Source organism: Haloprofundus marisrubri, from assembly GCF_001469955.1.
Classification (GTDB): domain Archaea; phylum Halobacteriota; class Halobacteria; order Halobacteriales; family Haloferacaceae; genus Haloprofundus; species Haloprofundus marisrubri.
On the sequence record NZ_LOPU01000029.1, the window covers coordinates 163,537 to 278,391 of the forward strand.

Sequence of the window (114,855 nt, forward strand, 5' to 3'; positions counted from 1 at the left end):
GCGGACCTCGACGAACTCGCCACTCGAATCGAGTCGCTCGACCCCTACGTCACGCTCGAATCACTCGTTGCCCGACTCAAGAACGACTCACGCGCCGACCGTGCGGGTGCGATTGCGACGTTCACCGGACGAGTGCGCGCGAAGGACGATGACGACGACCCGCGGACGACGCAGTTGACGTTCGAGAAGTACGACGGCGTCGCCGAGGAGCGACTCGCGGCCATCAAAGACGACATCGAAGCGCGCGACGGCGTCGAGCGTGTGTTGATGCACCACCGAACCGGCGTCATCGAGGACGGCGAGGACATCGTCTTCGTCGTCGTTCTCGCCGGTCACCGGACCGAGGCGTTCCGCGCCGTCGAAGACGGCATCAACCGCCTGAAAGACGAAGTCCCCATCTTCAAGAAGGAGACTACCGTCGAGTCGGACTTCTGGGTTCACGACAAATCGTCGTAACTTTCGCATCGCGGTAACATTCTCCTCGTTCAACCACTGTTTCGGAGCGGTTGGGGGCGCTGAAACCAGATATTATTGCCTCAAAACGGTCAAGGAACCAGATAATCGGCGTATTCGTTTTTGTACTAAAAGCAAAGAATAGATGTCTGAAAACCCTTCGTGAAGATTCTAATGGTCTGAAAAAACGTCGTAAAACGAACCCTTTGCGTCGCTTTAGTCTGAAAGAGGCCGAACTGTGGCTAACGTTCCTGCCTTTATAACATCCCAACCGGCCATGTAGTCGATGAGGTCAGAACCACAATGAGCGCAACAGCGAACCCCTCCACCGACGGACGCTCGAAAGAAGCCCGACTGAAACAGTATCTCGTCGACAAAGCGCAAGACGGCGAACTGTACTTCAAGGGCAAGTTCATCGCGGACGAGGTCGGTCTCTCACCCAAAGAGATCGGCGCGCTGATGGTGAAGCTTCGTGACTCTACCCACGAACTCACCATCGAGAAGTGGTCGTACACGAGTGCGACCACGTGGCGCGTCGCCCCCGCCTCGTAAGCGACGTACCTCGGTCCCTGCACACGAAGCCGTCCCTGTGACGGTCCCCACCTGCTGACTCCACACGCGAACCATGCACTCCCCTCGTCTCCGGGAACCGTTACCTCGGTTCCAGGCCCGCTGACGACACTCTGCGTTGCCCGGCGTCGTCGACACCCCACCGTCGACGTCGGGTCTTCGACACATCTCGTTGTCTCCGACGAATTCAGCTCTCGCCGACCGTGTCGGCTCCCCGACACGGTTCGACCCCGGATTTATACCCTTCTGTGCGGTAGACGTAGTATCTGATGGACGAGGCCGACAGCCCTCCGTACGGCCCCGTGGCCGTTCCCGAAGACGGTCCTCCACTCGAACGATTCAACTCGGTGTTCTACGTTCGCGAGGTGCGTACGGACGACGACAGACTGCTGTACTACGGCGAGTCGCACGTCTCGCGCCGTTCGCTACTCGAAGCGGTGTGGCCGTCGTTCCGTGAGGCGGGCTACGACGTGCGCCTCGCGCGAACGAACGACGGTTTAGACGTCCTCGTCGCCGAACCGATGTCCGTCGGCGTCGACGGCGTCCCGTGGAAGAACCTGCTGCTGTTCGTCGCCACCGTCACCTCGACGCTGTTCGTCGGTGCGTACGCGTGGTACTACATCCCCATCAGTGCGATTCAGGAGAATCCCTTAGTCGCGCTCGAAGCGTGGCCCTTCACCGCCGCCGTCCTCGGCGTTCTCTGCGCGCACGAACTCGGCCACTACGTGATGGGCCGGTACCACGGCGTCGACGTGTCGCTGCCGTATCTCATCCCCTTCGTCTTCCCGTTCGGAACGATGGGAGCCATCATCCGGATGCGCGGGCAGATGCCCGACCGAAAGGCGCTGTTCGACATCGGCGTCGCGGGCCCGCTGGCGGGATTGGCGGCGACGATTCTCGTCACCGCTATCGGGCTGTCGCTCGACCCGATTACCATTCCCGAGCGGGTGTTCGTCGGCAGCACCGAAGTCATCCAGTTCAACAATCCCCCCTTGCTGGACCTCATCGCCACGGTGGTCGGCCAACCGAGCGACTACAGCTATCCCCAGACCGTCAACCCGGTCATCATCGGCGGCTGGGTCGGGATGTTCTTCACCGTGTTGAACCTGCTTCCCGTCGGCCAACTCGACGGCGGCCACATGGTTCGGGCGATGCTCGGCCGCAGACAGGAGACGGTGGCGACGCTCGTTCCCCTCGGCCTGTTCGGCCTCGCGGGCTACCTCTACTACGTCCGTGACCTCGGCCTGCAGGAGTCGGTGGGTCTGTGGGCGTTCTGGGGCCTGTTCTCGTTGTTCATCGCGTTCAACGGTCCTGCCCACCCCATCGACGAGTCCGGCATCGGCTGGAAACGGCAGTTCGTCGGCCTGTTCACGTTCGCGCTCGGACTGCTCTGCTTCATGCTCGTGCCGATTCAGCTGATGACCGCGTGACTGCCGCAGGAGTGACTGCGCCGACTTTCTCACAACTCCGTCACGACGAGTGCGTGTATCCTTTGTCCGGTAGCGGGCCGTCGTCGAGCGTAATCCCCGCAGACCCCTCGGTGACGCGTCCGATGCGTGTGACTGGTGTGGGTGACGCCGACGTCGCGCGTTCGAGTGCCGACTCGGAGAGTGTGAACACTAACTCGAAGTCCTCGCCGAAGTGCAGTGCCGACTCCCAGTAGTCGTTTTCACCGTCGGTTACGTCGTCGACGGCGTCGTCGACCGGAACCGCCGCGGAATCGACGGCGAAGCCACAGTCGCTTGCCTCCGCGAGTTGGTGGACCGACCGCGCGAGTCCGTCGCTCGAATCCATCATCGCCGTCGCGTCGTCGACGAGTTCGACGCCCGCGGCGACCCGTGGTTCGAACTGGAAGAGGTCGTTGCCGCGTTCGGCGTCGCCGCGTTCGAAGTACCGGAGAGCGGCAGCACTTCTCCCGAACGTTCCGGTGACACAGAGGAGGTCACCCGGGTTCGCGCCGGAGCGAAACACCGGGTCGTGGGTTCGGCCGATGGCGGTCGTCGCCGTCGTAAACTCGTCGTGGTCGTCGAGGTCGCCGCCGACGTACTCGGCGTCGACGAGGTCGCAGACGTCGCGTGCCCCGCGGACGAACGCGCTTAGTTCGTCCTCGTCGAACTCGGGAGCGGCGTAGGCGGCGACCGCTGCGACGGCGGGCGCGCCCATCGCGGCGACGTCCGACAACGACGCACCGACCGCTCGCCACCCGGCGGTGTAGCGCGTCGTTCCGGTCGGGAAGTCCGTCGTTTCGTGGAGCATGTCGGTCGTAACGACTAGGCCGTCGACGACTGCGGCGTCGTCACCGGCCGCCGGGAGCTCCGCCGCCAACGTTCGCAGCGCCGTCCGCTCGTCCATACCCGGCCTTTCGGTGTCGGCGCGAAAAAGCCACCGAGGTATTCGTCGACCGGATTCATGTGGCTCCGTCGCACAGTGACACGGTTACCGGACCGTGGCACCGCGTAAGCCATCGCTACCACTGCTGTCGGTTCCGGTGGGTTAATGGCCTCACTGACCGTCGGAGGTGTATGGCCAGAGAGAACTTGCGAGCCACCTTACTCGGCTTCGCCGGCGCGTTGGTGGTGTTCGCGGTTCTCTTTTCGTTTATCGGTGTCGGCGACCTCGTCGACCAACTGCAGAACGCCGACCCCGGCCTCGTCGCGCTCGTCGTTCTTGCGACGCTGGGCTGGCTGTTCGCGTGGGGACTGTCGCTTCGGACTGTCCTCTCGGTGCTCGGCGTCGAGATTTCTGCCATCAAATCGTTGCTCGTCTTCTCGGGCGCGATGTTCTCGAACAACATCACGCCGTTCGGACAGGCCGGCGGCGAACCGGTGACGGCGCTTCTCATCTCACAGACGTCCGACGCCGAGTACGAGACCGGACTCGCAGCCATCGCCAGCGTCGACACGCTCAACTTCGTCCCCTCGATAACGCTCGCGCTCGCGGGAGCGGTGTACTTCGCCACGGAGACGACGCTCGGTCGAAATCTCGAACTCGCCGTCTTCGGCGTCGTCGCACTCGCGGTTCTCGTTCCGGGTCTCGTCTACGTCGGCTGGCAGCGACGATACCAACTCGAAGACAAGGCCGTCGGCGTCCTCACGCCCGCGATTCGCCGCATCGCCGACTTCCTCCCTCGGGTCTCGAAACCGACCGCCGAGAGCATCGAAGGCCGCATCAACCGATTCTTCGGTGCTATCGAACGCGTCGCCACGAACCCCCGAGGCCTGCTCCTCGCGGTGTCGCTGTCGGCGGCCGGATGGTTCTGTCAGATGCTTGGGCTGTGGCTTGCGTTCCAAGCCGTCGGCACGAGTGTCCCGCTGTCGATAATGCTGTTCGTCGTCCCTATCGGCGCGATTGCGGGCGTCACCCCGCTTCCCGGCGGTGCGGGCGGTATCGAGAGCGTTCTTCTCGTGTTGCTCTTGGCGGCGACGGGACCTGCAGTGACGCAGTCGGCGATTCTCGCCGCCATCGTCATCTACCGCGGTGCGGTGTACTGGCTTCCGATTCTCATCGGCGGGGTCGTCGTGAGCGTACTCGGCGTCAACGGGACGTCGTGACACCACCCCACAACGACACCTCGTGAGTAGCTTCGAATCAAGCACGCGAACGGCTCTCACGTCCCGGTGACGACCCTAATACGATGCTTTTAAACAGCGCTACACAGAACTCGTAGCCATGGTAACCCTCTATGACGTTCCGGCGGACGACCTCATTCAGGAGGTCGCCGACCGACTCGAGGACCGTATCGAACAGCCCGACTGGATTCAGTTCGCCAAAACCGGTTCGAGCCGGGAACTGCCACCGCAGGACGACGACTTCTGGTTCGTCCGCGCGGCCAGTGTCCTCCGGAAACTCGCCACGAAAGGCCCACTCGGCGTCGAGCGTCTCGCCGTCGAGTACGGTGGCCGCAAGCGCGGGTCGACGCGCTACCGCGTCGCCAAGGCCCACACCGACACCGGCAGCAAGAAAATCATCCGCGTCATCCTCCAGCAACTCGAAGAAGAGGACCTCGTCGAGAGCGCCGGCGGCGACGGCCGCCGCCTCAGCGACAACGGCCGCGCGTTCCTCGACGACGCCGCCGCCTCGGCTTTCGAGTCGCTCGACCGCCCGGAACTCGAACGCTACGCGTAGAGGACACACACGCCTTTTTCAGACGTTCCGACCCGCAAGCCGTCAGGCTGTCCGTAATCGTTTTCTGCCGCGCGCGAAAAGCTCAGGTATGAGCGGAAATCCCGACGACGAGCGACTCGACGAACTCCGTCAAGAGCGACTCCAGGAACTCCAAGAGCAAGCCGACGGTCAGCAGCAACAACAGGCCAACGAGGAGGCCCAGCAAGCTGCCGAAGACCGCGCACAGGCACAGAAAGACGCCATACTCCGGCAGTACCTCACCGACGGCGCACGCCAGCGACTCAACGCCGTCCAGATGAGCAAGCCCGACTTCGCCGAACAGGTCGAACAGCAACTCGTCGCGCTGGCCCAGAGTGGACGCATCCAGTCTAAAATCGACGAACAGCAGATGAAACAGCTGCTGAAGGAACTGCAGCCCGACAAGAAGAGCTTCAACATCCGCCGTCGCTGATGGAACTGGCCCTCCTGTACAGCGGCGGCAAGGACTCGACGCTCGCCGCACTCACGCTCGATTCGTTCTACGACGTGCGCCTCGTCACCGCACACTTCGGCGTCACCGAGGACTGGAAACACGCGAAAACCGCCGCCGAGACGCTCGGCTATCCGTTCGAGACGGTCGAACTCGACGAGGACATCGCCACCGACGCCGTCGAGCAGATGCACGCCGACGGCTACCCACGAAACGGTATCCAACAGGTACACGAAGCGGCGTTGGAGGCCGTCGCGGGGCTGGGCTACGACGCCATCGCCGACGGAACCCGGCGCGACGACCGAGTCCCGACCATCTCGCGGGCACAAGCACAGAGTCTCGAAGACCGCTACGACGTCGACTACCTCGCACCGCTGTCGGGGTTCGGCCGTCGGGCGGTCGACCGCCTCGTCGACGAGACCCTCGATATCGAAGTCGGGCCGAGCGAGACGGTCCCGAAAGCTGATTACGAGGGCGAACTCCGGCAGTTACTCGCCGACCGATACGGGACCGAATCGGTTGGCGAGGTCTTTCCCGAACACGAACAGACGTACGTTCGCGGGCTCCTCGACTGAGCGGTCGCTGGGATACCGTCTCCTTGCTTTCTTCGAGGTCGGCGTCGACCGAATCGCTCATACCCCCGTAGACGCGAGCGGTAGCCGTGACATCGGGAATCTCGTACTCGCTCGTCGCCGCCGTCGTCTGGGGCGTCTATCTGTTCGTCCTCAAGCGGTACTTCGACGGAATTCCCGGCTCCGTTCTCACCGTTCTGGTCAACATCGCGGCTATCACGTGGTATCTCCCGGTGCTTCTCACGTCGGCGTCGCTCTCGGAGACGCCGTCTGTCGCGGCGCTCGGCATTGAGGCAGTCGGTATCCTCCTCGGCACTATCTGTGCGACGGGCGCGGCGTTTCTCATCTTCCTCCGGGCGCTCGACGTGGGCGACGTCTCCTACGTCGCGCCGATAAACAAGGTGGTCCCCGTGTTCGTCCTTCCCATCGAGATTTCGCTGCTCCACGAGCGTCTCGCACCGATTCAGGTGCTTGGCGTGGTCGTGGCGACGCTCGCGGTGTACGTCGCCAACTACCGGGGCGGCCGTTTGGCGGACCCGATACGCGCGGCGTCGTCGTCGACGGCGGCACAGCTCGCGCTGTTGAGCGCCGCCTGCTACGCCGTCAGCGACGTCGGCAAACGGGTTGCACTCCAGGAACTGAGCCTCCAACCGCAGGTGTGGGTCGTCGTCCTCCTCGCCGGCGTCACCGTCGTCGTCCTCCCCTTCGCGGTTCGGTCGTGGCCCGACGGCGCGCTCACGCGACGGACAGTCGGTGAACTCGCCGTCGGCGGCTTTCTCGTCGCACTCGGCGAGCACGTCACGTCGTTGGCGTTCGCCGCCGTGCCGGCGAGCATCGCCTCCCCGATTATCAACACGCAGGCGGTCGTCGCCGTCGTTCTCGGCGGCGTCCTGTTGCGTGAGGACTTCTTCGGGACCCGGCTAGTCGCCGCGGCGTTGGCGGTCTGTGGCGTCGGTCTCATCGCGCTCGATTCGTCGATTTTAGATGTCGTTCTCGGCTGGTTGTAGGGGCTAGCAGGCGACGGTCGTCAGTTCGCAAGCGGCGTGTCGCACTCCCGCCTCGGCCGCGTTGCGTCGGTACGTCAGCGCACCTGCAACGGTGGCTCTCTTCCCGTATTTGAACGTTCGCCACCGACGGTGGGGTCACCTTCCACGAAAAGGACAGGCTTCAAGCGACCGCTCCGCAAACCACCGTACATGTACGACCACCTCAAGGGATTTCGTGATTTCTACCCCGACGAGATGGCCCCTCGACGGGAGGTCATCGACACGATGGAAGACGCCGCAAAGCGGTACGGCTTCCGCGAAATCGGCACGCCCGCGCTCGAACGAACGCAGATGTACGTCGACAAGTCCGGCGAGGAAATCGTCGACGAACTCTATGCATTCACCGACAAAGGCGACCGCGAGGTCGCACTGACACCGGAACTGACGCCGACGGTCGCGCGGATGGTCGTCGCCAAACAGCAGGCGCTCTCGAAACCCATCAAATGGGTCTCGACCCGTCCGTTCTGGCGCTACGAGCAGGTCCAGCAGGGCCGCTTCCGAGAGTTTTACCAGACCAACGTCGACATCTTCGGGTCCTCCGAGCCTGAAGCGGACGCTGAGATTCTGGCCTTTGCGGCCGACGCGCTGACCGACCTCGGTCTCTCCGCGGACGACTTCGAGTTCCGCGTCTCACACCGCGACATTCTCGGCGGACTGCTCACCGCGTTCGACGACGACGTCGACACGCGAGCGGCCATCCGCGCCGTCGACAAGCGCGCGAAGGTAGACGAGACCGAGTATCTCGGCCTGCTCACCGACGCGGGTCTCTCGTGGGACGACGCCGAGTCGTTCGACGACCTCGTCACCGGCGGCGACCTCGACGCAATCGCCGAGTTCGGCGGCGACGACGTGGAAGCCGCCGTCGACAACCTCCGCGAGGTGCTCGCCGCGGCTGAGGACTTCGGCGCACGCGAGTACTGTACCGTCTCGTTGACGACCGCCCGGGGACTCGACTACTACACCGGCGTCGTCTTCGAGTGCTTCGATTCGACGGGAGAGGTCGGTCGCTCGGTGTTCGGCGGCGGCCGCTACGACGACCTCATCGAGAGCTTCGGCGGGCAACCGACTCCCGCCGTCGGCGTCGCCCCCGGCCACGCGCCGCTGAACCTCCTGCTTCAGCGCGCGGGCGTCTGGCCCGAAGACGCCGCGTCGACGGACTACTACGTGCTCTCGGTCGGCGACACGCGGTCGGTCGCCAGTCGTGTCGCTCGTGACCTCCGTGCGGCAGGCAACACCGTCGAGACCGACGTTTCAGGTCGAAGCTTCGGTGCACAGATGGGATACGCCGACAGCATCGGTGCGGAGACCGTCGTCATCGTCGGCGAGCAGGACCTCGAAAACGACGAGGTGACCGTCAAAGAGATGGACAGCGGCGAACAGACCACCGCCCCCGTCGACGACTTCCCCGGCGACCGGGATGCGCCGTCGTACGACGACTACGCCTGAACGTCTGTCGCCGGACTCTTTCGGACCCGTCGGGCGAGACGGTCGTATCCCGAGACGAGCAGCGCAGACGTCAGAAAGGTGAAGACGACGAACCCGCCGAAGAACGTCACGAACGTCTCCGGAGAGAGCGTCAACAGCACGGTTCCGAGCGTCATCATGTAGGCGAACATGAACAGAAACGCCGGGGCGGCGAGCATCCCGAACGGGGTGGCGTCGTTGACGCTCGTTCCGAGCACGTACAGGCCGAGAATCACCAGCGTGAGGAGCCACACACGCGGGTCACGGCACCGGTCGACGATTCGGTCGGTGTGAGTGGAGGGCATCGGTGAGTGAACGTCGGTGACGACGGCTCTTAATGCTATCTGGCTGATTTGTTCTACCGGTAGTGTCGCCTATAATTGGCGGGTGCTAACAGACATCATACTTTCGTTGCACGTCGTCGTACGCCCATCTGGAGGAGTCTCATGTACGACACCATCCTCGTCGCAACCGACGGCAGTCCGTCGGCGACGGCCGCGGCCGACCGCGCAATCGACTTCGCACGGACGTTCGACGCCGGCTTACATGCGCTCTACGTCATCGACACGATGGCGTACGGTGCGGACGTTCGCTCGGACCTCATGACGGAGGCACTCGGACAGCAAGGGGAGTCGGCAGTCGAAGCCGTCGAGTTGGCTGCCGAAGAAACCGGTGTCGCCGTCACGACGGCTGTCACCCGTGGCTCTCCCGCCCAAGCTATCGTCGACTACGTCGAGGACAACGACATCGACCTCGTGGTCGTCGGCACGCGCGGTCGCCGCGGCCTCGAACGGTTCCTCGTCGGCAGTGTTGCAGAACGGGTCGTCCGAACCTCGCCGGCACCGGTCGTCACCGTCCCACCCGACGGAGCGTCTACCGACGACGTGTAGCCGTCGCCGTCTCGCCGTCCCGACTCGTCTCGGTTCGGACCTCGGAACCGGAGTCGAGAGTCGCGGCGATTAAGCGCCCGCTCTGCGAACGTTCGCCGATGCCGAAGCGTGCGTTCCGCGTCGCCTACGACGGCCGCCCCTACTACGGCTTCCAGCGCCAACCCGACGTGCCGACGGCCGAAGGCGCGTTGTTCGACGCGCTGGCGAAACTCGACATCTACGACGAGACGCGTCACCGGCCTTCCGGTTACGCCGCCGCCGGGCGCACCGACGCGGGCGTCTTCGCCGTCGCGCAGACCGTTGCCTTCGACTGCCCCGAGTGGTGTACGCCGCGGGCGGTCAACAGCGAGTTGCCGGGGACGGTCCGCGCGTGGGCCGCTGCGGACGTTCCCGACGAGTTCCACGCGACCCACGACGCGAGTCGTCGCGAGTACACGTATCATCTCTACGCCCCCGAAACCGGAGAGGAGGAATATCTCACGCCGGAGCCCTACGCCGCCGTCGACGACGACCGAGCGAGAGCAGCCCTCTCGGCGCTGTGCGGCGAACACGACTTTCGCAACTTCACGCCGGACGAAAAGAACACGGTTCGGGAACTGTCGGGGTCGATGCGGCGCGACGGCGAGTTCCTCGTTCTCACACTCTCGGCGCCCGGGTTCGCCCGTGAACTCGTCCGGCGCGTTCTTTCGCTTGTGAGAATCGTTGGGTCCGGAGCACCGATGGAGCGAATCGACCACGCGTTCGACGCCGACTCGCTGGAAGGAAGAGAGGGAATCCCGCCTGCGCCCGCGTCGGGGCTGGTGCTCACCGGAGTCGACTATCCGGGAGTCAACTTCGAACGCGACGCCGACGCGGCAGAAACGGTCCGGGAAGTGTTCGGCGCGTCGCGCGTGGAGGGTGCGGTCAGAGCGCGGGTCTGTGAGACGGTACTGGACGGAACGAGCTGACTACTCCCAGTCGACGGGCCAGAGGTCGGCGGCGCGCATTCCGACCTCGAAGTCGTTCTCGCGGAACGTCTCGGCGAGGTCGTCGAGGTCCAGACGCGGCGCGTCAGTTTTCGAGAGGTCGTCGACGAGCAGTGCCGTGAGGATGGCGTGTTCGCGGATGTTTCGGTCGTCGACTTTGTCGCGGGTGTCGGCGTGGGTGTGGCCCCATCCGCGGCCGCGTTCGCCACTGTCGCTGTGAAGTTGGAACGCCGGGACGCCCTCGCGGACGAACGGCCAGTGGTCACTGAACGGGTGGGGTTCGTCGTTCACGTCGATGGGTTGTCTCGTCGCGTCGTCGATGCGCTCGGCGGCGACGCTCATCGCGTCGGAGTTGTGGGTGAGTGCGACCAAGTTTCTGAATCGCCCCGCGCCGTCGACGTTGACGACGGCTTTTATCTCACTGAGGTCGGTTGTTTCGGCGACGTGTTCGGCACCCAAGAGGCCGATTTCCTCACAGCCGACGCCGGCGACGCGGACGCCGATGTCGAGGTCGACTTGTGCGAGAATCCGGGCGGCGGTGACGACGGTGGCGATGCCACAGCCGTTGTCGAGCGCGCCCTCGGCGATGTCGTGGGCGTCGTAATGTGCGAGCAACAGCAGCTCTTCGTCCGTCTTTGGTCCGACGTGCCCGACGACGTTCTGGCTCTCGCCCGGTGTGGTCTCGGCTTCGACGGTGATGCGGACGCTGCCCGTCTCTCCACCGTTGTTCGCGGCGTACTCTTTCAGCCACGCACCGGTCTCCTTGCTCACGCCGACGGCCGGCACCGACCCCTCGTCGCCGAAGGTGAGCGAGCCAGTCGGTGGCAGTTGACCCTCGATGTGGTTGACGAAGACGAACGCTTCCGCGCCCGCTTCGACCGCACAGCCGTACTTCTCCATCCGGTGGATGAACCGCCCAGATGGCGTGGTCGTACTCGCAACCACGATTTTGCCGTCGACGTCCTCGGCTTCGATTTCGTCGGGCGTGCCGTAGCCCACGTCGACAAGTTCGGCCTCCACGTCGCCCGACGGCGAGTACGGCAGCGCGATGGCGTCGAACGGCCGCGTGACGGGGGCGGTGAGTTCGAGTTCGGTCCACCCGCGGGTCCACTGGTTCATCTCGAACGTGTCGAGTTTGATGTCGTCGACGCCGGCGTCGGCGAACGCGTCGGCGACGAGGTCCGCCGCCCGCTGTTCGCCCGCGCTGCCGCCCATCCGGTCGCCGAGCGAGGTGAGGTCTGTGATGAAGTTCCACGCGCTGTCGTCGGTCCACGTGCGGCCCACTGCGGCGGCGAACGCGTCGGTCGCTTCCTCCGCGTTCGTCGGCGTCGTCTCCTGTTCGGACATGGCCCGCGGTTGGACACACCGTGACATAGATGCTCGGTTCGCGGAAGTCGCCGTCCTGAGCCAAGTTCTGTCAGCCGAAAATCATCGGCAACAGTTGCCTTGTCTGCACTTGGCAAGGTTTACGCCCGCACCGGCCAACTCCCGACCATGAGTTCGGTTCCCGAACGCGGCGACATCGACGAGGAGTACAAGTGGGATTTGGAGAGCATCTACGCCTCCGACGACGACTGGAACGAAGCGTACGAGGACGTCGAGTCGCGTATCGACGACATCGCAGCGTACGAAGGCCGAGCGACCGAAGACGCCGAAACGCTGTACGAACTGCTCGAACTGCTCGAATCGGTGATGCGCGACGTCTCGAAAGTCACCTCCTACGCGCAACTCCGCGCCAGCGAGGACACCCGGAATCAGGAGTACCAAGCGCTGTCGGCGCGCGCACAGTCGCTGGCCTCCGACGCTCGTAGTGCGTCGAGTTTCGTCGAACCCGAACTGCAGGAACTCGACGAGGACGACGTCCAGCAGTTCATCGACGAAAACCCCGAACTCTCGGAGTACGAACACTACTTCGACGACGTGCTCCGCGCCAAGCCGCACACCCGCTCGAAGGAAGTCGAGGAACTGCTGGCCGACCTTTCGGAGGTCATGGGCGCACCGAGCGACTTCTACTCGATGCTCGCCAACGCCGACCTGACGTTCCCGACGGTCGAAGACCCCGACGGCGACGAGATAGAGATTTCGCAGGGCAACTTCACGAAACTCCAGAAACACCCGAACCGCGAGTTCAGACAGAAAGTCCACGAGCAGTTCTACGACGAGTGGGAGGACGTACGAAACTCGGTCGGCAGTTCACTGAAGAACAGCGTCAAAGCCGACGTGAAACTCGCCGAAGCGCGCAACTACGACACCGCCCGCGAGTCGGCGCTCGACGGCCCGAACGTCCCCGTCGAGGTGTACGACAACCTCCTCGGCACCGTCCGCGACAACCTCGACAAACTCCACCGTCACGCCGACCTGAAGCGGCAGGCACTCGACGTCGACGACCTCCAGATGTGGGACCTCTACATGTCGCTGACGGGCGAGGAAGGCCCCGAAATCAGCTACGAAGAGGCCAAAGAGTACGTCATCGAGGCCGTCGCGCCACTCGGCGAGGAGTACCAAGAGCGGATGGCTGAGGGCCTCGAAGACCGCTGGGTCGACGTGTACGAGAACCGCGGCAAGCGCGCCGGGGCGTACTCGGCGGGCACGTACGACACCCAGCCGTTCATCATGATGAACTATCAGGACGACATCACCTCGATGTTTACGCTCGCCCACGAACTCGGCCACTCGATGCACTCGGAGTTGGCCAAGGGTGAGCAACCGTGGCAGTACGCCGACTACGAAATCTTCGTCGCCGAGGTGGCGAGTACGGTCAACGAGACGCTTCTCACCCAGTATCTGCTCGAAAACGCCGAGAGCGACGAACTCCGCCGCCACGTCCTCGACGAGTATCTCGAACGGTTCCGTTCGACGCTGTACCGCCAGACGATGTTCGCCGACTTCGAGTTGCAGATTCACGAGGCCGTCGAGGCGGGCGAACCGCTCACCCCCGACGCCTTCGACCAACTGTACGGCGACCTGAAGGCCGAGTTCTACGAACCCGCCGAAGTCGACGACCGCATCGCCCGCGAGTGGATGCGCATCCCGCACTTCTACTACAATTATTATGTTTACCAGTACAGCACCGGCATCAGCGCCGCCGTCGCCGTCGTCGAACGCATTCTCGACGAAGGCGAGGACGCCGCCGCCGACTACCGCGAGGCGCTCGCCATGGGCGGCAGCGCGTACCCGATGGAAGTGTTGGAGACGGCGGGCGTCGACATGACTTCGCCCGAACCTATCGAGGACGCACTCGGCGTCTACGGCGACTACCTGGACCGCGTCGCCGACCTGATGGACCTCGAATAACAGCCTGAGAAGCGGGTTCTGTTTTTCTGGCTTCGTCCGAACTATCGAGAAAGAGTCGTTCACGGGGCCGTACTGAGTAGACAGCGCGCAGCTATCGGACTACCTTCCCGACTGCTTTCCTCTGAACTCCTTCTTCAGATGCATCAGTGCGAGTGCCGGCGCATTTGTGACGAAATCCCAGACGGCCCGCGGGCCTGCGTCGATTAGCACCCTTGTGGCCCCTTTCTTCTCCGTGAGGAATACGGGGCGGCCTCTGTAGATGTCGCGTCCGTAGATTCTGTTCTCCTCTCTGTTTTCGAGGACCTTCTTCACCGTCCGGACGTCGTTCCAGTCGCCTCGCATCACGACCACGCCGTCGGGATTCACGACGTGTACCGAGTTCGGCATCCCACCGTATTTTCTGTGGACGGTCCCCTCCTCGTCGTCGACTAAGACAGTGCGCTCGACGTCGTACTCGGTCGCAAACGTCCGCGCTCGTTCGAGTTTGTCTTCGAACGAGTCGTGTGCATCGTAGCGCTCTCCCGGATGCGCCTCTCTGGTGTACAAGAGGACGAACACCACGTCTTCGAACTGCTTCTGGAGTTCGTCCATCACGTGGACCTTCGAATCCGTGATGGGGCAGGTGATGCTGCCGGTTTCGAGGACGACCCACTTTCCTCTGAACTCCGACCATTCGATTGTCTGGCCGTCCAGCGTAACCGCCTCGAAGTCGGGTGTGCGGTCACCCGGTTTGGGTCCGTCGAAAGTCGTGAAGTCGTAGTACTCCGGGCCGAAATGCCTGTAGTTGTACGCTTCGTTCCGCGTTTCGTCTCCCATCGGCTCTGTTCGTGACACGGTCATGGTCCCACTAGTGAGTACGGTGACCGGACGGATTTGGAGTCTGCCTAGTACTGTCGGTACTATATATGTGCGAGCGGCGCGAACTGAACGCTATGCGTCCAGAGAGCATCGACGTGGAGAGCGATTAGCACATGCGGGCCGTCACGTTCACCCTCGACCAACCGGCCGGTCGACACATCGCATACCGGATGTTCGGTGCGGATTCGGAGTTCGAGAGAGAGCAAATCTACCACCTCAACGTTCTCGCGGACGAAACCGTCGTCCTCCTCGGTCGACTCCGAGGTGACCTCGACGAAGCGAGACGACTGTTGGGCGAGGACACGGACGTACTCGGGTACAGTATCTCCAGCGAGGAGCCACAGAACGGACTCGTGTACATCCACGCTCGGCCACCGCCCGCGATGAAGCGGTTCTTGGAAATCCCCCGAACCCACGAGGTGTTCTTCAACTTCCCAATCGGGAGCACCAGCGACGGAAGGCTCAGCGTGGAGATGCTCGGCGAGACGAACGATGTGTTACGAGAGGCGCTCGCTGAGGTGCCGCCGGAACTCGACGCGACCATCGAGCGCATCGGACCGTATCCGGACGCGGGAGGGGAAATCTTGGCTCTGTTGACCGAGCGCCAACGAGTGGTGCTGGATACTGCTCTGTCTCTCGGCTACTACGACGTTCCACGGGGGGCGACTCATAGCGATATCGCGGACCGACTGGGCTGTTCGGTCGCCACCGTGGGCGAGCATCTTCAGAAAATCGAATCTCGCGTGTTCGACTATATTCGCCCCTAACCCTGTCCCTCGTTACCACTTGTCACTTAAACACCTCATACACAAAATAAGCCATTAACAAATATTATCATTATCAATCATTAACTTTATCTACGACTCTCCAGTCCCACCTGATGCGGTGAATCACGATGGCAGTACACGCACACCCCGCGACCCGCAAAGCCGCCGACTACCGAACCGACAGCCGACCGATTCAGCGACCGAGACCACCGACACGATGACAGAGACGAACCCGACACGACGACGTGAACAGACCGACCGCCGAACCCCGCAGACGACGATTCGACCCTCGATGCGACCCGACGAGAGCGAGGAGGACGCGCCGTTGGTCCCTTTCGTCCAGACCCGCGAACCGACCGACACACAGCGCGAGTTCCAAACCGAACTCGCGAGCCTGAAGCGCCAGATTACGCGCCTCGAACGCGCACTGGACCGACAGAAGCGGCCTACCGAGACGACTCCGCAGGAGGGCCGTCGATGAGTCAGAACGGCGAGACGTCGCCGGGCGACGGCGACGAACGACCCACCGGCGACGCCATCACCACCCGTGACATCGACAATCCGATGGGTCGAGAGTTCAGGCGCAAATTAGACGAACAGCCGTACGTGTTCGCGCCCGGCCTGTATCACGCCCTCGACGCCCGTCTCGCGGAGATGACGGGCCACGACGCTGCCTACATGAGCGGCTACTCCACCGTGCTCGGACAGTTCGGCTTCCCCGACTTGGAGATGGTGTCGATGACCGAGATGGTCGAAAACGCCAAACGAATCGTCGACGCCTGCAACATCCCCGTCGTCGCCGACTGCGACACGGGGTATGGCGGGATTCACAACGTCCGCCGCGCAGTCCGCGAGTACGAGAAAGCCGGCGTCGCTGCGGTTCACATCGAAGACCAGACGACGCCGAAGCGCTGCGGCCACATCGCGGGCAAGCAAATCGTCTCCCGCGAAGCGGCCCGTGCCCGCTTCGAGGCGGCCGTCGATGCCAAGCAGTCGGAGGATACGGTCATCATCGCCCGTACTGATGCGTACGGTTCGGCCAACGGTGACTGGGAGGAACACCTCGAACGCGGCCGTATCTACGCCGACGCCGGCGTCGACATCGTCTGGCCGGAGATGCCCGACCCGAGTCGAGAAGACGCGATTCGCTACGCCGAGGAGATTCACGAGACGCACCCCGACCTGACGCTGGCGTTCAACTACTCGTCGTCCTTTGCGTGGTCCGAGGAGGACGACCCGCTCACGTTCGCCGAACTCGGCGATTTGGGTTACGGCTACATCTTCATCACGCTGTTCGGCCTGCACTCGGGTGCACACGCCGTCTACGAAGACTTCCAGAAACTGGCCGACGAGGCCGAAGAAGGGCAGTTCGACCTCGAATCACGCTACCTCGGTCACCCGACCGAGTCCCACCACGAACTCTCGTTCGTCGACCAGTATCAGGAGACTGAGATGCGCTTCGACGCCGAGGCGCGTTCGCGTATCGAGAGTTCAGCGGGTTACAGCGAGGAACAGTCCGAGCCAATTGGCACGGAGGGAGGCGATTAGATGTCCGACGTGACGCTGCGCCGGAGTCAACTCGCGACGCCCGGCAGCGACCCGAAGATGATTTCGAGAGCGCCCGACTCGGGGGCCGACGAGGCCTTTCTGGACCTCGAAGACTCGGTCGCGCCGAACGAGAAAATCGACGCCCGCCAAAATGTCATCGAAGGCCTGACCGAGTACGACTGGAGCGAGACGCGCCCCTGTTTCCGGATGAACGGCGTCACCACCCAGTGGTGGTACGACGACGTCATCGAAGTCGTCGGCGAGGCGGGCGAGTATCTCGACACCATCATGGTGCCGATGGTCCACGACCCCGCGACGGTCCGGACAGTGGAGAACCTTCTAACCCAAGTCGAGGCGAACAACGGGCTTCCCGAGGGCGAAATCGGCCTCCAGACCCAAATCGAGAGCGCCGAGGGAATGAACAACGCCCCCGAAATCGCCGCCGCGAGCGACCGTATCGAATCCTTGGTGTTCGGCCCCGGCGACTACACCGCGAGCGTCGGCGCGGCCGGACTCACCATCGGCAGCGGGTCGGAGTATCCGGGCCACTACTGGCACTACCAACTGGCCCGTCTCGCCCACGCCGCGAAAGCCCAAGGGTTACAGCTCATCGACGGCCCGTTCGCCGATATCGGAGATACCCAAGGCTTCCGCGACTCCTGTCGACACGCGAGTCTGCTCGGCTGTGACGGCAAGTGGGCCATCCACCCGAGTCAAATCGAACCCGCGAACGAGGTGTTCGCGCCCGACACCGAGGACGCCGAGAAGGCGCGGCGCATCGTCGACGCCTACGAGACGGCAACGAACGAGGGTCGTGGTGCGGTGTCGGTCGACGGCGAGATGGTCGACGAAGCGACGAACAAGATGGCGAAGAACGTCGTCGCCCGCGCCGAACAGGCGGGCGTGCTGTAAGAGAGCGACGGGCATATCGTAGCGCAGGAGAACTGCAGTACCCTCGGGGATGCCCTCCGAGGGTCGTCTATCCCGAACGCGCCCCGCTCGATGTTTCGCTCGTTATCCGAGCGCTGAGTATCCACCCCGCGAGAGTATAGCACGAAAGTATATTATATATCTGTGCTAACAATTCGTGAGGGCTCAGCATGGTATCAGTAGACGGCATACACCACGTAACGGCGTTCGCCGACGACCCGCAGGAGAACTACGACTTCTTCGTCGACGTGCTCGGACTGCGATTCGTCAAGCGAACGGTTCGATTCGACGTTCCCGAGAAAATCTATCACCTCTACTACGGCGACGAGATGGGGACGCCGGGAACGGTCATCACCTACTTTCCGATGACGAACATGGAGATGGAGCGCGGACTCGTCGGGAAAGGACAGATGAGTTCGACCGGACTCACCATCCCCGAGGGGTCGGTAGAGTACTGGCAGGGACGACTCGAAGACCACGACGTCGACTACGAGACGTCCGAACGGTTCGGCGAGACGGCCATCGAGTTCACCGACCCCGACGGCGTCCCGTACGAACTCGTCACCGGCGAGTCGGATATCGAACCGTGGGACGGCGGTGACGTACCGACCGAACACGGGGTTCGTGGGATGCACAGCGTCACGATTCACTCGAACGACCCGGCGGGAACGTTCGACGTACTGGAGACGATGGGCTGGGAGCGCGTCGGCCGCGCCGACCACCCGCAAGCCGGTGACCGCGTCCGGTACGAAGCGCCCGTCGACACCCCACGCGCGAACAAAATCGACGTACTCATCCGGCCGAACGCGCCGCAGGGCGTGATGGGCATCGGGACGTACCTCCACGTCGCGTTCCGCGTCGAAAACGAGTGGGAACAGAAGGAACTCAGCGACACGCTCCGAAACAACGGCTACATCACGACGTCGAAGAAGGACCGCGACTACTTCCAGTCGCGGTACATCACCGAACCCGGCGGAGCCATCTTCGAGTACGCGACGAACGGTCCGGGCTTTACGCTCGACGAGACGCCCGAGGAGTTCGGCCAGCAGCTCCGGGTTCCGGCGTGGCTCGACGTGGATATCGAACGCATCGAGGAGATGCTTCCCGACCTCCAGACTCGCTGAAAATCCGCCCCTTCTGGCACTTTTTCTATCACCACGCCGCGTCGAGCACCGCGAGAATCTCCGCTTTCGTGGGTTCGAGGCCGGACGGAACCGTCTCCATCAGGCTATCGTTCAGAATGGTCTCGGATACGTCGTCGAACGCCTCCCGGTGAACTTCGTCGAGGTCACGGAGTCGTGACGGCAGCCCCAGTCCGTCGCGCACTTCGACAACGGCGTCGACGATTTCGGCCGCGAGTTCGTCGTCATTGCGCCCCTCGACTCGGACGCCGAGCGCTTCGGCCAACAGGTCCCGACGGGCGTCCACGTTGGCAAAGAGATATCGCAGGACGTGCGGGGCGACGACGGCGTGGACCTCTCCTTGATGAACGTCGTAGTTGCGGGTGAAGCCGTGGCCGAAGGCGTGGACGAGCGAGAGTTTGTACTGTCCGGGCGTGGATACGCCGTACTGAACGAGGACGGTTCCCGTCACCGCCTGTGCGAGTCGCTCGTTCGCCTCCTCGTCGTCCCCGCCCAGCGTCGGTAGACTCGACCGCAGCAGACGGAGGCCGCGCATGGCAGTGCCGTCGGTAATCGGCGTCGAGTTGCTGGTGTACAGCGCCTCCAGCCCCTTGTCGAACCCGTTCATCGCGGAGGCGGTCAGCACGGACTGCGGCGTCGTCGCAAACAGGTCGAAATCGTAGAACAGCGCCGCCGGCATCAGCGCCGCGTCGGCGACGCCGCCGCCGGTTTGTTGGTCGTCTGGTCCCATCGCCAGCGTCACGCCCGCGACGGTCGAGAGGTCCGCACCCGCGAGCGTCGTCGGAACCGCGACAATCGGCGTCGGCGTTCCGTTCTCGCCGACCGAGAGTTCGCCTGAATCGATGGCCTCGGCGGCGACGTTCTCGGGCGAGTCGTCGTGCGAGCGCAGTGTGGCGATAACTTTTGCCACGTCGAGACTGCTCCCGCCGCCGAGTGCGACGAGCGCATCGACGTTCTCCTCGTCGGCCACCTGTGCGCCCTTGACCGCTGTTCGCAAATACTTCTCGCTGGTCGTCTCCGCGAAGACGCCGGCGAGTCGGTCGCCGACGCCGTCGCGTACGGGGTCGATGACCTCGGGGGTGGACCCGACGGTCGACCCGCAGACGACGAGCGCCCGGTCCAGTCCTTGACGCTCCAGTTCCGCGCCGATTTCATCCACTGCACCCGACTCGCAGACGATTTTCCCCGGCGAGAACTCGAACTCGAAGGCGTGCTCAGAATCGGCCATCACGGGCGAAAACGGGCGTTTTCGGAATAAGCGTTCGGCCGTTGGCGGTACGAGTCCCGCACGCGGCGGCTCACAGTCCCGAAACGAACGTGTCGAGTTCGCGGTTGTACCGCCCCGGTGACTCCCAAAAGGGCGTGTGTCCTGCGTCTTCGTACACCGACAGTCGGGCGTTCGGCGTCCGCTCCGCGTTGCCTTCGGCGGCCGCCACGTCGACGACGGCGTCGTGTTCACCGTGGACGTACAGGGCAGGCACGTCGAGGGCCGCGAGAACGTCGTCGTGGTCGACGGTCCGCGACCGGAGCGAGCGCCGCACACGCGGCGGAACGACGACGTTGTAGCCGAGCATCGACTGGAGGTCGGCAGTCGATAGCTCCGCGTGGACGCACCGGCGAAGGAACGCTTCGAGCGCTGCAACGCTCTCTTCGGCGTCGTCGGAGCCCAGTCGAGGTAAGAGGTCGATGTAGCCGGGGTCCAGAAGCGCCGTCGCCGCCTCGGTTCCCATCTTCGAGATGGCGCTCACGAGATTCACACCTGCAACGCGGTCGGTGCCGTAGGCGTCGAGGTAGTCGAGAACGACGAGTCCGGCGTACGACCAGCCGACGAGGACGACGTCGTCGAGTTCGAGCGCGTCGAGAACGGCCCGAACGTCGTCGGCCCAGAGGTCCGAGCGGTCGTACCCGTCCTCGGGTGTTTCGGACTGGCCGTGGCCGCGGTTGTCCATCGAGACGAGTCGGTACCGCTCGGTCAGTCGGGAGTTGAACTGCCGCGTCCACGAGCGGTGGCTCTGCGAGTAGCCGTGGACGAAGAAAATCGGCCGCCCGTCGGCGTTGCCGGTCTCGACGACGTGCAGGGAGACGTCGTCGCCGCCCCGAACGGTGTGTGTCAGCATACGTCACTTTCGAGTGCGGTCCGTCAGGTGGTAAACGTTTCCAGCGACTCGGCACTCGGGGTCCGCTCTGGACCGACGTTGGGGCCGGTTTCTTCTCTCTCGGTTGCGACGTACACACATGGCTCGCCGGTATCCGACCAAGCGGCCGATAGACCCGTCGTTCCGCGAGAGCGACGGAGACGACGAGATGCTCCCGCCGGAGTTGACGAACCTGCCGTGGGTCGACGTTCACAACCACGCGCAAACGCTTTCGTGGAACGACCGCGAGCAGTTCGCACTCGGCGGCTGTCACGCGATGGTGATGGTCGCCGCTGGCTTCTACTGGACGCCGTACAAGCCCGTTGCGCCCGACGACGTCCGGTATCTGTGGGACGATGCGCTCGGCCGACTCGGCGCTATCAGACGCTCGCACCCGTTCGATGCGAGACTCGCCATCGGCGTCCACACCGGCACTCGCGTCGATGACGTCGACGAGTTGTTCGACGTGATGCCTGACTATCTGGCGCTCGACGAGGTGGCGGCCGTCGGCGAAATAGGCATCAACGCTACCCAACACGTGAACGCGTGGAGCCTCGACGACCAGCGATACGTCAACCGGCGGCAACTCGAACTCGCCGCCGACGCCGGAGTTCCGGCGATTCTCCACACTCCCTCGGACCCCGGACAGGCCAGCATCCCCGACTACGAACGCGGGCAGATGCCGCGATACGAACTCGACACGAGTCTCCAGCAAGAGCCAGTTCTCGACGGCGATACGGTCAAACGCGACGCCATCGAGATAAGCGTCGAACTGAAAGACGAGGCCGGACTGGCCGACGACCAGTTAGTGCTCTCGCACGGCCACGCCGACGTCGTCCCGTTCGTGATGGAGAACACCGACTGTTTTCTTTCCTTTACGGTGAGTTACCCGTGGCTTCACGGCGTGTCGCCGGCAGACGTCGCGGCGGCGATACAGGAGTACGGTCCCGACCAACTCCTGTTGGAGACCGACAGCGCGGGCGTGCTTCGCAACGACATCTTCGCGCTGAAACGCTGGATATTCGAACTCTACCGCCACGGCGTCGACGTCGACGACATCCGACAGGTCGTCTTCGAGAATCCGATGGCTCTCCTCTCGTAGCTTCCTTCTTTCTCTACCCGCTCGGAACTGAATTCGACACCGGGGTCGACGGCGAAACGTCGGCCGGTTTTCAGCTTTGGGCTACCCAAAGGCCCATTTACGCGTAACTCCATGGTTCGGGTAGATAATGTCTCGGAGTCCGTCGCTCCCCGACCGCCCTCGGCTCGACCTCGACCCAGAGATGTCGGACGCCGAGCGACTCGATGCGATGCAGAAACATTTCGCACGCATCATGCAGGTCAACGAGGAGCTAGATGAACGGCTAGAAGAAGCAGACGACCGGATGGAAGGTCTCCAAGAGGAGGTCGACCAACTGAAACGCCGCAACGACACCCTCAAGAAGGCGTCTCTGTACCTCGCGTCCGTCGAAGAAGTGACAGACGACGGCGTCGTCATCAAACAGCACGGCAACAATCAGGAAGTGCTGACCGAGGTGTCGCCGCAACTAGAGACCAAACTGGAGGCCGGCGACCGCGTCGCCATCAACGACTCCTTCGCCGTCCAGCGAATCCTCGACGACGAGACCGACGCCCGCGCGCAGGCGATGGAAGTCGACGAGTCACCGGAGGTCACCTACGACGACATCGGCGGTATCGACGAGCAGATTCGAGAGGTCAAAGAAGCAGTCGAAGACCCGCTGTCCTCGCCGGAACTGTTCGAGGAAGTCGGCGTCGACCCGCCGTCGGGCGTGCTTCTCTACGGCCCGCCGGGCACCGGCAAGACGATGCTCGCCAAAGCCGTCGCCAATCAGACCGACGCGACGTTCATCAAGATGGCCGGCTCCGAGTTGGTCCAGAAGTTCATCGGCGAGGGGGCGCGACTGGTCCGTGACCTGTTCTCGCTGGCCGCCGAACGTGAACCCGCCGTCATCTTCATCGACGAGATAGACGCTGTCGCCTCGAAACGCACGGACTCGAAGACTTCCGGCGACGCCGAGGTCCAGCGGACGATGATGCAACTGCTCAACGAGATGGACGGCTTCGAGGAACGCGGCGACGTGCGCATCATCGCCGCCACCAACCGCTTCGACATGCTCGACGAGGCCATCCTCCGACCGGGCCGCTTCGACCGCCTCATCGAAGTGCCCAAGCCGAACGAGGAGGGTCGCCGCCGTATCCTCGAAATCCACACGAGTCGGATGAACGTCGCCGACGACGTCGACCTCGACGAGTTCGCCGACGAACTCGACGGCTTCAGCGGTGCAGACATCGCCAGCCTCACCACCGAGGCGGGGATGTTCGCTATCCGCGACGACCGCACCGAAGTGAAGATGGACGACTTCGAGGCCGCCCGCGAGAAACTCGCCGAAGCCGAAGAAGACGATATCGTCGGCGAGTTCACCGACTACCAGTACTGACGACTGGCGATTGACGACTGACGATTGACGACTGACGACAGTCGGATACCCGCAGTTCGACGCCGACGTCGAAACCCGACGCTCGAAGCCCCGAACCCACACACAGTTCGGAATCCCGGACCCGCACACAGTCCGGAAAATCGGACACCCGCACACAGTCCGGAAAATCGGACACCCGCACCCAGCGTTCGGCATTCGGCACTCGCCGCACGCTGTTTTCGCAAGCGCTTACTTCTCGCCGTGTCGTTTTCCGATATGAGCACGATTCGCGTCGTGAGCGGCGTCGCCACGGGCCCGACGCCGATGTCGTCGTACGACGCCGCCCTCGCGGACGCCAACATCCACAACTACAACCTCGTCGCCGTCTCCTCTGTAGTTCCCACCGACGCCGACGTCGAGTTCGTCGGTACCGCGCCGGACCTCGGCCCCGCCGGCGAGCGTCTCACTGTCGTGGAAGCGCGGGCGACCACTGCCGGCCCGGGTCGCGTCTCCGCCGGACTCGGGTGGACGACCGGTCCCGGCCCGGGACTGTTCTACGAGGCCGCAGGCGAGACCGATGCCGAGACCGTCCGCGAACGCGTGACGGCGGGCCTCGACGCCGGCCGCGACCTGCGCGAGTGGACGTTCACCGACGAACGGGTCGAAGTCGCCTCCACGGAAGCCGACGCCGGCGAATACACGACGGCGCTCGTCGTGGCCGCCTACGGCGAGAGCGAACCGATTATATAAAATTGCTCATGCCGACGCTTTTTTAGCCGGATACCGCCTAACGAGGACGATTGAGTTAGTATGAACGGAAACACCCCCTTTGCGGGCGTTCCGGATGCCGTCGACACCGACCAGCCGAACCTGTCGGCGGAACTTACCGGCGACCAGAAGCAGCAACTCCGCCGAGCGGTCGCCAGCATCGTCGCCCAGACCCGCGAGTATCTCCCCGAGGGCTACGCTATCGGCTCTGAACTCTCCTACGACTCGAACGGCCCGCGAGCCACCGTCGCCGTCCATCCGCCGGCCGGACACGCCGTCAGCGCCGGCTTCAACCCCGACACCGACGACCTCGAATCCGGCCTCGACGACGAAGACCGCCGCGAAGTCGCCCGCGGCCTCGCCGCCAGCGCCGCGATGCAGGTGATGGCCGCCGTCGGCGACGGCATGACGCCGACCGCCCGATAACCGTCTCGGTTGAATCGACCCGTTCTGCGTCGTCGTTTCCCGAGCGACAGCGCCGTCGCTGTCGCTTTTCGTCTCACTGTTGCTCTTACTCTCACTGTCGCTCTCGGAGCGATTAGGAGTCGAAAGGGAGGCGAACGGCTCCGTCCGCTGTTGCGGTACGTCGTGTCTCGTCAGTTACTCGGCAGTCGATTCGACCGGCGAGTCGACGAACAACGCGTAGCCGACGGTACCCGAGGCGGGCACCGCACCGAGTGCGGCCCCGTACGCTATCGCAAGCGACGACACGACTGCCGCCGCCACCCCCGCCAGCAGCAGCGCAGGGATGAGAACCAACACCACGTCGTAACGCGACACACCGTCGGGCACGTCGACTACGGCGTCGAGTGGGTCGTTGCTAACGCTCACGAACGTTCACCTCGACCGAGTGTACAACGTGAGACTACTAAAAGGAGCACCGACCGTTCCGATTGCTAACCAAACCGCTCTCGACCCGCCTACTTACCCCAGAACGGGTCGCGGCGGCGGTGTTTGTCGAGATAGCCTTGCAGCGCCTCCAACTCGTCGGCGGGAATCTCGCCCGACAGTTCCTGTTCGAGAATCTTCGCGTGTTTCTCGGGGAGTTCGACCCACAACTCGTCGCCCTCCTCTATCTGACGGCCGACCGTCGGCCCGTCGATGGCGACGCTGACGCGGTTGCCCGCGCGGATCTGTTTGACGTCCTCGCCCTGTTCTTGAATCCCCGAGAGTTGGCCGACGCGCGTCGGCTTGTCGCCGTCGAACTTGACGACACGCATGTTGTTTTTCAGGGTGCCGGACATGATTTCGACGCCGACGACGGCGGGGTCGTTCTGGCGGAACACGTGGTCCTGCAGGATGCGGAAGCGCGCGGGACGGACGATTTTGTCGAGGACCGTCTCCTGTTGGGCGCGTTTGCGCTCGTCGACGAACTCCTCGTACTCCTCGATGAGTTGGTAGATGACGTCGTCGTCGAACAGTTTGACCTCGCTGTGGTCGAGTTCGTCCTCGGCGTTCGGCAGGATGTCGACGTTGAACGCGAGAATGACTTTGTGTTCGTCTTCACGGGCGGTGCCGGCGACGGCGACGTCGCGGGGAGCCACGTCGCCCACTTCGGCGCGGAGAATGGGAATCTCGGCTTCTTTGAGCGCGTTGGCCATCGCCTCCAGACTTCCGAGCGTGTCGGCTTTCACGACGACGCCTTCCTCCTCGGTGTTGACCTCGATTTCGGCGAGTTCCGCCTGCACGTCTCGAATCACTTCGTCGGTGTCACGGCTACGGACGACGCGGACCGGTGCGCCCGCCATCGCGGCGTCCAAGTCCGGAGCGGCGATTTTCACACCCGCCGCGGCTTTGACCTCGTCGACGCGCTCGAAGCGTTTCTCGGTGCGAATCTCCGCGAGCGGTTGCGGTTGTAACAGCGCACGAATCTCGGTGATGATAGGGCCGTTCGTCCCGCCGACGACGATGGTGTCGCCCTCGCGGACGGTGCCGTCGTACAACACTACGTCGAGCGTCGCGCCGAAGCCCCGCTCTTCTTTGACTTCGAGCACCGTCCCCGCGCCGGGGCCGGCGATGTCGACGGCCATCTCCGCTTTCATGTAGCGCTGGGAGAGACCCATCAGGACGGCCAGAAGGTCCGGAATCCCCTCGCCGGTCAGCGCCGAGACGGGGATGACCCCGATGTTCTTCTGGAAGTTCTGGACGCGCCAGTAGAGGTCCGCCGACAGCCCCTCGTCGGAGAGTTGCCCGATTATCTCGTAGAGGTTCGTGTCGAGCATCTGCCGTGCTCGGTCGCTTTGGCCGTCGTAGGAGGGTTTGATTGGCGAGCCATCCTGTGGGTTCCATCCGGGCGTCGTGTCGACTTTGTTGGCGGCGACGACGAACGGCGTGCCCGTGCGTTTGAGGATGTCGAGCGCTTCGACGGTCTGTGGTTGGAAGCCGTCGTTGACGTCGACGACGAGGATAGCGATGTCGGCGAGCGCCCCACCGCGTGAGCGTAGCGTCGAAAACGAGTGGTGACCCGGCGTGTCGATGAACAAAAGTCCGGGAAGGTCGAAGTCGTCGGGGTCGACGAGGCTGCCGGCCATCGACGACACCGTTTCCAGTGGAACGGCGGTGGCCCCGATGTGCTGGGTGATTGCGCCGGCCTCGCCCTCGCTGACGGCTGAACCGCGAACTTTGTCGAGGAGGCTGGTTTTCCCGTGGTCGACGTGGCCCAACACGGCGACGATGGGTGTGCGAAGCGTCTCGGATTGTGGTGGCTGGTCCGTATCTGACATGAAAATCGCCCCGGAGAACTTCTCTTATCCGTCGAATATCGGGGGCCGAAGTTAAGTGTTTCAACTCCGCACGCTGTCGATTTCGCCCCGAGAGAAATAACACAATCGGCGACCGTCACTACAGAAATACTGTTTGGAGACGCCGTGGACGACAGACACCCGTCAGACAACCCCGTGGCGTTTATGTGACCGGACTCGAATAGGCGGCTATGGCCGACATACTCGCCGAGAACCTCTCGGGCAAAGCCGTCATGGGTTCGGACGGAACCGAACTCGGCATGCTGTACAACATCACGATGAACCACAAGACGGGCGCGCTCTCGGACCTGCTCATCACTCCCGACGAAGAAGCGCTCGGCCTCGACGCGAGTTCGTTCGACCGCGACGACGACGGTCGGTTCCGAGTCCCGGTCAGCCACGTCAGAGCCGTGAAAGACTACATCGTCGTCCAGCGCTAGGTAGATGCAAGTTCTCGATTCTTCGGCGTTCATCCACGAGTATCACACCGACGAGCAAGTGGCTTCCATCCCTGACGTCCAAGCCGAACTGGAGGGCGAACACGCCTTCCGCTTCGACGCGATGGAGGGCGCGGGGATGCACATCCACATCCCCGCCGAAGGCGCGGTAGAGACCATCGGTCGCGCCGCAGAGGAGACGGGCGACGCCGACGTGCTCTCGGAGACGGACATGCGGCTTCTCGCTACCTCCTTCGAACTCGACGCGACGCTCGTCACCGACGACTACGCGATGCAGAACGTCGCCGAACATCTCGGCGTCTCGGTGAAGGTCATCGCCCGCGACGGCATCGACGAACAGCGCAACTGGCGCTTCCAGTGTGCTGGCTGTGGCCGCGAGTTCGACGAAAAACACGACCGCTGTCCCATCTGCGGGTCGGACCTCACCAGAAAGAATCCGGCGTAGTCGCGTTCGTCCGGACTACACGCGGACCGTTTTCACGCGCCCGGAATCAGTCCGGTGGCGATAGCGTACTGCCCGAGGAACTGGTAGGAGTTGAACAGGCCGTGGACGACGGCGACGACGACGAGGTTCTCCGTTCGTTCGTACAACAGCGCCAGCACCGCGCCGAGGACGAAGATGACGGCGATGCTCGCAACTCTGCCACCGCTGCTGCCGACGAGCGCCAACCAGTGCGCGACGGCGAAGACGGCGCTGGCGACGACGACGGCGACGGCCGGCCCGTAGGTTCGGCGGAGTTTCTCCTGAACGATGCCGCGGAAGATGAGTTCCTCCATCGGCCCGACGAACAGCATCGTCACCGGAATCATGTAGAGGAAGTAGATGGGGTTCTGCTGGCCGGTCGTGATGACTTGGTTGGCCGCCACCTCGATACCGAGTTGCTGGATGACGACGGAGACGCCGACGAGTGCGGCGACCAAAATCACGAGGCCGCCGACCATCCACCCGAAGTCCCGGAGTCCGGGGACGCGCCAGCGGACGATGTTCCACTCGTTTCGTCGCTCCAAGTAGAGATACGCCGCGATGCCGAAGCCGACGTACTGTAGTGACGCGAGTACGGCGCGCACCGCGGGGGCGTCCGTCGAGATGCCGAGAAGTTGGAGCAATAGGACGCCGACGAGCGAGACGGCGATACCCACGGCGAACGCGCCGGCGACGACGAAGACGACGTTCGCGGCGGCTTGGAGATGCGTCTGTGATTGCGATGTCTGCGGGGATGGGTCTGACTGCATCTGCTCGTCGTACGTACTCGCCGACGCCGAATAGATGCACCGGTCGGGTCGCCGCCGCAAAACGAAACGAAGCCGAGAGAGTCGACTACTCGATTTCCAGTCGCGTTTTGTCGCTGACCGCGTCGGCTTCCTCGAAGTCGCCGCCACCGAGCAGTCCACGGGCGGCGCGCTTGCCCCACTCGACGGCCGGTTGGGTGAACGTCGAGACGTTTTCGAGTTCGCCGTACAGCACACAGGCAGCTTCCATCCCGTACAGCAGTTCGCCGACGCCGCGTTCGTCGACGCGGTCGATTTCGACTCGGATGTTCGGTTGGCCCGCCGCGGCGAGACTCGCCTCCGTCGCCTCGAATTCGGCATCAAGTAGTTCACCGAGCGTCGACCCACCGAGGTACGACAGTCCCTCCAACTCGGTTTCGGGAATCGGGCGGTCCTCTCGCTCGCGCGGGCGGACGAGCGTGACGAGTTTGTCGTGGCGTCCCGCCCGATACAGTTGAAGTTGCGAGTGCTGGTCGGTCGCGCCGAGCGCTCGTGCGGGCGTCTGGCCGACGCCCTCCTTACCCAGACTCTCGGCCCACAGTTGTGCGAACCACTCCGCGAAGTATTCGAGCGACTCGGCGTAGGGCATCATCGCGTTCACCGTCGCACCGCGGCGGTCCAGCGCGTAGGAGGCCGCGCCGTAGGCGTACGCCGGCGAGTCGAACAACGACCCCGAGAGTTTGTCCGCTTCGTCGGCCGCGCCCGCGAGAATCGCGTCGAGGTCGTGTCCCTGAATCGCCGCGCACGCGAGGCCGACAGTCGAAAGCGCCGAGAACCGGCCGGGGACGCCGTCGGGCACCTTCAGCGCGGGCAGGTCGTGTTTCTCTGCCAACTGTCGGAGGTTACCCTCATCACCCGTCGTGACGAACGTCTGCTCGGTCCAGTCGACGTCCGCCGACTCCATGGCCTCGCGGACGACGAGGAAGTTCGCGAGGGTTTCGGCCGTGGTTCCCGACCGGGAGACGACGTTTACGGCCGTGCTGTCGAGCGGCAAGGAGTCGAGAAGCCGCGTCGTGTCCTCGGGGTCGACGTTGTCGAGGAAGTAGGCGTCGACGTCGCCGCCGAGCGCTTCCGACACCGTCGCCGCGCCGAGGGCACTGCCGCCGATACCGACGGTGAGGACTGCTTCGGCGTCGCCGAACGGCTCGACGGCGGCACGAATCTCGTCGGGGTCGGTCGTCTCTGGGAGGTTCAACGCCGCGTAGCCGTGTTCGGCGTCGGCGCGACCGGCCTCGATGCGCTCGTGGGCGTCGGCGACTCGGTCGTCGAGGCGCTCTAACTGCTCGCGGCTCAGTCCGGGCGTCGAGTCGAGGACGTTGCCGAGGTCGACGTACATGGCCGAACGCGCGCGCGCCGACACCAAAGGCGTTGTCCTCGTCTGCGGCGCTTGCGAGGCGACGGGAGTCGAACCCAGTTGAACCCGGTCGACCCCCGTCGAATCCGGACCGCTCGGTTTAATCGGTCCCAGTCCCAACTATCGACGATGGCCGACGGTTACAACGGCGTCTTCGGTGCGTTTCCATACGCGCTCAGACATTCGACTTCGTGGCTGTTTCGCCTCTACGTCGCTGTGAGCGCGCTCGTCGCGCTGTTTCTCTCACTCATTGTCGGGATGGGCTTAGTCGTCCTCATCGCCGGGACCGTGGACCTCGGCGGCGGCCAGTTGACGCTCTCTCGGTCCTTTTACGCCGTCGTCGGACTGCTCCTCGTCGCACCCGTGCTCGCGCCGACGCTGTTCGTCGCCCGCAGACACCGCCGCGAAGAGACTCGGGAGAACGAACACTACGACTTCGCACTCGGCCTCTCGGGGTTCGTCTTCCTCGCCTCGCTGTACGTCGGCGCGATAATCACTGTCCCGCCGGACCTCCAGACGCCGGTCAGTGGCTCGCTCGCGCCGCTCGTCGAGTTCCTCTACGGCTTGCCCCAACTGTTCGGTCTGGTTCCGCCGCTGCTGGCGGCGCTTCTCATCTTCGGGCTTCACCGTCGCCTGCGGTGACGCAGAGATGCATCGATGTGGCGAACTGCTCGACACTGCTTCACTGACACACCGACACACACCGACGAGACGACGAAACCGAAAAACGTCGCGGCGGTCTATCGCTGGTCATGACTGAAGACGAGTCCAAGGAAGGGACGTTTCTCGTCACCGCCGCGGACGACGAGACGGCCGTGTTGAAAGATGTCGAAGACGGGCAGGTCCACACGCTGGCGTCGAACCCCGGCGTCGAACGCTACGACGCCGTCGAGGGCGTCGTCTCGCCGGACCCGCCGATGAACGTCACGTGGCAACTCGTCGAAGTGAACTCGCGCCGCTCGCTCAGTATCGACCAGAGCAGCGAGTCGCCGACGACGATGGCGCGCGACGTGGCGAGCGAGCAACCGGTGGGCGAACTCACTCGCCGCGAACGCGCCGGTATCGGCGAGATTCACGTCGTCACGGTGCCCGAGGAGACGACCGAACAGGCCGTTTCCGACGTACTCGACGACGAGGAAGGGCTGCTCTCTCGGGCGGCGCGACTCGGCGTCAACCGAGTCGAGATACGGTCGTCGCCCGGCGTCGTCGTCGTCCGGTACATGCCCTGACGCTGTCGCGTACGTGCAGAGACGCGTCGCAGCGAACCCGCACCGAGACTCCGCCGAGGCCCGAACGCGTCGTTCCGAGCGCGAACCGCTTCGCTCGCCGGGGTGCGAAAATATCGAGAACGTCGCGTCAGGGGTATTCCTTCTATCGACGGCTTACGCGCCGTCCGGAGAATTCGACTACTGGATGTGGCCTTCTTGGCGGAGCTGCTCGGCGTCTTGGTCGGTGTAGCGCCACTCGATGTTGGCTTTCTCGTCCTGCCAGTCCCACGGTTCGACGAGGACGACGTCGCCCTCGTTAATCCACGTGCGGTACTTCATGCGGCCGGGAATGCGGCCCATGCGTTCTTTGCCGTCGTTACAGCGAACGCGGACGTGGTTACCGCCGTTGTGCTCTGTTACCACCGCGAACATCTCGTCGTCGTTGGGCATTCGAAGGTTTCGACGCCCGGATTCTTCGCTCATAGTATAAATAGCGCCCGGAGACGGTTAAGACGTTTGGGGTCCGCGTTAGCGGATGTCATATCGTACCACGAACGGATGTCGGGTCTCGATAACTCCGAGGATTTACCCTCCCCTCGGCCCCGCCTTGCTCTGCACGCGCCACCCGCCGTCCATCGTCTCGTCGCGCTCTGTATACTCGATTTGGGTTTCGTCGCCGACGCGTTCTCCGCCTTCGACGGCTTCGACGCGGAACGGTACGTCGAGGCTGTCACCGCAACAACCCACGTCGACGAACGTCTCGAAGCTGTCGCCCACCATCGGCGCGTCGAGTTTCCGCCGGAGATACCCTCGATAGCGGTCCGACGAAATCTGGTCGCGGCCCCAGTCGCTGAGGTTCTTCGGGTGCGAGAGCATAACTCGGGTAGCGGTTCGTTGGCTGTTCTCGCCGGACTGTTCGGTCGATTCGGTCATACGAGAGGGTATGTGACCGACACACATGAGTTCGTGGAAATTTAAGAAGGCTTATTCGACGTGCTGACTACCGCCCGGCATGGTTGCATTCGACGTACCGGAGGTCGATTACACCCGGTACACGAATCGCCAACTCGCGGCGGTTCCGCTCGCCGTCCTCGCGCTTGCGCTTCTCGTCATCGTCGCTACGTTTGCGACGACAGGCGCGCCTGTGGCACTCGGAACCGAGTTCTCCGGCGGTACGGAGATGCGACTCGCCGTCGACGCCCCAGACGGACAGGCCGAACAGGTCATCCAGCAGGCGTTCGACACGGAAATCGAGTCGATTCAGTCCATCCCCTCCGACGGGACGTACGTCGTCACCTTCGGCCCCGGCACGGACCCCGCGCAGTTGGAACAGACGGTAGTGAATCCGCCGAACGACGCGGCCCAACAGCTCGAACTCGTGAGCCTGTCGACGGTCTCTGCGAGTTTCGCCGGTGACTCCCAGCGCCTCGCCCTCGGCGGCATCGCCGTTGCGTTCCTCGGGATGAGCCTGCTCGTCTTCGCGCTGTTTCGGACGTTCGTCCCCTCTATCGCCGTCGTTCTCTCGGCGTTCTCGGACATCGTCATCCCCGTGGCGTTGATGAACCTGCTCGGCATCGAACTCTCTTTGGGGACTGTCGCTGCGCTGTTGATGCTCATCGGGTACAGCGTCGACTCCGACATCCTGCTTAACGACCACATCCTCCGACGGTCGGGTGACTTCTACGAGTCGACGTACCGAGCGATGCGGACCGGTGTGACGATGACGCTCACGTCGCTGGCGGCGATGGTCGTGATGACCATCACGGCGACGCTGTTCGGCATCCAACTGCTCTCGGCTATCGGCATCATCCTCGTCTTCGGGCTTGCTGCCGACCTGATGAACACCTACCTCCTGAACTTGAGTCTACTTCGTTGGTACATGTACGAAGGGGTGAAGCGCTGATGGGGACGCTCCGCGACAACTGGCGCGTCATCCTGCTCGTCGTCCTGCTCGCCGGCAGCACCGTCGCGCTGTTCGGTTCCATCGGCGGCGCTGGCGACGACCAAGGTATCGGCAACGACACCGCTGTCGGGGCTAGCCAAGGTCCCACGAACCTCGTTTACGGCCTCGACCTCTCGGGTGGGACGCGCATCCGCGCACCGCTCGTCGGCGTCACCGCCGAGGAGGTCGAGTTCGGCAACGATTCGACCGGGCAAGTCGCCCAGAACGTCGCCGCCGAGTTACAGGGCGTCGACGCGACGGATGTGACCGCCCGCCAACCCACCCAAGACCGCGCGGCCACCGTCGAAGTCACGACGCGGAACGTGACGCCCGACGACCTCGGCGCTGCGCTCGACGCTGCGGGCTACCAGCACGGCGACGTCCGCGATGGCGTCACCGAGGAGACGCGCGAACAGACCGTCGCCGTCATCAGCAACAAAATCAATCAGGCGGGGCTCTCCGGCGGCTCCGCGCAGACTGTCTCCACGTCAACCGGCGAGTACTTCGTGCTCATCGAGGTGCCGAACGAGCAGCGTGCGGACGTGCTCGAACTCGTCAGCCAGCAGGGACAGGTACAAGTCGAGGCGTACTACCCAGTCGAGAACAACTCGACCGGCGACACCGAGTACCGCCGTCAGTTGGTGCTCGAACAGGGCGACTTCCAGGACATCGGCAATCCCGAGCAGGGCCAGCAGGGCCAACCGCCGAACGTCCCCGTCGTCATCCGTGAGTCCGAAGCGGGCGAGTTCCAACGAACGATGGTCGAGACGGGCGTCGCCAGTCAGGGTGGCACCTTCTGTACCTACGACGAGAACCCCAACGGCACGCAACCGTGTCTGTTGACCGTCGTCGACGGCGAAGTCGTCTACTCCGCCGGTATGAGTCCGGGTCTCGCCGAGGACATGCAAAGCGGTCAGTGGGAGAGCAACCCGCGGTTCATCCTCCAGACGTCGAACTACTCGGAGGCCCAACAGCTCGCTATCAACCTCCGCGCCGGTGCGCTTCCGGCACCGCTCGACATCGGTCCGGGCGGAGCGGGAACCTCGTCGTACATCTCGCCGACGCAAGGTGAGAACTTCCGGATGAACTCGCTCATCACCGGCATCATCGCGGTGCTCGCCGTCAGCGGCGTCGTCTTCTTCCGCTACGGCTCTGCGCGTGTCGCCGCGCCGATGGTGTTGACCGCGCTGTCGGAGGTCGTCATCCTGCTCGGTGCGGCGGCGTGGCTCGGCTACCCGCTGGACCTCGCGGTCATCGGCGGCTTCATCGCCGTCATCGGGACGGGGGTGGACGACCTCATCATCATCGCCGACGAGGTGATGGCCGAAGGCGACGTGAAGTCGCGGAAGGTGTTCCAGTCGCGGTTCAAGAAGGCGTTCTGGGTCATCGGTGCGGCCGCCGCGACGACCATCATCGCGATGAGTCCGCTCGCCGTGCTCTCGCTCGGCGACCTGCGCGGGTTCGCCATCTTCACCATCCTCGGCGTGCTCGTCGGTGTGCTCGTCACCCGACCCGCCTACGGTGACATCCTGCGCACGCTGTTGACCGACCGCTGACCGACTCTCGGTCACCTTCCGACCACCAGAACCACCTCCGACGACCCGCCGAAACCGCCACGTCACGACCGATGCGGTGTTTCTTTGCTTCCGGCAGATTCCGACCAGTCTCGGTAGTCGATTCTGTCGAACGTCCGATTCGTCACGACGTTTTCGCGCTCTCGTCCGACTCGAATCCTATATGCACAAGGCGGTGGATGTCGAAGCGACTGCTATGCACGTACCATCGCTCGGCACACCGGAAGGCGCGTTCGACTACCTGATGATTGTTCTGTTGGCGACGACGCTCGTCTTCGGCCTGTTCTTCGGGGCGATTGCACTCGGGATGTTCTAACTCCTCGCTCAGAACTCCGACAGCGCCGACTGCTCGGCGGCCGCCAGCACGTCGGCACAGGTCTGCCACGACGCTCGCGCACAGTCGGGAAGCACGCCGTGGTCGCGGACGTACTCGCGCAGGAACGTGCGCGTCGTCGGGTCGCTCGGATAGCCGCTGCCGACGTCGCCGTACTCGGCGGTGAGTCGCTCTACGTGGGCGTCGCGTTCGACTTTGGCGACGACGCTCGCGGCACTGACGACCGGATGCGCCTCGTCGGCGCGGTGTTCGGACTGTACCTCGATTTCTCTGCCCTCACTTTCGACGGCCGTCCGAACCCGGCGGCCGAACCGCGCTTCGTCCACGTCACCGGCGTCGACGACGGCGACGTCGCCGTCTTCGGCGACGGCCGAAAGTGCCTCCGCCTGCGCAGCGACGGTGAGTCCGTTCATGTCCGTCTCCGGGTCGTCGATGCGTTCGGGGGTGACGACGGCGACGCCGACCGACACCGCCGAGTGGCCGCGGAGGTGGTCGGCGAGTGACTCCCGCTTCGACGGTGAGAGGCGTTTCGAGTCGTCGAGGCCGTCGGGCAGTGCCGTCTCGGGCGCGCGAACCGCCGCCGCGACCATCGGTCCGAGTACCGGCCCCTTCCCCGCTTCGTCGGCACCGAGTTGCATAGTCGCGCCTCTCGGGGCGCACGCTAAGATGTTTCCGTCTATCCCAGCGCCGTCTCACACAACACGACAAAAGACGTGACTGTATCAACGGTTGAGTATCGTGCCAATAATTTATTATACCGCTGTCGTAGGAGGCCTCGCGGGAGGCGAGGTGTGTCAGCCAGAGATGGATGTCGGGGGACCTCCGCTTCGACCGCAGGTGTGTCAGATACCTCCCGCAATCTGCCGACACCCGTGCGACGGCTATCGGTACCTAGTAATAATTCTTGCTATGAGTTACTGGTAATAAGCGTTTCTGTCGGGTCCAAGCGTCTGCGTCACCCGAACTGGTGATAATCACTGACAGGAGCGACGCCGCCGGAACGTCGACACGCGGACGGTTTGTGGGTGGCCGTTCGGCGGTCCCCCACCGGGTTGCTCATGAAGGTACGCTCGCGTGTGTTGGGTACACCAGTCCGGCAGCGTCTGCGTTACTGTAAGCGAAACTGACTGATAACCTTGTGGACTGTTATCATATAGTGAGACGCCGTCCCGTCGGCTGATTCGCTATCTGAAGAACTCCTCGCGCTCGAACGGTTCGTCTTCGCCTTCGACCGCGAGAACGTCGAGGGCGGTGACGACGGCGGAGACGCCGAGCAGGTCGGCGAGACTGGGGTCGGTGCGGCCCTCGTCGCCGGAGACGAGTTCTTTGATGTATAGGCCACCCTCGCCGTGGATTTCGACCGTCGCGTGGCGGGCGTCGACGTGTTCGGCGCTCGCGTCGTAGACGTGCCGCGTTCGCGTGAGACTCGCCCGTCGGTGGTCGACGCGGTGAGGTGTGTACTGCTCGATGGTCGACCCCGAGAGCGTCTCGACGGCTTCCGAGAGCGCCTCTGCGCTCACGTCGGCGTCGAACTCGACTTCCGCACGGTAGGTCTTGCTCGCGTCCAGTCCTTTGACGCGTTCGACCATGTCGTGTTCGGCGAGGCGGAGGCCTTCGACTTCGACTTTCCCGTCGGCGAAGGCGTTGATGTCGCCTTCGAGGCGGTCGACGTCGACGTCGCGGCGACGCGGTTCCTTGATTTCGATGACGAAGGGGCGACCCGTCTCCAGCATCAATGCGTCGACGTCCTCGCGGCCCGCACCGTGGAACAGTGCTTCGACGCCGTCCATCACGTCACGAACGACGGGGGCGCTGAGGCCCTCGACGCTGTCCTCGTAGAGGTAGCCGCTGCCGCCGCAGTGGTCACAAGCCTGTCTGCCCTGTCGGCCGCTGCCGTCGCACTCGCGACACGGCCACTCCGTCTGCGGGATGTCGCGGACGAGTTTCCGGTAACGACCGTAGACGAACGCCGAGTTCACCTCCGTCTCGACGGTGTCGTCTTCGATGTCGAGGACGAACTGTACGTCCGGGCGTCCGAAGTCGACGGTAGTGTCGGTGAGGCGGCCGAACCGCTTGCCCACCTCGCGGTTGAACTCGGATTTGAACGGTTCGCCGGCGTCTTCGGGGAGGTCTGCCATCTCGCGCAACAGCGCCTCGTTCTCCTCGACCAGCGGTGGCGTCCGCGTTCCCACTTGGTAGGTCTCGAACTCGACGGCGTCGGCTTCGTCTTCGCTACCGTCGACGGTCGCTGCGGCGCGTTCGGCCCACTCGTCGAACTGCCCGCAGAGGCCCTCACAGACCCAACAGTCCGCGGGGTCGACGTCCTCGGGTTCGTCGTCGTCTTCGAGCGCCGCGGCGACGCGGAGCGACCGGCCGCGTTCGGCGTTGGTGAGTCCGTAGCTTCGGTCGGCGAACACCCGGCCCAGACAGGCGTCACAGAGCGGCCCGCCCTCGGTCAGCGCGCGCGCGTCGTCGAGGATTCCCATGGCCTGTACTCGTGGCGGCGCTCCTTTCCGTCTTGCTATTCGGTGACCGCCGATTCGTGGTGTCACCGCCGACCGCCAGCAAAGGGAAAGAAAGTCTCTGACGGTCGTTCACGATGTATCACGGTTCAGGATGAACCGCGGTATCACGACTGCGAGAAGCTTCTTGTACCCCCGTCTGCTACGCCCGCCACCACCTATCGGAATGAGCCGTTATCGTAATCTTGCGTTGTTTCTGACGCTGTCGGTCATCTGGGGAACTGCCTATCTCGCAATCGACGCCGGTCTGGCAACGCTGCCGCCGGTGCTGTTCGCCGCGTTCCGCTACGACGTTGCGGGACTCGCGCTGTTCGCCTTTGCGGTCGTTCGTAGCGACCGCTGGCGGCCACGCACGTTCGCCGAGTGGCGTCTCGTCGCCGTCGGTGGCCTGTTGGTCATCGGGCTGAACTTCGCGTTTCTCTTCTCCGGACAGCGCTACGTCGGCGGCTCTATCGCCGCTATCGTCGCCAGCACTGCGCCCGTGCTGACGCCGCTTTTCGCTCGGTTTCTCCTCCCTGACGAGCGATTCGACCGTCGGGGCATCGTCGGCGTCCTCCTCGGTCTGGCGGGCGTCGTCGTCGTCGCCACCGGCGGGGGTTCGCTCGGTGCGGACCTCCTCGGCGTCGTGTTGCTCGCGCTGGCGGCGGTGAGTTTCGCACTCGGAACCGTCCTCACCGAACGCTACGACGCCTCGCTGTCGTTGATACCGACGCAGGCGTGGATGATGCTTCTCGGCGCGGGGTTCCTCCACCTCGTCAGCGGACTGCTCGGCGAGACGCCGCCGCTGTCGGTGTCGTGGACGCCGACGGCATTCGCCGCGCTCGCGTATCTCGCACTCGTCTCCAGCGCCGTCGGCTACGTGCTCTACTTCGACCTGCTCGACCGACTCGGGGCCGTCGAAATCAGCCTCGTGAAGTACGTCGTCCCCGTCGTCACGGCGCTCGTCGGGTGGGCGGCGCTCGGCCAGTCGCTCTCTATGGATACTGTTGCAGGCTTTGCGCTCATCGTCGCGGGCTTCGCGCTGTTGAAAGGCGGGGACGCGTTCGACGAAGTCGTTCGCCTGCAGGCGCGCGTCAGCCGCGGCTACGACGCCGAAAACGTCTACGTCCCCGACAGCAGTGCGCGACGTGATGCGGCGTTCGGCGACGATTGAACGGCGACGACCGAGCGACGAATCCGGTTTTAGACGAGTCGACCGACCAGCCACAGCACCGCTAGCGTCGAGGCGGTTCCGAGTGCGAGAAGGAGGACGAACAACCCGCCGACGACGAGCGTGAAAAACCGGCGGTCGAGTTCTTCGGCGCGCGGGTCGCCGCGTCGTGCTTCAGCGAGTCGGACGTTTCTCGCGTTCGCTTTCCACACGGCATCGAACAGGTCGCCGACGACCGGAATCGACCCGACGAGTGCGTCGACGACGAGGTTGAACAGCATCCGAAGCACCGTCACTTTCGGCACGCCGAGGTAGGCTGCTTCGGCGACGATGTACGCTGAGACAGCCGTAATCGGCACGTCGCCGACGACGGGAATCAGCCCGACGATGGGGTCGAGGCCGATGCGGTAGTTCGTCCCCGGAATCCGAATCGAGTTGTCGAGCAGTCGGCCGAGACGGTGCAGTCGCTGAAGCGTTTCGGCGTGTTCGGCGACGCGTGCGGCCGAGGTGGTGTCGCTTTCCTCGTTTGCCCTCTCGACTGCGCCGGGGCGTGTCTCCGCCGGGTCGGTCACACTGCGTGTTCAGCGGCGACTGACAAAACGTCTCGGCGTCTCAGCGCCGACAACGTCGCCGTCGAGTCGGGCGATACGGTCGCGGGCACACTTCTGCGGTCACCGGATACGGAGAAAGCTCTCCGATGGGAGTCGAACCCATCTCCGCCGGAATCGACCGGCGTGTCCCACCAGTGGACCGCGGAGAGTGCGCGCCGGAAACGAGCGCACACTCACACGTCGCGGACATCGCGCACCTCCGAGACGACCGACGCTTCTTTGACGCCGAAACTGTCGAGCAACTGTGCTTCCAACGCGGCGGCGTCTCGACGTGCCGCCGCACCCGTCGCGGCGTCGGCGTCGAGTTCCACGACGAGCGTCGTCCGAACCTCGACGGTCAGGTCGTTCAGACCGGGTTGGAGACCGCAGAGTTCGAACTCGTCGACGTTCGTCACGCCGTCTAGCTTTCTCAGTCGCTCGCGGACGGCCGTCCGGAGGTCACCGGCGGCGTCGCGCGAAACGAACGCCGTCAGGTCGGCGTCGGCCGACACGGCGGGCAGTTTTTGCACTGACATGAGGGGGCCGGGAGGGAGTCGATTCCTCACCTGTCCGCTGTACGGACTGCTCTGCCGCTTGAGCTACCGACCCCATCGCGCGAGGCGATGGCTGGTCGAAAACGACTCGTCACGACGGCGAGCGGGGCGTGTGCCGTCGACGCCCATCGAATCGAGAGGCGTCACCGAAGACGGGACACGCGCGTCGCTGCCGTCGAAAATCGCCGGAGAATGAACCGTAGGGTTCGACTCCGACGACCGCGCAAGAAACGCAGACGCCGGAGGCGTCGCGTCGTCACGCGATGACGGAGTCGAACCGACCGTACGGCTTGGATGGGCCAGACCCATTTCCGGCGCAGGTGCCGGTGGACACACCACTCGCCATCCGCTCTGCGGCGGGGGCGGGCGTCGTGGTGTGGTGGGTTTGGCCGAGCATCGTTCACCGTGCCCGCTTCTGCGGGCGCTTACGAGACACGTCACGCGGTTAATACATAAACGTTACCGATGTGTGTCACGATTTGTCATCCTCTTCGACGTCGGCTCGTCCGCGCTTGCCACGCCTTTCGTGCCTATTAGTAACATTGCTACTATCGGCCCCTCGCGCGCACGCGCGCGAAGGGCTTAGGCGTGTCCGGCACTGAGAACGACATGGTTAGCTCCATGACACCAACACCTCCGACTGACCCGTCCGAGACGGACGGCGACGTCCCCGAGTACGAGGAAGTGACGGTACCCGTGCTGGTCATCGGCGCGGGTGCCGCGGGCGCGCGAACGGCCATCGAACTGGCCGAGCAGGGCGTCGACAGCCTCGTCATCGGGAAGCGCTCGCACGGCGACGCACACACCACGTGGGCCGCCGGCGGCATCAACGCGGCACTCGGTAGCCTCGACGAGGAGGACGACTGGCGAATCCACGCCGCCGACACCTACGACGAGGGCCACTTCATCAACGACCCCGACGCGGTCGAACTGACGACGAAACACATGCCCGACCGCATCCGCGAACTCGCCGACTGGGGCATGCCGTTCGACCGGACCGAGGACGGCAAAATCAACCAGCGGTACTTCGGCGCGCAGTCGTTCCGCCGAACCTGCTTCGTCGGCGACCGAACCGGAGAGGCGCTTCTGGAGACGCTCGTCTCGAAGGCCCAAGAGTTAGAAATCCCGTACCGCGAGAACGTGATGGTGACGCGTCTGCTGTCGGACGGCAACCGCGTCCACGGCGCAGTCGGCTACGACATGGACGACGGCCAGTTCGTCCTGTTCGAGGCGAACCACGTCGTCCTCGCCGCCGGCGGCTACTCGGCACTGTACGACCGCCATTCCTCGCGCGACGAGGAGAACAACGGCGACGGCGCGGCGCTGGCGTACGAGGCCGGCGCGGAGTTGATGGACCTCGAGTTCGTCCAGTTCCACCCGACGGGGATGGTCCAAGACCCCGACTGGAACGAGGAGTGGTCCGGCCGCCTCGTCACTGAAGCGGTCAGAGGCGAAGGCGGCCGCCTGTTCAACGCCGACGGCGAGCGGTTCATGGAGAACTACTCGCCGAACCAGATGGAACTCGACGCCCGCGACGTCGTCGCCCGCGCCATCGCCCAAGAAGTCAGAGAAGGCCGCGGCACGGACAACGGCGGCGTCTACCTCGATATCTCGCATCGAGAACGTGAGTTCATCGAGGAGCGCCTCCCGCGGATGTACGAGCGCTTCCAGAACTTGGGACTGGACCTCGCCGAGGAAGCAGTCGAAGTCGCGCCGACGGCACACTACTCGATGGGTGGCGTCGACATCGACTTCAACACCGGCGAGACGGGCGTCGAAGGACTCTACGCCGTCGGCGAGACGGTCGCGGGAGTCCACGGCGCAAACCGTCTCGGCGGCAACTCGTTGGCGGAAACGGTCGCCATCGGCAAACTCGTCGGCGACCACGTCGCCAGCGTGTTCGACGCTGGTGACGAGAACCCGACGCTGCCCGCCGGGATGCAGTCGCTCGCCGGGCGCGAGTTCCGCTCGCTCGCCGACCTCGCAGAGAGCGACGGCGACGTCCCGCCCGCCGAGTTGCTCGCGGAACTCCGCGACGTGATGGAGGACCACGCGGGTATCCTCCGCGACGAGGAGTCGCTGGACGACGGTCTGGAGAAACTCGCTGCGGTTCGCGAAAAGACGGCGGAACTCGGCCTCGACGGCGACCGAACCAGTCGCGCCTTCGAGGACGCCATCGACCTCGCGTTCATGCTCACCGTCGCCGAAGGAGTGCTCCGGTCGGCGAAGCGCCGCACCGAGTCGCGCGGTGCGCACTACCGCACCGACTACGAGGAGACAGACGAGGAGTGGCGCAAGAACGTCCTCGTCCACCGCGGCGACACGGGGATGGAACTCCGTGACCGCGCGGTCGGTCTTCCGAGCGAAGAAGTGCAGGAAGCCATCGACGAAGGCCACGAACTGGAGTACCACCACCTCGAATAGTCGGTCTCGGTCGCCGCTGACCGATTCGGTCTCCTCTCTCCAATCCCTGTCGTCTCTGCACCGCCGTCGTCTCACCGAACCCCTGTCGTCCCTTCGGCCGCGCCGCCCTTCTGTCCCCGTTCGACGCTACCAACCCGCGTTCCTTCCGACTTCGCTGTTCTTAATCGCGTCCGTCGCCGACGAACGGTAATGACTGCCGCCATCGAAGTCCGTGACTTGCGGAAACGGTACGAAGGGGTACAGGCGCTCGACGGGGTGTCACTCACCGTGCCCGAGGGTTCCTTTTTCGGCCTACTCGGACCGAACGGCGCGGGCAAGACGACGTTCATCTCGATTCTCGTCGGCCTCGTCAGAAAGAGCGGCGGAACCGCCGAAGTGTTCGGCTACGACGTCGAAGACGACTACCGCGAGGCCCGCGACGCCATCGGTCTCGCCCCGCAGGAGTTCAACGTCGACCGATTCTTCCCCATCCGCGAAGTCTTGGAACACAAGGCGGGCTACCACGGTATCCCGGCCGACGAGGCCCGAGAACGCGCCGACGAGGTGCTCAAGCGCGTCGGCATCTACGAGAAACGGGACACGCGCTTCGACTGGCTCTCCGGCGGGATGAAACGCCGATTCGTCCTCGCCCGGGCGCTCATCACGGAACCCGATTTGCTCATCCTCGACGAACCGACCGCGGGCGTCGACGTGCAACTCCGTCACGACCTCTGGGACCTCATCACCGAACTCAACGACGGTGGGACGACGATTCTGCTCACGACCCACTACATCGAGGAGGCCGAACGCCTCTGCGACGAGGTCGCCATCTTGGATTCCGGGCGCATCGTCGCCGTCGACAGCCCCGAGGACCTGATGGACCGCGGTGCCGACCGCATCGAGATACAGTTGCGAAATCCGCCCGCCGAAGCGCCGACGCTCACCGCGGGCGAGGGCAACGTCGAGAACGTCGAACTCGACGGCAACCGCCTCGTCGTCACCGCCAGACAGGGTGGGTTGGTCGCGCCCGACGTCGTCCGCGAACTCGACCGCGAGGGCTTCGAAATCGTCGACCTCGAAATCTCTCGCACCTCGCTCGAAGAGGTGTTCGTCGAGATGACGCGTGGACAGGAGACCGTCGGCGGCGAAGACGAGGACAGCGGGGAGGACGACCCCGAGAAAGCGACCGCAGCAGCGCCCGGTACATCCGGCGGGGCCGGAGGTGACCGCTGATGGGGGTGTTCCCGACTGGCTTCAAAACGCTGACGCGCCGCGAGATTCTGCGATTCGTCCGTCGCCCGCGCAACACGTTCGTGCCGCCGCTCATCACAAATGTACTCTACTTCTCGGTGTTCGGCGTCATCCTCGGCGACCGCGTCGGCCAGATTGCGGGCGTTCCGTATATCTTGTTCATCCTCCCCGGTCTCGTCGTGTTGGGCGCTATCTCGAACGCCTTCGAGAACGGGTCGTTCTCCATCTTCCACGGCCGGTGGAACGAGTACATCCACGAGGCGCTCACCTCGCCGTTGTCGTACTCGCAGATGGTGTGGGCGTACACGCTTTCGAGCGCGCTCCGCGGCGTTATCGTCGGCATCATCATCTCGGTAGTCGGCGCGGTGTTCACGAGCGTCGGGGTCACCAGACCGCTGTACCTCGTCGCCTTCGCCGTCGTCATCACGGTGCTGTTCGCCAGTTTCGGCATCGTCGGCGGCCTCTGGGCCGACGACTTCGACGACCTGACGATGATGAACCAGTTCATTCTTCGGCCACTGGTCTTCTTCGGCGGCGTCTTCTACGCACTCGAAAACCTCCCCGACGGACCGCTGCAGACGGCGACACTCCTCAACCCGATGTTCTACATGGTCGACGGCGTCCGTTACGGCTTCCTCGGCACTTCGGAAGTGAACCCGAACCTCTCGCTCGCAGTGCTGACGCTCATGGCCGTCGTGATGGTCGGCATCAACACCGTGCTGTTCAAACGCGGATTCGGACTGACTGACTGACTAACCCTCTGCCCGCGGAACTCCGGCGTTTCGGACCGTCGTCACTGTCGACGGGTCACGGAGAGTGGGTGTCGTCCAGCGCTTTTCCGACTCGCGCCGGTACACCCGCGTGATGTACGACACCATCCTCGTCCCGACCGACGGAAGCGACGCCAGCGCCGCCGCGGTCGAACACGCCGTCGATATCGCCCACACCCGAGATGCCACAGTTCACCTGCTTCACGTCGTCGACGTGGGAACAGAGATGTCGTCGGCCGCCTCCGGACAAATCGCCCAACAGGTGTCGGAGACGCTCGAACAACAGGCCGACGACGCACTCGACGACGCCGTCTCACGTGCTGAAGACGCCGGTGTCGACTACGAACGGGTGATTCTCGAAGGCAATCCGGACACGGCTATCGTCGACTACGCCGAGGACAACGCCGTCGACTTGGTGGTGATGGGCGCGACGGGTCGCGCCGGCCTCACCGAAAAACTCCTCGGGAGTACGACCGACCGGGTGATGCGTTCGACGAAGATACCGGTCCTGTTGATTCGAGAGTGAGGAAAGTGTGCGGACCGACGCACTCGTTCAGGCTAACTGATGTTCGTTGTCGGTACTGTTCGTCTACGAGTCACGTTTTTCTACCGACCGTCGAAACACAACCGTAAGTACTCGCCGTGTCCTCCAAATTCCCTTGTCGATTGCCGACGCTGTTCGTCTGTCTGCTCCTCGCTTTCGCCGGGTGTGCGACCGCTCCGGACCGTCCGCTTCCGGAGCAACCGGGCGAGTTGACGGCCGAGAACGTCTCCAACTACGTCGCCGCCAGCGAACGAGTTCACGTTCTTAACACCGTCCCAGTAACGCCGACCGAGACAACACTCTCCTGCGACGGGTCGGTGGCGACGCAAACTACGGACGGTTATGTCGCCTTCGCCGACTGTACGGGCGGTATCTCACTTCCCAGTGGAGAACACGCCGACGAGCACTCCCACGCCGCCTACTTCGTCTCCAACCGAACGACGACGCGAATCTCGTCGAGAGCGACGGAGGGAGTCGCAGCGACGGACGCTGATGCGGAGAACGCGTCCGGTCTACAACTGTTCAACTTCGACGACGAGGCGCACGTACTGACCGTGATCGTCCGAGAAGCCGATACCAGCGAGAGAGTGGTGCATCTCCAGAACGAACTGAACGCAACGAGCGGGGCCGTCGTCTACGGTGTTCCTACCGACTCGACGACCACCTACTCCGTCACGGTCGCACGCGATGACGGAGTGACGACAACGTTCGAGTGGCGTCCGGCAGTCGAGGACGAACTCCACGCGTACGGCCGCTTAGTCGCCGTGACGCCGTCCAACGAACTCGTTACTGGTCGACTCTAGCTGCAGACCGCCGACTGAGCGATTGACATATTTCGAATCGAAACACTTTGTTAGCCGTACGCACATCACCGAGCATGAGCGTGACTGTCATCCGCAACGCGACGATTCACACGGCGACCGACGAAGGAACCGTCGAGGGCGACATCCTCGTCGAAGACGGGAAAATCGCGGCCGTCGGCGACGTCGACGCCCCGGACGACGCCGAAGAACTCGACGTCGACGGCGCACACGTCACGCCCGGATTGGTCGACGCGCACAGCCACGCCGGGATGGCCGAGTGGGGTGAACCTGAGGACGCCGACTTCAACGAGGGGACCGACTCGGTCACGCCGCACGTGAGTGCGCTCGACGGCTTCCACCCGCGTGACGAGGAACTGAAACACGCGTTCCAGAACGGCGTGACGAGCGTCTCCGCGCGGATGGGGTCGGGCAACGTCGTCGGCGGCGTCATCTGCTCGATGAAAACCTACGGCCTCACGGCCGACGATATGCTCATCCAAGAAGACGGGATGAAAGCCGCGATGGGCGAGAACCCGAAACGGTTCCACGGCGAGCAGCAGGGTCGACAGCCCTCGACTCGCCCCGGTGTCGCCGCGACGCTCCGACAGGCGCTGATGGATGCCGAGGACTACGTCGCCAAACGGACGAAAGCCCGCGAGGACGGCGACCCGTTCGACCGAGATTTGGGACTGGAGAACCTCGGAAAAGTCGTCGAAGGTGACCTGCCGCTTCGCGTCCACGCCCACCGCGCCGACGACATCATGACCGTGTTCCGCATCGCCGACGAGTTCGGCATCGAGGACTTTTCCATCGAACACGCCACTGAGGGCCACCTCATCGCCGACGAGTTCGTCGAACGCGACGTGCCCGCGGTCTGTGGGCCGTCGCTGTACTCGGGAGCCAAATACGAACTCCGCAACATTACGTTCGAGTCGCCGGGAATCCTCCACGATGCGGGCGTCAAAGTCGCCATTCAGACCGACGCTCCTGTTCTCCCGCAACAGCACCTCGACGTCTGTGTCGGCCTCGCGGTACGCGCCGGTCTCCCCGAGGAGGCGGCGCTCGCAACCGTCACGCGAAACGCGGCGGAAATCCTCGGCATCGAGGACCGCGTCGGCACGCTCGAAGTCGGCACCGACGCCGACATCGCCGTCTGGGACGGCCCGTTCTACGAAATCGAATCCAGCACGAAACACGTGTTCGTCGACGGTGAACACGTGTTCGACCGCGAACGCGACGACGTGGACCCCCGCGAGGAGTACGCCTGGTAAGGTGGCGAAGCAGCGCTGAAACCCTCTTTTCGACATTCTCTTTCGACTGAATCTCTCCTCGAAGCGAGAACACATATACAAACGTCCGGTCGCTACAGCGGCCACAGGACACCCGCTCCGTTTTCGCTCACAGCTATGAACACAGATATCCGACGGACTGTCGGCGTGCCAGCGACGCGGGAGCGACTGACCCGTCTCGCCAAGTTCGCTCTCGTCGGTGTGTCGGGTTTCGTCGTCAATCTGGTCGTGTTCGCGGTCATCGCGCCGCTGTTCTGGTACGTCGTCGCCGGGTCGCTGTCGTGGTTCGTTGCGAACTTCTCCAGTTACAACCTGAACCGCTGGTTTACGTTCGAGGCGGCGGACCTCGGCTACGTCCGCGGCTACGCGAAACATCTCTCGGTGTACTCCGTCGGCTTTCTCGTCTATCTCTCGTCGCTGTGGCTGTTCGGCCTCGTCGTGGGGTCGTACGCCGCACTCGGTCTCGCTACGGCGTTCAGCGGCGTGCTGAACTTCGTGGGCAGCGAGTTCTGGGTGTTCGGCTCCGACGGCTGACTGACGATTCACGGGCGACGGAGTGGTCACCACGCCGTCGTCGGGAAACGACAACGCTCATGTACTCCGTCACGTCGCATAGCCCATGGACCGTGAGCTTCTCATCGCACTGCTCGCTGGCTTCGTCCAGGGTATCTTCGAGTGGTTGCCCATCTCCAGCGAGGGGAATCTCGCGCTCGCACTCTCTGCGGTCGGCAGCGACCCGACGCAGGCCGTTCAGTTTGCGCTCTTCTTGCACGTCGGCACCGCTGTCTCCGCGACGGTGTACTACCGCGACGAACTCGCGGTGACGCTCTCGGAACTCCCGTCGTGGCGGCCTTCGTCGGCGTTCTCCGAGACTGCGACGCTCTCGTTTCTCGCCATCGCAACGCTCGCCTCGGGTATCGTCGGTATCAGCACGTATCTGCTGTTGAAAGACGCGATTACGGCGCTCACCGGCGGGGCGTTCGTCGCGCTCGTCGGCGTCCTCCTGATTGCGACCGGGATACTCCAGCGAGCGGCCGGCGGCTTCACGCTCGACACGCGCGATTCGCCGGACCTCGTCGACGCCGTTCTCGTCGGCGGCCTCCAAGGGTTGGCCATCCTCCCGGGCGTCTCCCGCTCGGGCGTCACCGCGAGCGCGCTGTTGTTCCGCGGCCACGACGGTCCCGACTCGTTTCGGCTCTCGTTTCTGCTGTCGATTCCGGCGGCGCTCGGCGGCGGGTTGCTCGCGGCGCTCGACGGCGGTCTCGCAGGGGTCACGGCGACGGAGGCGGCCGTCGCGCTCGGCACGGCGGCGGTCGTCGGCTACCTCTCTATCGACGCGCTGATGCGAGTCGTCCGACGCGTCTCCTTCTGGGCAGTCTGCGTCGGCCTCGGCGCGCTCGCGCTCGTCGGTGGTCTCGTCGTAACGCTCTGAGCGCCGCTTAGCTCTTTTCTCTCGCCTGTTGCGTGCGTCCGAACGGCAGAACTAGCGACTCCGTGTGTGGCTAAGATTAGCATGCCTTGAGTCGGAATTCATATCTTGCTGGTCGGTGTGCGTGGGAGTATATGCAAACGCTCGTGCTCGCCGCCGGGCAGGGGACGCGGATGCGCCCCCTCACGGAGAGCCGTCCAAAGCCCATGCTTCCGGTCGCAGACCGACCGCTCGTCGCCCACACCGTCGACGCCGCCGTGGCCGCCGGGGCGTCCAAAATCGTTCTCATCGTCGGCTACGAGGCCGAGGAAGTCAAGGAGTACTTCGGCGCGGAGTACGCCGGCGTGCCCGTCGAGTTCGCGGTCCAAGAGGAACAGCGTGGGACCGCCGACGCGGTGCGTGCCGGCGCGGAGTATCTCGACCCCGGCCCGTTCGCCGTGCTCAACGGCGACGCGCTGTACGACCACCCGTCGCTGGAAGAACTGTACAACGACGGCCCCGCCGTCGGTTCGTACCGCGTCGACAACCCCAGCGAGTACGGCGTTCTCGACATCCGCGACGGCAACGTCCGCGGCGTCATCGAGAAACCCGAGAACCCGCCGTCGGACCGCATCAACACCGGCGCGTACATCTTCCCGCCGGAGGCACAGAACTGGCTCGACGTGGAGACGAGCGAACGCGGCGAACTCGAGCTAACTGATGTATTGGCTCGTGCCTGCGAGGAGTCGGACGTCACCGACGTGCCGTTCGACCGCTGGCTCGACGTGGGACGCCCGTGGGAACTGCTCGCGGCCAACGAGTGGAAAGTCGGTGAACTCGACCGCGACATTCGGGGTGAGGTCCACGGTGGGGCCGACCTGCGCGGCGACGTCGTCGTCGAAGAAGGCGCAACAGTCGACGCGGGCGTCGTCATCGAAGGGCCGGCGCTCGTTCGCTCGGGCGCGTCGGTCGGTCCGAACGCGTACGTCCGCGGGGCGACGGTCATCGGCGAAGACGCCAAAGTCGGCCACGGCGTCGAGGTGAAAAACAGCGTGTTCATGGAGGGCGCGACGGTCGGCCACCTCTCGTACGTCGGTGACAGCGTCCTCGGCCGCGACGTGAACTTCGGGGCCGGAACGAAGGTGGCGAACCTCCGCCACGACGGTGAAGCAGTGAAACTCACCGTCAAAGGCGAACGCATCTCGACGGGCCGCCGAAAGTTGGGTGTTATCTGCGGCGACGAGGCGAAGACGGGAATCAACACCAGCCTCAACTCCGGCGTCATCCTCTCGGAGGGCGCGGCGACGAAGCCCGGCGAGTCGGTCACGCGCGACCGATAGACGAACGCCCGAAACCCGGGTGAGAGCGACCAACAGCGAATTTTTCGTTCACTTCGCGGGACAGTCACGACGGTGGAGAGAAAGCAACCTTCATTCCGTTCGTTGCGGACACATTTTGTATGTCTATTCAGTCGGCCGTCGTGCTCGCGGCGGGCGAGGGGCGGCGTCTCCGCCCGCTGACGCGAAACCGCCCGAAGCCGATGCTTCCGGCGGCGACGCGACCCATCATCGAACACGTCTTCGACGCGCTGTTGTCCGCGGGCGTCACGGATTTGCACGTCGTCGTCGGCTACAAGCGCCAACGCGTCCAGAACCACTTCGGACCCACCTACGATGGGGTCTCAGTTACCTACCACGTCCAAGAGAAACCGCTCGGCAGCGGCCACGCCCTGTTACAGGCGGCCGACGGCGTCGGCGAGGAGTTCCTCGTCGTCAACGGCGACCAAGTGGTCGACCCACAGTTGGTACAGAACGTCGTCGACGCACACGACGGCCGCTCTGGGGACGAACAGGACGAAACCGCGGCGACGCTCTGCGTCGTCGAGAGCGAACGCGCGTCCAGATACGGCTCGGTCCGTCTCGACGGTGACCGCGTGGTCGAACTCGTCGAACAACCGCTGGAGGGCCACTACCGCCTCGTCAACGCCGGCGTCTACGCGTTCACCGACGCGATTTTCGAGACGATTCGGGAGACGCCAACCGTCGACGGCACGACGCCGCTACCGGACGCTATCGCTCGACTGGTCGAGAGCGACACGTCCGTTAGGGGGGTTCAGTCGGAGGGATACTGGACGGACGCGACCTACCCGTGGGACCTGTTGGCGGCGACGCGCCGACTGCTCGCCGACGGGACGAACGTCTTCCGCTCGTCGAACCAGCGGATAAACGGTCACCAAACCGAGACGCGAACCGACGCCGGCGTTCGACGTCGGAGAAACGGCGTCTGGGTCGCACCCGGCGCGCGCGTCCACGAGAACGCGACGCTGCAAGCGCCGGTCGTCGTCGCCGCCGACTGCGAAATCGGGCCAGGCGCAGTGGTCGGTCCGAACGTTGCGGTCGGCCAGAACGCCACGGTCGGTCCGAACGCCGTCGTCGTCGACTCCATCGTCGACGAGGACACTCGTATCGGAGCGAACTCGACGGTCGTCGACTGCGTCACCGGACAGGCCGTCTGGCTCGGACCGTCGTGCGTCGTCACCGGCGGGCCCGCCGACGTCCGGGTCGACACACAGATTCACGAGGGGAAACGACTCGGAGCGGTCGTCGGTGACCGCGTCCACGCCGAAGGCGACGTGAGTTTCGCACCGGGGACGCTCGTCGGGTCGAACGCGACGCTGCGGACTGGAACAGTAGTCTCCGGACTGCTCGCTCCCAAGTCGGAGGTGGTGCGCTGATGTGCGGTATCATCGGTTGCGTCGGCCGCGGCGACGAGACGCTCGACGTGCTGGTCGAGGGCCTCTCGAAACTGGAGTATCGTGGCTACGACTCGGCGGGCGTCGCGCTCTCCGATGGCCAAATCGACGTGAACGTCGTCAAGCGAGCGGGCGAACTCGATGCGCTCCGCGAGGCGCTCTCGGAGCAGTCCGTGAGCGGCCGCGTCGGCATCGGTCACACCCGCTGGAGTACCCACGGGCCGCCGACGGACGAGAACGCTCACCCGCACACCGACTGCACCGGCAGCGTCGCCGTCGTCCACAACGGCATCATCGAGAACTACGACGACCTCCGCGAGGAACTGGAGACGTCGGGCCACGAGTTCAGAAGCGACACCGACACCGAAGTCGTCCCCCACCTCGTCGAGGAGAAACTCGCCGCCGGCGCGCCGCCGGAGGCGGCGTTCCGCGCGGCGGTCGAACGACTCTCCGGTAGTTTCGCGCTCGTCTGCGTCGTCGCCAGCGAGGAGGCCGTGTTCGCCGCCCGACAGGACTCGCCGCTCGTGTTGGGCGTCGGCGACGACAGTTACTACCTCGGCAGCGACGTCCCCGCCTTTCTGGCGCACACCGACCGCGTCGTCTACCTCGACGACGGCGAGTTTGCGACGCTTCGGCCGTCGGGATGGACGGTGCGAAACGGCGACGACGAACGCGTCGAGAAATCAGTCGAGACGGTCGACTGGAACGTCGAAGACACCGGCAAGAGTGGCTACGACCACTACATGCTCAAAGAGATACACGAGCAACCGCGGGCGCTCCGACAGTGTCTCTCCGGGCGCGTCGACGAACGCCGCGGCGAGGTGACGCTGTCCGAACTGGAGGGGTTGGAAACACCCTCGGCGGTCCACCTCGTCGCCTGCGGCACCTCCTATCACGCGGCGCTCTATGGGGTCCAGTTGTTCCACTCGCTCGGGATTCCTGCTCAGGCGTTCCTCGCCAGCGAGTACGCCACGGGCGTGCCACCGTTGGGTGATTCGCTCGTCGTCGGCATCACCCAAAGCGGCGAGACGGCCGACACGCTGTCCGCGTTGCGGGAGGCCCGGGCGCGCGGTGCACGGACGCTCGCGGTGACGAACGTCGTCGGTAGCACCGCTGCCCGCGAGTGTGACTACGCACTGTACATCCGTGCTGGGCCGGAAATCGGCGTCGCGGCGACGAAGACGTTCTCCTCACAGTTGGTTTCTCTCAACTTGCTCGTGGAGTATCTCGCGGGTGACCAACGCTCCAGCGAGGAACGCCGGGCGGTGTTGCAGACGCTTCGGGACCTCCCGGGACGGGTCCAGCAGGTGCTCGACGAATCGATGGCCGAAGAAGTCGCCGCCGAGTATCTCGGCGCGGACGGCTACTTCTTCATCGGCCGAGGGCTGAACTACCCCGTCGCGTTGGAGGGGGCGCTGAAGTTCAAGGAGATAACGTACGAACACGCCGAGGGGTTCGCCGCCGGCGAGTTGAAACACGGGACACTGGCGCTCGTCACCGAGAACACGCCGGTTTTCGCCGTCGTCACCGGCGAGGACGCGCCGGCGAAGAAGACGCTCGGTAACGTCCGCGAAGTCGAGTCCCGCGGTGCCCCCGTCATCGCCGTCACCGACGACGACCAGATAGAGCGCTACGCCGACGCGTCGCTGCGCGTCCCCTCGGGGTCCGCACGCGTCGCGCCGGTGCTCGTCAACGTCCAGTTGCAGTTGGTCGCCTACTGGGTGGCGAACGCGCTCGGACGGTCGATAGACAAACCGCGGAATCTGGCCAAGAGCGTCACCGTCGAGTGAGAACTCGGCGACTGGGTGATTTGGATTCGGTGACAGAGAACCGGGACCCGACAACGGAGACGCCGGGACGCCCAGACAACGAGACTCCATGACCGCAAACCGGAGTCTCTCGTCGTGCTGTACTACTGTCGAGTCCGGGAAATCGCTTAACCGAATCTGTCTCGAACCCCGCGTATGTCGACGTACACCCTCCTCGCAGACATCAACGAACAGCAGTTTCAGAGTCCGCAAGAAATCGGGTCGATTTGGGGCGAGATTCGAGCGGATATCGAGCGATTCGGTGGAGAGGTCCTCCAGAGCTACGTTCTCCTCGGCAACTACGACTTCCAGTTGACATCCTCCCGCGCGTGAACACGCGGGAATCCCACGGCACCGCACCGCTGGATTGGGATATTAAGGTTTGCAGTCCACCACTTGTTCCCTCGGTGAGAATCCGTGGGACAAGTCATGAAGGTAGACTCCGGGCTGTGCCAACCAGCCGGTACTCCTATCTTCGTCCAAACTGGTCGAAGACTCGGAGTTACTTCCGTTAATGTCGAGACGGATGTTCTCCGCCCCATTCACGTCAGCGTTGAACGCATCATCGTGTTCCTCACACACGTACAGGCCGCGCTCAACACGCTGATTATCGTCTTTCCTACCGCAGACGCAACACGTCTTGCTCGTGTCGCGCTCAGACACCTCTACGACTTCGACACCCTCGACTTTGGCCTTGTATTCGAGGATGTTCGAGAACCTGTCGAACGCCCACCCGTGTAAGTCGAGGTTGCCGTGCTTGCCCCAGTTCTTTGAGTCACCGTTCTCGTCCTCTCGGACACCTGCGAGCTTTCCGATGTTGATTCGACCCACGCCACGCTCGATACACTTCTCTACGATGTGTTTGGCGAGGCTGTGGAAGAAGTGGGTTCGGCGCTCCGACCACTTCGCGTGAAGTCGAGTGGCCCGTTCGCCCCCCGAGTCGTCGCACTTGGCGATTTCTTTCGGGAAGTAGTACCCGTCCTGTTTGAGGCGGTTGCCGGGGTACAGGTCGGCTTGCTCGGTGCTGTACGCGACTGCCGCGAAGTTACAGATGCCGAGGTCAACACCAGCCGACTCGTTACCCGGCGCGTCGGGAGTCTCCACTTCGTGTTTACACACTAAGTGCAGTTCCCAGCGCCCTGTCGCCTTGTCGTAGACGGCCCTGACCTGTTGTAGGTTCTCGACGGTGACTTTGGGGCGAGTTTCGTATTCGACAAGGATGTATTCCCATGCTCGCGGGTGTTCTTTGTGATTCGCGCCTTTTGAGAGTCGCACACGGTTATTCTTCGTGTCGTGACGGATGCCTTTCTGCTTCCATGTCACCGTGCTACGAGGGTGTTCTTCGTGGACACGGTTGCCGTCGTTGTCGTAGTAGTTTTTCTTGCGGTAGCCGGGCGGATTCGCACGAGAGTCGTTCTTGCGTTTGCCGTACCACGAGTTGAAGGCTTCAGCGAGTTCTTCCAGAACGCGCTGACTGGATTGACTGTGCAATCCCTTGTATTTTGAGTGAGTCTTCAACTCGCGTTTCAAGTCCGAGTCGTCGGGAATCTCGCCCGTTTCGCCCCACTGTTCTCTGGAGTGGTAGTTCGCTACGTTCCAGAGTTTCGACGCACTCCACCCGTGCAGGTCGAGCATCTCCTCTACTTGACTGTGGTTGAGGATTTTCGCTCGGTAGGTGCGGTGGATGTGCATCGTGGAACGCTTCCATAACTGGTTATGTAGCGTTCTATTGTAAATGTTTGGATTAGAGCATGGAATATCCTGCCGAGCGTTTGTACGGTGGATAGTGTAGAGGTTGTCGGATTCATCCCGCGCCTAAAGGCGCGGGTATTCTCCTTGCTCTGTATAATGTTCTCGGCCGACGACGAGGACGCCGTCTTCCAAATTGCGATGGCCGTCCAACGACACGGGTTGGACACCAAGACGATGCGCGCGGTCCCCGTCGACCGACTCGGCGAACTAACGAGCGATATGTAACCCGGTCATATCGTCGATATCGTCGAAGCCACCGGTCGACTCGGCGCAGTCGGTACGCGCTGTACGGTTTCGAGCGACTCCGACTGCTGGTAATCGAGGAAGCGGACGTTCACCGTCACCGGCCGACTCGTCGACGCACCGAGTCTCGCCCGTAGTTCGTCGGCGAACAACTCGTACTCGGCGTCGGTGGTTCGACTGACGGTCACGGTCACCGAGACACCGTTGTCTGTGGGGCTCAGCCCGTTGTACTCGGTTTTGACGCTCACGAGTTCGAGGCTGCTGTAGTCGCTCTCCGAGAGTATCGACTGGACCTCCTGATTTGCGTCCTGCTCGAAGGTGAGGTGCTGAAACGTCGCCATCGACGTGACGACGACGACGACGAGAAACAGCACGACGATTACGGCGTACGCACCGGAGCGAAGCGAGATTCGCGCGTTCTCACGGACGCTACGGATGAGCGACGAGCGGTAACCCAGTGAGACGAGTGCGACGTAGGCTGCGAGGTTGATGAAGACGATGTTCATCAGAAGCAAGACGAGCGCTCCGAGGACGACGACCGGCAGTCCCCAGACCGTACCGACGCCGGCCACCGCGGCCGCCGGAACGATAGCTGCGGCGACGGCGACACCCGCGATAGAGACTGGAAGGTCCGTCGCCAGCGCCAGTGCGCCGGCGAACCCTGCCGTGATTGCAATCACCAGCGTGAGTAGACTCGGCGTCAGAAACGCGCTCACTTGACCGATGCGCGTTACGGCGAGTTCCGGCGGAACGAACCCTGTTTCGCGGAGAAACAACGTCATCACCACTGCACCCACGTAGGCGACGACGAGGCCGAGTATCTGTGATGTCGCGCTGTCGACGACCATCTCCCGGTCGCTGATGACCGCGCCGACGCTGGCCGAGAGCGTCGACCCCGCGAAGGGCGCGATAACCATCGCTCCGACGATGGCGATGGCGGAGTCGAGCAAGAGGCCGCCGACGGCGACGATGGCGCTTGCGACCGCGAAGGCGATGTACGTCGGCGTCGCGGGTTTGAGTTCCTCGGCACGCTCTCGTATCTCGGTGTGTGAGGTTCCCAGATTCCCTTTCGGCATCTCGACGTACTGCTCGGTCAGTTCGTCGACGTTCGGGATATTCGCGCGTGCGGCGTCGGTGACGACGGTGTACGTATCCTCGTCGAGGCCGGCGTCGTACAGTCGGTCGAGTACTCTGTCGACCGCGCCCGACGGGACGGGAACGTACGCGACGACTCCCTCGCGGTGGCTATCCTCGTTCGTGAACAGATACTCCACACCCATCTCCTCTAACCGCTTTCTCACCGCGACGCGGCTATCGTTGGGGATGAATATCTGGATGAGACGCATTGTCTGCTCATCACGAACTACCCAGTTAGGTAATCGGACACTACAGCACCGTTACGTGATAGAAAGGTCGACCTCGGCCCGGTAAAGACCGCCGTCAGAGACCTGTCTAGTGTCTCACACCCGTGAAATACCAAGGTTTTTCGACTGTACGCCGTTAGTACTCCCCGAGTAGTAATTCAGGTATGAGCGAACGAACGGAGTGGCTGGCCGAGCAGATGAGACACGCAGACCCGAGCGACCAGTATTCAGTACTCCTAACGGCGCTCCAAGACGAGACCGGCGATAGCTTACGCACCGTCGCGTACGGCAACTTCGAGTCCCGCGAGTACAACCTCCTCTACGCGGATGCGGAGACGATACAGCAGTACTCCGCGGCCGATATCGACGCTATCGTCGACGACCTCGCACTCGAACAGCTCGCCGCCGAGAGACAGACCGAGCTGTACGAACCTATCGGCGACCTCGAACTGACGATACGCGTGTTCGAGGAGGGCATCAACGTGCTCGCACGCGGGTCGGAGACGACGCCGATGCTCTTCGTCGGACTGGACGGTGACGAGCGTAACCTACTTCCCACGATTTCGATTCTCCGGACGTTCCTCGGCGAGCGCCGTCCTGTCGTCGACGGCGAGGTGGACGACAGGGACGACGGAGAAGGCAAAAACAATGGTCAAGACGACGAGGAAGACGAACGGCGACTCGCCGGAAACGACTGAAAGGCTGAAGACCGTTTCACGCCGCCGACACCGCGCACCCGTCTACGACTCGTAACTCGCCGTGTCGACGTCGACACCGCGGTTCCAGTACGCTTCGACGGTTTCGATGGCCCACTCGTGAACCGCTTCGTCGGTCGACTCCAACAGTGCTCGCAGCAACCCCTCGTCGTCTCTGAGAAAGAAGTACACCGTCTCGTCGGCGACACCGACGGCGAACGGTATCGGCTCGTCAGCGAGTCGGAGCGCGGTGTTCTCGGCGGCCAGCAGTGCCCGAAGGCGTTGTTTCGACGTGGAATCGTCGCAGAGTGTCTCGACTGTCTCGCGCGAAAGGACGCCGCGAAGCGACTGCGTTCCGTCGACGGCCGCGTCGTGCAGCGTCTCCAGCATCTCGTGGTTGAGCACGTAGGAGACGACCTGCTGTGTCTTTGCCTCCCCCGACAGTTCGAGCGCTCGCTTCAGCGGTCCGTTCGGACTGGTCCGCGTCGGACGCGTGATGCGCGCCGAGTCGAAGCGAGCGAGCGAGACGTCGAGGGAGTCCATCGGCAACCATTGGGCGACAGACCGGAGGCGAACCTCGGTTTCGACGTTCGAGAGCAGTTCGGTGAAACTGTCGGCGACGAACGACCCCGACGGCGTCGGAACGTACTCCGTGCCGCGTCGCTCGACCCAGTGGCGCGCCTCGAAATCGCGGAGAATCCGTGCCAGCGTCGGTTGCGACGCCCCGACTACTTCTTCTAACTCCCGTCGAGTGTGTGGCCCGCTCGCAACCGCGTCCAACACGGCGATTCGGTTCTGCGAGCGCGCGAGGAACTCGATTTCCTCGAGCGGGTCCGTCATGACTGTCTCTCGTTCCGCCGCCGGCATAGCTGTTGAGATACATCTCCGACTATTCACGCCGTGAATGGCTTGCGGGAGCTGAGTAGACGTAGTAACGTGAAAGAGTGAATGGTCTCGAATAGTTTTCTGGACAAATATATACTTCTACACCGCCTATCGTGTGTAATGGCAGTCCATTCGGCGTTCGGTGACGAGTCTCCCGCGGTCGCAGTGCCCGAAACGGAGCAACAGTCCGACTCCGACTCGGACCCAGCGAACCAGACCGACGAAGACGCTGTCTTCGAACATATCCTCGTCGCTGTCGACGAGGAGATGGACGAACGGGTCGGTGAGGTCGCACTGGCGCTGGCCGCCCGCCACGGCGCGCAGGTCGACGCGCTCTCGGTCGTGCGGATGAACGCCTCGGTCGACCACTGGGATATGGTCGTCGAACGTCGCGAGGAAGCTGCTGAAGAGGCGCTCGACGCCCTCGGCGAGGCTGCCGAGAGAGCCGGTGTCTCGCTCACGAAACAGCTTCGGTACGGCACTCCTGCCGACGAGATTGCTGCGTACGCCGACCACCACGACGTCGACCTCATCGTCGCCGGCGAACCGAACCGGACGGGTTTGCGTCGGTTCTTCTCGCCCAAGAGCGTCACCGACTGCGTCCGGCGGGCAGCGTCGGTGCCGGTGCTCACAGTCTAACGTCGCTACGTCGAACGCTTTCCTGCCACGGTTCCGTTTTCGTACTCTATTCGCCGACGACAGCGACGCGTCCGGCTACAGCCAACTCAACTGTGCGTTCAGCCAGTCGATGAGGGGGAGAACGTAGCCGCTGTCGGTTGCGAGATACATCGTCCCCGACAAGAGAAGAAAACTCGTCGTGAGCCCACAGACACAGCCGAGAACGACCGCACCGACGGGTCTCGCCTGCTCGGAGACGAACGAGTGAAACAGCACCCACACGGCCAGACAGGCCGCAGCGACAAGGTTGAAAAGCGCGTGAATCTGCATCGCTTCGCCGATACTCGCTTCCAACATCAGCGCGTACGTGAGCAGCAGTTGCGTGCCGATGACGACGGTCCCGAAGTAGGAGAACCCGAGCGCACGCGGATACTGCAGGAGTTCTCGGCTCTCGGTGAATCGGAACACCGTGTAGACGAAAAGCGGCATCGCCGGCAGCAGATACCGGACGGTGATAGAGGCGTGAAGCGGCAGTCGCGGGAGGTACATGAGCGTGAGCACGACGGCGTACACCGCGACGAGGAGGTCGGTCGCCGACAGCGCATCTCGGCCGTGCGCGCGAACCCGTCGAACTGCGGCCTTCGGCAGTAACACAACTGCAGCGAACACCGGCATCGCTTCGAGCATGGAGAGGTTCGCACTCTGTCCGAAGTCCTTGCGTGCGACGCTTTCGATGTAGCCCGCTCGGACGAACGTCGCGGTGAGTCGATGGGTGTCGGTCGCTCGTTCGGCCGTCCGCGAGAGGTGACGGACGAGGATAGACCCGAGTTCCGCGACGGTCAGACTCGCGGCTTGTACTGCGGTGAAGACCGGTGCAAACACCGACTCCGGCGAACTCGCTGACCCTGCTTCCGTGGTTCCGTCTCCAGTTGCCCCATTAGACGAAGAACTCGACGTGGACTGTCCAGAGGCTCCGGAACCTCCCGTCGACGACGAACTCTCCGCACCACCACCGGTCGAGACTACTTCGGTGGCTTCGTAACCGGGCATGAACCGTGGTGGCAAGAGCGGATTCCCAGTGACGACCGAGTTCGTCACGAAAAACGGCACGAGCGAGAGACCGAACGCACCAAACACCACTGTGAGTTCGCGTCGACTGTTCGAGGAGGCGGTCAGGAGGTCAACGACCAACAGCGAGACGAAGAGTATGAACGCGTCGGCAGCGTGAACCCACGTCGCTAACCCCACGAACACGTACGAGAGCGCGCGAAATCGGAGCGATTTCTCACTGTCGGTGGTCTCTCGACTCAGGTAGAAACTGTAGACGGTTGTGACGACACACAGCGCGATGAGCGCGTGTCGCTTCGGAATCGTCGCCCAGAAGCCAACCGGCGTCGCCAAGATGACGACCAACCCGGCAGCGACACCCGCACGAGTCGTGTGCGTCCGCGAGACGAGACGATAGATGAGTACGCTCGTCAGCGCGGCGGCAAGCATCGAGGTTATCTGCAGTGAGAGGTGTGCGAGCCACCGACCGTCGAGATGTGTGGCGACAGCGATGTTCGAAACGAAAACGACGGCGGCGACGACAGCCCCGGCGGTTCGTCCGAGCGATTCTTTCTTTAGAACCCGGCCGAGAACGACACCCGTTGCGAGAATCGCACTGCTCCAGAGTCCGGTGAGGACGACTCGAAGGTCGGCGACAGAGGTGAGCGCTTCTAGCGCCCACATTACGGGCAGTGTGAGTACGATGTGGCCGACGGTCCGTGAGTACCGACCGCCGTCACCCGCAATCATTCCGGGCGTCTCTCCGGAAGGCGGGCCGTAGACGATATCGGTGACGAGAAGGTGGCCGTTGGCCGCGTTGTAAAGACCGTTTGCGACGGTGTAATTGTCGGTGATGAAGAAACCGACACGCCAGAACAGTCCGAAGAAGGCGAGACTGCTCACGAACAGCAGCAGTCCGAACTTGTCGCCGAAGACGAGCGTCAGAACCCGGTTCTTATACTCGGCGTAGCGGTCCGTCGGATGGTCGGTTTCGGATACTGAATAAGCCATGTTATGCGACCACGATAGTGATTTCTCGCTGGTCGAGCACTCGTTTCCCGCTTTCCTCCCTGACGGAGATTTCGACGGTCGCTCGATACGTGTCGTTTTCGAGGCGGTTCGAGGGAACCGAGGCGTCGTCCAATCCGACGGTCAACTCTCCGGAGAAACCTTCGTCGACGGTACGGAACACCTCGGTGTCGTACGACAGCTCAGGTACTCGAAGCGAGTACATGACGAGCACGGGTCCGGAAGTCGTCTCTACCGAAACGGTCGACATCGGGGCGTCGAGTTTGTGGATTCCCGACCCAGTGACACCCTGACGGAGTGTGTAACGCTCGCTTGGAATCGTAGTCTCCGAGACGGTGACGCTGCCCGTCGCACCTGTGAACGTCGAACTGTCGTCGTCGACGCGGTCCTCGGGAGTTAGGTCGACACCGGCGACGACGGGGCCGCTGACCACGGCGGTGAGGAGAAAACACGAGAGAACGAGTACGACCGGGTCGCGCCACGTCACCATTGCCTGTAGCTGGTTACATCGCGTTAATAAATGTACTGGATATTCTGCTTTTAGAAATTGTGTCTACAATTTACATTTTAGGAGTACCAGCACTCTCAGTTCCAGTCGGACTGTATCTACTGAGAGATGACTGCCGAAGAACAGGACACTACACGCGAAGCCAAGAGACGTCCGCAGCCCCCCAGCTGCGGACGCACCATGCAGTGAGCGAGATGACAGTCACAGCTCACGTGCCGTCGTCAGGCAAAACCGGAGACATCTGCTCCCGTACGCGCCCGACGTGTGATGTACTCTGACAGGCTGGTTATAGCTCTTTTGTGTTAGCATAATAGCATAACCGGAACACAGTGTCGTCAGTCACTTATACGAAATCAAGGAGAATACCTGCGCCTTTAGGTGCAGGATGAATCCAACAATAATTTACAGTGACGACGCGGGTCACATGGTTCGTTCTTCAACATCACTGAATCGAAAAGAGCAGAACAGTCAGGAGGGAACTGCTGACCAAAAACAGAAGAAGACCCCACTTCGTGCCGAATACCTGTATCACTGGCTCAAACCCCACTAGGGTTTCTTCTCTGGTCAGCGATTACAGACTCGAAACACATGTATGAGCTTCCTTCTTCCATTGAATATCATCGAAATTTTATTTCTGGCAAAATAACCTTTCGGTTTGACATTTGAGGCAGTTTTTCAGAGAATGCACCATCTGTCCACAGCATCCGGTAACGCCTTCTACGCGGCGATCTTTGTCGAATTTGAGGGTGTATTCGACTGCGTCACGTTCACCCACAGATGTGTTTCTTGGTACGCATTCTCTATCGTCGGTTCCGCAGGTGGGTCCGATTTGTACAGCAGATAGGTGAGTCGTAAGCGTTTGCCAGTCAATTGCGGTTGTACTGTGTGGTTGTGGTGCCAGGTTTCGTTGTGTGCGAGTCTCGTCTCCAAGCGGTGTATCCGCTGTTTTTCAACTACCGTAGTTGAGTTGTTCGAGATGCTAACGCGCTGGAGTTCAACGAGCAACGTGTAGTTGACTGGTTCGTGCTCTTGGTTTCCGATGCCGACGTACAGCGACGCTGGTTCGCCCTGCGTAAGGTTCGCAGGATAGTCGTCTGCTACGAGTTCGTTGTCCGCGTTTTCAGTCAATAGATACAGCTCCGAAAACGATTCTCCCTCCTTCGGGACGGCAACTGCATATCCCACACTCGCTGCAGCGGTAATGACACTCGCAGCGAGCACGACATTGAGTATAGCGTCCGTCTTCGTATTGGGGTACAACAGCTCCGTTTTTGCGGCTGCAATCCACGTTTGGTACGGCACCTCAAATCGTTCATCAACGGAAAGCGCTTGACGACGCTGCGCTGCCACCGCAGTTACGACGAGTGTGAATGCACTGAGGGATACGACAATCGGCACAAGCCGGATTCCCCACGGTGTGAAGTTGAGCACCAACCCAATCAGTGGCGAAATCGCGATACTGGTCCCGAACGAAAGCGCAACGCGCTCTAACCCGTCGATTCCTTCTGCGGACTCTCCGACGCCCTCCCAGTTCTCGTCTTTCGGTCCAGTCCCGGCTTCCGGAAACAGCGCTGCGATGAACGCATATCCTGGAACGAACAGTACAAATGGCAGTCCCAGAACAAGCCTCAGTGGCGTTTCATCGACGATCGGCAACAACGCTGCCCCCGCAGTAGCACAGACGAAGACGATGACCGCGACGAGGTCCGCCGGCAACGCACGAAGTGGGGCCGGAACGAGCAGTCGCCAGTCAGTTTCGGAGGACACGTTCGGCTCCTATAATTCAGGTGTAAAAAATGAGTCGATATCCGAACAGATTCTCATCTCGGAGGTGATGCTACTCAGTCGTTCTGAGAGTGTTGCGGACTGTCAGACAGAATCGATTCGATTGCATCGAACGCATCTGCAGCACTGTCTGTAGAGACACCGTTTCGCGTGTACGCTGCTGTTTCGTATGCAGCGGTAAGTGCTCTGAATTTCTCCATGTCAACGTCTTTGCCGTGCTCAGACTTCACGCGTCCATAGTACTCCCAGTGAGTCTGCTGTTTCTCAAGGCCAAACTGCGCACTAAGTCGGTGTCGAATCCCCATGTATCCGAGTTCGACTGCGACGTCCGCATCACCTCGCTGGAGTGCATCACGTGCCAGTGACAGCACTGATTCTGATTCTTCCAGTCGGTCTACTGTACTCGGTTGAGAGTTGTTATCGGCTATCTCCGGATTCTCAGTGGCTGTCGTTTCAGATTGCGACTGTCTCTCGGCGCGCAACCATCGCTGACCGAAGAATAGTCCTCCGACGATGAGAATAATTGTTGCACCGACGCCAATCAAGACGAAACTGTTTGAGTTGCCTCCCTCGGCTCCTGCTACTGGTGGAAGTGCCTTCTCAGCACGGACATCTCTCAAGTTCGTACCAGTTCCTTGAAACTCTACCGCGAGCTGTTGTGTTTGTTCGGCGTCCGCTTGGTCATCGCTTGCAGGGAGTGTGATTTCTGCGTCGAACTCACCGTTTTCGTCCGTCGTCACTGTGGTGAGTACGCTCCCGTCGAACCGAACGAGAATCTCCTGATTCGACACTGGGTTGCCACCTTGCGTTTCGAGACGCCCCGACAACTGCGCTTGCGACGCTATGTCACGGGTTAGATTGAATTGTATCTGCGTTTCTGTTCTTTCGATGGTTGTCAGGACAGCGGTCGTGTTCGAGGTAAGTGCGCTACCACGGTAGCCAAGTTGTGCGGCAAACGCCGCTTCCCCGCTCGAAGCGTTTGCAGGCATTGACGTGGAAAAGTTGAACGCTCCAGTTTCGTTCGTCCTGACCGTGGCCAGCGACGAATTCTGCAACATGAGTCTAACCGGGGCGTCGCTGACTGGACGGCCCTCTGCAGTTACCGTGCCTGACAGCGTGACGTTCTCACCATAACTGAGGGTCTCTGGAACGTCTGCGAACGTGATTTTGGCTTCGACAGGACGAACCGTTGCGGAGATGGTCGTGTTTGTGCCGTAGTAGGTTGAGTTCGTCTGAGGAACGTACTGAACAGCAATCTTGCTATCAGTTGCTGATAGAGACTGCGGACGTAGTTGCGTCGAAAATCGACCTTCGGAGTCAGTTTCCGCCTGGACAGTTTGTGTGCCGAACTCCAGCGTAACGTTCTGATTTGCTACAGGGCTACCATCTGCCGCAGTCAGACGCCCACTGATCGGAAGCGGATCGAGATACGATGTCTCGTTCGATCCTGCAGTCACCGACAGAGACGTCCGTACGAACTCTGACTGTCGAACCCTCGTCTGTTGACTGGATATGTTCTGCTGGGTGGCGTTGACCTGCGTCGTCTCGCCGGTGAAGTTTGCGCTCGTCTCGTTTTCAAGCGTCTCATACGAGTCGGTAAGCGACGTGCTTGTCGAGTTAATTTCTCTATCGAGTCTATCGAGCTCTCGTGCTAACTGTCGGGCTTTCTCTTCGTTGCCCGCGCGCTTTGCCTTCTGATATTCAGCGTATGTTTCACGGTACTCCTGCACCGTCTGAACATACTCACGCTGTTGCGTCCGTGTTTCGTTGAGCTTGGAACTCCCTTGAGTTCCGTCCCCGCTCACCTCAACGTATTTTGCGAGTAACTCAGAGTAGTCGTCTCCGAGCGTTTCCTCCGCTTGCTCGTACTCTCCATCCTCCAGTTCAATGGAACTCTCTTCGAGTCTCGACGCAAGTTGTGACGCTAAGTGCTCGCGGAGTTGGGCCTGATCACCCTCACTGTCGACCTCGTCGGGATTGACGTGACGCCTCGTGCTGTTGTTTTGTACCTGTTCGAGTACTCTCTCGGTGTTACCCAATGCATCTATCCCGAGAGATTCACCACTCTCGGATTCTATCTGGGTCGCCGCACCGACCGGAAGAACCGCGGCAGAGAGTACCACCTGCAGGGCGAGAATCCCAACTAGAATTCGATTACGGACGACAGTCGGGCGTGTCACGAATGGGTCGTGTTATCCGAAGTATAAATTCTCTTTCTTCTCACGCACGGATGATATATACTCAAGCACACACCCGCGCCTTCAGGCGTGAGGATGGCTTCTGCAGCCAGAGAAAGCTGACGGAGCGCTCTGACGGCGCGAGGCAATTCCTGTACAGATTCACAAGTTTCAAACAGAACATTCAATTGACGTGCCCTACACCTCCGCGTAATGCGTGTGACGAGCCGAGGTTGGACAGCAATCTCTCTTCTGTTGGCCCTTGCTGTGCTTTCGGCTCTCTTCGACGAACGAACACTTCTCTTTGCTGTTGTAGTCTTCGGTGGGTGGCTTCTGTCCCAACAAATCCTCGCCGTACGGGGGTTTTCGCAGACGTTCGATACCCTCGAACATCAGCTGTATCTCAGCCACCCTCGACAGCGGGTTGACTCGGATGTAGACGTCACCATACAACTCTCTCGTGCGAACGACGAGACGACAACTGTGACGGCGACACTGTCTACGCCAGTTGCGGGGAGAGCAACGTCCACTGAATCTCGAACCGTCGAACTCCAGCGAAAAGAGACAGCTGACTCGACATCCTGTGCGCTTCGATACCCTGTCGCGGGTGTGTTCACACTTCCCGATATCTCTGTGACACTCACTGACGGAGCACAGATGTTTACCGAAACGTACGATCTTTCGACGGCCACAGCAGTCACCATCGAACCACCAGAACCGCACGATGTCTACGTCGGGCAAGGCGGACGTCAACTCGCCTCGGCGTACGGTGAACACGACGCAGACAAATCCGGCAGCGGGCTCTTGCCGTACGAGCTGCGAGAGTACGTCGACAGCGACTCCGCAAATCGCATTGATTGGAAAGCAACGGCCCGACTTGGTTCTCCTCACGTCACCGAATACGAACTTGAAGCCGAACAGCGCACTATCCTTGTTGTTGATGCCCGAGCGTCGACGAAAAGAGGCCAACCTGGAGAGACGCCGCTCGATTACATCCGTGAAGTTGGACTTGGCCTCGTGGATTCAGCCGAGAAGACAGCAGATCCGGTAAGTCTGTATCTCCTCGAGGAGGGGCAGTACACGCTCACCGAACAAGCTGCAAAGACCAGCGCCGAGTTCCGCCGAATCCGATATCAACTCAATCAACTCTCTACACAGTCGGAGCTAGCACAGAAATCGCAGGGTCAGCGAACTCGCGTCTCACTCAAACGTTCACAGCTTCGCACCCAATTCAGTGAAGACGACTCCACGTTGGGACAGACACTTTCCCCATATCTGAAGACGGGTTTCCGAACGGCATACACAAATACGGATGTGCTCGGGGAAGTTGTCGAACGCATAATCTTAGAACACCGTGACGCTGGAAGCGTGCAGGTGCAGTTGCTAACGACAGATCTCAACCAGCCGACGCTTCTCGACTCCGCCGCGCGGCTGAGTGAGAATGGACATCAGATGGTTACCTTCCTCACGCCAGCTGTTCTCTTCGATACGAATACGCAACGTCCGATAGCCGGAGAAGATAGCTACCGCGAATACGTGGAGTTCGAGGAATTTCGTCGAACGCTCGCACGGTTAGACCGCGTGAAAGCGCTCGAGCTAGGGCCACGAAACCGGGTCAAGACGCTGCTCGCTCAACGAGATCCCTAACCGGTGCCCTGACTAGCCATTGTTCGCATTTCGGTCTCGGAATGATTAACTATGCTCAGTCAGAGACTCGCTCGAATGGAATCTGTAGACCGACTATCTGGTTCGTCGTCTCTCACATCGGTCGCAGGTGAGCCGCGTCTGCTCACAGTCTCTGTGTTCTGTGTTCTCCTTGTGGTGGCTGTGATTACGAGCGGAGTCGTCGGCGTTGGGATTGCTGTGCTTTCGCTGCTCGTTGCGATTTTTATGACGGCACCGATCGCATACGCGACCGGTGCTCTCATGCTTCTCGCCCTTCCGGCGCTTCCACCGTTTTCGGCGGCCGTGATGCATCTCGGGTTGGGACTGCTTCTGTTCTGCCCTCTCTATGCATCGACGCAGAACCTGGCAGCCAGCGGTGTCGTGTTCGTACTCGCTCTAGCTGGACTTACCGTCGTATTCGTTTTCCTCGAGTCGGGTTCGGTCTCGATTGTCAGCGCTGCTGCTTTGCTTGCCGGCCTTATCGGATTCGTCGGCTACACGATTCATCGATACGAGCGCGTTCGTCTTGGCCTCGTCACAGCAACGGAGAACACCCATGAGTAATTCATCACTTTCACAGTCTGAGGACAGTACCGCACGGTCTGCTGTCGATACGGCACAGTCTGAAGAACAACGACTCCGAAACGAACGAGACACGCTCCAGCGAGAAAACCAGCGCCTTCGCAGCGCCTACCACCAAGCACAACAGGCTACTCATCGACGGGCCGCAGGTGGACTTGCAATCGTCGGGGCACTCGCTGCAGCGGCCTCAGCGCTGTTTCCCAGCGTCGCAAATGTCTTGCTCGCACTGGGTGGCGTGGGTCTGTTCGGTGCAGTGCTGACGTACTATCTTACGCCCGACAAAGTCGTCTCAGCGGACGTCACACAGCGGGTCTACGACACGAAAGCGACGAACGAACAGTCACTCGTTACGGAACTCGGTCTCACCGGACAGACTGTGTACATCCCCCGGTCATCAAACAGAGACGACGCTGCAACGGATTCAGTCAGACTGTTCGTCCCCCAATACAGCGAATACTCGATTCCAGCTGAGTCAGCGCTTGACTCACTGTTCGTCGCCACCGAGGCTGACAAAGCCCGCGGAATTTCGCTGGTTCCCTCCGGAATTCATCTGTACCGCGAGTTTCACACGAGCGGTCGACAGTCCTCGGGTGAAACTGGCTCTGTCGCCGAGTCAGTCGACGAACTCGTTGACGCGGTACTCCATATGTTCGAACTCGCAGATACGACAGAAACAACTGTTGAGGCCGAATCTGGTCGCGTACGTGTCGCGTTTAGCAGCCCAACCTACTCCCGGGCAGATGTACTCGAAAACCCGATTGCCTCATTCCTCGCTGTTGGACTCGCGCAACATCTCCGTAGACCCGTCTCTACGACCGTCACTGCGACTGAGGACACACTTTCGGTAGTGTGTCAGTGGGATATCAAATAACGGGTGGTCAGTACTGTGTTGCATTTCCTCTCGGCGAAGACCGGAATTCTCTGTTTGTAGAACGGTAGATCCCGAATCGCTGACATCCACCTGACCGTGTTTTCGCGTTGCATTCGTCGCCAACCAGCTCAAATCCCGGACACCGACATCTAACGGTATGGTTGCCTATCTTCCAGAGCGAGTAGACCAAAGCCACCGTATCCCCGGACATCCATCCGATATCCACAGCACCGCTACGAAACCGACCATGACGATCTCGGAGACAAAAACGAGGTTGGTCTCGATGTTGAGGAAATGTTCGAGGAAACTGGTGTCTGATTCGTACGGCGGCGGTGGATACAGCGGCCACAGAAGAAATCGCAAATACACTGGGTCTAACTCGAATAGAGGCACGAGCGCATCTCCGAGGAGATGACTCAGATACCCTACGGCGAATGCAACACCAATCGACTTGTTGCTCAAGTATCGGGCGATAGCGAGCGCAACCGCAATGACGATTGTGGCAGTGAGTAGCGAATGTGCCAACGAACGGCCGGAAGGCAGAATCGCAAGCGTCCAAGCGAGCGGCTTGTCGATAATGTCTGGAAACTGGGTTCCAAAAGCGAGCGCTATGACAGTGCTATCTGTATGTGGCCACTCCCATCGATGGCCGACAAGACGATACCACAGATATCCAAATGCCAGATGACCCCATGGCCACATTGCCTGTTCTTTTGTGCTTCACTCTATACTCTTTGTGAATATTGTCTGCCCTGTCAGTACTTTTGTTCGGAACACTCTGTTAACACACAAGACCTATGTGTGAGTTGCCAAACAACTGTGTTGTCGGGTGAATGACTGGATTTAGTCTCCAGTACATCCGAACTTTAGCACGTGAGTTGTGACTGTCATCTCACTCACTGCATGGCTCGTCTGCAGTCGGGGGGCTGCAGGCATACTTTTCAAAAACAATGTCGTTGAGTGAGACGAAGCCGCTTGCCTGTTAGCTCAAAGTGAACGCTGTATCTCATCCTACTCGCTCGTTGAGGAGGGGCCTTAGCGCCTACTTTCAGGTAACTCCTGAACCGGCTCTGACTTCGACGCAGCGTTCTGAAGCGCATCAATTCGGGAATCGAGAGATACTCCAGAGAATAGAATGTCGATTTCTACACTCTCTCTATCGGGCTGTGGATAGTCTCCTCCGCGGACCTCCATACACTCGGTTTCGCTTTCGATGTACTGTCTCCCGCGTTCGACTCCTTGACGATTCAGCCACGCGGGCGGACCTCCCACTACAGCAAGTGCTCGTTCGGTACTCGCAAGCGAACAAGGCGCTGTTAGTCCCTGATGAATGGCTTTCCGAAACCCAGTCTCTAAGACACTGATTGCTTTGGTCGCATCTACGGGCTCTGGCTCAGATCTGCCCAGCAAACGTGAGAGAAGACCTGGATTAGACTCGGTGGTCTCGACGGTCGTACTCGAATATCCGAGCACAGAGACGCCACCACCATGTAACGTGTTGATGATTTCACTTGCATCGATCACGCTTTCGGCGACAGTTTCGGATGCGTCGACCTCTCCTGCGCTAAAGAGGACACCGAGTCGGCGCACCAACTCTGCGTTCACTCGCTCGAAAGCGTCCTCGATTGACTCACCAGACGTGAGCCACGCCTCGTTGTCGAACAGCAATAGATTGTCGACCACCCCGGTAAGTGTACGAAGCGACTGGATTGAGTTTTGGGCCGCAGTAGGAGATTGATCAGTAGCTGGAAGCACACCAACTCCGTAAATTGGGACGTCGTACGTTTGGCGAAGTTCTTCGGTCAACGGACGAACTGCTGTACTTCCCGTGCCTCCACCTAAAGACGTCGTGAGAAGAATTGCGTCCGCCTGTGATGTTGGCACATCGTCCAGTGAGCGAAGTAGCTCAGTACAGTTTGCTTCAGCGAGTTTGCTTCCCTGTTCGGAGTCTCCGTCGACGCCTTGACCACTGACTTCGAGTTGGCCGTAGAGGATACGATGTTGGTCGGGAATCGCTGTGAGTGCGTCAAGGTCTTGTTGTGTTGTATCGAACGCGAACGCTCCGACTGTGAACGTAGAGGACTGTGTCCTCTCGAAAGCTACTAGTGAATCTGCGATTCGTCCACCCGCCTGACCGACCCCAATAACGATCAGCTTCATAATTCATTGTTGCAGAGGAGTATTTTGAATCTTCTGTCATTTACATACGTCAGTAAGCGACAGACGGATTTGCAAACTAAAACCCAAACGTCGCTTTAACTCCCGAAAGCGAGTGATTTCACGACGACCGGGACCGTCTGGCCGCTCCCAAGCGCCTCTCCGATATCGAGATAATCGCCGTCGGAAGCAACGACTTCGTCCACGACGACGAGAGGTGTGTTCGCGTTCGACGCGGAGTGCAACTGCTGGCCGAGTGCCTTCCCACAGTTTTGTCTCGTCAGTACGATTCGGGGACACTCGCTCGTGAAATACTGCTCGTACACGTCACCCAGCGCTCGTGCAAGCGCCTTGATTCGCCCATAGTCTAATGGTGAAATCGAGGGCAGAGACAGGACGAACGGCGACGTCTCGTCGAGTTCGTACAGTTCACACCCCTGCTCGAAACAGCCCTGTAACTCACTGACGATGGTCGCGTAGTCGTGGTCTGCAGTTATCGTAGACCCCTCGACGACCGGCAGATTTCGCAACGGGAGTAACGATTCGTCGATGTGGGTCGTCGCCCCGCTGAACGAGGTCGTCTGGGTTCCAACACCGACGACAGTTGCCCTGATGTCTTCGTCGGGGTGACGAACGCGAAGCGACCGTCGGTCGATTTCTTGGCGAATCGCAGCCGCAAGGATAACCCCGAAATCGCCGAAGGCGAACTCCGATTCGTCGTTCGTCTCCTCTCTTTTCGAAATCAGGCGACCGACCCCACCACTGAAGACGACGGTATCGACTGTCTTTCCTGTGTACTCGCTCGACCCGATAGTGAACGAGTCGGTAACCGACGAAAGCGGGGGGCCTTCGATTGTGTCGAATAGCAACTCAGTCATCGCGGTTGCGAGTCGCCGACGTTCTGTGTCGGTCGGTCGCGTTCCGACAGCGATATCGAGGCCGCGTATCTCGATGAGTCGCTCTGCAGGCTCTGAGATGTGGGTTACCTGTCCTGTCTCGTCGAATCGGAGCAATCGTCCCCCGACGTCGAGACACCGTGTTTCGACGACGTCGTCGCCCGAAAAGAGACACATGTTGGTCGTTCCTCCCCCGACGTCGACGTTGAGCACTGTTTCGTGGCTCTTTGTGGCCCACGCTGCAGCTCCCGAGCCCTTTCCGGCCAAGACGGCTTCCAGTTCGGGGCCTGCTGCTGCGACGACGAACTCGCCAGTGTGAGTTGCGATGTGGTTGACGAGTTCCTCGGCGTTTTCTTTGTACGACGACTCGCCTGTGACGATGACGGCACCACTGTCGATGGCGGAAGCCGAGTAGCCTGCTGCTTCGAGTTCCGATTCGACGAGTTCACGAACGGCGTCCGTATCGAGTGTGTGTCGGTCCACGAGCGGCGTCTCGTGGATGGCCCCTCGATAGACGACCGTCGTTTCGCCGATATCGACGGTGACAGCACCGATGCCGGACCGATTGACGGTGAGTTCACTGACGATGACTTGCGTTGTCGTCGTTCCGATATCGATACCGACGCTGGTGAGTGTCGGAGGGGTAGTTTGGGACATCCTTCGTTTCGGTTTTAGTCGAGGTCGATGCCGCTTCCTCGTTGGTCGTGCATTCGTTCGACGAGGTCGATGATTTGCGCGCCTGCTTCGACCGCTGGGAGCCCATCGACGTGGATGTTCGAGATGACCGATTTCTTCGCCGTCGGTTTGTCCGGGTGTGGCTCGTAGACGAGATAGGCACTCAGACTCTCAGCCGTGTGTAACCCGGGCCGTTCGCCGATGAGGTTCACGACGCTCGTTGCACCGAGTGTCTTACCGATTTCGTCCATTACGTCGACGCGACCGAACTTGACGAACAGCGGGGTCCCAACCTCGAACCCACGTTCTTCGAGTCCATCTACGAGCATCGCCAACAGGTTGGGGACGTTCTTTTCGACTGCCGTCGAACTCAGACCATCGCAGACGAGAATCTGGACATCCGGGTTCAGCGTACACTCGTCTCGAATCCGGGCTTCGGTTTCGTCGCTAATCTGTCGACCCAAGTCGGGGCGTGCGAGATACTCGTCTTGGTCTGTAACTCGACTCTGAATCGATGTCAGGCCAGTCTCTTCTATCATCTCCTCGGAGACCTTCGTCAAGACAGCATCGCGGGCTCTGGCATGGTCTGCTCGGAACGACAGCATCGACGATGTCCGAGGTCGAGTACCACTTCGTCCAACGCCGAGTCGAGACGGACTGGCATCGACGATTCGTGCGAGCGCGTCTTCGTCTACGGGTCCGGTGTCGTCTGAATTCGGTGAGTCGCTCATCGATCTCCCTCCAGAAACCGCGTTGGGTCGCCAGCGTGTGCGGTCAATCGACCGTCTTCCATGAGCTCCATCGACTCGAGCCACGTCTCGAACTCCGGGGCCGGGCCCATGTCGAAGATATCCCACAGCGCCGAGGCGTCGTGATAGCTGTTCGACTGGTAGTTGAGCATCGTATCGTCACCCATCGGCACGGTGATGAAGTAGTTCGACCCCGCCGCGGTGAGCAAGACGGCGAGATTCTCGATGTCGTTCTGGTCGGCTTGGATATGATTCGTATAGCAAGCGTCGATGCCCATCGGGATGCCGGTGAGTTTGCCCATGAACACGTCCTCGAGTCCGGCTCTGATGACCTGTCTCCCGTCGTAGAGATACTCGGGGCCGATGAATCCGACGACCGTATTCACCAAGAACGGGTCATAGCGCTTGGCGAGTCCATAACAGCGAGCTTCGAGTGTGACTTGGTCGACACCCGCGTGGGCGTCACTCGACAGCTCCGAGCCCTGCCCAGTCTCGAAGTACATGATGTTCGGCCCCGAGGCCGTACAGTGCTCTTTCCCGAACTCGTACGCCTCGTCGAGGAGGTCGACGTCGATGCCGAAGCCTTCGTTACCGGCTTCGGTTCCTGCGAGACTCTGAAACAGCAGGTCGGCGGAGCCACCCTGTCGGACTGCCTCCATCTGGGTGGTGAGATGTGAGAGCACGCAGTTTTGCGTCGGAACGTCCCACGTTTCGATGAACTCCTTCGTCACGTCGAGCAGTCGCTTTGTTCGCTCGGCGTTGTCCTCGACCGGGTTGATTCCGATAACGGCATCGCCGACGCCGTAGGAGAGTCCTTCCCGTATCGAATGGCGGATGTTTTCGACGTCGTCGCTGGGGTCGTTCGGTTGGAGTCGAAACGAGAGCGTCCCCTCTGCACCGATAGTGTTGTTGCACCGAGCGGTGACCTGCATCTTCGAGGCTGCCTGAATCAGGTCCATGTTCGACATGAGTTTCGCAACGGCGGCGACCATCTCACTCGTTAGTCCCGGTCGAATACGTGCAATTTCGGGTTCACGCGTCTGTTCGTCGACGAGAAACTCGCGAAGCTCGGAGACGGTCCAATCTTTGAGTCGGTCGTAGGCGGCTTCGTCGACACCGTCTTGGATGACTCGGGTTACCTCGTCGTCTTCGTACGGCACTACAGGCGACTCTCGGAGTGTTTCCAGCGAAAGCGACCCGAGTGCGTCCTTTGCAGCGATTCGTTCGGCTTCCGAATCGGCCGCGATTCCTGCCAGTTGGTCTCCTGATTTTTCTTCGTTTGCTTTTGCCAGTACTTCTCGGACCGAGTCGAAGGTGTGTTTCGACCCGGTGATACGTGATGTGATGCTCATTTGAATCTCCCGTGCGTGGTTGGGTTCTATCGTGACGTCTGGAAATTGGCAATGTCACGTCGTCTGTCAACAGGCGTCGCGCGTCGGGGATGGTCTACGACCGAGGCATGCGCGTGTCGCTGATGTATTTGGACGAGGCGAGTGACATGGCAACATCTAGCACAACCTAGTATCTCAATACGCGGCGTCTTGAGTGTTGCCCGAATCCAACTTCGAGTAGGAGTGACTTCCAGTTTGCAGGACACAGCAAGCAGAATTCATCAGCGGTTGTTTTGACAAAGAACCAGCAGCCCTGCAAGACGCCTCTGAGTACCCTCGGTGTACTGTTCTGCGAGTTTCTCTACGTGGTGTAGTACTCGTTGACATCCTCACCGAGGCTTGCTTCGAGACTGGCTTTCAGTGGGGTGTCCTCTCCGGTCAACTCGACCGAAATCCAGTCGCCTTCTCCCTCGTAGTCGACGATGTCCGCAGTTGCAAGCTTGGGGAGGTGCCGATGGTAGAGAGCGGTCAGTACTTCTTCGATGTCTTCGCTGCTCGGAGAATCGTACTCTCTTCGCGCAACCGCTACAGCGAGGTCCTCAAGGAGGACAGGTCGTCGCTGTTCTGTGAGATACGCAAGAACAGCTCGGCGACGTGGGTGACCGACAGCACCCGTAACTACGTGTTCGAGCGACCCGTCCGCGAGAGGCTCAGCGGATTGATTTGAGGCTGCGTTTTCGGAGGGCTCCATCATAGACGATTGAACATACCTCCCACAACCGGGTTACATCACGGCCCGTATATTCCGGGTGTATATACGCTCAATTCACGATTCCCGACCAATCATCCCTATCGTCTCCCAACTCGTCTCTGCGCAATCTCATCGAGATACACACCACTTCGATTGACTCCGAGAGGGAAGCAAGTGGTTTCTGCACTGCCGGAGACGAGAGTACATCGCTGTTGTATCCGAACAGTCTGCTCTCAGTCTACGTGTACCTCGGTATGCGGGTGGTTGGGAAATCGTCTCTCCCGGAGTAAGACATTTGAGAGATTCTATCAGCTAATTTGACGGCGAAACCCGCTCAAACGCATGTGTGGCTGTTTTTTCATCGGACTCTTCGCAGCGTCTACGTCGATAGTATGCCGCTTTCACCCTCTTTAGCAGGGCCTGTAGAACAACTCACATCGGTATCGGTGAAAGACACACTCCGGCAGCGCATCGCCTCTCAAATCTGAGTTCTCGGTGCTACTAACACAGACTGCAGTTTCGAATCGAATTCTCCATACAATCGGCTTCTCGACGTGGATTTCATGGAAATTCGAGGTACTGAGACGAAGTCATTCCCCGGAGATTATTAACCTGAAAAACTGCCTTTCGAGGGCTATCGGTCTTGGTATCGGCGTCTGAGGCGAAATAGAGGCCACATGACTAGATTCGGTCTGTCACCCATCTCAATGACGAAAACCCATGTACAAATCCGTCACGTCCTGCGGTTTCACTTCGTCGAGACGTGACTTGATGAGTCGACGGTTTGTTATTAACCTGATTCGTATACCGACGTTTCAGGCTCTCATTCGACTGTTGAGGTATTCTTCAGATAGGGGTTCGTTTCCGCTCGCCGATCGAGCTAGATGATTTGAGATACAGTTTCGAATACAGGCGTTATTCCGGATGATTTCTGGTCGTACATTGCAGGCATTCATCAGTATTCACTCCGACTAAGCAGCTCAAACGGATTTTTCGACATAGTTGGTGGGTGTACTCCTCGGTTTCGAGGCTAGATACTGGTTGTCGAGTTAGCTCGCTGGTGGCTTCAGAAATTTCCCGCTGGTGAATCCGACAGCTACTCTCTGTTCAATTCGGTTGCAAATCGGCCTTGAGGTAGTCTCTGTTCAGTACCTGTCTGTTGGAGTTGAGAGTCTGTATGCTGTATTGTCTGTTCTGAACAATACTGTGGGCAAAAATTCAGTGTCACACTGAGTGTGTATCCGTATGCTCTAACCCATGAACAAGACGAGTTCCTGAGTGAAGGGTGCGAGGCACCCAAGTCCTGCCTCGACGACCTATGACGGACGCATTTGCTCCCCTCGATACAACCTGAAGAGTCGTCAACGTCGAGTACAAAGCCAAAGTAAGAGGTATCTCGGCTGAGCAGGTGAACCCTGCGTACACGTCACAGCGATGCTCGACGTGCGGGTTCACCCACGACGGGAATCGTCGTCTCGAATCGTTTGCGTGCCAGCAATGCGGGTACAAGAACCACGCGGACTACAACGCCTCAAAAAACATCGGACTGAAACTCCTTCGCAACCGAACTGGAGGCGAAGGAGGCGCACCCGTAGGCGTGCGCTTGAACAGCGGGATGCTGAACACGAACGGAGTCACATCCGTGCCAAATTTGGCTTGAGTGGGAGTCCACGCTGAATGCCACGGCCTTTAGGCCGTAGTAGCTTACCTGTAGAAGCGGAGAATACAGTCGATTGGCAACGAAAGCGATCAGTACTGCTCAATCTGAATCTCGTCGAGTCGCTCGAAATCCTCGACGTTTCGAGTAAGGACTGGTTCGTCAAGGATGGCTGCAGTTGCACCAATGATTACATCTCCATCGCCCACTGCATTTCCGTTGTTCATGAGTTCTCCAGAGAGGCGACCTGCTTTCCGCATCACTGCCGTATCTGCCGGGTACGCTGGTTTGGAGGCAAGAACGTCCTCCACGAGTTTCCGTTCATCCTCCGACTGGTTTGACCGCGAAATGCCATAGTATAGTTCAAAGAGTGTCATTGCGGAGAGCCGCTGCTGGATGAGGTTTTCTTCGAGCTCCCGGGCCTTCTCGACGGCGTCTTCGTCGCCACGCATCAAATCGATGAGAAAGGAGGTATCGAGTAGCACTTCAGACCTCTTGTAGTTCCTCTGTGATCTCTTCGAGATCCTCGTGACGACGAGAGCGGCGTTCTTCGATTGCGTCTTCGAGGGCATCTGCCTGCTCGTCGGAAAGAATCCCAGCGAGTTCTACAAGCGAGCGTTCGCCGGCGAGACGAAGCACAACCTCAGAGAACGTCTCGTCCCCCTCTTTATGCGCTGCAAGTCGATTGTAGGCTTCCTCGGACAGGCGAATGCTCTTGGACATCTGCATACGGGTGTATGCAGCTTCTCAATTTGTATGTTAGGGTCTGTTTCCAGACAGAGAGACACATCTATCCGAACACGAAAACCTCGGCATTAACGTCGTCGGGAGTCCGCACGAACTCAATGGCCAGTATCTCTACCGGCGGGCGCTCAGGCCGAGTGTCAAAGAGTTCATCGACCTCAACGACGGAGCAGAGATTCTCGAACTAGAGGTCTCTCCCGACGCAGCACTCGTCGGGGTATCTCTCGCCGACGCGGGCGAACGCGGGCTCATCCCTGACCAAACAATTCTCGTTGCAGTACAACGTGACTCGGCTCTCATCGTCCCGTACGGGGAGACAGTGATTCAAGCAGGTCAGTAACCCACGGCTGGAGTCGTGGGCTTCCTCCTTGCATCTGTGTGACTCGGTCACCGTGTTCTCACGCACCGGGCTGAGTACTGACCTCTTGCGAGCATTCGAGGGTGAGACGACGTGAGCGAGCCGAATCTCATTCTGCACTCACTGTGACGGAACCGAATCGCTTGATACAGATTTCCTATCGAGCACTCAGCTTACCTCACTCGGCGCCCTACTTCTCTCTCAAAATGCCGACGACTGCCACCGAACGACCGACCGAGACCGACACGAGAATGAAAGCCGTAGCGGCCACAGAGTACGGTGGCCCAGAGGTTCTGCGGCCCTACTCCGCGCCGAAACCCACCCCGGAGCCCGACGAAGTCTTGATTCGCGTCCGCGCGTCCACCGTCGGACCGGCCAATTCTGCCATGCGTGAGGGACGACCGTTTCCAGTCCGGTTTTTCAGCGGCCTCCGACGGCCAACGTCAATCCCGGGCGACGCATTCGCCGGGGAGATTGCGTCTATCGGCAGGGACGTCACGCGCTTTACCGTCGGCGACCGGGTGTTCGGGACAACCGCGCCCAACTCGGGCGCACACGCCGAGTACGTCTGCGTCCCCGAAGATGGCACACTCGAACTCACGCCCGCGGGCGTGAGCGACGCCGAGGCAGCCGCCGTCGCCGACAACGGCCTCACAGCGATACTGTTCGTACAGAACGTAGCCGACCTCCAACCTGGCCAGTCCATCCTCGTCAACGGCGCTTCAGGCGGCATTGGGACGTTCGCCGTCCAACTCGCCGCCCACGTCGGTGCAGCGGTCACCGGCGTCTGCAGCACCAAGAACGTCGACCTCGTGCGATCGCTCGGCGCCGACGCAGTCGTCGACTACACAGCCACCGACGTCGCCGAGACAGGTGAGACGTACGACGTGATCTTCGACGCCGTGGGCAAGGGGTCGTTCGCGCAGTTCAACCGAATGCTGAACCCGAACGGCCAGTACATCACGACCGTTCCTTCAGTAGGAATTCTTTTCGACATGGCCCGGACGAGGCTGGTCGGTGACAGACGGGCCGTCTTCGCGGCCACGGGCATGAAGTCAACGGGTGTGCGGAAACAATACCTCAGAGAGCTACAAGAACTCCTCGACTCCGGGGAAATCCGCTCAGTGATCGGACGGCGGTACCCGGTCGCAGAAATCATTGAGGCGCACCGCTACGTCGACACCGGGCACAAGCGCGGGACAGCCGTGGTCACGATCGACTGACCGACCAATCCTCACGAGTCGAGATCACCGAACGCGGCGCTCAAGACGTCGAGGCCACTACCGAAACCAGCCGAGACAACCGCTAGCTCGGTTGTACCCCGTTGAGGCGAAACAAGTTCGTATGGCTTTGTTGAAATCCTCAGACGCGGACAGTTTGCCGAGACTGTGCTGAACTCAGCGCGCAAGTCGGTCAAACTGCCCTTTGTCTTTGCGGAAGCTATTTTTCCAATCTTAGAGTGATTGTACTGTATGAATTGGTCTCGCCTTCTTCAGGGATTCGGTGGTCTCAGTGTCTCTTTCGGTTGTATCTCAGTCTGGTACGCATTCCAGCGTCAGATGTGTTCTGGAGGTGGAGAATGCGCTCCGAATATCGCGTATCTCGTTCCCGGAGTTCTTGCCGTTCTTCTTGGAGTCAGTTTAGTTGTGTTTGCCCATCGACGCAGTCCGGCGGAGAATGCGGTTCAAATCTGATAGACACACCCTCTGTCTGTTCCATGCGTATTCTGGCAGCTTCAGCAGGATTTAGGTGTGAGACTCCGGGCGAGTCACCACTTAATATCCTGGTTCGATACGGTTCATGAGGCCATCGAAATCTGTGTCGAAGCTCAGCACAGCATCGATACCACGCGACTCACACAGAGCGACTATCGTCGCGTCAGTGAAGCTGAGGTCGTGGTCGTCGTATCGACGAAACGTTTCTAGCGACGTCCGAACGTCGTCCGGTTCGACGTGGATCATCTCGAAGACACCAGGGAAGGGATCTTCTCCGAGAATGCGACTGGCGACGGTGTCCGCAGCCTCAAACGAACCTGTTCGAGCGCGCGTGAGGGTCACGGTCTCGTCGAAAACGTAGTCGTTCGTGTACGGCTGTCCGTATTCCCCATCAAGCAACTCGTCGAATGCACTGACGGCCTGGTCGTGCCGATCCGCATCCGTATCGTGGTGCGCAAAGAACACGCCAGTATCGACGAAGACACTCATCCGTACAGCACGTCGTCGATGTCTTCTTCGCTCGTTGAGACTCCGGACGAGACCATCCCATCGTGAAAATTCTCCCGCTCGGATTCGGCGAGGGGAACACGTTTTTCTCGGAACGAGTCAATAAGATCTGCCTTGGACTCGATGGCATGCTTAACGAGCCGTGCGAGGATTTCCTGTTGTGTCACTCGCTTGCCCGTCTTCAGCCGAATTTCGGCCTGTAATCGTTCGAGCCGAGACTTGGTGTCGTCGTCCATTTTCACCGACGTGGCCATACTTCTTAGTAGAACATACTACTGGGTAACGTTTGCTACCGGAACCACTGGTGTAACCAAAGTCTGCTGCACACATCCTCTGTATCTCGCACCCCGTTACTGACAGCGGTTGAGGTGTTCGCTCACCGACTGCTGAATGCAGAGTGCGTCTGCGTCAGAGAGTGTTCGAGATGAGTGAAGCAACTCTTTGACGTTAACTCGCAGTTATACGAAATCAAAGAGAATACCTGCGCCTTTAGGCGCAGGATGAATCCGACAATAATCTAAACTAATCACCGTTCGATTAACCGGCTGGATATTCCACGTTCAAATCCACATTTTTACAATAGAACATCACATAACCTGTTATGGAGCTGTTCCACGAATGCACATCCATCGCACATACCGAGCGAAAATCCGCAACCACTCACAAGTGGAGCGGATGCTCGACCTGCATGGATGGAGTGCATCGAAACTATGGAACGTTGCAAACTACCACTCCCACGAAGTGTGGGCTGAAACGGGCGAAATTCCCGACGATTCGGACTTGAAAAGCGAGTTGAAAGGCCATGACAACTACAAAGGACTACATTCTCAGTCCAGTCAGCGCGTTCTGGAGGAACTCGCTGAAGCCTTCAACTCGTGGTTCGGAAAACGCAAGTCAGACGACCGAGCGAATCCGCCCGGCTACCGCAAGAAAAACTACTACGACAACGACGGAAACCGCGTCCACGAAGAACACCCCCGTTCGACAGTGACGTGGAAGCAGAAAGGCATTCGCCACGATACCAAACACAACCGTATCCGCCTCTCGAAAGGCGCGAATCACAAAGACCACCCGCGAGACTGGGACTACATCCTCGTTGAATACGAGACCCGTCCCGAGGTCACAGTTGAAAATCTGCAACAAGTTCGAGCCGTCTACAGCAAGTCAAAGGGACGATGGGAACTTCACCTCGTGTGTAAGCACGAAGTAGAGACGCCTGACGCTCCCGGCAACGAGACAGCAGGCGTTGACCTCGGTATCTGTAACTTCGCGGCGGTCGCATACAGCACCGAGGAGGCCGACTTGTACCCCGGAAATCGCTTGAAACAGGACGGGTACTACTTCCCGAAGGAAATCGCCAAGTGCGACGACTCAGGCGGTTCTGAGGCCACTCGATTGCACCACAAGTGGTCGGAACGCCGAACCCACTTCTTCAACTCCTTAGCGAAGCACATCGTTGAGAAGTGTGTTGAGTGTGGCGTGGGTCGCATCAATATCGGGAAACTCGCTGGCGTCCGAGAGGATGAGAAGGGTGAATCGAAGAACTGGGGTCGTCACGGGAACCTCGACTTGCACGGGTGGGCGTTCGACCGCTTCACGAAGATTCTCACCTACAAGGCGAAAGTCGAAGGAATCGAAGTCGTAGAGGTGTCTGAGCGGAATACGAGCAAGACGTGTTGTGTCTGCGGTAGAGAAGACGATAGTCAGCGTGTTGAGCGTGGCTTGTACGTGTGTGAGCCGTGTGATGCGGCGTTCAACGCTGACGTGAACGGGGCGGAGAACATCCGTCTCGACCTGAACCAAAGTAACTCCGAGTCTGCACCTAGATTGGGTGGGGATAGGAGTACCGGCTGGTTGGCACAGCCCGGAGTCTACCTTCATGACTTGTCCCACGGATTCTCACCGAGGGAACAAGTGGTAGACTGCAAACCGTAATATCCCAACGCTCGGGATTCCCGCGTTGACGAGACACAACGTGTCTCGTTCGCCCACCAGAACGCTGCGCGTTCTGGGGACGTCTTCAGGCGCGGGAGGATGTCAAGACGTTCGCACCACCCCAGGCGAGAATCCCGAGGGCGAATACGCCTGCCCACGTCCGCCCAGAAACAGCAGTCATAGCCCCGTAGACCAACCGTTGGGCTTCGACGGTGAGAAACTGTGGCGTCACAGTATAGATTTCGATCGCCAGTTCCTCGCCGACGAGCGCAAACACCAACACGAGGAGTGGAACGAACGAGACGAACGCGTAGTAGGCGAGTGCACCCGCTGGGTACTTGATCTCCTTTTTGTATGCCACCCGAATCACTGTCATGGTGAATTCGAGCGTACCAGCGAGTCGTCCCATACCGTCACGACGGAAGCCAGAGACAAAGAGACTGAACCTCGCCACGGTCTCTTGGACGCGAGAATGAATAGGGTGAATGCAGCAGGCCAGTGAGCTGGCTAAATATACACGAAGACGCTGGAGTCGACTACACTGGGCCGGGAGGGGTCACTGGTGTAGCGGTCTAACAGTCACGTCACCACGGCTCGAAACATCAATTTGACAACCCTCATACCAAAAACACACTTCGATGGATCGTTCTCGAGGCGACGTCAAGAGGTCGGTTAGTGCTTCGGGGTCGATAACATCGAACAACGGTGGCATCGCGGTGATATCGCGGTTGGTGATGCTCGCCACGGTTTCGACAATCGCGAGAACGACCGAGTGGGGATCCTCGCTGAAGTTTGTGTGAGCGAATTCCCCCTCGGGACCAGAATCCACATTGTCGTTGAAAGGAGACTCAGCAGATGAGTTAGATTGCTTCTTGGTAGCACACATTCCCTCACTAAGCGATTCAACGTACTAAGCGGAGACACTGACTAGTCAGGGTGGATTCCCGCACCTGTACGCAGGTGTGAAACGACCGTAGAGTGACATCCTCTCACGACTCAAGTTGTGGGTTTTCTCCGCCTACTCTGTGTGACCCTCTCTGGGGAGTCTGCAGTGTCTCAAATCGCATTCGAGTACCGATCCGCGCGCATCTTCGCCGGACTTTTCGAACAGATACTCGAAGACAGTCCGCTGAGCCTTGCGAAGATGCTGATTGAACGTCTGCCGCGTTACACCGAACTTGTCGGCCAGCTCGTCACCGGTAGTAGCCCGTGGTGTGTCGAAGTACCCACTGAAATACGCGGCGTCGAGCGCGGCCATCTGTCGATTCGTCAGCGCGTCCGCCACGACGTCGTACAACAGATGCGGCGAATAAACGAGTTCCTCCGAGATGAGTTCGACGTCAGGATGGAAGCGTCGAATTCCGGCAGCGACCAACCGAGGATCAACGTCGCCCGGAATCTCTCCGAGAAAACGGACCTCCTCGGGAGAGATAATGACGGTACGGGCGCGTCCGCCAAGCGACCCAAAGACTTCCGAGACCGTCGCTGACTCCGAGTGGGCTTCGAGACGACAGTACCCATCGGCCGTACTAAGCAAGCGCGCTTCGAGAAAGTGAGGAACCTCTTCAACAGCGCTGACGAAAGCTCTCGCAGCGAGATCCGACGTCCCCATGTACTGGACGGTTGTCCCGTCAGGCATCGATACGATAGATTCGATATCGATTCTCGTCTTGCCGTGTTTGACCCGAAGCGAAGGTGGAACAGCGGACTGGTCCGCACGAAACTCGAGATATCGCACGTGTTCGGTGGTCAGTCGCTCCTCACGACGTTTCAGCCCCGTTACGTCCTCGAACGAGACCACGACGTACTCAACTGCTGGCTCTTCGTTCAGGATGGGAGCGGAGTTACTCGACAGCCATCGTTCAGAGCCGTCCGGAAGCTCGATCCAGTGTTCGAAGCCGAACTCCGGCTTACCGGTTCTGAAGACGCGCGAAATAGGGTGTTCGTCTACAGGGATGGGTGACCCATCGTCATAATATATCTTCCAGTCTGACTGTTCGTAGGTTCGGTTGGTGAGCGTCTCAACTGTGACGCCGAGCGTCTCCGCTGCACGTTCGTTGGCGAACACGAACGCCCCCGTTGGGTCAACCACGACAATACTGATCGGACTCGCATCGAAGACGCGCCGGACGAAATCCATGGGTAACGTTCGCTGCGGTTCGTTTGCTCGGTGTACGTCGACCGACTCACCCTCGCGACGCCCCATTGGCGTTGTTTCCGTCATCGCCACACCGTCCTTGCACCGAATCGGCACCCTCTCGTTTCACGGTTTCGACTGCGACAATTGAGTTCCAACCACTGTGTGAATGTCTGAGTACTATGGCAGTCAGATGGCGTCTCACTGACTCTGCATGAACCCATATCATCAGTACGCTGTCAGTGGATAAATGAGTTCCAGCGAGGCAGTATCTGGGGAATATATTCAAAAACAGATGTATCAATATGGGTGTGTTCTGGAACGGATTCTGTTACCACGAATGTCGAACGCCTCGAACCCAGAAGGAGGGGACAGCTACGTCGCTACCCAGGACAACCGGCTCTCACTCGACCATCACACCGGGAAGTGAGACGTACTACGGACTATACGTTGAAGTCACGGACCAAGGGATATCATATTGACCGACATACCCTCTCTATCCTCGAGTCAGTAAGACGCTTCTCGGATTACTGATGAGGTAGAAGGCCTCCATTCATCCGAAGCGCTATGCTAATTCACTGACTAGTCTCTGGTATGAAACAGTCCTGTTCGCGGCGCTCAGCACTGCGAACGATGGGAGTTGGAGCAATCGCCGCCACAACAGGATGTATGAGTTTAGCATATCGACTGACCGGACCAGCCGTTGGGATGACTGGTTTTGCGTTCAACCCAGAACGGATTGTTCTCGACACTGGTGAGACGCTCACGTGGGTCAACAATAGCATCGGCAGTCACACCGTCACTGCGTACGAAGAACGAATTCCTGATGATGCAGAGTACTTCAGCAGTGGAGGGTTCGAATCGGAGTCTCGTGCACGAGAAGACGGATACGGAAGTCGGCATAATATTGAGGAAGACGGATATTTCCGACACACCTTCGAGACACCCGGCTATTACGACTACTACTGTAGACCACACGAAGAAACGATGGTGGGGACTGTCGTCGTGAAAAAACCAAATGGCGAACTTCCAGCACAACCAGAGATAGTGACGCCAGATACTGACCACACCATCTCCATGGGGCCGTGGTCGTTCGCTCCCGAGTCACTCACCATCCAACCAGGTGAGAGCGTCGGGTGGGTAAATGGAACAGGGATTGCTCACTCAGTTACCGCAAACCGGGTCCCACCCGATGCAGAGTATTTTGCGAGCGGCGGATTTGAAAGTCGCAAGAGGGCCGAATACGATTGGGACACTGAACGAAAAGGCGACATCACACGCGACGCTCCCTACACTCACACATTTGAGACCCCCGGACGATATGACTACTATTGCATCCTCCACGACCGAACTATGACCGGAAGGATAATCGTGGAACCCGAGACGCAAGTACAGTAAATACTCAGAGGGTCAGTTACCCTCTCGAGGGTCGGTGCGAATCTCATAAACGCCCGTCTCAAGCAAATTCACGATATGGTCGTGCTCTTCTAATCGTTTGAGGCGCTGATTAATATACTGACGTGAGACTGTTTCTCGAATGCCCCGAGAAATCAGAAGCTCTCGGGCCAGCGTCGGTGTAACTCGGCCTTCATTTAGAAGGTCAAGTACGGACTGGTCTAATTCGTTAAGATCGTCTGGAGAGAGGGTCATTCTCTCATAATCGCTGCCCGGCATTTACAACAGTAACGACTCGTCTCAACTGCTTAAGCTTTCTCTTGGTTACTGACAAAGGTTGCAGCTAATACCAGTTTACAACAGAAACCTTAAGCAGAGTGATTGCATAGATGGTACTGATGAAAGGGTGGTCCTGCCGAGAAATCGGCCGGCGGTGCAACGCCGACCGCGCTTTCGAGGAAGCGAAAGCATGTCAACTAACGCAACCAGCAGTGAAAACTGCACCGACAGTCGAAACGCACGCGAAGCAATCACCAACATTCAGACCCTTCGTCGTGGAGACCGGATACTCTTCGAGGACCGGTCGAAGCCACTCACCGTTGTCAACCTCGGTACCCGTGAGTTCCCCGTCGTCAACGACGAAGATCAACTCATTCACCTCGTCAAAGTCCGTGGTGGCTGGGCGAACGCGAAAACCTACATCCTCGGTACCCAGCGAAGCATTTGGACAGGAGAAATCACAGGAATCGTCTGTGAACAGACTGGGTTCGTCGAGACGCTCTGGCGTGTCTCGGAGGCAACCGCATGAGCGCCTTCGACGACCAGCCTGAGACAGAGTTCTGCTACGGGTGTCAACGCGAACGCCTCAACTGCAACCACTCACAGGACAACAACGACTCAGAGACTGAACTCACGACGTGTGAGACCTGTGGTGCAGTCGGTCTCCCAGAACGCATCCTCGAACACGACTGCCGAGCATTCGTTGAGGACGTCTCAGAACGCATCACAGACGAGCGCGACGCAGTGGTTTCTCCGGAGGGAAACCAATGAGTGGCGGTGTCGACACCGTTGCTTCCAGTGCAGACACAATCGAGACACTCACTTCTCGGCTTGACTCACTGGAGGAAGCACTCGAGCGTCGACCAACACGTGAGGAAGTCGATGAGTTGCGTGCTGAACTCACAGGCCTCCGCAAAGAGAATGCGCGGCTTCGTCGACGGTTAGATGAACGACGCGACGAGCAGAGCTTCGTCGAGATCCGTGGCGAACTCACCGATGAAGGCCATGCAAAGGATCCCAAAGACATCTACATCGGCGGTGTGCCAATCGGGTCGGCGGTGTCGACGACGAAGTCGCTGGTGCGAGAGGTCAAAGAGTACATCGAGACTGGAGAGCGCACAGCGACGCGCAAAGAACTCATGCGCGACTTCTTATTGCCGCTGCATAAACTCCACCAAGACTTCCAGGACGGCGACGCAGAGTACCTCCGTGAAGAAAAGCACGCGAGCACACGCCGAGCAGTCCGGCTCTTCGGAGATGTAATCGAGCGTGGCCAGCGCTCGGGCGATGAATACCAGTACACCTCAAAACAGGCGAAGCGCTGTCTCCGCAATGCCGAAGATATGACGCGGAGTGGGCAATCAACGACCGTTCGGCGTGCCTTCCATGCCTTCGAGGACTTCACCCGGAAGGGCGACCAGGAGTCACTCTTTGAGTTCCGCGGCAAAGACAACCCGAACAAGGAGAACACCTTGGTCGCGGATGTAACTCGGCTCACGGACTACATGGACGGTCTCGAAGAGACACTGGAGGAAATCGAGACCGCGAACTTCGAGGTCGAGACTGAGAGCGTGGAGACGACTGTAGAGAGTGACGCGCAGTCCAGTGGAGAAGAGGCGCGTGCTGAAGCCGATGCGTTGTTTGAAGCAATGCAGCAAGCCACGACTGGAAGTTCAGAGAGTTTGCCACAGGGGAACGCAGTCGGTGGCTGACGGTGCTGTAAGCACGAGGTGACAAAGACGCGTTAGCCAACCCTCGAGGTGAGAACCCACGCCTCTCACGAGAACTACACGTCTGATTTGACTCAGACAGACGCGGTGTGTATGCAAGATTCCGCTACTGGAGGGTGTATTCGATGGAGCGGACGTGAATCAAGATTGTCCTCCGATCTTTGCTTTGCTTGCGCTTACACGGGGATGGCAAGGCCGCTTACAGCAGTGTCAGGTCATGGATTTCAGACCCACGTCGGACCGCCTTGACACGGTGATTACGAGACTGAAGTGAGTGGGTATTTGTGTGCGGTCTTTGACGACTTAGCCACTACATGGAACTCTCTGGACAGTCCATCACTATCACTGGTGGTGCAGGACTTGTTGGGTCACATCTTGCAGCTCGCCTCGCCGCAGATAATAGCGTTCTCGTCGCAGACGACCTCTCGAAAGGCAAGCGCGACCGTGTGCCTGAAGACGTCGCGTTCGAGCAGGCAGATATGACTACCGCCTCGGATGTCTCTCGGGTCATCACTGAGGAGACGGACATGGTGTTTCACTTTGCGGCGTATACGGACACGAACTACGCGAATCCACGGCAGTTGTTCGAGGAAAATACTGAGATGACCTACAACGTCCTCGAACGGATGGACGAGGTTGGCGTCGACAACATCGCCTTCACGTCGTCATCGACGATCTACGGTGAAGCCCCACGGCCAACGCCAGAAGATTACGCACCACTCGAACCGATCAGTGAGTACGGAGCCTCAAAACTCGCCGATGAAGCACTCGTCTCGACATACGCTCATTCGCACGGTATGACTGCGTGGGTCTATCGCTTCGCTAATATCGTCGGCCCGAATCAGCGTGGCAACGTCATTCCCGACTTTGTTGAGAAACTTGACGACAACCCAGATGAACTCGAAATTCTCGGCGATGGGCGACAGGAGAAATCCTACCTATATGTCGAAGATTGCGTCGACGCAATGTGTCACGTCGTCGAGCACGCAGACGCGACGTTGAACACATACAACCTGGGGACCCGGACGACGACGTCGGTGACGACAATCGCTGATATCGTCTCCGACGAAATGGGTCTCGAACCGGAGTATCAGTACACAGGTGGCGATCGAGGCTGGACTGGTGACGTCCCGAAGATGCGGCTTTCGATCGAGAAATTGTCCGCACTTGGGTGGCACCCACCGACCGCAAGTGACGATGCAGTTCGACGTGCTGCACGTGAGTTGATCGACGAGATTACTGGGTAAGGGAGATCGTCGTCGCTCGACGTTGCTACGGCGAGACCTCGAAAGTCTACAATACGGGTCCTGTTGAGATCCTCAGCCGCTGATCGTTTTCTGAAGCCGTGCTGAATATAGAGTGCAAGTCAGTCACCAGCGGTCGGCCGCTACCGACACATCTGGGTAGTTCACATACAGCACACAGAACTATCATCAAGGTCGAGAAACAGTGCCCATGGACTGGCGGGTTATTGTTGCCGGATTCGTCGTCTGTGTTGGCCTTGCCGTTGGGTGGAGAGACACCGGATCAGTTGGCGGTTCGATTTTCGCCGCTGGCTTACTTTCGGTGCTCTTCTTCGTAGGCTGGCTTATTGATAAGTACATTTATGGACTGTAACCGGTTCGGAGTCGGATTCCTCCCACGACTTCAGTCGTGGGTTACTACTAAGCTTCCGGACACTCCACCAGATGCGCCGGGAGGCCGCCTCGATTGACTTCCTCACCACACAGTGGGCACTCCTGGGTTTCCTCTTCTTCCCAGTTCGGACCACGCGACTCAACGCTGTCGTAGTAGTCGCCGAGGACCTCACTCGCCAGTTTCGACCACGACCGTCCTTGCTGGCCGATCGTCTGGGTCATCGCGCGGCGTTGCTTTGCTTCGACGAGCGAGGGATTCTCGTCGAGGAACGTTCGGAGGACGTCCTCGCGGTCGTGGTCTTCGAGGTAGGCGATGCGGGTGACTTCACCGCCAATCGATGTGACCCCACCTCTGCCTCGACGCACCGCGAAGAATCGAAGACCAGCCTCGCGGTGTAGGGGTGTGACCTCTGTCGGAAGTTCGTCGTCGGGGACCGGGCCGTGTTCTTGGAGGTGGGTGATGTTGCGTGGTTGTTCAAGCGGCATAGCCGTCGCTGTGAACTCGTCGTATTTGATTGGTGTGATTTTCGAGAGAATGGCTATATTGGGTCCTCCACCCCCCACTGTATATTACGCTCCTGTGAGCATCATTACTTGATGGCCGGCGAGTGCCCCCGGTGTGAGACCTCCACGCTCTACAGCCACCGTGAAACTGCCGTTGTGTTCGTCAATCCTAGTCCCCGCCTTCGTGAACTCATCAACGCCTTCGGTGAACCAGAGCCCTGCAGTGGCATCTACATCTGTACGAACTGCTACAACGCCTTCGACGATCGGGATGAGAAAGTGGAACCCTAAATCCTCAGAGGTGAAGGTGGCTATACGCCGACCGTCTGTGTAAACGACCGAAGCTACCACAAACGCCGCGAAGTGCTGTTTCTCGCTGCGCGGGAACTCGCCGGGCAGATGGCCGTCCATATCGAATCCTCGCCCGACCTCGCATTCCTCCAGCAGCTCGAAGACACTGCCGACCACCCACGCGTGGCGATCCTCGACGAAGCCGACGCCGTCGACCCCGAAGTCTTGTATGACCTTTTCGAGATTCCACGATTCGTACTCATCCTCGTCGGCAATCGTGAAGAGGACCTCATGGTGTCGATGGACACCCGGTTGCAGAGTCGCTTTCACGGCGCTCGGAAGATCGAGTTCAATCGCTACTCAGTAGAGGAACTCATCGGGATTCTGAAGAAGCGCGCCCAAAACGCGTTCTCGACTCCTGAATTCGTCGGCGACGACGACCTGGAGGCGCTCGCCGAGCACGTCGACGGCGATGCTCGGTTTGGGATTGTGTTGCTTCGCACCGCTGCGGAGGATGCAGTCGAGCAAGGTCTGGAGCGGATCACTCCCGAGATAATTGGTGAGGCAGTGTCGCGTGCGAAGTCAGCGCTGCGCGATTCGCTGTTGGATTCATTGCCTGATGAGCATCGGACGCTCTACGACGTCATCGTTGAGCACGAGCCAATTGGGCCGACGAGTGAGATTCGGCAGTTATACTGTAAGAAGACGGGTGAGTCGGCGTCGACGCGAACGATCCAGCGCTATTTGCGGGTGTTGCGGAACTACGATTGCATCGAATCCGAGGGTGAGAGTCAGAATATCGTGTATCGGAGTGTGTATCCCTAATCGCTAATAGCCTCTCGAATAGGTCTGATATCTCTCAAACCCGTATACTATGACACTAAGAATCATGAGTCCAAGGAGTGCCATTGTAACGTACGCTGCCGTAGTGTTTCCTCCGCTATAGACGAAGTAGAGATACGAAAATCCCGCTAGGCCACCAATTAGCCCACCGAGCCGAACACTTGTTGGACGAGATTTGTAAAGGATGGCCGTCCCGATCGCCGCGAGCGACCCAATTACAACCATAATGACCCCGAACGTGGTTGGGTTGGACGTCGTCGTTTGTAAGAGCATGAGATTCAGATTGTCTGACATTGTTAAAAATGAGTCGGTAGTTGTAAGCGTTAGCCAGTCGGTCCGACCAGTGAGATCCGAAATTTGTACTGTGAGAAGACGGGTGAATCGGCCCCGACGCGGACGATTCAGCGCTACTTGCGGAAGCTTGGACCTACGATTGCATCGAGTCAGAGGGTGAGAGTCAGAATATCGTCTATCGGAGTGTGTATCTGTAGGAGTTGTAGGACACCTTTCGCTGCTACTCGAAATCCAAATTCGTACTGTTCACGTCCGGTAAGCGGCGTAACCGACCATCATGCTCATGAACCTGAACGTACAGTATCGCTCATGGACGTGGGTCTGGTATTCGCCGCGCTGATACCAGTTCTCCTACTCGTGGGTGTTTTCGGACGGTCTCGTGTCACTCGTTTCTGGAAGAACCTGTTCACCGCTGAGTCAAGTGAGGACTTTTCGAACTACCAATATCTGGTAGTTGGCGGTCTATTCTTATCGATCAGTTTGTTTGGCCTCTTCTTCTATTTCGAGGGGAATCTCGCCATAGCGATCCTCTTCGCTGGACTTGGAGCACCGGGTCTGCTCCCGATTTACGTATCATTGAGGGACATACTGCTCGGAGACCCCTCACCAGGAGAAGGAAATGGTCCGTTTTCGATTTCTCACGACCAATTGGCCGTACTCCTGCTGCTCTTTGTTGGTATCTGGATTGGCGCTATCTGGATTGCCGTTTGAACACGGGCGGGAGCAGGCGTCAATCGTCGTTCAAGACCATGCCAATGAATAGTGATACAGACTTACTTGTACTGATAGAATCATATTAGGGCATGAACACTGGATTTTCCCAATCCTTGCAGTTGTTGTGCTCACTCTGCTTCATCTGAGGTACAAGCTTGGCCGCGTCGGGTATGAATTGGGGAAGAAGCACCGAAAGAAGTTGACCGGTAATCAAGAGGCCGAAGATGAGTGAGATCACGGAGAACCGAGGAGTACAGCTTGGTTTGTTAGTCACTCTTTTGTCAATGGCTGGACTGGCAACTGGGATACTAACTGGACACTTCATCATCTCGTTCGTATCTGCCCCGTTCGCGTGGGTGGGACTTGCCTATGCCAAGACAAAGAGCAATAGATTCACACTGTAGTTTCTCAAGCTCTGGGTTCAGAGCGTGACAGAAGGTCCGACATGGTAATCAGACACTCTCAGGACCTATTGACCCGGATATCCGAGAGTAGAACACAAGGCAAGACAGGTACGACACACCCCCCTCTCGGTTTTGACTTCGTAGTAGCGACTGCTTGCTGAGCTCACCCTCTCTATTCAGCACGCGCCTTCTGACAGGGAATAGGTAGTTCGTTGTAACCGTTGCTGAATACAGAGCGCGTCTCGGTCACTCATTTCACTCGTGATCGCTGTCACGTAGAGAGTGTAAGCGTATCGAGAGGTAGACGTGTGCTTAGCTCAGAGCAGGCGCTCGGTAGTAGTGACGGAGCAGTTGCGACACGGGCATAGCCCATGAAAACGCAAGTACGAACTGAAGCACCGCCCCAAGATACTGTCGGGGGACAATCAGCCAAAGGATGAGGGTTGCCACACAGATACAGACAAGCGTCACGACCACCGCTGTCACGTCGTTAACGTCTTGCAGGTCAGTATCGGCCAATCCAACGGTCGCCACGATCCCACAAACCACCCCCAGTCCGATGGCCGCTATCGTCGCCTCGAGTGAGGCGATTCGACGGGTAGGCTCGATGAGCAGTAGCCATGGAGTCCCTACGAGCGCAATCAAGAACATTCGGAGAGTTCGCGCCCGCTGGTTAGTGCCGTACAGCGGGTGCGTCTCCGAGGAGGGCTGATTCATGAGATGAATTGGAAAGAGTACGAGGATATCTGTTTCCCCTACCCCACCGAACGCACTGTAACGTTCGTGAACTGCCTCGGGGCTTGACCCCGAGGCACTCGCCTTGTTTTCTCTGTAGATCTCCCCAACGGGTATTCCTCTACTGAGCGAGTGAAACGAACAACACTCGTATACTGAACTCATCCTCTCAGTTCAGCGCACAGTTTCTATCAGATTCAGAGGCGTTCAACGCTGCTGTACATGTGGGTCACTCCTCCTCAGACTCAACTCGTACCGCATTCGTTTGAAAACGCTCGACAGTCATCTTAGCCCATTGGATCGCGTCTGGCGTATCATTGATAATCAATGCAGTGATGAATGGACCATCGCGAAGTTCAATCGCCATTTGCGGACGAACACCTTCTGTCACAATCACGCCGAATGGCACTGTCATGTCTGTCTCGTAAATGACAGCGCGCTCTAATACTGCGGCCAGAGCGGTAGTATGCTGATCTCGAAGTGAGTTCACAAGAGGAGTTGGAAGTACTAGTTCCGCCGTGAGTCCGCTATCGATGAGTTTGCGGAATCGCTCGACGTATCCCGGTGAAACGACAGGGGCAACACCACCAGCGCTCTCTGCACCCTCCAAGAGATTCCACACTGCTTCGAGATGTCGCTCAGCGTCGGTTTCGTCAGGCCGAACGACCTCTGCACCGACCAGCGCAGCTGGATCGACTGTGTCTCCAGGAAAGTCAGCGAGTAAATCACCGACGTGAGCAGTCTCGACGAGCGTATCGTAGCGGGCAAGCGCTGTCACACCGAACAGTGTCGGAACGAATTCATCTTCGACTGACTTGACGAGCCCTGCATCCTGAAGTTGTGAGAGACTCTTGTAGATCGTCGACTTCGAATCGGGGAGTACATCGACGAGTTCGTGTCTCGGCCGTGGGTCTTCGACGAGCGACCTGAGGACGCCGTGACGAAGCCGAAGTAATTCGGCGAGGTCTTCTCCTTCCATGCCGTCACGAGCTTTTCGGAGTACATCAACCCCACTGTCAAGCGGGTTGCGTCCGCGCACCTCGGAATTTCCGCGTCGGTGTCTTGACGCTCTGGGACGGCGATATCACTAATATGGATTACACTGAGACCAAACCCGCACAGGGAGCCTTTGAGGGGCAGCAGCTGCACGAAATGCGACTATCGGATGGACCGATTCAGTACTACGACGTTGGGTCTGGCGAACCAATACTCTTCGTTCATGGAGCATTTGTCAACGGTGGCCTCTGGAGGAACGTCTGTAAACCCCTCTCTCGAGACTTTCGCTGTCTCGTCCCGACACTCCCACTGGGTGGGCATCAAATCGCAATGGACCCAGATGCAGATCTGACGCCGAAAGGACTCGTGGGTCTGCTCACAGAGTTCCTTGATGAACTCGGCGTTGACCGGGTAACTCTCGTTGGCAACGACACGGGCGGTGCACTCTGTCAAGTGTTCCTTGCAGAGCACCCCGACCGCGTCGAGCGGCTGGTACTGACGAACTGCGACGCATTCGACAACTTCCCTCCGCTTGCGGCCCGTCCGTTCACGCTGGCTGCACGGATCCCCGGCCTCGTTGAGCTATTTGCTTTCGCTCTCCGTTCAGACAGGATCCGCCGTCTTGCATTTAAGATCCTCGCAAAGCATCCAATCCACCCACAAACTCTCTCCACATACGTTGAGTCATTGAGTAACAACACCGACGTACAACGAGACCTTCGAAAGGTCCTCCTCGGAGTCTCCTCACGATACACGACAGAGGCAGCGAAGACGTTCTCGGCGTTCGATGGTCCCGTGTTGATCGTGTGGGCCCCTGAAGATCCGGTGTTCCCTCTCGAAGACGCCGAAAAATTGGTTGAGAGCTTCCCAAACGCACAGCTTAGGCAAGTCCAGAACTCGTACGCGTTCATTGCTGAAGATCAGCCCGAAAGGCTCACGAAGCTGCTTTCGGAGTTTCTCGAAGCTCCACTCCCGACCAGCTCTTAAGCCTCGCTAGTACGATACCAGCCGACGTCGTCTGTGGTGAGCACACTCGCAATCACACCTGTTGTGATTAGTCTCGATCGTACATTCACCCGATCCTCGTTTCTATCTCGTCTACTACTCCTATCCACGACAAGGGTTTCCCGGGTGCTGCTGCTCAGAGGAGGGCGTACTAGTGGGTTGGAGAGGGCAACGTAGTCTTTGGCGGGGACAACTGCATTGGCGATTTTATCTCAAGCACTAGCGACAGAGAAGCAAAAATTGGATACAAAATGGTGTAGCTGTCGCTTTCCGCACTATTCATACATTCTAACTCTCGAGTGTAATCCGAGCTTTGTTACTATTGACTCGACAGAATATCCCAAAGCATCTCAGTTCACTAATATTTCAACCGCCAATTGTTGCGATTCTTTGATAGTCGAGATTACAAGAGGACTGGTCGGTATTTTGGAACCAGTCTTGTACATTCCACTCTATGTCTGTGTTCAGCGCGAAATTTACTCCTCAACGACAATAGATACTCGTATTATGCTAAAAATGAGGTCAGAAATTCCTTGGCGATTTGGACATCCTGTCTTGGGATTGCGTTCGTGAGTAGTGCAATTAGCAAGTAAATAATTCCACCAACCGGTGGCACTATCACGAGTGCTAATAGTCCCTCAATTGAGTAAGCAATAAAAATAATTAGCGGCCCTGCAATTGCTGATGTTAGGAGAATTCTTGTAGCCATTTTCCAATGAACTGGTGAATAGCCAAGGTATTTTGCACAAATCACTTGTGTAATCGGGAGGCATGAGTAACCTATCGTTGTCGCTATCGCTGCACCTTCAATCCCGTACCGAGGAATTAGAACTAAGTTTAGTGCAAAATTGATTATCGCAGTCACACCAGTTGCGACGACTACTGGCCTTAAGTTTTCGTAGGATTGAGAGATACCAAATATTGGTCGGGCAATAGCGAACGCGACAGTTCCAGGTAGCAGAATCAATAGCGGCGAAATCGCTGGCTCATATTCTATTCCAAAGTACAACGGGACAAAGATCTCGGATAATGCGGCCAATCCAAACGCAAGGAGAATTGTCAACAAAGACACATAACGCGTCGTTTGTGTTGCGAGCTCGCTGATTTTACTGAAGTTTTCATTATCCCAATAATCAGCGACTGTATGCGTGAAAACTAATTGTAGCGATTGAGGCGCAATCCACAGCATCTCAACGAGTACGAGAGCCGCTCGATAATACCCTATTTCAGTTTCGGAGACTGTCAAGCGTAACATCAAGATGTCGATATGATAGAGAGTACTAATAAAGAACGCACACAGGATGCTTCCTAAATTGAAAAATAACAAATTTCGAGTAGAGAAATTTGAGGAAACATTTGCAAATGTACTGGAGAGGTCAAGTTGTCCCCGGAGGAGGTAGATCCCAGCACTCGTGACCAGAGTACAGGAAACAATATGTCCAATCATCACCCCCACGACGCCATACCCAGAATATGCTAATCCGACAGCTAAACCAGCAAACGACAATCGCTTTAGGATAGTTAGTGGCTCTGAATATCTCTCCAGTTTCAAGCCCATTAGTGCACGACGTACTAATCCACTGTACTGCATTGCGATCGCGTAAGCTGCAAGCAGATAGAACAGCACCGTGTACTCCTGACCAAGATGTCTCTCAACAACTCCAAAGTATGCTACTCCTGCAAATAACCCGGCTGTGATAAGGGCAAGTATTCCTGCGAGTCGAAAGAGTACGTTCCAAACGTCGTCAACCCATCCTTCTCCCCTTGATCGACCAAAATAGGCCTGAGCAGCGTTAGTGATACCAGAACTCATCAGTATTTGAGTAATACCAAATATCGAGAGAACTGTCGCATACTCTCCGTACTTTGCAGTGCCTAACAGACGAGCGATTAGAGGTGTGGAGATTAGTCCAATTAGGATCGTGATTATTTTCGCGCCGAAGACAGACCCAAATGCTGAAGATATTGATCGATTACTCATTCTTGATTCTTTCTAATACCTTTTTAGCACGACGTAACGATTTTTCGAGGACTCTCTGATCGTCTTCAGATTGGACTTTGCCAAACAAGTTCTCTACCTCCTCTACAACTTTTGGTGTACGTTCATCGGTGGTCACTCCCGTGCGGAGTTCCAATAACGTCCGTATTACGTCGTCGTGCGATTCTGTCTGAAAATAATTGAGGAACGCGAGATCCTTCTCAAGCCTCTCTTCCTCTACAGTAATCCCACGAGTGAGGCGGTCAAGCCCCCAAACAGGATGTTTCAAAGCGGATTCTAAGCGGCCTGTTGGCCAATCTTCAAGCCGAGGAGCGTACGTCGTGTTGAACAGTTTGGCGGCAGAAGCCTGCCAGTGTGCGCGCTCACCAGCCACCTTGCCCGATTTAGTTAGATACTGACGATATTCTTTTGCTTCACCTGGCGGTATTTTGTCGACAACACCGTCTTGGGACTCGGTGAGGTGGACTGTGAAATCTTCTAGGTTACCGCGCTTAGCTATTAATTCAACACAATAGCTTCGCAAAGTTGCCGGATATTCTGGTTGATGAAATAACCAGTTTCCGAGACTGTAGAAAATTGGTGCATCATCATGAATCTCCCATCCTTGTGGGACGTGTGGATGATGTCCAATCACAGCGTCAGCACCGGCGTCAATCATGGCCCGTAAATGCCGTACCCACGTGATCGGTGGAATAGGGCAATGTTCTACCCCACCATGGGCGTTAATAAAGACAAAGTCATTCGTCTCTGCGGCATTTCTAATCTGCAGCATTATTGACGGGTCATGGCTCCATGCTACGCCAGGAGTCTCTGGGCCCGCAATTCCGAACTCACGTTGAGCCACTGAAAACAGTGCAATTGATGTATTATTGAGAGACACAACGTGTGGCGAAAGTGCTTCCGACGACGTATGACCCGCTCCAACAGTCGACAACCCTGCGTTCTCACAAGAATCGAGTGTTGCTTCTAAACCCTCTAACCCATAGTCCATCGTGTGGTTGTTTGCTAATCCGACCACGTCATACTCTCTCCCGAGGGTATGAACTGCACTCCGAGATGTGTGGATATTCGCGCCCCATTTTGGTACAGCATTACCCGCATCTACTGGGGCCTCCAAGTTCGTTACAGATAGATCCGAAGTCGACAACAGGTTGCGTATTTGGAGAGAATGTGGATTAGTGTTCCAGTGATCCGATGCCAGCATTGAATCACCGGTGAAAAGTAAGTGATGACGGTCACCTGCCGAGTTTTCTGAATTCATTAAGCAATGAACAAGAATCGGATCACATCAATCAACTGGTTTACTTTGACTCTCAGAACTATTTGATTCGCAGCCAAGCCAATAGTGATGTCTGCGAAATTTTCTCACACATTCATCGGTGTCTTTGATAATGGAATGTGGACGTACTTTATTCGTGATGAGGTTTTGAAAGCCGACTGATGAGATATTGCTGTAACCACCTTGTCGCTCTCTTCTCATCTAAGTATCTCCAATTCCGACACCTCGCCTCATCGAATGGATAGAAATAAAAATAGCGCTTAGTTTCATATATTTATGAATATTGGGTTTCAAGGTACAATCGATTATGGAGGTCTTGGAAGATTCACTACTGAATTAGTCAAAGAGCTAGGACCTCTTTGCGACAATATTACTGTTTATCCAACTGCGGTCTCTGTTGAAGACCCCGAATCTCATCCTTGGTGGACCGATATTCCAGACAATGTCCAGATAGCTTCCAATAAGGGCTTGATCAAGAATTTTCTCCGAGACACAACTGAATTTCAAAAACACGACATAGTTCACATTAACTATGCTAGCTTCGGTTCTCCGGCTCTCTTATCCAGACTATTCACAAAAACACCTTACGTTTTCACGTTTCATTATGGTGGAGATCCGTCCACCATGTCCGATTCAATCAAATACTCGATCCAATACTCAATTGAGCAATCGATTTGCTTACCGATTATCTGTCGGTTCGGAAAAGCAGTTTCTGTTTCCGATTACAATTCCACCAGACTTCCAGATACTAGGGGCTCTGAGGTAGTCTACAATGGTGGTAGTCCGAGTCTATTTGGATCTGATAGTACTGATATACGCGAGCGATTCGACATCTCAAGGGAAAAAAAGATCATTCTATTCACAGGGAAGCTACACGGATTCAAAGACGGAGAAACTGTTATCGACGGGTTCGCAAAAGCGTGCCAACTCGTGGACGAGGAGTTAGAACTAGTACTGGCCACTGGATCTGGTGGGTATGACGAGACAACCATACATGATCATATAAGCAACCATACTACGTTAGCAGATAACATTACTATTGCAAAAGATATTACAGACTCTATTCTCAAATCTCTTTACGAAGAATCTGATGTCTTTGTATTCCCTTCTTACGCAGAATCATTCGGAATCGTGTTTTTAGAAGCTATGGAGGCTGGTACCCCAATTGTTCACTCAGATCAGGGTGCGGCTCCTGAAATCGTATCTAATGCTGGGTTGGAGATCGAGGCTAAGAATTCAGAGGAGTGCGCAGAGATGATTGTTCAAATAGTTACTAATAAGGATACTAAATCAGAACTTATCAACCGGGGACATGATCGCCGAAATGACTTTTCCTGGAACAAAGCAGCGCACGAATATTATAAAATATATGAGAATTTAGTCAAATGAGGGTCACAATGTTAACAAAGTGGTTAGTACCATGGAATGGAACGTGTCAAGTTTGTGTTCGAGTGGCAGAAGGTTTGGTTGAGCGTGGGCACGCTGTGTCTATCATAACGAATGAATCGGACACCAAAACCAATTGGATAGATGATAATATAAATATCGTCACCAAACCGAGAAAGCCAATTGAAGGATATAAAATAATCAAAGAACATATATCCAACTTCGGTCCAGATATTCTACACTCGCACGACAACATGGGCTATTACTTCGAATTATTTTCGATACCCCACGTAGTAACTAGCCATAGTAATTGGCCTCGTTCGTGGTTCTTAAGTAAGAAACACATTATCGAGGGGGTGGGGTTAGAAATACCCCATGATATTCTAATGCGCATGTCAGATAAAGTGGTATCTGTTTCTAATTATTCAAAATCGCAGTTACGCAAAAGGGGTATTGAATCGTCACGTGTGTATAATGGTATCACTGATAAAGTCAACGATCGAGAATACAATGATGGGGTCAATGCACTATTTGTTGGTCGTATTGGGCCGAGGAAAGGAAAACATCTCCCTGAAATCTGGAAATCGGTTACCGAACAGTCAAATAACTGTAATTTAGATGTCATTGGCTATCCTGCAGACAAGGGTTTAGTCAAGGAACTCAAGAATATTCAGGGAGTAACTATTCACGGTAGTGTTGATTCGATCAAACCGTTTTATCAAAGTTCAGATGTTCTGTTGTTCCCCTCTAGAGCCGAGGCGTGCCCACTAACCGTATTGGAGGCCCAACAAAATGGATGCCCAGTTATTGCATTTGACATCTGTTCCCATAGGGAACTGATTGATACTGGATCTACTGGGTCAGTCATTCCAGCCTACGAAACCACAAAATTCGCTCAGGAGGCACTTAGTTGGGCCAAAACTCACAACTCTGAAGTATCTAGCGCCTGTGAATCCTGGATTTCCAATAAATTTTCAAACGAAATGATGATCGATGAATACGTCAATATTTATCTATCTATGTTATAGTGATGTACCTACTTACGGAGTTTCTTTGAAACTTTTCTGACCGCTCTTTTTGCAATTACACGTCCGTCGTAACTCTTGGATTCCGCGTCCAAATTGAAAATATCCTCTCGAGCGTTTCCTGTCATACTACTAGGTACGGGTATATCAAGGAGCGCTAAGGAAGTCGGGGCAAAATCTTCAATGTTCATCTCGACGTCAGCGCCATCTGACCCTCCGCCTGCTGCAACAAATATACCATTCCGATCTTCTTCGGATGTATGGTTTCCAGGTTTTGGGGGTGTACTGAATATCTCGTTAGTTTTCATTGTTTGTGGATACTGTATTTGGTAATTATTTGATGGTAGAGCTGCTAAGTCTGGTCGGGTTTCGCTATGCTCACTACCGTAGATCTCTTCACCATAATACACTGAATCAATCACAAACTCTCCAGTATCCGGGTGTCTGATACTCAGTAATTCTTCACGCAATGACTCCCGAATTGAATCATAATTCTCCTCAGTAATCCAACCTAATGGATGGTTTTTCTGAGTGTTCAGGTAAATTTGCCCACCGCTAGCAATTGTGTATGCAGTAGTCTCGTCCCAGTCGTAATCAAAGCGAGAGATTGTTACTAAATCCTTCAGACTCTTCTTACTCTCCCCTTCAGAATCGGACGTTGCAACCAAATTTTTCAATTTTGAGAAGAGGCCTAATTTGTGGAGTACTGATTCAAAAGCATCGTACACATAGTTATATCCGACAACTTTCAAGCTAGTTTCGATTCCAGGCTTTAACTCTAGATATCCGTTGTTGTAGAGCCACGAGTTAAGATTGATTTGGTGATAAACAGAACTATGACCATGATCACTCAATATCATGATTACGTCTTCTTCATTTGATTGTTCAAAAAGCCATCCAATAAATTCATCGTACATTTCTAGAAGTTCGAGTGGCTTCTTTCCATACTTATCTACGAGTTCTGGTTCGTGGTGAGGATGGTCTTCATCTCGGATATGAGCTAAACAATGAAGGATAGAATCACTTCCAGAGAACACATATGTATAAAAGTCGCAATCCTTCTCATTTATTAGATACTTCCCAGTCCCCATCCGAATTCTTTCCATTTTAAATAAATCACTTAGATAGTTCTGAAGATCTTTCTCAGACTTATCAGGCGTATAGGGAGAATATGGGTAAAGTTCATAGTTTGCCACATTTTGTTCTACCGTGTCTTTGAGTTCTGGTGGATACATAAACTCACTACTTTGAGAGGACGTTACTAAATCACCAATATGGAACCCATCAGACTCTGACGGCGGATATCCAGGCATTAGGTTCATTACTCCTGATTTGATCCCTCTCTCATCAAGATAGTCCCAGATGGGTATCGAATTTTGATGAATTATATTTCCATCTGCAAATTTCGTATCGTAACTCCCCTCTTTTCTTAGCATAAAATTGTATATTCCATGCCCTCCTGGGTCACGACCTGTCGCAAAGCTACTCCATGCTGCCATTGAGAGAGGGGGTACAACAGTCTTAGTTGTTCCACTTGCTCCTATCGTTTTTAGATGATCTATGTTTTCGACAAATCCTCCAGATCTTGCTTCGTCAAGCAACCGTGGAGGCACTCCATCAATACCAATAACATACACGGTTCTATCCGTCATTCCATGTACCCCAGATCCTGAAGACGCTCTTGGACAGACTCCTCATTTAAACTAGACTTTTCACTTATGTCTGTTTCTTTATTGAGTTCCACCAGTGTCTTTTCAAGGACATAATCCATAAGTTCACTGCCATTTTTGAAGCCAGATAAATTGTCTGCTAGACGGTCATATTCCTCAAGATATTCTTCCTTAGCCTGCATATCTGTGATTTACGCATATCCTGATATAAAAGTGACCATACTAGTATCGTTTTCTTATAGACACTATCTTAGTGATTCGCATTGAATTATTGGACGATGAAATAATGTTCATCTTCTAGTTTACTTCCTGAGTAGGCATTTGACCGTTGAGCGACTAATGTGGTCGCTGAAAATTGTAGTAATGAGCGAATATTGCATAACATTGGCGTGCACTCAGCTGCTGCCCACGCATAGATTAGTTGACCCCACTAGAAAGATCGCCTGAAACAAGCGACCCACGCCGAGGAGGTGGAGAATCCCTCCTGTTTCCCCGAACGAGAGACCAGCACTGTGGAGGAGGACAGCGAACGGCCTGAGGGATCTCGCCATCTGCTCACGCTGCCAAGGCCCAAGCGTTGCAATGTCTGAAATCTCTGTGAGCAGGTTTCAGAGTAGCATGAACAACAGATTCTTTTACCTGCTCGTCTACATTTAGGCAGTGCGGTATAACCGATTGAGGAAGCCAGCATAGCTATACCCAGCATAACTATACAATCCTACTTGCTGGAATTATTGGCCGCTACCAAATAGAGGTGGAATTCACCGCTCGAATAGACCTTGTTTGCTTGAGTATCCCTTTTGACATGGTCGATTATCGGTCCATGATTGTATTTTGACCGATAATCGTATGCATACCAAAAATCATACTTTGTCAACCATATGTATGTAGGTTGATTCGTAGTTATATGTGATCGGTTTTTTCCGTAATCTGGATATTGATCATGCAGTGTAGGAGCCCGACCATTGGGGGCTAAGTGATTTACCCTATTGATGTCCTCTTCACCAATTACCGCAGAGGCATACCGGTGCTGTGTTGTCTGATAGTGCAGTATCCTCGAATCACTATTTTTGTACTGAAGATTATGTTCTGTGCCTGCTAACTCGGACTCCATAACTTGTACGTTAGTGCGGTCATTAACAGGGTCAAAGTATATTGTGGGCAAAGATACGACCGCAATGATAACGAATAAAACAGTAACGATTTTTGAGATACTTGGGTTGATTTCAGATATAGATGCGACTACTGGTCCCCCAAATATTAGAATTAAGACAAGTGGTCTGAGTGGATATATATTAATAACGTTTATAACCGCATTTCCAATCATAAATAAGCCAGTACCAAGCAACCAACAAACGACCATATAGTCACGCTTTGTTTGAACTGTTGTCCTCTCAGCTACATACAGTACGAAGATTAAATATACCATTGCGAGTGCAGATACAAGACCAAACAACACCACTGGAACATAAAGTGGGACCGCCAATTCAAGGAGAGAATATCCTGCACCAGTGGCTTCTGATGCTTCTGAAGAATAAGCAAAGAGTAGTGACGTCTCGCTGAGAAATTCATCAAGGTCAGTTAGGAAGGTGAACGCTCTAGAAACTGCGAGACGGAAAAAGAATTCAACACGGAAGGAGATCCACGAGAAGAGCAGTAATAAGAGAACTGCCGGCCAAATAGAGGATATTGTATCAATTTTTAGTTGATCCTCGACACCGGTCTGAGCGAACACGAACATCAAACTGAAAAACACAAGGAATCCGAATACTGTCAGTACGTGATAAAAGACCGCCGCGAATGAGGTTACGACAAATAATAATCGCATGCGCTTTTTGTCACTTGTTAATTCTATTCTGAAATACAATGACAAACAAAATGCAAGGAAAAACATCCCGAATAGATATGGTTTAAAATAGGTATAGTTCCCCGTATCTTTGGGAGCTGCGAACGGGAAGAGGAGTGGAGCAAGTAGCACCATGTGCCGCACAGACATTGACCAGTGGCGTTTGAGTAATATTCCTGCAGATATGAAAACGAAGAAAAATACCATGGGTGTTGCCATCATCACTTCAAATCGTGATAGACCAGTTATTTCAACTAAGCTGACAACTAAGAGGTGTGAATTTGGATAGACGTCAAATGTTGGTATTTGTCCGGTCATGAGTATATCTAGAATATCTCCAGTGTGGTCCATAGCATCCGTTTTTCGCCCATAGAAGTAATGATCAGCAGCTAATGGAATTGAAAGCAGGACCAGCAGATGTAATGTCAGGAGAGTATACAATTTATAAATCCACAACCCGTCTTTATTGTTATAAATTATTAAATATATGAGCAAGGCCAGGAAAGAAATGCCAAGAAAATAGCCGTAGGGGCTTATTGATGAGATCAGAGACTTATTGTGAGAGAACCCAATGCTGTGTATTCCGATAATAGAGATTATCAGAGAGATACCGCAGGAACCCAGCAATAGTTTTTCTTTTCCAGTTCCTTGGTTTCGATTCATGGCTTTCAGGTTGCCACCAACGATGGCATCCACCGAATAACACTTGATCGACTACCTCCGTCCTCAAGACTTCTCACAACACATAATTCGACAATGAGTGCCTCTGGAAGCTTATGTGCCATTCGTATGTACGTACGTGTTTGCCTGTAAGTATGTTTCCATCTTACCTCAGAGATAATTCACGAAAGCAGATAATACGACTCGCTTTATAGATTGTTTGTTTATGACCTGCAAATACGTCATTGATAACACTGTCTAGTTACCTTTTAGTTAGCACCCAATCATCAAACAATATATCTGGTCGTTGAAACCCGAAGTAGCGAATAATACCTCATCGGATATTAGCATCATATAATCAATGTCTATTGACAAAGCGACAGCCTACTCCATTGAATCCTAATCGTAGGACTCTCGTTTAATTGTAGAAGGACCGAATCGCAGGATGACTGGTCAAGGTGAGAAGTGAGTGTAGCTGATATGTATTATCTCGTCCGTCCATATGTTCGGCCACAATGCTATCGAATGTAGTTGTCGAAATTCCTGGCAGACGGTCTATAACATCGGTAGCTTCATCAAAATGATTACTGAAACTTGATGACTCACGTAAGAGAATAGAATGTTCCGGCCAAGATCCAGATGTCCTCCAAGAGATTGGTGTATCGCTTTGAGATAGTAGTCCACGGAGTCCGTTCAGATGTCGCCATAGATATCTAATGGAGAATGGATAATTAAGTGGCACTCCGGAATCTGCCCGCTCGATCCTCGATAACTTGGATGAGAGATTAGAGATCGTAGAATTGACAATTTCCTTACGTAGTCGCATGGAGACGGGGATCTGGTTTTGCAATTCCAAGAGTCTACGGTCGATGTATGGGTTTCTATATGGTTGCTGCTGGAGAAGACCCTCATGAAAAAAGAAGCTCCAAGAGTTCGATATAGGGTAGATATAAGCGAACAGTGCGGCGTTGGTTAAGGATGAGTACTGAATATGACCTATTGATAGACTGTCGCGCCTATTATCAATTGTTTGCGATAATATTTCTCTAGCGGTTACAACGGTATTTTCGTGAATTTGAGCGTTAGTTCTCACACGTCTAAAGGCATCCGCGTATCTCGTCGAAAAGTGGTAGCTTTTCGAATCGAGCAGCAACTCAATAAATTCTGGTAAAGATGATATAGTGACGTGGGTCGGAATTTCAACAACTTCGTCTGTTCTTGGTATTTTCACTTTCTTTTGAGGTACATAATTACTACCGAAGATGCTGTCGCTCCATAGTCCGGATAATACTATGTCTGAATCTATGTTATCAAACCCAATTGAGTGGCCCTCGCTGAAAGAACCATTAAAATTTGAATATTTTATTTTTGAATCAAGAATTTTAGGGTAGTAGTCTTTACTTCTTTTTAATAATTTAAATTCTCCTCCGCAGCACTCAGTGACTATTTTAGCTAATTGTGCTTCGTTATTCATAGACTCATTCATGTGATAACCAGTGAATGGCTGGCTTAGGCAACCCGCTATAAGTCTTGAATCACTCCCACCACTCATCAAGACACCAAGCTCAGTGTCTGGCTCTACCCGATCGCTAACTGCCTGAGTGAACAGATACTGGAATTTGTCTACGAATTCACTAAATGAATGATCTCTGGGATCATATGTTGGTCGCCAATATACGTATTCATTCGAGATCTCATTGTTCATCAAATCATAGGTCAAAACAGATGCAGGGTGTGTTTGGTGAATATCCTCGAACAGGGTATTAGTACCAAGCGTACGCTCAAAAAGAAGATACTCGTATATACGAGATTTCGAGATCTCTGTCGAATGTTCCGAAATGGTAGAGATTGATGTGCTGAATATGATCGATTCTGATTCACAAATATAATATACAGGTCTAGAACCAAGATGATCTGAAATAATCGAGACTTCTTTTCTTTCCGGGTTATACATAATCGCACAAAATTCTCCGTTTAGTTCTTGTATTACCTCTCTACCATGTTGGTCATAGAGATCCGATAGGTAATTTGCAGAACCAGAAATAATTGATCCAGTTCGGCGTTTGTACTCCTCTCCTGAAAAGTACCCGTATATGTCTCCCCAAACCCAAAAATGAGTATTATCACTAGAGACCGCAGGTTGGTGATTATTTCTTTGCGTATGATACGATGTGTTTACCACACCCTCTTCTGTCTTATACGAATCTTCATTTTCTGAGGTGCTCTCCCAGTCAACTCTGACATCTAAATTGTCACCAAATACTCCGCTAACCCCAATCATAATCACAGATATCTATAGGATGACCAAAACATTTCTTATATAGATATGCCGCGTTAGAGAGTCAGATATAGCTGCATCACTTCGACACGTCCATATACAAGTTCCTGAACTGTTTAACTATCGCCTTTTTATCAAATTTTCTGAGTTGACTTGGTATCTCATTTTTATATTTGTCATAATGAGATAGTATCTCATCAAATCTGGTAGCCAGTTGGCTGGAGCTTCCCGGTTCATAGGTTAGACCAGCGTTTCCTAGGATATACTCCACACTGCCAACTTCTGATGATAGAACAGGAGTCTGGCTAGCCATTGCTTCCAAGAACACCCTTCCAAAGGGTTCATCCCAGAGACCTGGATAGACAAACAAGTCAGATTCAGAATACCACTTTGGTAGTCTCTCGTAATCTACAAACCCTTTCCAAACTATGTATTCGTCTACACCAAGGGCATCTGCTAGCTTTCGGAGTTTGTTCTCATAAGATCCTGAACCGATAATCCGAACCGTTGGCGTATACCCATTTTCTACGATTTGAGGAAGAGCCCGAATAAGATCTTGGACCCCCTTTTTCTCTTCCAATCTTCCAACGGTTAGGACGGTAGGTGACTCAACATCAACCTTGGTTTCATCATCTGATGGATCATTATAGAACGACTTATCATAAAAGTGAGGAATAACTTTCATTTTATCGCTGGAAAATCCCAGAGAATCGTAATCCGATTTTAGATGAGGAGACAAACAGTGGTATACTGAAATGTTGTCTTTTCCTTCCATTGAGTCTTTAGTTAACTTCGATTGGTAGAGCGACGTATAATTTGATTTTATTTCCTCTCGAAAGCCTTGGTTGCGTTTGATTGAACTCCTCAAAACACAACCTGTGCACTTCAGAACTTGTGGACCACTACATTTGCTGTTGTTCAGAAACCGCAAATCTTCTTTTGGACAGACAGGGCGATACGAGTTGAGCGTAACAATTGTAGGAGTATCGACATCATTGAGAGGGTAGATATACTCTGAACAGTAGGAGTGCACAAGGTCGTGTTCCGAAAGTTGGGTTTTAAGCGTTGATAGAGACTTGATTTTGTTATGTAGTGGGTGTGGCATAGTCCCTAGGTCGTCCAAGATCACGTACTCCACTTTATTTACAGCTGGCAATTTCTGATAATCAACACTATCATTTGACAAGATATATACTGTCAAATTGAAATGCTTGGACATTTCTTCAATTAATAATGTCGATGTTTGTACCGACCCTGTGCCCCCGTGACCGGGCCGATCAACAGGTATAAATCCTAAATCAATCTCCATAATCTTGATTCTGTATTTGTTCACTTATAAATAACGTATCTGTCATTACTAAGTCAATCTAAGTGGCCATTTTTGATTTCAGTACCATTCGATGCGGGGCCTTCAACTCAGACGTACGAACCGAACGAGCACGCCAGGGTGGTTGACAGAGATCATTTACGATCAATATCAAGTTAGTATCTACCCAGAACCCTATGCAGACTCGTCAAGAAACCAAGTCGTAGGATCCGATCGCGTAGTGGTTACCAATAAACCGAACCCACCAGTTACGATTGCCGTCGAAACTGTAGCCCACACGAGCGCGAACACTCCAATGAGCGCCCAGAGAGGTGCCGAGAGATGAACCATCGTGATTAGCCCACAGATTAGTGCTGCAGACCCCGCAGTAGTTGCCGCGGCGATTTCTCCGTATACACTTCGAACAGGAACCGTCGAAATCAAACCTCGTAGATTCCGAAGGCGCGGTTCTGGAACCCCACTACCATCTGAAACCAGGGTCTTCTGGTTATTTACAACGTGGTAGCGATAGTCGGAGGGATCAGCACGTCGATCGAAAATATCCCACTCTCGAAGATCTTTGACTCACGCTCTGACCATTTCTTCTTTCGCTCGCATACTTTTCTTACAGTCAGCGTCAAAAATCGCCTCTCGAAACTCCCAATTGGAGACTTCAGCTTCACCTTTGCTGTCTCCATAGCCGAGCAAGTATAGAGGTGTAGAAAGTTGGACTGCGACCAACAGTGTTACTGATCCCCCTCGTTTCGTGTGATTTCAGAAGGTACGGCTGTCTGCTGTCAGCGTTGGAAACCCACTGAAAGTGTTTACAAGGCGGCTTACAGCGAACAAAAACCGCAGTCAAAATTCCTACTCTGCGATCGAACTCAGGAAGAAGGATCCGAAGATCATCTGAATCCCGAGGATGATGGCGGTGAAGGCCGCGATGTTGGCCTCTGCAACAGGAATCGATGCGAATCCTGCGGTGAACCACTGCCCAACAACGAGCGCGGCGTACGCTGCCCCGGCGGCGAAGACTGCAAGTCCAATCGTTGCGCCACGTTCGAGGCTCACACGCTGGGTGAGCCACGTCGTGAAGGGGTCGTTTGCTTTCTGGATTGGGTCACTCGCAACGGTCGCAAAGGCTCCGAGGCTTGCAACCTGATACCCGACGAGTGTCATGAGGCTGCCGGCGATCATCGAGTTAAGTCCGAGCGAGGCAGGCCCAAGCTGGACACCCGTGTATGCGAGTCCCATGACGAGCATGCCCAGTGCACCGAGAAGCATTCCTGGAATTGAGAAGAGCTGTCCAGGGGCATTGACGAGCATGAATTTGACGTGGCGCCAGCCATCGGAGAAGCTCTCGAGCGTTGCCTCACCCTCGCGTGGGTGGTACGTGATTGGAATCTCTTCGATTTCCAAATCTTTCGCGCCGGCTTCCATGATCATCTCGGAGGCGAACTCCATCCCTGTCGACTGGAGGTCCATTGTCTCGAGTGCGTCTTTCGAGAAGACACGCATGCCAGAGTGGGCGTCGCTGACGCCTGCGCGGTAGAAGACGTTGAGGAACTTCGTCAGCAACGGATTCCCGATGTGCTCGTGAAGCTTCGGCATCGACCCGGGCAGAATCTCGCCTTCGAGGCGGCTTCCCATGGCCATGTCGGCGTCACCGTTCGCCACGAGATCATAGAGCTTCGGCAGCTCTTCGAAGTCGTACGTACAGTCGGCGTCGCCGATGGCAATGTAGTCACCACGGGCACGCTCGAAGGCGTACATGTACGCATACCCGTATCCTGGCTTGTCCGGGACGACGACGCGTGCACCGAGTGCGTTTGCAATCTCGGGTGTTCGGTCAGTGGAACTGTCACTGACGATAATTTCGCCGGTCATCTCGAGGTCGACGAGTGCGTTCTTGATACGGCGGACACACTCTGCGATGCCCTGTTCTTCGTTGAGGGTGGGCATCACGATGGTGAATTCAGGCGTCTTCTGACTATCCTCGTCGACGAGATATTTGTCGCCGGGATGGTCGCTTACGATATCGTCTGGAACGTCAATCGTGGTGGATTGTGAGTTCCGGAGTGGATTTGCGTTTGTTTTTTGCGTTGACATTTTGTATTGAATTCCCCCCCTTGACACATAGGGTGTATGCGACCTGAATGGCCGCAAAAGGATAGCGAAACAGAACGTCTTGTCACACTAACCTATCTCTGAAAAGTAGTGAATACTGCTACTACTAAAGAGTTGCTTTCGTGATAATACTCTAAGAAGGTAGAAGTCTCTGATTCGTCGATAATTTACATGGTCCTTAATGTGGTAGTCTCTCCGAACTCAACTCAAAGCGGCGACCCGCACTCGGGACAGTTCATCATAATCGACATCGAGAGCATTCCCGTCTCTTCACGAGAGACCGAAATACCACAGGTTCGGCACCGTAGCTTGCTTTGCTCGGACTCATCCCCGTGCCGTTTGGTATCACGCTGACTGGAGGCCATCTACTCAAGAATCACATATGAGCTACCTAATAACTCTTTCCCACAGTACTGTTAGCTCAGCAGTAAACAATCGAAGACTGGAGTTACAGCAAAAGTCCAGTCGGTAGCACTCACATTACAATGCCGACAGATACTCTATCAGTGTCTATGGGAGTTAGACGGACTTTCACACTCGCCGTCCATCGCTGGCTCATTCGCCGCGGCCTCATCGAACACCCATGGGCAGGGAAGTCTGAGTCACAGATTCAGACGCAGACAGATATCGAACCACAGAACCTCGATGAGGATCCTGAAATCTCATCTAATCTCCACTACAGTCTCAAAGAGTGGCGATAACGAGACATTCACGATTTTTTATGAACTTGGCAATAGTTGAGTCAACTCAATAGTCAACATAGTAAGGTTCTTACTTATCAAGGGCTGGTACGCTCCTATGCAAGCGATTGTACTCGCTGGAGGGTACGCAACCCGCCTCTGGCCACTAACCAAAGACCGTCCGAAAATGCTGCTGCCAGTCGGTGAGACGACAGTCATCGACGAGCTGCTTTCGGACCTCGAAAACGACGACCGTATCTCGGACGTCTTCGTGAGCACCAACGAACGCTTCGCCCCGGACTTCGAGACCCACCTCGAAGAATCCGAGTTCGAGAAACCACGGCTCTCCGTCGAGGAGACGGTCGAAGAAGACGAGAAGTTCGGTGTCGTCGGTGCACTCGCCCAACTCATCAACCGTGAAGGCCTCGAAGACAACGACGAGGATCTCGTCGTCGTCGCCGGAGACAACCTCTTTAGTTTCGACCTCGACGAGTTCATCGACCACTTCGAAGAGCAGTCTACGCCATCGCTTGCGGCGTACGACGTCGGATCAAAAGAGAAGGCCAAAGCGTACGGTCTCGTCGAACTCGACGACGGTGAGGTTGTAAATTTCCAAGAGAAACCTGAGAACCCCAACAGTACGCTCGTCTCGCTTGCTTGCTATGCGTTCCCCTCGGAGGTGCTCTCACAGTTCGACGAGTACCTCTCTTCAGACAACAACCCAGACGAACCGGGTTGGTTCCTCCAGTGGCTGCAGTCGCGACAAACCGTTCGTGCGTTCACGTTCTCGGGTGCGTGGTTCGACATTGGCTCTGCAGACGGCTATCTCGAAGCGATTGATTGGGCGCTCGCCGGCGAACCGCTCATCGCCGACGACGCCACCGTCGAAAACTCACGTCTCGAAGGGAGTGTCCAAGTGCTTCCCGGTGCAACCGTGAGTGACTCTACACTCGCTCGTTCGGTAGTCTTCCCGAACAGCCAGGTCACGAACGCATCCGTCGACGACACTGTAATCGACTCCGAAGCAACCGTCGAGAACATCGACCTCTCCGAGAGCGTTATTGGGTCGTACACGACGGTCGCACAAGACGCAGAAGACGAAGCAGAGTCAGCCGAGGAAGCGACTGAAGTCGTACAGAACTAACTCACCACGTTAGCCCGTCGTACTCGATTCCCTCACGGCGGGTAATCACACGGCGGCCATCGACCACAATCGGATTTTTCATCGCCTCGACTTCGTCATCAAGGGCAGCAAACTCATCCCAGTCAGTCACGACAACCGCTCCATCAGCATCGGAGAGTGCATCAGAAGCGCTGTCAGCGTACTCGATATCTGGGAACCGTTCCTGCATGTTCTCGGCTGCAACAGGATCATACGCGACGACGGTTGCACCTCGCTCCAGCAAGCCCTCGATGACTGGTATCGCACGGGAGTGACGAATGTCGTCAGTCCCTGGTTTGAACGAAAGCCCAAGCACAGCAATCTGTGTTCCGTCGACATCGGTCCGGTCATCAAGCAACGAGAGCAGTCGTTCTGGTTGTTTCTCGTTTACGCCGACTGCCGCCTCGAGCAGTTGCGGGTCATAGCCTACCTCTTGTGCAGCGGTGATGATGGCGGCTGTGTCTTTTGGGAAACACGAACCACCCCAGCCAACGCCACTCCGCAAGAAGCGTTCACCAATTCGGTCGTCGAGTCCGATTGCATCTGCGACCTCGTAGGCATCGACACCGAATTCTTTACAGATGTTCCCAAGTTCATTGACGAGACTGATCTTGGAGGCGAGAAAGGCGTTGTTCGCGTACTTAATCATCTCTGCCTCCCTAATTCCGGTTTCAACAACCGGGATCTCGCTGTCATTTTCTTCTTGCAGCGGCGCATACAACTCGTGCAGCAGACTCGCCGCCTCACCCTCGTTCACACCGAACACGAGTTTGTCTGGATCTTGAAGGTCTGAGACTGCGCTGCCTTCTCGGAGGAACTCAGGGTTCATCCCGATGAGGAGGTCCTCGCCCAGCGTCTTGCCTGATGCATCAGCGACAATCGGGGCAAGGACGTCTTCGGTGGTTCCGGGGACAACCGTACTCTTGGTGACAACGAGGTGCGTCTCGTCTGTTTCTGCAAGTGTCTCTCCTAGGGTTCGCGCACCAGCCTCGATAATTCCGGTATTAATGTGGCCATCTTCATCCGACGGAGTCGGGAGCGCGAGAAACGTAACGTCAGTCTCCAGTACACGCTCGTAGTCAGTTGTCGCCCGAAGTCGATTGCCTCCATGTTCTGCAATCAACTCATCCAGTCCCGGTTCGTGGATGGGGGCGTCACCGGCTTCGATTTGTGAGATGATTGATTCGTCGATGTCGACGTTGACGACTTCATGGCCGAACTCCGCAAGACAAGCAGCGAGGGTGGTCCCAACGTATCCGCTCCCGATGATGCTGACGCGCATTGCTCAGGGTGTGGATATGACCACGTAAGAATGTTCAGGAGATAATCCAGACAATCCAAACACTCTGTTATTGTGAAAAGACTTACGTGCAATTAGTTCCGCGAGTGTGCTATGAAGGCAGTCGTCCTCGCAGCCGGCAAGGGAACCAGGCTCAAGCCACTGACCGATAACAAACCGAAAGGCCTCGTCGAAGTCGACGGGGAACCAATCTTGACGCACTGTTTCGAGAAGCTCGCACACCTCGGGGCAGACGAGTTCATCGTCGTTGTCGGCCACGACAAAGAACAGATTATCAGCTACTACGGCGACGAAGTCCAGGGCGTTCCCATCACCTATGCCCACCAGCGTGAACAAAACGGACTCGCACACGCCCTCCTTACTGTCGAGGACCACATCGACGACGACTTCGTGTTGATGCTCGGTGACAACATCTTCGAGGCAAACCTCGGTGACGTCATGCGACGCCAGCAAGAACAGCGCGCCGACGCCGCGTTCCTCGTTGAGGAAGTTCCCGAAGAAGAAGCCAGTCGCTACGGTGTCTGTAACACGAACGACTACGGCGAGATTACTGAAGTTATCGAGAAACCCGACGAACCCCCGACGAACCTCGTGATGACTGGCTTCTATACGTTCTCACCGGAGATTTTCCACGCCTGCCATCTCGTCCAGCCTTCCGACCGTGACGAGTACGAAATTACGGACGCAATCAACCTGCTGTTGCAGAGTGGCCGGACGATCGATGCACTGCGTATCGATGGCTGGCGCGTTGACGTCGGTTACCCAGAGGACCGTGACGAGGCCGAACGTCGGCTACAGGACCAAGAAGTGACCGCTGCAAACTAGTTAGTCGTACAGCAGTTGCCTTTCTGTAGGGCTGTCTCAGTAGTGTAGACTCGTTTTGTCGTCTGCAGGCAACAAACACCTCTTACACCTCGTTGCATCTCGCTGGACAGTGATCGACGAAACGGAACGAGGTATAAGCGCGTGTGTTCGCGTTCAACCGTTTGACCGTGATGAGCACAGAATCACGGATCCGACCAACCTCTCCTTGTAGAGTTGCTGGATGATCAATGCACTGCGCATTGGTGGCTGGTGTGTCGACGTCGACTATTCAGAATAGAACCGGCTAGTGAGTGCGGATACGCCACCTAACAAGGGAGCAAAACGGTTCTGTCGAAATCCTCAGAATCAGACCGAAGCGACGTGCTGAATAGAGAGGGTGAACCTCGCACTCGCGAATGTCAACAATTGGAATTTTGGTGGCTAGGGAATCGGGTCAAAATAGTACTGAGAAAACACTTAATCGCCAGGCAAACGATTGGTGTTATGACTGTCTC

The 114,855-nt window shown here is 58.0% G+C and carries 112 protein-coding genes and 1 pseudogene (2 of these 113 cut by a window edge); 64 read left to right on the forward strand and 49 right to left on the reverse strand.

Annotated elements, in window-relative coordinates; all coding sequences use genetic code 11:
* The 3 genes from AUR64_RS11335 to AUR64_RS11345 form a co-directional block, all read left to right on the forward strand.
* Positions 1–456: the 3' portion of a molybdopterin synthase gene (locus AUR64_RS11335; protein WP_058582061.1), read on the forward strand. Its footprint begins 351 nt before the window's first position; 456 of the gene's 807 nt are visible here — the last part of the coding sequence; the start codon falls outside the window, past its left edge; it ends in the stop codon at positions 454–456.
* Positions 457–756: 300 nt separating this feature from the next.
* Positions 757–1,005, forward strand: a complete 249-nt coding sequence (locus AUR64_RS11340) for a DUF7123 family protein (RefSeq protein ID WP_058582062.1) — start codon at positions 757–759, stop codon at positions 1,003–1,005.
* Positions 1,006–1,292: 287 nt separating this feature from the next.
* Complete coding sequence (locus tag AUR64_RS11345; RefSeq protein WP_058582063.1) at positions 1,293–2,453, forward strand: site-2 protease family protein; 1,161 nt, start codon at positions 1,293–1,295, stop codon at positions 2,451–2,453.
* Positions 2,454–2,493: 40 nt separating this feature from the next.
* Here AUR64_RS11345 and thiL read toward each other — a convergent pair whose 3' ends face one another.
* Complete coding sequence (gene thiL, locus AUR64_RS11350) at positions 2,494–3,375, reverse strand: thiamine-phosphate kinase (protein ID WP_058582064.1); 882 nt, start codon at positions 3,373–3,375, stop codon at positions 2,494–2,496.
* 170 nt (positions 3,376–3,545) lie between these two features.
* Between thiL and AUR64_RS11355 the strand changes: the two genes are divergently transcribed.
* The 6 genes from AUR64_RS11355 (at position 3,546) to hisS (ending at position 8,681) form a co-directional block, all read left to right on the forward strand.
* Positions 3,546–4,574 carry a lysylphosphatidylglycerol synthase transmembrane domain-containing protein gene (locus tag AUR64_RS11355; RefSeq protein WP_058582065.1) on the forward strand — a complete coding sequence of 343 codons (1,029 nt, stop codon included), beginning with the start codon at positions 3,546–3,548 and terminating at the stop codon, positions 4,572–4,574.
* Positions 4,575–4,692: 118 nt separating this feature from the next.
* Positions 4,693–5,148, forward strand: coding sequence for a 30S ribosomal protein S19e (locus tag AUR64_RS11360; protein ID WP_058582066.1), 456 nt, complete (start codon positions 4,693–4,695; stop codon positions 5,146–5,148).
* Positions 5,149–5,236: 88 nt separating this feature from the next.
* Positions 5,237–5,599: a DNA-binding protein gene (locus AUR64_RS11365; protein WP_058582067.1), complete on the forward strand. Its 363-nt coding sequence runs from the start codon at positions 5,237–5,239 to the stop codon at positions 5,597–5,599.
* Entirely contained in the window at positions 5,599–6,192 is a 594-nt protein-coding gene (locus AUR64_RS11370; RefSeq protein WP_058582068.1) for a DUF7411 family protein, read from the forward strand. Before AUR64_RS11365 ends, AUR64_RS11370 begins: the two co-directional genes overlap by 1 nt.
* Positions 6,193–6,278: 86 nt before the next feature.
* Positions 6,279–7,196, forward strand: a complete 918-nt coding sequence (locus tag AUR64_RS11375; RefSeq protein ID WP_058582069.1) for a DMT family transporter — start codon at positions 6,279–6,281, stop codon at positions 7,194–7,196.
* Positions 7,197–7,385: 189 nt separating this feature from the next.
* Complete coding sequence (gene hisS / locus AUR64_RS11380) at positions 7,386–8,681, forward strand: histidine--tRNA ligase (RefSeq protein WP_058582070.1); 1,296 nt, start codon at positions 7,386–7,388, stop codon at positions 8,679–8,681.
* On the opposite strand, the gene AUR64_RS11385 is transcribed toward hisS, so the two are convergent.
* Entirely contained in the window at positions 8,672–9,004 is a 333-nt protein-coding gene (locus tag AUR64_RS11385; protein WP_058582071.1) for a hypothetical protein, read from the reverse strand. The two genes, hisS and AUR64_RS11385, sit on opposite strands and share 10 nt — an antisense overlap.
* A gap of 141 nt (positions 9,005–9,145) precedes the next feature.
* Between AUR64_RS11385 and AUR64_RS11390 the strand changes: the two genes are divergently transcribed.
* Positions 9,146–9,589, forward strand: coding sequence for a universal stress protein (locus AUR64_RS11390; RefSeq protein ID WP_058582072.1), 444 nt, complete (start codon positions 9,146–9,148; stop codon positions 9,587–9,589).
* Between the two features lie 98 nt (positions 9,590–9,687).
* The gene (gene truA, locus AUR64_RS11395) at positions 9,688–10,536 is read left to right on the forward strand and encodes a tRNA pseudouridine(38-40) synthase TruA (RefSeq protein ID WP_058582073.1); all 849 of its coding nucleotides are present in this window, start codon (positions 9,688–9,690) and stop codon (positions 10,534–10,536) included.
* Here the strand turns inward: truA and AUR64_RS11400 are convergent, their stop codons facing one another.
* Positions 10,537–11,901: a M28 family peptidase gene (locus AUR64_RS11400; protein ID WP_058582074.1), complete on the reverse strand. Its 1,365-nt coding sequence runs from the start codon at positions 11,899–11,901 to the stop codon at positions 10,537–10,539.
* A 147-nt stretch (positions 11,902–12,048) separates the two neighbouring features.
* Here AUR64_RS11400 and pepF point away from each other — a divergent pair, with 147 nt between their 5' ends.
* A complete protein-coding gene (pepF, locus tag AUR64_RS11405; protein ID WP_058582075.1) occupies positions 12,049–13,848 on the forward strand; it encodes an oligoendopeptidase F in 1,800 nt (599 codons plus the stop codon).
* Between the two features lie 99 nt (positions 13,849–13,947).
* Here the strand turns inward: pepF and AUR64_RS11410 are convergent, their stop codons facing one another.
* Positions 13,948–14,688, reverse strand: coding sequence for a peroxiredoxin family protein (locus AUR64_RS11410; RefSeq protein WP_082230728.1), 741 nt, complete (start codon positions 14,686–14,688; stop codon positions 13,948–13,950).
* A gap of 131 nt (positions 14,689–14,819) precedes the next feature.
* On the opposite strand from AUR64_RS11410, the gene AUR64_RS11415 reads away from it, so the two are divergent.
* The 5 genes from AUR64_RS11415 (at position 14,820) to AUR64_RS11435 (ending at position 19,075) form a co-directional block, all read left to right on the forward strand.
* Positions 14,820–15,473, forward strand: a complete 654-nt coding sequence (locus AUR64_RS11415) for a helix-turn-helix domain-containing protein (protein WP_058582077.1) — start codon at positions 14,820–14,822, stop codon at positions 15,471–15,473.
* A gap of 217 nt (positions 15,474–15,690) precedes the next feature.
* Complete coding sequence (locus tag AUR64_RS11420; RefSeq protein ID WP_058582078.1) at positions 15,691–15,954, forward strand: hypothetical protein; 264 nt, start codon at positions 15,691–15,693, stop codon at positions 15,952–15,954.
* An 83-nt stretch (positions 15,955–16,037) separates the two neighbouring features.
* Positions 16,038–17,021: an isocitrate lyase gene (gene aceA, locus AUR64_RS11425; RefSeq protein WP_058582699.1), complete on the forward strand. Its 984-nt coding sequence runs from the start codon at positions 16,038–16,040 to the stop codon at positions 17,019–17,021.
* Complete coding sequence (locus AUR64_RS11430; protein WP_058582079.1) at positions 17,022–17,933, forward strand: HpcH/HpaI aldolase/citrate lyase family protein; 912 nt, start codon at positions 17,022–17,024, stop codon at positions 17,931–17,933.
* 188 nt (positions 17,934–18,121) lie between these two features.
* Entirely contained in the window at positions 18,122–19,075 is a 954-nt protein-coding gene (locus AUR64_RS11435) for a VOC family protein (protein WP_058582080.1), read from the forward strand.
* A 28-nt stretch (positions 19,076–19,103) separates the two neighbouring features.
* On the opposite strand, the gene AUR64_RS11440 is transcribed toward AUR64_RS11435, so the two are convergent.
* Entirely contained in the window at positions 19,104–20,321 is a 1,218-nt protein-coding gene (locus AUR64_RS11440; RefSeq protein ID WP_058582081.1) for an iron-containing alcohol dehydrogenase family protein, read from the reverse strand.
* 70 nt (positions 20,322–20,391) lie between these two features.
* Positions 20,392–21,210 (reverse strand): alpha/beta fold hydrolase, encoded by an 819-nt coding sequence (locus AUR64_RS11445; protein ID WP_058582082.1) that lies wholly within the window; start codon positions 21,208–21,210, stop codon positions 20,392–20,394.
* Positions 21,211–21,328: 118 nt separating this feature from the next.
* Between AUR64_RS11445 and AUR64_RS11450 the strand changes: the two genes are divergently transcribed.
* The 4 genes from AUR64_RS11450 (at position 21,329) to AUR64_RS11465 (ending at position 24,860) form a co-directional block, all read left to right on the forward strand.
* Positions 21,329–22,330 (forward strand): TatD family hydrolase, encoded by a 1,002-nt coding sequence (locus AUR64_RS11450; RefSeq protein ID WP_058582083.1) that lies wholly within the window; start codon positions 21,329–21,331, stop codon positions 22,328–22,330.
* 127 nt (positions 22,331–22,457) lie between these two features.
* Complete coding sequence (gene pan2, locus AUR64_RS11455; RefSeq protein ID WP_058582084.1) at positions 22,458–23,687, forward strand: proteasome-activating nucleotidase Pan2; 1,230 nt, start codon at positions 22,458–22,460, stop codon at positions 23,685–23,687.
* A 255-nt stretch (positions 23,688–23,942) separates the two neighbouring features.
* Entirely contained in the window at positions 23,943–24,416 is a 474-nt protein-coding gene (locus tag AUR64_RS11460) for a pyruvoyl-dependent arginine decarboxylase (RefSeq protein ID WP_058582085.1), read from the forward strand.
* Between the two features lie 60 nt (positions 24,417–24,476).
* Positions 24,477–24,860, forward strand: a complete 384-nt coding sequence (locus AUR64_RS11465) for a DUF5811 family protein (RefSeq protein WP_058582086.1) — start codon at positions 24,477–24,479, stop codon at positions 24,858–24,860.
* A 174-nt stretch (positions 24,861–25,034) separates the two neighbouring features.
* Here the strand turns inward: AUR64_RS11465 and AUR64_RS11470 are convergent, their stop codons facing one another.
* Both AUR64_RS11470 and infB read right to left on the reverse strand, forming a co-directional pair.
* Positions 25,035–25,265, reverse strand: coding sequence for a hypothetical protein (locus AUR64_RS11470; protein ID WP_058582087.1), 231 nt, complete (start codon positions 25,263–25,265; stop codon positions 25,035–25,037).
* A gap of 89 nt (positions 25,266–25,354) precedes the next feature.
* Positions 25,355–27,157: a translation initiation factor IF-2 gene (infB, locus tag AUR64_RS11475; protein ID WP_058582088.1), complete on the reverse strand. Its 1,803-nt coding sequence runs from the start codon at positions 27,155–27,157 to the stop codon at positions 25,355–25,357.
* Positions 27,158–27,366: 209 nt separating this feature from the next.
* Here infB and AUR64_RS11480 point away from each other — a divergent pair, with 209 nt between their 5' ends.
* Positions 27,367–27,615: a PRC-barrel domain-containing protein gene (locus AUR64_RS11480; RefSeq protein WP_058582089.1), complete on the forward strand. Its 249-nt coding sequence runs from the start codon at positions 27,367–27,369 to the stop codon at positions 27,613–27,615.
* Positions 27,616–27,619: 4 nt separating this feature from the next.
* Positions 27,620–28,078, forward strand: a complete 459-nt coding sequence (locus tag AUR64_RS11485) for an NOB1 family endonuclease (protein WP_058582090.1) — start codon at positions 27,620–27,622, stop codon at positions 28,076–28,078.
* Positions 28,079–28,110: 32 nt separating this feature from the next.
* Here the strand turns inward: AUR64_RS11485 and AUR64_RS11490 are convergent, their stop codons facing one another.
* Complete coding sequence (locus AUR64_RS11490; protein WP_058582091.1) at positions 28,111–28,866, reverse strand: CPBP family intramembrane glutamic endopeptidase; 756 nt, start codon at positions 28,864–28,866, stop codon at positions 28,111–28,113.
* An 85-nt stretch (positions 28,867–28,951) separates the two neighbouring features.
* On the reverse strand, positions 28,952–30,238 hold the full coding sequence (locus AUR64_RS11495) for a hypothetical protein (protein ID WP_058582092.1): 1,287 nt from the start codon (positions 30,236–30,238) through the stop codon (positions 28,952–28,954).
* Between the two features lie 147 nt (positions 30,239–30,385).
* Between AUR64_RS11495 and AUR64_RS11500 the strand changes: the two genes are divergently transcribed.
* Complete coding sequence (locus AUR64_RS11500; protein ID WP_058582093.1) at positions 30,386–30,898, forward strand: hypothetical protein; 513 nt, start codon at positions 30,386–30,388, stop codon at positions 30,896–30,898.
* Between the two features lie 110 nt (positions 30,899–31,008).
* A complete protein-coding gene (locus AUR64_RS11505) occupies positions 31,009–31,485 on the forward strand; it encodes a DUF5812 family protein (protein ID WP_058582094.1) in 477 nt (158 codons plus the stop codon).
* A 177-nt stretch (positions 31,486–31,662) separates the two neighbouring features.
* On the opposite strand, the gene eif1A is transcribed toward AUR64_RS11505, so the two are convergent.
* A complete protein-coding gene (gene eif1A / locus AUR64_RS11510) occupies positions 31,663–31,947 on the reverse strand; it encodes a translation initiation factor eIF-1A (RefSeq protein ID WP_058582095.1) in 285 nt (94 codons plus the stop codon).
* A gap of 102 nt (positions 31,948–32,049) precedes the next feature.
* Complete coding sequence (locus tag AUR64_RS11515) at positions 32,050–32,397, reverse strand: hypothetical protein (protein ID WP_058582700.1); 348 nt, start codon at positions 32,395–32,397, stop codon at positions 32,050–32,052.
* A gap of 79 nt (positions 32,398–32,476) precedes the next feature.
* On the opposite strand from AUR64_RS11515, the gene secF reads away from it, so the two are divergent.
* Together secF and AUR64_RS11525 are read left to right on the forward strand one after the other, a co-directional pair.
* On the forward strand, positions 32,477–33,367 hold the full coding sequence (secF, locus tag AUR64_RS11520; RefSeq protein WP_058582096.1) for a protein translocase subunit SecF: 891 nt from the start codon (positions 32,477–32,479) through the stop codon (positions 33,365–33,367).
* The gene (locus AUR64_RS11525; protein ID WP_058582097.1) at positions 33,367–34,962 is read left to right on the forward strand and encodes a preprotein translocase subunit SecD; all 1,596 of its coding nucleotides are present in this window, start codon (positions 33,367–33,369) and stop codon (positions 34,960–34,962) included. The genes secF and AUR64_RS11525 overlap by 1 nt, the downstream gene beginning before the upstream one ends.
* A gap of 342 nt (positions 34,963–35,304) precedes the next feature.
* Here AUR64_RS11525 and rnhB read toward each other — a convergent pair whose 3' ends face one another.
* Together rnhB and AUR64_RS11535 are read right to left on the reverse strand one after the other, a co-directional pair.
* On the reverse strand, positions 35,305–35,952 hold the full coding sequence (rnhB, locus tag AUR64_RS11530; RefSeq protein WP_058582098.1) for a ribonuclease HII: 648 nt from the start codon (positions 35,950–35,952) through the stop codon (positions 35,305–35,307).
* A 546-nt stretch (positions 35,953–36,498) separates the two neighbouring features.
* Complete coding sequence (locus AUR64_RS11535) at positions 36,499–37,800, reverse strand: tRNA pseudouridine(54/55) synthase Pus10 (protein ID WP_058582099.1); 1,302 nt, start codon at positions 37,798–37,800, stop codon at positions 36,499–36,501.
* 202 nt (positions 37,801–38,002) lie between these two features.
* On the opposite strand from AUR64_RS11535, the gene AUR64_RS11540 reads away from it, so the two are divergent.
* On the forward strand, positions 38,003–38,989 hold the full coding sequence (locus AUR64_RS11540) for a DMT family transporter (RefSeq protein ID WP_058582100.1): 987 nt from the start codon (positions 38,003–38,005) through the stop codon (positions 38,987–38,989).
* A 29-nt stretch (positions 38,990–39,018) separates the two neighbouring features.
* Here AUR64_RS11540 and AUR64_RS11545 read toward each other — a convergent pair whose 3' ends face one another.
* Positions 39,019–39,558, reverse strand: coding sequence for a DUF4112 domain-containing protein (locus AUR64_RS11545; protein WP_058582101.1), 540 nt, complete (start codon positions 39,556–39,558; stop codon positions 39,019–39,021).
* Between the two features lie 212 nt (positions 39,559–39,770).
* Complete coding sequence (locus AUR64_RS11550) at positions 39,771–40,112, reverse strand: hypothetical protein (RefSeq protein ID WP_058582102.1); 342 nt, start codon at positions 40,110–40,112, stop codon at positions 39,771–39,773.
* On the opposite strand from AUR64_RS11550, the gene AUR64_RS20480 reads away from it, so the two are divergent.
* The 13 genes from AUR64_RS20480 to AUR64_RS20485 all read left to right on the forward strand — a co-directional run bounded on the left by AUR64_RS20480 (position 40,111) and on the right by AUR64_RS20485 (position 53,491).
* On the forward strand, positions 40,111–40,326 hold the full coding sequence (locus tag AUR64_RS20480) for a hypothetical protein (protein WP_155120579.1): 216 nt from the start codon (positions 40,111–40,113) through the stop codon (positions 40,324–40,326). The two genes, AUR64_RS11550 and AUR64_RS20480, sit on opposite strands and share 2 nt — an antisense overlap.
* 425 nt (positions 40,327–40,751) lie before the next feature.
* Complete coding sequence (locus tag AUR64_RS11555; RefSeq protein WP_058582103.1) at positions 40,752–42,554, forward strand: L-aspartate oxidase; 1,803 nt, start codon at positions 40,752–40,754, stop codon at positions 42,552–42,554.
* A 189-nt stretch (positions 42,555–42,743) separates the two neighbouring features.
* Positions 42,744–43,766 carry an ABC transporter ATP-binding protein gene (locus AUR64_RS11560; protein WP_058582104.1) on the forward strand — a complete coding sequence of 341 codons (1,023 nt, stop codon included), beginning with the start codon at positions 42,744–42,746 and terminating at the stop codon, positions 43,764–43,766.
* The gene (locus AUR64_RS11565; protein WP_058582105.1) at positions 43,766–44,536 is read left to right on the forward strand and encodes an ABC transporter permease; all 771 of its coding nucleotides are present in this window, start codon (positions 43,766–43,768) and stop codon (positions 44,534–44,536) included. Before AUR64_RS11560 ends, AUR64_RS11565 begins: the two co-directional genes overlap by 1 nt.
* A gap of 112 nt (positions 44,537–44,648) precedes the next feature.
* Entirely contained in the window at positions 44,649–45,080 is a 432-nt protein-coding gene (locus tag AUR64_RS11570; RefSeq protein ID WP_058582106.1) for a universal stress protein, read from the forward strand.
* Between the two features lie 116 nt (positions 45,081–45,196).
* Positions 45,197–45,901 carry a hypothetical protein gene (locus AUR64_RS11575; RefSeq protein ID WP_155120581.1) on the forward strand — a complete coding sequence of 235 codons (705 nt, stop codon included), beginning with the start codon at positions 45,197–45,199 and terminating at the stop codon, positions 45,899–45,901.
* Positions 45,902–45,975: 74 nt separating this feature from the next.
* Positions 45,976–47,172 (forward strand): amidohydrolase family protein, encoded by a 1,197-nt coding sequence (locus AUR64_RS11580; RefSeq protein ID WP_058582108.1) that lies wholly within the window; start codon positions 45,976–45,978, stop codon positions 47,170–47,172.
* Between the two features lie 135 nt (positions 47,173–47,307).
* Positions 47,308–47,724 (forward strand): GtrA family protein, encoded by a 417-nt coding sequence (locus tag AUR64_RS11585; RefSeq protein ID WP_058582109.1) that lies wholly within the window; start codon positions 47,308–47,310, stop codon positions 47,722–47,724.
* 85 nt (positions 47,725–47,809) lie between these two features.
* Positions 47,810–48,622, forward strand: coding sequence for an undecaprenyl-diphosphate phosphatase (locus tag AUR64_RS11590; protein WP_058582110.1), 813 nt, complete (start codon positions 47,810–47,812; stop codon positions 48,620–48,622).
* A gap of 131 nt (positions 48,623–48,753) precedes the next feature.
* Entirely contained in the window at positions 48,754–49,938 is a 1,185-nt protein-coding gene (gene glmU / locus AUR64_RS11595; protein ID WP_058582111.1) for a bifunctional sugar-1-phosphate nucleotidylyltransferase/acetyltransferase, read from the forward strand.
* A 119-nt stretch (positions 49,939–50,057) separates the two neighbouring features.
* A complete protein-coding gene (locus tag AUR64_RS11600; protein WP_058582112.1) occupies positions 50,058–51,332 on the forward strand; it encodes a sugar phosphate nucleotidyltransferase in 1,275 nt (424 codons plus the stop codon).
* Positions 51,332–53,140, forward strand: coding sequence for a glutamine--fructose-6-phosphate transaminase (isomerizing) (gene glmS, locus AUR64_RS11605; protein WP_058582113.1), 1,809 nt, complete (start codon positions 51,332–51,334; stop codon positions 53,138–53,140). The genes AUR64_RS11600 and glmS overlap by 1 nt, the downstream gene beginning before the upstream one ends.
* Positions 53,141–53,314: 174 nt before the next feature.
* Positions 53,315–53,491, forward strand: coding sequence for a hypothetical protein (locus AUR64_RS20485; RefSeq protein ID WP_155120582.1), 177 nt, complete (start codon positions 53,315–53,317; stop codon positions 53,489–53,491).
* Between the two features lie 42 nt (positions 53,492–53,533).
* On the opposite strand, the gene AUR64_RS11610 is transcribed toward AUR64_RS20485, so the two are convergent.
* On the reverse strand, positions 53,534–54,850 hold the full coding sequence (locus tag AUR64_RS11610; RefSeq protein WP_058582114.1) for an RNA-guided endonuclease InsQ/TnpB family protein: 1,317 nt from the start codon (positions 54,848–54,850) through the stop codon (positions 53,534–53,536).
* A gap of 156 nt (positions 54,851–55,006) precedes the next feature.
* Between AUR64_RS11610 and AUR64_RS21250 the strand changes: the two genes are divergently transcribed.
* On the forward strand, positions 55,007–55,135 hold the full coding sequence (locus AUR64_RS21250) for a hypothetical protein (protein WP_276203534.1): 129 nt from the start codon (positions 55,007–55,009) through the stop codon (positions 55,133–55,135).
* Between the two features lie 5 nt (positions 55,136–55,140).
* On the opposite strand, the gene AUR64_RS11615 is transcribed toward AUR64_RS21250, so the two are convergent.
* Positions 55,141–56,499 (reverse strand): DUF389 domain-containing protein, encoded by a 1,359-nt coding sequence (locus tag AUR64_RS11615; RefSeq protein WP_071391269.1) that lies wholly within the window; start codon positions 56,497–56,499, stop codon positions 55,141–55,143.
* A 182-nt stretch (positions 56,500–56,681) separates the two neighbouring features.
* Between AUR64_RS11615 and AUR64_RS11620 the strand changes: the two genes are divergently transcribed.
* Positions 56,682–57,215: a hypothetical protein gene (locus tag AUR64_RS11620; RefSeq protein WP_058582115.1), complete on the forward strand. Its 534-nt coding sequence runs from the start codon at positions 56,682–56,684 to the stop codon at positions 57,213–57,215.
* A gap of 42 nt (positions 57,216–57,257) precedes the next feature.
* Here the strand turns inward: AUR64_RS11620 and AUR64_RS11625 are convergent, their stop codons facing one another.
* On the reverse strand, positions 57,258–58,052 hold the full coding sequence (locus AUR64_RS11625; RefSeq protein WP_071391284.1) for a helix-turn-helix transcriptional regulator: 795 nt from the start codon (positions 58,050–58,052) through the stop codon (positions 57,258–57,260).
* A 165-nt stretch (positions 58,053–58,217) separates the two neighbouring features.
* Here AUR64_RS11625 and AUR64_RS11630 point away from each other — a divergent pair, with 165 nt between their 5' ends.
* Positions 58,218–58,736, forward strand: coding sequence for a universal stress protein (locus AUR64_RS11630; protein WP_058582117.1), 519 nt, complete (start codon positions 58,218–58,220; stop codon positions 58,734–58,736).
* Positions 58,737–58,811: 75 nt separating this feature from the next.
* On the opposite strand, the gene AUR64_RS11635 is transcribed toward AUR64_RS11630, so the two are convergent.
* From AUR64_RS11635 to AUR64_RS11650, 4 genes are all read right to left on the reverse strand, one after another.
* The gene (locus AUR64_RS11635; protein ID WP_058582118.1) at positions 58,812–60,773 is read right to left on the reverse strand and encodes a hypothetical protein; all 1,962 of its coding nucleotides are present in this window, start codon (positions 60,771–60,773) and stop codon (positions 58,812–58,814) included.
* 1 nt (position 60,774) lies between these two features.
* Positions 60,775–61,281, reverse strand: a complete 507-nt coding sequence (locus tag AUR64_RS11640) for a hypothetical protein (RefSeq protein WP_058582119.1) — start codon at positions 61,279–61,281, stop codon at positions 60,775–60,777.
* 735 nt (positions 61,282–62,016) lie between these two features.
* Positions 62,017–63,066 carry a DUF1616 domain-containing protein gene (locus AUR64_RS11645; protein WP_058582120.1) on the reverse strand — a complete coding sequence of 350 codons (1,050 nt, stop codon included), beginning with the start codon at positions 63,064–63,066 and terminating at the stop codon, positions 62,017–62,019.
* Between the two features lie 74 nt (positions 63,067–63,140).
* The gene (locus AUR64_RS11650; RefSeq protein ID WP_155120583.1) at positions 63,141–65,264 is read right to left on the reverse strand and encodes a DUF4129 domain-containing protein; all 2,124 of its coding nucleotides are present in this window, start codon (positions 65,262–65,264) and stop codon (positions 63,141–63,143) included.
* A gap of 210 nt (positions 65,265–65,474) precedes the next feature.
* On the opposite strand from AUR64_RS11650, the gene AUR64_RS11660 reads away from it, so the two are divergent.
* The 3 genes from AUR64_RS11660 to AUR64_RS11670 all read left to right on the forward strand — a co-directional run bounded on the left by AUR64_RS11660 (position 65,475) and on the right by AUR64_RS11670 (position 68,379).
* Complete coding sequence (locus AUR64_RS11660) at positions 65,475–66,908, forward strand: DUF58 domain-containing protein (protein WP_082230733.1); 1,434 nt, start codon at positions 65,475–65,477, stop codon at positions 66,906–66,908.
* A 75-nt stretch (positions 66,909–66,983) separates the two neighbouring features.
* Positions 66,984–67,490, forward strand: a complete 507-nt coding sequence (locus AUR64_RS11665) for a hypothetical protein (protein ID WP_155120584.1) — start codon at positions 66,984–66,986, stop codon at positions 67,488–67,490.
* A 394-nt stretch (positions 67,491–67,884) separates the two neighbouring features.
* Positions 67,885–68,379, forward strand: a complete 495-nt coding sequence (locus AUR64_RS11670; protein ID WP_155120585.1) for a hypothetical protein — start codon at positions 67,885–67,887, stop codon at positions 68,377–68,379.
* Positions 68,380–68,544: 165 nt separating this feature from the next.
* Here AUR64_RS11670 and AUR64_RS20035 read toward each other — a convergent pair whose 3' ends face one another.
* From AUR64_RS20035 to AUR64_RS20490, 6 genes are all read right to left on the reverse strand, one after another.
* Entirely contained in the window at positions 68,545–69,081 is a 537-nt protein-coding gene (locus AUR64_RS20035; RefSeq protein WP_082230737.1) for a metal-dependent hydrolase, read from the reverse strand.
* 333 nt (positions 69,082–69,414) lie between these two features.
* Positions 69,415–70,539 (reverse strand): tubulin/FtsZ family protein, encoded by a 1,125-nt coding sequence (locus AUR64_RS20040; protein ID WP_082230738.1) that lies wholly within the window; start codon positions 70,537–70,539, stop codon positions 69,415–69,417.
* A 95-nt stretch (positions 70,540–70,634) separates the two neighbouring features.
* On the reverse strand, positions 70,635–72,089 hold the full coding sequence (locus AUR64_RS11675; RefSeq protein ID WP_058582126.1) for an ethanolamine ammonia-lyase reactivating factor EutA: 1,455 nt from the start codon (positions 72,087–72,089) through the stop codon (positions 70,635–70,637).
* A 14-nt stretch (positions 72,090–72,103) separates the two neighbouring features.
* Entirely contained in the window at positions 72,104–72,838 is a 735-nt protein-coding gene (eutC, locus tag AUR64_RS11680; RefSeq protein ID WP_058582127.1) for an ethanolamine ammonia-lyase subunit EutC, read from the reverse strand.
* Positions 72,835–74,208 (reverse strand): ethanolamine ammonia-lyase subunit EutB, encoded by a 1,374-nt coding sequence (locus AUR64_RS11685; RefSeq protein WP_058582128.1) that lies wholly within the window; start codon positions 74,206–74,208, stop codon positions 72,835–72,837. The genes eutC and AUR64_RS11685 overlap by 4 nt, the downstream gene beginning before the upstream one ends.
* 340 nt (positions 74,209–74,548) lie before the next feature.
* Positions 74,549–74,941, reverse strand: a complete 393-nt coding sequence (locus AUR64_RS20490) for a DUF7344 domain-containing protein (RefSeq protein ID WP_155120586.1) — start codon at positions 74,939–74,941, stop codon at positions 74,549–74,551.
* Positions 74,942–76,304: 1,363 nt separating this feature from the next.
* On the opposite strand from AUR64_RS20490, the pseudogene AUR64_RS20045 reads away from it, so the two are divergent.
* A pseudogene (locus tag AUR64_RS20045) lies at positions 76,305–76,598 on the forward strand (transposase); the annotation flags it as partial.
* Between the two features lie 89 nt (positions 76,599–76,687).
* Here AUR64_RS20045 and AUR64_RS11695 read toward each other — a convergent pair.
* Positions 76,688–77,080 (reverse strand): type II toxin-antitoxin system VapC family toxin, encoded by a 393-nt coding sequence (locus AUR64_RS11695; RefSeq protein ID WP_058582130.1) that lies wholly within the window; start codon positions 77,078–77,080, stop codon positions 76,688–76,690.
* A gap of 1 nt (position 77,081) precedes the next feature.
* A complete protein-coding gene (locus AUR64_RS11700; protein WP_058582701.1) occupies positions 77,082–77,318 on the reverse strand; it encodes an antitoxin VapB family protein in 237 nt (78 codons plus the stop codon).
* A 585-nt stretch (positions 77,319–77,903) separates the two neighbouring features.
* Here AUR64_RS11700 and AUR64_RS11705 point away from each other — a divergent pair.
* On the forward strand, positions 77,904–78,920 hold the full coding sequence (locus tag AUR64_RS11705) for an NAD(P)-dependent alcohol dehydrogenase (RefSeq protein ID WP_082230739.1): 1,017 nt from the start codon (positions 77,904–77,906) through the stop codon (positions 78,918–78,920).
* Positions 78,921–79,472: 552 nt separating this feature from the next.
* On the opposite strand, the gene AUR64_RS11710 is transcribed toward AUR64_RS11705, so the two are convergent.
* Positions 79,473–79,901 (reverse strand): type II toxin-antitoxin system VapC family toxin, encoded by a 429-nt coding sequence (locus AUR64_RS11710; protein WP_058582131.1) that lies wholly within the window; start codon positions 79,899–79,901, stop codon positions 79,473–79,475.
* Positions 79,898–80,173, reverse strand: coding sequence for a hypothetical protein (locus tag AUR64_RS11715; protein WP_058582132.1), 276 nt, complete (start codon positions 80,171–80,173; stop codon positions 79,898–79,900). The genes AUR64_RS11710 and AUR64_RS11715 overlap by 4 nt, the downstream gene beginning before the upstream one ends.
* Positions 80,174–80,537: 364 nt before the next feature.
* On the opposite strand from AUR64_RS11715, the gene AUR64_RS11720 reads away from it, so the two are divergent.
* Entirely contained in the window at positions 80,538–81,854 is a 1,317-nt protein-coding gene (locus AUR64_RS11720; protein WP_058582133.1) for an RNA-guided endonuclease InsQ/TnpB family protein, read from the forward strand.
* Between the two features lie 85 nt (positions 81,855–81,939).
* On the opposite strand, the gene AUR64_RS11725 is transcribed toward AUR64_RS11720, so the two are convergent.
* The 3 genes from AUR64_RS11725 to AUR64_RS11730 all read right to left on the reverse strand — a co-directional run bounded on the left by AUR64_RS11725 (position 81,940) and on the right by AUR64_RS11730 (position 84,078).
* A complete protein-coding gene (locus AUR64_RS11725; protein WP_058582134.1) occupies positions 81,940–82,263 on the reverse strand; it encodes a YhjD/YihY/BrkB family envelope integrity protein in 324 nt (107 codons plus the stop codon).
* A 147-nt stretch (positions 82,264–82,410) separates the two neighbouring features.
* Entirely contained in the window at positions 82,411–82,740 is a 330-nt protein-coding gene (locus AUR64_RS21395; protein ID WP_162265537.1) for a HalOD1 output domain-containing protein, read from the reverse strand.
* A gap of 132 nt (positions 82,741–82,872) precedes the next feature.
* A complete protein-coding gene (locus AUR64_RS11730) occupies positions 82,873–84,078 on the reverse strand; it encodes a helix-turn-helix domain-containing protein (RefSeq protein ID WP_058582135.1) in 1,206 nt (401 codons plus the stop codon).
* Between the two features lie 507 nt (positions 84,079–84,585).
* Here AUR64_RS11730 and AUR64_RS20055 point away from each other — a divergent pair.
* The 6 genes from AUR64_RS20055 (at position 84,586) to AUR64_RS20750 (ending at position 89,012) form a co-directional block, all read left to right on the forward strand.
* Positions 84,586–85,389 (forward strand): cupredoxin domain-containing protein, encoded by an 804-nt coding sequence (locus AUR64_RS20055; protein ID WP_082230741.1) that lies wholly within the window; start codon positions 84,586–84,588, stop codon positions 85,387–85,389.
* Between the two features lie 466 nt (positions 85,390–85,855).
* Positions 85,856–86,194, forward strand: coding sequence for a hypothetical protein (locus tag AUR64_RS11735; RefSeq protein ID WP_058582136.1), 339 nt, complete (start codon positions 85,856–85,858; stop codon positions 86,192–86,194).
* Positions 86,191–86,436 carry a hypothetical protein gene (locus AUR64_RS11740; protein WP_058582137.1) on the forward strand — a complete coding sequence of 82 codons (246 nt, stop codon included), beginning with the start codon at positions 86,191–86,193 and terminating at the stop codon, positions 86,434–86,436. Before AUR64_RS11735 ends, AUR64_RS11740 begins: the two co-directional genes overlap by 4 nt.
* Positions 86,433–87,377 (forward strand): hypothetical protein, encoded by a 945-nt coding sequence (locus AUR64_RS11745; protein WP_058582138.1) that lies wholly within the window; start codon positions 86,433–86,435, stop codon positions 87,375–87,377. The genes AUR64_RS11740 and AUR64_RS11745 overlap by 4 nt, the downstream gene beginning before the upstream one ends.
* 332 nt (positions 87,378–87,709) lie before the next feature.
* Positions 87,710–88,642 (forward strand): NAD-dependent epimerase/dehydratase family protein, encoded by a 933-nt coding sequence (locus tag AUR64_RS11750; protein WP_058582139.1) that lies wholly within the window; start codon positions 87,710–87,712, stop codon positions 88,640–88,642.
* 208 nt (positions 88,643–88,850) lie between these two features.
* Complete coding sequence (locus AUR64_RS20750; protein WP_162265538.1) at positions 88,851–89,012, forward strand: hypothetical protein; 162 nt, start codon at positions 88,851–88,853, stop codon at positions 89,010–89,012.
* 47 nt (positions 89,013–89,059) lie between these two features.
* Here AUR64_RS20750 and AUR64_RS11755 read toward each other — a convergent pair whose 3' ends face one another.
* Both AUR64_RS11755 and AUR64_RS11760 read right to left on the reverse strand, forming a co-directional pair.
* Positions 89,060–89,518, reverse strand: coding sequence for a hypothetical protein (locus AUR64_RS11755; protein WP_155120587.1), 459 nt, complete (start codon positions 89,516–89,518; stop codon positions 89,060–89,062).
* An 84-nt stretch (positions 89,519–89,602) separates the two neighbouring features.
* Complete coding sequence (locus AUR64_RS11760) at positions 89,603–89,947, reverse strand: hypothetical protein (RefSeq protein ID WP_058582141.1); 345 nt, start codon at positions 89,945–89,947, stop codon at positions 89,603–89,605.
* Between AUR64_RS11760 and AUR64_RS11765 the strand changes: the two genes are divergently transcribed.
* A complete protein-coding gene (locus tag AUR64_RS11765; RefSeq protein WP_058582142.1) occupies positions 89,936–90,652 on the forward strand; it encodes an orc1/cdc6 family replication initiation protein in 717 nt (238 codons plus the stop codon). The two genes, AUR64_RS11760 and AUR64_RS11765, sit on opposite strands and share 12 nt — an antisense overlap.
* Positions 90,653–91,273: 621 nt before the next feature.
* The gene (locus tag AUR64_RS11775) at positions 91,274–91,675 is read left to right on the forward strand and encodes a hypothetical protein (protein ID WP_058582144.1); all 402 of its coding nucleotides are present in this window, start codon (positions 91,274–91,276) and stop codon (positions 91,673–91,675) included.
* A 719-nt stretch (positions 91,676–92,394) separates the two neighbouring features.
* Here the strand turns inward: AUR64_RS11775 and AUR64_RS11780 are convergent.
* Both AUR64_RS11780 and AUR64_RS11785 read right to left on the reverse strand, forming a co-directional pair.
* Positions 92,395–92,799, reverse strand: coding sequence for a hypothetical protein (locus AUR64_RS11780; RefSeq protein WP_058582145.1), 405 nt, complete (start codon positions 92,797–92,799; stop codon positions 92,395–92,397).
* A gap of 247 nt (positions 92,800–93,046) precedes the next feature.
* On the reverse strand, positions 93,047–93,796 hold the full coding sequence (locus AUR64_RS11785) for a helix-turn-helix transcriptional regulator (protein WP_058582146.1): 750 nt from the start codon (positions 93,794–93,796) through the stop codon (positions 93,047–93,049).
* Between the two features lie 173 nt (positions 93,797–93,969).
* Between AUR64_RS11785 and AUR64_RS11790 the strand changes: the two genes are divergently transcribed.
* On the forward strand, positions 93,970–94,800 hold the full coding sequence (locus AUR64_RS11790; protein WP_071391285.1) for an alpha/beta fold hydrolase: 831 nt from the start codon (positions 93,970–93,972) through the stop codon (positions 94,798–94,800).
* 523 nt (positions 94,801–95,323) lie between these two features.
* Here the strand turns inward: AUR64_RS11790 and AUR64_RS20065 are convergent.
* A complete protein-coding gene (locus AUR64_RS20065) occupies positions 95,324–96,799 on the reverse strand; it encodes an oligosaccharide flippase family protein (RefSeq protein ID WP_082230743.1) in 1,476 nt (491 codons plus the stop codon).
* Complete coding sequence (locus AUR64_RS20070) at positions 96,792–98,078, reverse strand: CapA family protein (RefSeq protein ID WP_082230745.1); 1,287 nt, start codon at positions 98,076–98,078, stop codon at positions 96,792–96,794. Before AUR64_RS20070 ends, AUR64_RS20065 begins: the two co-directional genes overlap by 8 nt.
* Positions 98,079–98,372: 294 nt before the next feature.
* Between AUR64_RS20070 and AUR64_RS20075 the strand changes: the two genes are divergently transcribed.
* Both AUR64_RS20075 and AUR64_RS20080 read left to right on the forward strand, forming a co-directional pair.
* The gene (locus AUR64_RS20075; RefSeq protein ID WP_082230747.1) at positions 98,373–99,485 is read left to right on the forward strand and encodes a glycosyltransferase family 4 protein; all 1,113 of its coding nucleotides are present in this window, start codon (positions 98,373–98,375) and stop codon (positions 99,483–99,485) included.
* Between the two features lie 8 nt (positions 99,486–99,493).
* A complete protein-coding gene (locus tag AUR64_RS20080) occupies positions 99,494–100,510 on the forward strand; it encodes a glycosyltransferase (protein ID WP_162265539.1) in 1,017 nt (338 codons plus the stop codon).
* Between the two features lie 8 nt (positions 100,511–100,518).
* On the opposite strand, the gene AUR64_RS20085 is transcribed toward AUR64_RS20080, so the two are convergent.
* The 6 genes from AUR64_RS20085 to AUR64_RS11810 all read right to left on the reverse strand — a co-directional run bounded on the left by AUR64_RS20085 (position 100,519) and on the right by AUR64_RS11810 (position 110,376).
* Complete coding sequence (locus tag AUR64_RS20085; RefSeq protein ID WP_082230750.1) at positions 100,519–102,159, reverse strand: alkaline phosphatase family protein; 1,641 nt, start codon at positions 102,157–102,159, stop codon at positions 100,519–100,521.
* Positions 102,156–102,359: a hypothetical protein gene (locus AUR64_RS11795; protein WP_058582148.1), complete on the reverse strand. Its 204-nt coding sequence runs from the start codon at positions 102,357–102,359 to the stop codon at positions 102,156–102,158. Before AUR64_RS11795 ends, AUR64_RS20085 begins: the two co-directional genes overlap by 4 nt.
* 536 nt (positions 102,360–102,895) lie before the next feature.
* Entirely contained in the window at positions 102,896–104,719 is a 1,824-nt protein-coding gene (locus AUR64_RS20500; protein WP_155120588.1) for a hypothetical protein, read from the reverse strand.
* Positions 104,720–105,101: 382 nt separating this feature from the next.
* Positions 105,102–106,964, reverse strand: coding sequence for an asparagine synthase-related protein (locus tag AUR64_RS20095; RefSeq protein WP_082230752.1), 1,863 nt, complete (start codon positions 106,962–106,964; stop codon positions 105,102–105,104).
* A gap of 76 nt (positions 106,965–107,040) precedes the next feature.
* Complete coding sequence (locus AUR64_RS20755; protein WP_162265540.1) at positions 107,041–107,736, reverse strand: glycosyltransferase family 4 protein; 696 nt, start codon at positions 107,734–107,736, stop codon at positions 107,041–107,043.
* 1,398 nt (positions 107,737–109,134) lie between these two features.
* Positions 109,135–110,376: a glycosyltransferase family 2 protein gene (locus AUR64_RS11810; RefSeq protein WP_082230753.1), complete on the reverse strand. Its 1,242-nt coding sequence runs from the start codon at positions 110,374–110,376 to the stop codon at positions 109,135–109,137.
* Between the two features lie 816 nt (positions 110,377–111,192).
* Here AUR64_RS11810 and AUR64_RS11815 point away from each other — a divergent pair.
* Positions 111,193–112,218 carry a sugar phosphate nucleotidyltransferase gene (locus AUR64_RS11815; protein ID WP_058582151.1) on the forward strand — a complete coding sequence of 342 codons (1,026 nt, stop codon included), beginning with the start codon at positions 111,193–111,195 and terminating at the stop codon, positions 112,216–112,218.
* A gap of 1 nt (position 112,219) precedes the next feature.
* On the opposite strand, the gene aglM is transcribed toward AUR64_RS11815, so the two are convergent.
* Complete coding sequence (aglM, locus tag AUR64_RS11820) at positions 112,220–113,518, reverse strand: UDP-glucose 6-dehydrogenase AglM (RefSeq protein WP_058582152.1); 1,299 nt, start codon at positions 113,516–113,518, stop codon at positions 112,220–112,222.
* Positions 113,519–113,629: 111 nt separating this feature from the next.
* Here aglM and aglF point away from each other — a divergent pair, with 111 nt between their 5' ends.
* Entirely contained in the window at positions 113,630–114,361 is a 732-nt protein-coding gene (aglF, locus tag AUR64_RS11825) for a UTP--glucose-1-phosphate uridylyltransferase AglF (protein ID WP_058582153.1), read from the forward strand.
* A gap of 483 nt (positions 114,362–114,844) precedes the next feature.
* Positions 114,845–114,855, forward strand: the 5' end (the start) of a protein-coding gene (locus tag AUR64_RS20100; protein WP_082230755.1) for a GNAT family N-acetyltransferase. 490 nt of this gene lie beyond the right edge of the window; 11 of the gene's 501 nt are visible here — the first part of the coding sequence; it begins with the start codon at positions 114,845–114,847; its stop codon lies off the right edge, out of view.

Coding starts and splice junctions, on each gene's coding strand:
- AUR64_RS11340 (WP_058582062.1), top strand. CDS start 757: ATGAGCGCAACAGCGAACCCCTCCACCGACGGACGCTCGAAAGAAGCC.
- AUR64_RS11345 (WP_058582063.1), top strand. CDS start 1,293: ATGGACGAGGCCGACAGCCCTCCGTACGGCCCCGTGGCCGTTCCCGAA.
- thiL (WP_058582064.1), bottom strand. CDS start 3,375: ATGGACGAGCGGACGGCGCTGCGAACGTTGGCGGCGGAGCTCCCGGCG.
- AUR64_RS11355 (WP_058582065.1), top strand. CDS start 3,546: ATGGCCAGAGAGAACTTGCGAGCCACCTTACTCGGCTTCGCCGGCGCG.
- AUR64_RS11360 (WP_058582066.1), top strand. CDS start 4,693: ATGGTAACCCTCTATGACGTTCCGGCGGACGACCTCATTCAGGAGGTC.
- AUR64_RS11365 (WP_058582067.1), top strand. CDS start 5,237: ATGAGCGGAAATCCCGACGACGAGCGACTCGACGAACTCCGTCAAGAG.
- AUR64_RS11370 (WP_058582068.1), top strand. CDS start 5,599: ATGGAACTGGCCCTCCTGTACAGCGGCGGCAAGGACTCGACGCTCGCC.
- hisS (WP_058582070.1), top strand. CDS start 7,386: ATGTACGACCACCTCAAGGGATTTCGTGATTTCTACCCCGACGAGATG.
- AUR64_RS11385 (WP_058582071.1), bottom strand. CDS start 9,004: ATGCCCTCCACTCACACCGACCGAATCGTCGACCGGTGCCGTGACCCG.
- AUR64_RS11390 (WP_058582072.1), top strand. CDS start 9,146: ATGTACGACACCATCCTCGTCGCAACCGACGGCAGTCCGTCGGCGACG.
- truA (WP_058582073.1), top strand. CDS start 9,688: ATGCCGAAGCGTGCGTTCCGCGTCGCCTACGACGGCCGCCCCTACTAC.
- AUR64_RS11400 (WP_058582074.1), bottom strand. CDS start 11,901: ATGTCCGAACAGGAGACGACGCCGACGAACGCGGAGGAAGCGACCGAC.
- pepF (WP_058582075.1), top strand. CDS start 12,049: ATGAGTTCGGTTCCCGAACGCGGCGACATCGACGAGGAGTACAAGTGG.
- AUR64_RS11410 (WP_082230728.1), bottom strand. CDS start 14,688: ATGACCGTGTCACGAACAGAGCCGATGGGAGACGAAACGCGGAACGAA.
- AUR64_RS11415 (WP_058582077.1), top strand. CDS start 14,820: ATGCGGGCCGTCACGTTCACCCTCGACCAACCGGCCGGTCGACACATC.
- AUR64_RS11420 (WP_058582078.1), top strand. CDS start 15,691: ATGACAGAGACGAACCCGACACGACGACGTGAACAGACCGACCGCCGA.
- aceA (WP_058582699.1), top strand. CDS start 16,038: ATGGGTCGAGAGTTCAGGCGCAAATTAGACGAACAGCCGTACGTGTTC.
- AUR64_RS11430 (WP_058582079.1), top strand. CDS start 17,022: ATGTCCGACGTGACGCTGCGCCGGAGTCAACTCGCGACGCCCGGCAGC.
- AUR64_RS11435 (WP_058582080.1), top strand. CDS start 18,122: ATGGTATCAGTAGACGGCATACACCACGTAACGGCGTTCGCCGACGAC.
- AUR64_RS11440 (WP_058582081.1), bottom strand. CDS start 20,321: ATGGCCGATTCTGAGCACGCCTTCGAGTTCGAGTTCTCGCCGGGGAAA.
- AUR64_RS11445 (WP_058582082.1), bottom strand. CDS start 21,210: ATGCTGACACACACCGTTCGGGGCGGCGACGACGTCTCCCTGCACGTC.
- AUR64_RS11450 (WP_058582083.1), top strand. CDS start 21,329: ATGGCTCGCCGGTATCCGACCAAGCGGCCGATAGACCCGTCGTTCCGC.
- pan2 (WP_058582084.1), top strand. CDS start 22,458: ATGTCTCGGAGTCCGTCGCTCCCCGACCGCCCTCGGCTCGACCTCGAC.
- AUR64_RS11460 (WP_058582085.1), top strand. CDS start 23,943: ATGAGCACGATTCGCGTCGTGAGCGGCGTCGCCACGGGCCCGACGCCG.
- AUR64_RS11465 (WP_058582086.1), top strand. CDS start 24,477: ATGAACGGAAACACCCCCTTTGCGGGCGTTCCGGATGCCGTCGACACC.
- infB (WP_058582088.1), bottom strand. CDS start 27,157: ATGTCAGATACGGACCAGCCACCACAATCCGAGACGCTTCGCACACCC.
- AUR64_RS11480 (WP_058582089.1), top strand. CDS start 27,367: ATGGCCGACATACTCGCCGAGAACCTCTCGGGCAAAGCCGTCATGGGT.
- AUR64_RS11485 (WP_058582090.1), top strand. CDS start 27,620: ATGCAAGTTCTCGATTCTTCGGCGTTCATCCACGAGTATCACACCGAC.
- AUR64_RS11490 (WP_058582091.1), bottom strand. CDS start 28,866: ATGCAGTCAGACCCATCCCCGCAGACATCGCAATCACAGACGCATCTC.
- AUR64_RS11495 (WP_058582092.1), bottom strand. CDS start 30,238: ATGTACGTCGACCTCGGCAACGTCCTCGACTCGACGCCCGGACTGAGC.
- AUR64_RS11500 (WP_058582093.1), top strand. CDS start 30,386: ATGGCCGACGGTTACAACGGCGTCTTCGGTGCGTTTCCATACGCGCTC.
- AUR64_RS11505 (WP_058582094.1), top strand. CDS start 31,009: ATGACTGAAGACGAGTCCAAGGAAGGGACGTTTCTCGTCACCGCCGCG.
- eif1A (WP_058582095.1), bottom strand. CDS start 31,947: ATGAGCGAAGAATCCGGGCGTCGAAACCTTCGAATGCCCAACGACGAC.
- AUR64_RS11515 (WP_058582700.1), bottom strand. CDS start 32,397: ATGACCGAATCGACCGAACAGTCCGGCGAGAACAGCCAACGAACCGCT.
- secF (WP_058582096.1), top strand. CDS start 32,477: ATGGTTGCATTCGACGTACCGGAGGTCGATTACACCCGGTACACGAAT.
- AUR64_RS11525 (WP_058582097.1), top strand. CDS start 33,367: ATGGGGACGCTCCGCGACAACTGGCGCGTCATCCTGCTCGTCGTCCTG.
- rnhB (WP_058582098.1), bottom strand. CDS start 35,952: ATGCAACTCGGTGCCGACGAAGCGGGGAAGGGGCCGGTACTCGGACCG.
- AUR64_RS11535 (WP_058582099.1), bottom strand. CDS start 37,800: ATGGGAATCCTCGACGACGCGCGCGCGCTGACCGAGGGCGGGCCGCTC.
- AUR64_RS11540 (WP_058582100.1), top strand. CDS start 38,003: ATGAGCCGTTATCGTAATCTTGCGTTGTTTCTGACGCTGTCGGTCATC.
- AUR64_RS20480 (WP_155120579.1), top strand. CDS start 40,111: ATGAGGGGGCCGGGAGGGAGTCGATTCCTCACCTGTCCGCTGTACGGA.
- AUR64_RS11550 (WP_058582102.1), bottom strand. CDS start 40,112: ATGTCAGTGCAAAAACTGCCCGCCGTGTCGGCCGACGCCGACCTGACG.
- AUR64_RS11555 (WP_058582103.1), top strand. CDS start 40,752: ATGACACCAACACCTCCGACTGACCCGTCCGAGACGGACGGCGACGTC.
- AUR64_RS11560 (WP_058582104.1), top strand. CDS start 42,744: ATGACTGCCGCCATCGAAGTCCGTGACTTGCGGAAACGGTACGAAGGG.
- AUR64_RS11565 (WP_058582105.1), top strand. CDS start 43,766: ATGGGGGTGTTCCCGACTGGCTTCAAAACGCTGACGCGCCGCGAGATT.
- AUR64_RS11570 (WP_058582106.1), top strand. CDS start 44,649: ATGTACGACACCATCCTCGTCCCGACCGACGGAAGCGACGCCAGCGCC.
- AUR64_RS11580 (WP_058582108.1), top strand. CDS start 45,976: ATGAGCGTGACTGTCATCCGCAACGCGACGATTCACACGGCGACCGAC.
- AUR64_RS11585 (WP_058582109.1), top strand. CDS start 47,308: ATGAACACAGATATCCGACGGACTGTCGGCGTGCCAGCGACGCGGGAG.
- AUR64_RS11590 (WP_058582110.1), top strand. CDS start 47,810: ATGGACCGTGAGCTTCTCATCGCACTGCTCGCTGGCTTCGTCCAGGGT.
- glmU (WP_058582111.1), top strand. CDS start 48,754: ATGCAAACGCTCGTGCTCGCCGCCGGGCAGGGGACGCGGATGCGCCCC.
- AUR64_RS11600 (WP_058582112.1), top strand. CDS start 50,058: ATGTCTATTCAGTCGGCCGTCGTGCTCGCGGCGGGCGAGGGGCGGCGT.
- glmS (WP_058582113.1), top strand. CDS start 51,332: ATGTGCGGTATCATCGGTTGCGTCGGCCGCGGCGACGAGACGCTCGAC.
- AUR64_RS20485 (WP_155120582.1), top strand. CDS start 53,315: ATGTCGACGTACACCCTCCTCGCAGACATCAACGAACAGCAGTTTCAG.
- AUR64_RS11610 (WP_058582114.1), bottom strand. CDS start 54,850: ATGCACATCCACCGCACCTACCGAGCGAAAATCCTCAACCACAGTCAA.
- AUR64_RS21250 (WP_276203534.1), top strand. CDS start 55,007: ATGTTCTCGGCCGACGACGAGGACGCCGTCTTCCAAATTGCGATGGCC.
- AUR64_RS11615 (WP_071391269.1), bottom strand. CDS start 56,499: ATGCGTCTCATCCAGATATTCATCCCCAACGATAGCCGCGTCGCGGTG.
- AUR64_RS11620 (WP_058582115.1), top strand. CDS start 56,682: ATGAGCGAACGAACGGAGTGGCTGGCCGAGCAGATGAGACACGCAGAC.
- AUR64_RS11625 (WP_071391284.1), bottom strand. CDS start 58,052: ATGACGGACCCGCTCGAGGAAATCGAGTTCCTCGCGCGCTCGCAGAAC.
- AUR64_RS11630 (WP_058582117.1), top strand. CDS start 58,218: ATGGCAGTCCATTCGGCGTTCGGTGACGAGTCTCCCGCGGTCGCAGTG.
- AUR64_RS11635 (WP_058582118.1), bottom strand. CDS start 60,773: ATGGCTTATTCAGTATCCGAAACCGACCATCCGACGGACCGCTACGCC.
- AUR64_RS11640 (WP_058582119.1), bottom strand. CDS start 61,281: ATGGTGACGTGGCGCGACCCGGTCGTACTCGTTCTCTCGTGTTTTCTC.
- AUR64_RS11660 (WP_082230733.1), top strand. CDS start 65,475: ATGCGTGTGACGAGCCGAGGTTGGACAGCAATCTCTCTTCTGTTGGCC.
- AUR64_RS11665 (WP_155120584.1), top strand. CDS start 66,984: ATGGAATCTGTAGACCGACTATCTGGTTCGTCGTCTCTCACATCGGTC.
- AUR64_RS20035 (WP_082230737.1), bottom strand. CDS start 69,081: ATGTGGCCATGGGGTCATCTGGCATTTGGATATCTGTGGTATCGTCTT.
- AUR64_RS20040 (WP_082230738.1), bottom strand. CDS start 70,539: ATGAAGCTGATCGTTATTGGGGTCGGTCAGGCGGGTGGACGAATCGCA.
- AUR64_RS11675 (WP_058582126.1), bottom strand. CDS start 72,089: ATGTCCCAAACTACCCCTCCGACACTCACCAGCGTCGGTATCGATATC.
- eutC (WP_058582127.1), bottom strand. CDS start 72,838: ATGAGCGACTCACCGAATTCAGACGACACCGGACCCGTAGACGAAGAC.
- AUR64_RS11685 (WP_058582128.1), bottom strand. CDS start 74,208: ATGAGCATCACATCACGTATCACCGGGTCGAAACACACCTTCGACTCG.
- AUR64_RS20490 (WP_155120586.1), bottom strand. CDS start 74,941: ATGATGGAGCCCTCCGAAAACGCAGCCTCAAATCAATCCGCTGAGCCT.
- AUR64_RS11700 (WP_058582701.1), bottom strand. CDS start 77,318: ATGTCCAAGAGCATTCGCCTGTCCGAGGAAGCCTACAATCGACTTGCA.
- AUR64_RS11705 (WP_082230739.1), top strand. CDS start 77,904: ATGCCGACGACTGCCACCGAACGACCGACCGAGACCGACACGAGAATG.
- AUR64_RS11710 (WP_058582131.1), bottom strand. CDS start 79,901: ATGAGTGTCTTCGTCGATACTGGCGTGTTCTTTGCGCACCACGATACG.
- AUR64_RS11715 (WP_058582132.1), bottom strand. CDS start 80,173: ATGGCCACGTCGGTGAAAATGGACGACGACACCAAGTCTCGGCTCGAA.
- AUR64_RS11720 (WP_058582133.1), top strand. CDS start 80,538: ATGCACATCCATCGCACATACCGAGCGAAAATCCGCAACCACTCACAA.
- AUR64_RS11725 (WP_058582134.1), bottom strand. CDS start 82,263: ATGGGACGACTCGCTGGTACGCTCGAATTCACCATGACAGTGATTCGG.
- AUR64_RS21395 (WP_162265537.1), bottom strand. CDS start 82,740: ATGTGTGCTACCAAGAAGCAATCTAACTCATCTGCTGAGTCTCCTTTC.
- AUR64_RS11730 (WP_058582135.1), bottom strand. CDS start 84,078: ATGACGGAAACAACGCCAATGGGGCGTCGCGAGGGTGAGTCGGTCGAC.
- AUR64_RS20055 (WP_082230741.1), top strand. CDS start 84,586: ATGAAACAGTCCTGTTCGCGGCGCTCAGCACTGCGAACGATGGGAGTT.
- AUR64_RS11735 (WP_058582136.1), top strand. CDS start 85,856: ATGTCAACTAACGCAACCAGCAGTGAAAACTGCACCGACAGTCGAAAC.
- AUR64_RS11740 (WP_058582137.1), top strand. CDS start 86,191: ATGAGCGCCTTCGACGACCAGCCTGAGACAGAGTTCTGCTACGGGTGT.
- AUR64_RS11745 (WP_058582138.1), top strand. CDS start 86,433: ATGAGTGGCGGTGTCGACACCGTTGCTTCCAGTGCAGACACAATCGAG.
- AUR64_RS11750 (WP_058582139.1), top strand. CDS start 87,710: ATGGAACTCTCTGGACAGTCCATCACTATCACTGGTGGTGCAGGACTT.
- AUR64_RS20750 (WP_162265538.1), top strand. CDS start 88,851: ATGGACTGGCGGGTTATTGTTGCCGGATTCGTCGTCTGTGTTGGCCTT.
- AUR64_RS11755 (WP_155120587.1), bottom strand. CDS start 89,518: ATGCCGCTTGAACAACCACGCAACATCACCCACCTCCAAGAACACGGC.
- AUR64_RS11765 (WP_058582142.1), top strand. CDS start 89,936: ATGGCCGTCCATATCGAATCCTCGCCCGACCTCGCATTCCTCCAGCAG.
- AUR64_RS11760 (WP_058582141.1), bottom strand. CDS start 89,947: ATGGACGGCCATCTGCCCGGCGAGTTCCCGCGCAGCGAGAAACAGCAC.
- AUR64_RS11775 (WP_058582144.1), top strand. CDS start 91,274: ATGGACGTGGGTCTGGTATTCGCCGCGCTGATACCAGTTCTCCTACTC.
- AUR64_RS11780 (WP_058582145.1), bottom strand. CDS start 92,799: ATGAATCAGCCCTCCTCGGAGACGCACCCGCTGTACGGCACTAACCAG.
- AUR64_RS11785 (WP_058582146.1), bottom strand. CDS start 93,796: ATGGAAGGAGAAGACCTCGCCGAATTACTTCGGCTTCGTCACGGCGTC.
- AUR64_RS11790 (WP_071391285.1), top strand. CDS start 93,970: ATGCGACTATCGGATGGACCGATTCAGTACTACGACGTTGGGTCTGGC.
- AUR64_RS20065 (WP_082230743.1), bottom strand. CDS start 96,799: ATGAGTAATCGATCAATATCTTCAGCATTTGGGTCTGTCTTCGGCGCG.
- AUR64_RS20070 (WP_082230745.1), bottom strand. CDS start 98,078: ATGAATTCAGAAAACTCGGCAGGTGACCGTCATCACTTACTTTTCACC.
- AUR64_RS20075 (WP_082230747.1), top strand. CDS start 98,373: ATGAATATTGGGTTTCAAGGTACAATCGATTATGGAGGTCTTGGAAGA.
- AUR64_RS20080 (WP_162265539.1), top strand. CDS start 99,494: ATGTTAACAAAGTGGTTAGTACCATGGAATGGAACGTGTCAAGTTTGT.
- AUR64_RS20085 (WP_082230750.1), bottom strand. CDS start 102,159: ATGACGGATAGAACCGTGTATGTTATTGGTATTGATGGAGTGCCTCCA.
- AUR64_RS11795 (WP_058582148.1), bottom strand. CDS start 102,359: ATGCAGGCTAAGGAAGAATATCTTGAGGAATATGACCGTCTAGCAGAC.
- AUR64_RS20095 (WP_082230752.1), bottom strand. CDS start 106,964: ATGATTGGGGTTAGCGGAGTATTTGGTGACAATTTAGATGTCAGAGTT.
- AUR64_RS20755 (WP_162265540.1), bottom strand. CDS start 107,736: ATGGAAGGAAAAGACAACATTTCAGTATACCACTGTTTGTCTCCTCAT.
- AUR64_RS11810 (WP_082230753.1), bottom strand. CDS start 110,376: ATGTCAACGCAAAAAACAAACGCAAATCCACTCCGGAACTCACAATCC.
- AUR64_RS11815 (WP_058582151.1), top strand. CDS start 111,193: ATGCAAGCGATTGTACTCGCTGGAGGGTACGCAACCCGCCTCTGGCCA.
- aglM (WP_058582152.1), bottom strand. CDS start 113,518: ATGCGCGTCAGCATCATCGGGAGCGGATACGTTGGGACCACCCTCGCT.
- aglF (WP_058582153.1), top strand. CDS start 113,630: ATGAAGGCAGTCGTCCTCGCAGCCGGCAAGGGAACCAGGCTCAAGCCA.